Source organism: Paenibacillus sp. FSL H3-0302, from assembly GCF_037982245.1.
GTDB lineage: Bacteria > Bacillota > Bacilli > Paenibacillales > Paenibacillaceae > Paenibacillus_AQ > Paenibacillus_AQ odorifer.
Window position 1 is genome coordinate 4,671,385 of record NZ_CP150284.1, and the last position, 115,343, is coordinate 4,786,727.

112 protein-coding genes, 3 riboswitches and 1 other annotated feature (2 of these 116 only partly in view) are annotated in these 115,343 nt (G+C 44.6%); of the genes, 22 read left to right on the top strand and 90 right to left on the bottom strand.

From position 1 onward, the window contains the following. From MHH50_RS20750 to MHH50_RS20775, 6 genes are all read right to left on the bottom strand, one after another. A protein-coding gene (locus MHH50_RS20750; RefSeq protein ID WP_036676261.1) for an IDEAL domain-containing protein crosses the window boundary here: on the bottom strand, positions 1–150 show its 5' portion. Its footprint begins 30 nt before the window's first position; the window shows 150 of its 180 coding nt (coding positions 1–150); the start codon lies at positions 148–150; the stop codon falls past the left edge of the window. Between the two features lie 245 nt (positions 151–395). Next, positions 396–1,481, bottom strand: a complete 1,086-nt coding sequence (locus MHH50_RS20755) for a hypothetical protein (protein ID WP_076101463.1) — start codon at positions 1,479–1,481, stop codon at positions 396–398. 89 nt (positions 1,482–1,570) lie between these two features. Beyond that, entirely contained in the window at positions 1,571–2,158 is a 588-nt protein-coding gene (locus MHH50_RS20760) for a histidine phosphatase family protein (protein ID WP_076127520.1), read from the bottom strand. A gap of 178 nt (positions 2,159–2,336) precedes the next feature. After that, positions 2,337–2,783, bottom strand: coding sequence for a hypothetical protein (locus MHH50_RS20765; protein WP_051490909.1), 447 nt, complete (start codon positions 2,781–2,783; stop codon positions 2,337–2,339). 152 nt (positions 2,784–2,935) lie between these two features. Further along, entirely contained in the window at positions 2,936–3,523 is a 588-nt protein-coding gene (locus MHH50_RS20770) for a sigma-70 family RNA polymerase sigma factor (protein WP_036676255.1), read from the bottom strand. Between the two features lie 554 nt (positions 3,524–4,077). Next, the gene (locus MHH50_RS20775; RefSeq protein ID WP_175618937.1) at positions 4,078–4,254 is read right to left on the bottom strand and encodes a hypothetical protein; all 177 of its coding nucleotides are present in this window, start codon (positions 4,252–4,254) and stop codon (positions 4,078–4,080) included. Positions 4,255–4,447: 193 nt separating this feature from the next. Between MHH50_RS20775 and MHH50_RS20780 the strand changes: the two genes are divergently transcribed. Both MHH50_RS20780 and MHH50_RS20785 read left to right on the top strand, forming a co-directional pair. After that, a complete protein-coding gene (locus tag MHH50_RS20780; RefSeq protein WP_038572428.1) occupies positions 4,448–5,014 on the top strand; it encodes an XRE family transcriptional regulator in 567 nt (188 codons plus the stop codon). 217 nt (positions 5,015–5,231) lie between these two features. Next, entirely contained in the window at positions 5,232–6,536 is a 1,305-nt protein-coding gene (locus MHH50_RS20785) for an MFS transporter (protein ID WP_340033343.1), read from the top strand. A 516-nt stretch (positions 6,537–7,052) separates the two neighbouring features. On the opposite strand, the gene MHH50_RS20790 is transcribed toward MHH50_RS20785, so the two are convergent. The 39 genes from MHH50_RS20790 to MHH50_RS20980 form a co-directional block, all read right to left on the bottom strand. Beyond that, positions 7,053–8,147 carry a prephenate dehydrogenase gene (locus MHH50_RS20790; RefSeq protein ID WP_036676253.1) on the bottom strand — a complete coding sequence of 365 codons (1,095 nt, stop codon included), beginning with the start codon at positions 8,145–8,147 and terminating at the stop codon, positions 7,053–7,055. A 46-nt stretch (positions 8,148–8,193) separates the two neighbouring features. Further along, entirely contained in the window at positions 8,194–9,291 is a 1,098-nt protein-coding gene (gene hisC, locus MHH50_RS20795; protein WP_076127634.1) for a histidinol-phosphate transaminase, read from the bottom strand. A 60-nt stretch (positions 9,292–9,351) separates the two neighbouring features. Further along, positions 9,352–10,176, bottom strand: coding sequence for a tryptophan synthase subunit alpha (gene trpA, locus MHH50_RS20800; RefSeq protein WP_340033344.1), 825 nt, complete (start codon positions 10,174–10,176; stop codon positions 9,352–9,354). Then, positions 10,173–11,372 carry a tryptophan synthase subunit beta gene (gene trpB, locus MHH50_RS20805; protein WP_076127515.1) on the bottom strand — a complete coding sequence of 400 codons (1,200 nt, stop codon included), beginning with the start codon at positions 11,370–11,372 and terminating at the stop codon, positions 10,173–10,175. Before trpB ends, trpA begins: the two co-directional genes overlap by 4 nt. Continuing rightward, positions 11,369–12,046 carry a phosphoribosylanthranilate isomerase gene (locus MHH50_RS20810; protein ID WP_340034629.1) on the bottom strand — a complete coding sequence of 226 codons (678 nt, stop codon included), beginning with the start codon at positions 12,044–12,046 and terminating at the stop codon, positions 11,369–11,371. The genes trpB and MHH50_RS20810 overlap by 4 nt, the downstream gene beginning before the upstream one ends. Next, a complete protein-coding gene (trpC, locus tag MHH50_RS20815; protein WP_036676246.1) occupies positions 12,039–12,869 on the bottom strand; it encodes an indole-3-glycerol phosphate synthase TrpC in 831 nt (276 codons plus the stop codon). The genes MHH50_RS20810 and trpC overlap by 8 nt, the downstream gene beginning before the upstream one ends. Then, positions 12,859–13,899, bottom strand: a complete 1,041-nt coding sequence (gene trpD, locus MHH50_RS20820; protein ID WP_175617300.1) for an anthranilate phosphoribosyltransferase — start codon at positions 13,897–13,899, stop codon at positions 12,859–12,861. Before trpD ends, trpC begins: the two co-directional genes overlap by 11 nt. Positions 13,900–13,940: 41 nt before the next feature. Next, complete coding sequence (gene trpE, locus MHH50_RS20825; RefSeq protein WP_076302760.1) at positions 13,941–15,506, bottom strand: anthranilate synthase component I; 1,566 nt, start codon at positions 15,504–15,506, stop codon at positions 13,941–13,943. 432 nt (positions 15,507–15,938) lie between these two features. Continuing rightward, positions 15,939–16,313 (bottom strand): chorismate mutase, encoded by a 375-nt coding sequence (aroH, locus tag MHH50_RS20830; protein WP_076127508.1) that lies wholly within the window; start codon positions 16,311–16,313, stop codon positions 15,939–15,941. After that, positions 16,307–17,410: a 3-dehydroquinate synthase gene (gene aroB / locus MHH50_RS20835; RefSeq protein ID WP_076306192.1), complete on the bottom strand. Its 1,104-nt coding sequence runs from the start codon at positions 17,408–17,410 to the stop codon at positions 16,307–16,309. Before aroB ends, aroH begins: the two co-directional genes overlap by 7 nt. A gap of 2 nt (positions 17,411–17,412) precedes the next feature. After that, positions 17,413–18,582, bottom strand: a complete 1,170-nt coding sequence (gene aroC / locus MHH50_RS20840) for a chorismate synthase (protein WP_076134686.1) — start codon at positions 18,580–18,582, stop codon at positions 17,413–17,415. 192 nt (positions 18,583–18,774) lie between these two features. Next, complete coding sequence (locus MHH50_RS20845) at positions 18,775–18,936, bottom strand: hypothetical protein (RefSeq protein ID WP_169744788.1); 162 nt, start codon at positions 18,934–18,936, stop codon at positions 18,775–18,777. 105 nt (positions 18,937–19,041) lie between these two features. Next, positions 19,042–19,845, bottom strand: coding sequence for a protein-glutamate O-methyltransferase CheR (locus tag MHH50_RS20850; RefSeq protein ID WP_340033345.1), 804 nt, complete (start codon positions 19,843–19,845; stop codon positions 19,042–19,044). Positions 19,846–19,872: 27 nt separating this feature from the next. Further along, positions 19,873–20,316: a nucleoside-diphosphate kinase gene (gene ndk, locus MHH50_RS20855; protein ID WP_340033346.1), complete on the bottom strand. Its 444-nt coding sequence runs from the start codon at positions 20,314–20,316 to the stop codon at positions 19,873–19,875. Between the two features lie 99 nt (positions 20,317–20,415). Then, positions 20,416–21,384 carry a polyprenyl synthetase family protein gene (locus MHH50_RS20860; protein ID WP_076127501.1) on the bottom strand — a complete coding sequence of 323 codons (969 nt, stop codon included), beginning with the start codon at positions 21,382–21,384 and terminating at the stop codon, positions 20,416–20,418. Next, on the bottom strand, positions 21,381–22,241 hold the full coding sequence (locus MHH50_RS20865) for a menaquinone biosynthesis protein (protein WP_340033347.1): 861 nt from the start codon (positions 22,239–22,241) through the stop codon (positions 21,381–21,383). Before MHH50_RS20865 ends, MHH50_RS20860 begins: the two co-directional genes overlap by 4 nt. A 4-nt stretch (positions 22,242–22,245) precedes the next feature. Beyond that, positions 22,246–22,848: a flavin prenyltransferase UbiX gene (locus MHH50_RS20870; protein ID WP_076278344.1), complete on the bottom strand. Its 603-nt coding sequence runs from the start codon at positions 22,846–22,848 to the stop codon at positions 22,246–22,248. Further along, positions 22,848–23,720 carry a UbiA-like polyprenyltransferase gene (locus MHH50_RS20875; RefSeq protein WP_076127498.1) on the bottom strand — a complete coding sequence of 291 codons (873 nt, stop codon included), beginning with the start codon at positions 23,718–23,720 and terminating at the stop codon, positions 22,848–22,850. Before MHH50_RS20875 ends, MHH50_RS20870 begins: the two co-directional genes overlap by 1 nt. After that, positions 23,713–24,465 (bottom strand): demethylmenaquinone methyltransferase, encoded by a 753-nt coding sequence (locus MHH50_RS20880; protein ID WP_139329851.1) that lies wholly within the window; start codon positions 24,463–24,465, stop codon positions 23,713–23,715. Before MHH50_RS20880 ends, MHH50_RS20875 begins: the two co-directional genes overlap by 8 nt. Before the next feature lie 3 nt (positions 24,466–24,468). Then, entirely contained in the window at positions 24,469–25,338 is an 870-nt protein-coding gene (locus tag MHH50_RS20885; RefSeq protein WP_076127631.1) for a heptaprenyl diphosphate synthase component 1, read from the bottom strand. A gap of 115 nt (positions 25,339–25,453) precedes the next feature. After that, positions 25,454–25,996, bottom strand: coding sequence for a hypothetical protein (locus MHH50_RS20890; RefSeq protein WP_076184017.1), 543 nt, complete (start codon positions 25,994–25,996; stop codon positions 25,454–25,456). A 93-nt stretch (positions 25,997–26,089) separates the two neighbouring features. Continuing rightward, positions 26,090–26,338 carry a trp RNA-binding attenuation protein MtrB gene (gene mtrB / locus MHH50_RS20895; RefSeq protein ID WP_051490908.1) on the bottom strand — a complete coding sequence of 83 codons (249 nt, stop codon included), beginning with the start codon at positions 26,336–26,338 and terminating at the stop codon, positions 26,090–26,092. Positions 26,339–26,454: 116 nt separating this feature from the next. Continuing rightward, positions 26,455–26,727, bottom strand: coding sequence for an HU family DNA-binding protein (locus MHH50_RS20900; protein ID WP_036676223.1), 273 nt, complete (start codon positions 26,725–26,727; stop codon positions 26,455–26,457). A 377-nt stretch (positions 26,728–27,104) separates the two neighbouring features. Further along, positions 27,105–28,583: a stage IV sporulation protein A gene (spoIVA, locus tag MHH50_RS20905; protein WP_036676222.1), complete on the bottom strand. Its 1,479-nt coding sequence runs from the start codon at positions 28,581–28,583 to the stop codon at positions 27,105–27,107. Between the two features lie 437 nt (positions 28,584–29,020). After that, complete coding sequence (locus MHH50_RS20910) at positions 29,021–29,767, bottom strand: DUF3939 domain-containing protein (protein WP_254847661.1); 747 nt, start codon at positions 29,765–29,767, stop codon at positions 29,021–29,023. A 30-nt stretch (positions 29,768–29,797) separates the two neighbouring features. Continuing rightward, on the bottom strand, positions 29,798–30,166 hold the full coding sequence (locus tag MHH50_RS20915; protein WP_076218703.1) for a 2Fe-2S iron-sulfur cluster-binding protein: 369 nt from the start codon (positions 30,164–30,166) through the stop codon (positions 29,798–29,800). Between the two features lie 34 nt (positions 30,167–30,200). Then, positions 30,201–30,380: a DUF2768 family protein gene (locus tag MHH50_RS20920; RefSeq protein WP_036676218.1), complete on the bottom strand. Its 180-nt coding sequence runs from the start codon at positions 30,378–30,380 to the stop codon at positions 30,201–30,203. Between the two features lie 197 nt (positions 30,381–30,577). Then, positions 30,578–30,853, bottom strand: a complete 276-nt coding sequence (locus MHH50_RS20925) for a stage VI sporulation protein F (RefSeq protein WP_038572437.1) — start codon at positions 30,851–30,853, stop codon at positions 30,578–30,580. A gap of 66 nt (positions 30,854–30,919) precedes the next feature. Continuing rightward, a complete protein-coding gene (locus MHH50_RS20930; RefSeq protein ID WP_076218702.1) occupies positions 30,920–31,960 on the bottom strand; it encodes an NAD(P)H-dependent glycerol-3-phosphate dehydrogenase in 1,041 nt (346 codons plus the stop codon). Further along, on the bottom strand, positions 31,953–32,570 hold the full coding sequence (plsY, locus tag MHH50_RS20935; RefSeq protein ID WP_036676213.1) for a glycerol-3-phosphate 1-O-acyltransferase PlsY: 618 nt from the start codon (positions 32,568–32,570) through the stop codon (positions 31,953–31,955). Before plsY ends, MHH50_RS20930 begins: the two co-directional genes overlap by 8 nt. A 12-nt stretch (positions 32,571–32,582) precedes the next feature. Next, complete coding sequence (gene der / locus MHH50_RS20940; RefSeq protein WP_036676212.1) at positions 32,583–33,908, bottom strand: ribosome biogenesis GTPase Der; 1,326 nt, start codon at positions 33,906–33,908, stop codon at positions 32,583–32,585. Between the two features lie 176 nt (positions 33,909–34,084). Next, entirely contained in the window at positions 34,085–35,407 is a 1,323-nt protein-coding gene (gene rpsA / locus MHH50_RS20945; RefSeq protein ID WP_170914203.1) for a 30S ribosomal protein S1, read from the bottom strand. A gap of 174 nt (positions 35,408–35,581) precedes the next feature. Next, positions 35,582–36,169, bottom strand: coding sequence for a lysophospholipid acyltransferase family protein (locus tag MHH50_RS20950; protein ID WP_036676211.1), 588 nt, complete (start codon positions 36,167–36,169; stop codon positions 35,582–35,584). Beyond that, positions 36,166–36,876 carry a (d)CMP kinase gene (gene cmk, locus MHH50_RS20955; protein WP_254848699.1) on the bottom strand — a complete coding sequence of 237 codons (711 nt, stop codon included), beginning with the start codon at positions 36,874–36,876 and terminating at the stop codon, positions 36,166–36,168. The genes MHH50_RS20950 and cmk overlap by 4 nt, the downstream gene beginning before the upstream one ends. A gap of 207 nt (positions 36,877–37,083) precedes the next feature. Beyond that, positions 37,084–37,737 (bottom strand): flagellar brake domain-containing protein, encoded by a 654-nt coding sequence (locus MHH50_RS20960; RefSeq protein ID WP_036676209.1) that lies wholly within the window; start codon positions 37,735–37,737, stop codon positions 37,084–37,086. Positions 37,738–37,870: 133 nt separating this feature from the next. Then, entirely contained in the window at positions 37,871–39,229 is a 1,359-nt protein-coding gene (gene ypeB / locus MHH50_RS20965; RefSeq protein ID WP_076127490.1) for a germination protein YpeB, read from the bottom strand. A 322-nt stretch (positions 39,230–39,551) separates the two neighbouring features. Further along, a complete protein-coding gene (gene prsW, locus MHH50_RS20970) occupies positions 39,552–40,247 on the bottom strand; it encodes a glutamic-type intramembrane protease PrsW (RefSeq protein WP_076134692.1) in 696 nt (231 codons plus the stop codon). Positions 40,248–40,399: 152 nt separating this feature from the next. Further along, entirely contained in the window at positions 40,400–41,014 is a 615-nt protein-coding gene (locus tag MHH50_RS20975) for a genetic competence negative regulator (RefSeq protein WP_036676203.1), read from the bottom strand. Between the two features lie 234 nt (positions 41,015–41,248). Next, positions 41,249–41,620, bottom strand: a complete 372-nt coding sequence (locus tag MHH50_RS20980; protein ID WP_076127486.1) for a hypothetical protein — start codon at positions 41,618–41,620, stop codon at positions 41,249–41,251. Between the two features lie 94 nt (positions 41,621–41,714). Between MHH50_RS20980 and MHH50_RS20985 the strand changes: the two genes are divergently transcribed. Continuing rightward, on the top strand, positions 41,715–42,611 hold the full coding sequence (locus MHH50_RS20985; protein ID WP_076192320.1) for a polysaccharide deacetylase family protein: 897 nt from the start codon (positions 41,715–41,717) through the stop codon (positions 42,609–42,611). Positions 42,612–42,760: 149 nt separating this feature from the next. Here MHH50_RS20985 and MHH50_RS20990 read toward each other — a convergent pair whose 3' ends face one another. The 3 genes from MHH50_RS20990 to MHH50_RS21000 are packed head-to-tail and all read right to left on the bottom strand — an operon-like array spanning position 42,761 to position 44,591. Then, complete coding sequence (locus tag MHH50_RS20990) at positions 42,761–43,603, bottom strand: metallophosphoesterase (RefSeq protein WP_081390586.1); 843 nt, start codon at positions 43,601–43,603, stop codon at positions 42,761–42,763. Then, positions 43,597–44,001: a hypothetical protein gene (locus MHH50_RS20995; RefSeq protein ID WP_076184021.1), complete on the bottom strand. Its 405-nt coding sequence runs from the start codon at positions 43,999–44,001 to the stop codon at positions 43,597–43,599. Before MHH50_RS20995 ends, MHH50_RS20990 begins: the two co-directional genes overlap by 7 nt. After that, positions 43,998–44,591 (bottom strand): CPBP family intramembrane glutamic endopeptidase, encoded by a 594-nt coding sequence (locus MHH50_RS21000; protein WP_036676197.1) that lies wholly within the window; start codon positions 44,589–44,591, stop codon positions 43,998–44,000. The genes MHH50_RS20995 and MHH50_RS21000 overlap by 4 nt, the downstream gene beginning before the upstream one ends. A gap of 115 nt (positions 44,592–44,706) precedes the next feature. On the opposite strand from MHH50_RS21000, the gene MHH50_RS21005 reads away from it, so the two are divergent. Further along, entirely contained in the window at positions 44,707–45,612 is a 906-nt protein-coding gene (locus MHH50_RS21005) for a hypothetical protein (protein WP_076127483.1), read from the top strand. A 110-nt stretch (positions 45,613–45,722) separates the two neighbouring features. Continuing rightward, positions 45,723–45,953 (top strand) — a binding site (T-box leader). A gap of 243 nt (positions 45,954–46,196) precedes the next feature. Further along, positions 46,197–47,789, top strand: a complete 1,593-nt coding sequence (serA, locus tag MHH50_RS21010; RefSeq protein ID WP_076281428.1) for a phosphoglycerate dehydrogenase — start codon at positions 46,197–46,199, stop codon at positions 47,787–47,789. 374 nt (positions 47,790–48,163) lie between these two features. On the opposite strand, the gene MHH50_RS21015 is transcribed toward serA, so the two are convergent. Continuing rightward, positions 48,164–48,997, bottom strand: coding sequence for an SDR family NAD(P)-dependent oxidoreductase (locus MHH50_RS21015; protein ID WP_076127482.1), 834 nt, complete (start codon positions 48,995–48,997; stop codon positions 48,164–48,166). Positions 48,998–49,154: 157 nt separating this feature from the next. Here MHH50_RS21015 and MHH50_RS21020 point away from each other — a divergent pair, with 157 nt between their 5' ends. The 6 genes from MHH50_RS21020 to MHH50_RS21045 all read left to right on the top strand — a co-directional run bounded on the left by MHH50_RS21020 (position 49,155) and on the right by MHH50_RS21045 (position 55,532). Continuing rightward, complete coding sequence (locus MHH50_RS21020; protein ID WP_076281427.1) at positions 49,155–50,111, top strand: YafY family protein; 957 nt, start codon at positions 49,155–49,157, stop codon at positions 50,109–50,111. 121 nt (positions 50,112–50,232) lie between these two features. Next, positions 50,233–51,483: a HAMP domain-containing methyl-accepting chemotaxis protein gene (locus tag MHH50_RS21025; RefSeq protein ID WP_036676188.1), complete on the top strand. Its 1,251-nt coding sequence runs from the start codon at positions 50,233–50,235 to the stop codon at positions 51,481–51,483. A gap of 174 nt (positions 51,484–51,657) precedes the next feature. Continuing rightward, a riboswitch (cyclic di-GMP riboswitch) is annotated at positions 51,658–51,754 on the top strand. Between the two features lie 155 nt (positions 51,755–51,909). Further along, on the top strand, positions 51,910–53,550 hold the full coding sequence (locus MHH50_RS21030) for a thiamine pyrophosphate-binding protein (RefSeq protein ID WP_139329858.1): 1,641 nt from the start codon (positions 51,910–51,912) through the stop codon (positions 53,548–53,550). 10 nt (positions 53,551–53,560) lie between these two features. Beyond that, positions 53,561–53,929 (top strand): carboxymuconolactone decarboxylase family protein, encoded by a 369-nt coding sequence (locus MHH50_RS21035; RefSeq protein ID WP_036676184.1) that lies wholly within the window; start codon positions 53,561–53,563, stop codon positions 53,927–53,929. A gap of 112 nt (positions 53,930–54,041) precedes the next feature. Continuing rightward, positions 54,042–54,485 carry a hypothetical protein gene (locus MHH50_RS21040; protein ID WP_248548483.1) on the top strand — a complete coding sequence of 148 codons (444 nt, stop codon included), beginning with the start codon at positions 54,042–54,044 and terminating at the stop codon, positions 54,483–54,485. Positions 54,486–54,539: 54 nt separating this feature from the next. After that, a complete protein-coding gene (locus MHH50_RS21045) occupies positions 54,540–55,532 on the top strand; it encodes a ketoacyl-ACP synthase III (protein ID WP_076278351.1) in 993 nt (330 codons plus the stop codon). A 76-nt stretch (positions 55,533–55,608) separates the two neighbouring features. Here MHH50_RS21045 and MHH50_RS21050 read toward each other — a convergent pair whose 3' ends face one another. The 21 genes from MHH50_RS21050 to mscL all read right to left on the bottom strand — a co-directional run bounded on the left by MHH50_RS21050 (position 55,609) and on the right by mscL (position 74,728). Further along, on the bottom strand, positions 55,609–55,818 hold the full coding sequence (locus MHH50_RS21050) for a DNA-binding protein (protein WP_076127474.1): 210 nt from the start codon (positions 55,816–55,818) through the stop codon (positions 55,609–55,611). A gap of 20 nt (positions 55,819–55,838) precedes the next feature. Then, positions 55,839–57,332: a glycerol kinase GlpK gene (gene glpK / locus MHH50_RS21055; protein WP_076127473.1), complete on the bottom strand. Its 1,494-nt coding sequence runs from the start codon at positions 57,330–57,332 to the stop codon at positions 55,839–55,841. A 118-nt stretch (positions 57,333–57,450) separates the two neighbouring features. Then, positions 57,451–58,887: an ATP-binding protein gene (locus tag MHH50_RS21060; RefSeq protein WP_076127471.1), complete on the bottom strand. Its 1,437-nt coding sequence runs from the start codon at positions 58,885–58,887 to the stop codon at positions 57,451–57,453. Next, positions 58,888–59,604: a response regulator transcription factor gene (locus MHH50_RS21065; protein ID WP_036676174.1), complete on the bottom strand. Its 717-nt coding sequence runs from the start codon at positions 59,602–59,604 to the stop codon at positions 58,888–58,890. 76 nt (positions 59,605–59,680) lie between these two features. Beyond that, positions 59,681–60,943 carry a cytochrome c biogenesis protein CcsA gene (gene ccsA / locus MHH50_RS21070; protein WP_076127469.1) on the bottom strand — a complete coding sequence of 421 codons (1,263 nt, stop codon included), beginning with the start codon at positions 60,941–60,943 and terminating at the stop codon, positions 59,681–59,683. Then, positions 60,940–62,625: a cytochrome c biogenesis protein ResB gene (locus MHH50_RS21075; protein WP_076127467.1), complete on the bottom strand. Its 1,686-nt coding sequence runs from the start codon at positions 62,623–62,625 to the stop codon at positions 60,940–60,942. The genes ccsA and MHH50_RS21075 overlap by 4 nt, the downstream gene beginning before the upstream one ends. Continuing rightward, complete coding sequence (locus MHH50_RS21080) at positions 62,625–63,146, bottom strand: redoxin domain-containing protein (RefSeq protein WP_038572444.1); 522 nt, start codon at positions 63,144–63,146, stop codon at positions 62,625–62,627. The genes MHH50_RS21075 and MHH50_RS21080 overlap by 1 nt, the downstream gene beginning before the upstream one ends. A 120-nt stretch (positions 63,147–63,266) precedes the next feature. After that, positions 63,267–64,025 (bottom strand): pseudouridine synthase, encoded by a 759-nt coding sequence (locus MHH50_RS21085; protein WP_036676166.1) that lies wholly within the window; start codon positions 64,023–64,025, stop codon positions 63,267–63,269. Positions 64,026–64,045: 20 nt separating this feature from the next. Continuing rightward, positions 64,046–64,390, bottom strand: a complete 345-nt coding sequence (locus MHH50_RS21090) for an N-acetylmuramoyl-L-alanine amidase (protein ID WP_076127466.1) — start codon at positions 64,388–64,390, stop codon at positions 64,046–64,048. Positions 64,391–64,450: 60 nt separating this feature from the next. After that, the gene (locus tag MHH50_RS21095) at positions 64,451–64,984 is read right to left on the bottom strand and encodes a spore maturation protein (protein ID WP_036676158.1); all 534 of its coding nucleotides are present in this window, start codon (positions 64,982–64,984) and stop codon (positions 64,451–64,453) included. 7 nt (positions 64,985–64,991) lie between these two features. After that, positions 64,992–65,657 (bottom strand): nucleoside recognition domain-containing protein, encoded by a 666-nt coding sequence (locus MHH50_RS21100; protein ID WP_076127464.1) that lies wholly within the window; start codon positions 65,655–65,657, stop codon positions 64,992–64,994. Positions 65,658–65,693: 36 nt separating this feature from the next. Beyond that, the gene (locus MHH50_RS21105) at positions 65,694–66,893 is read right to left on the bottom strand and encodes a D-alanyl-D-alanine carboxypeptidase family protein (protein ID WP_175618935.1); all 1,200 of its coding nucleotides are present in this window, start codon (positions 66,891–66,893) and stop codon (positions 65,694–65,696) included. Between the two features lie 249 nt (positions 66,894–67,142). Beyond that, positions 67,143–67,631 (bottom strand): GerW family sporulation protein, encoded by a 489-nt coding sequence (gene ytfJ, locus MHH50_RS21110; RefSeq protein ID WP_076127461.1) that lies wholly within the window; start codon positions 67,629–67,631, stop codon positions 67,143–67,145. A gap of 89 nt (positions 67,632–67,720) precedes the next feature. Further along, the gene (locus MHH50_RS21115) at positions 67,721–68,428 is read right to left on the bottom strand and encodes a DUF2953 domain-containing protein (protein ID WP_076127459.1); all 708 of its coding nucleotides are present in this window, start codon (positions 68,426–68,428) and stop codon (positions 67,721–67,723) included. 180 nt (positions 68,429–68,608) lie between these two features. After that, positions 68,609–69,211: an SMC-Scp complex subunit ScpB gene (scpB, locus tag MHH50_RS21120; protein WP_076310293.1), complete on the bottom strand. Its 603-nt coding sequence runs from the start codon at positions 69,209–69,211 to the stop codon at positions 68,609–68,611. Continuing rightward, positions 69,180–69,971, bottom strand: coding sequence for a segregation/condensation protein A (locus MHH50_RS21125; RefSeq protein WP_036676147.1), 792 nt, complete (start codon positions 69,969–69,971; stop codon positions 69,180–69,182). Before MHH50_RS21125 ends, scpB begins: the two co-directional genes overlap by 32 nt. A 136-nt stretch (positions 69,972–70,107) precedes the next feature. Continuing rightward, on the bottom strand, positions 70,108–70,575 hold the full coding sequence (gene ribE / locus MHH50_RS21130) for a 6,7-dimethyl-8-ribityllumazine synthase (RefSeq protein WP_036676377.1): 468 nt from the start codon (positions 70,573–70,575) through the stop codon (positions 70,108–70,110). 36 nt (positions 70,576–70,611) lie between these two features. After that, the gene (locus tag MHH50_RS21135) at positions 70,612–71,865 is read right to left on the bottom strand and encodes a bifunctional 3,4-dihydroxy-2-butanone-4-phosphate synthase/GTP cyclohydrolase II (protein ID WP_076127453.1); all 1,254 of its coding nucleotides are present in this window, start codon (positions 71,863–71,865) and stop codon (positions 70,612–70,614) included. 62 nt (positions 71,866–71,927) lie between these two features. Next, positions 71,928–72,596, bottom strand: a complete 669-nt coding sequence (gene ribE / locus MHH50_RS21140) for a riboflavin synthase (RefSeq protein ID WP_076127451.1) — start codon at positions 72,594–72,596, stop codon at positions 71,928–71,930. A gap of 54 nt (positions 72,597–72,650) precedes the next feature. Beyond that, entirely contained in the window at positions 72,651–73,751 is a 1,101-nt protein-coding gene (gene ribD / locus MHH50_RS21145; protein WP_076281426.1) for a bifunctional diaminohydroxyphosphoribosylaminopyrimidine deaminase/5-amino-6-(5-phosphoribosylamino)uracil reductase RibD, read from the bottom strand. A 219-nt stretch (positions 73,752–73,970) separates the two neighbouring features. Further along, positions 73,971–74,144: riboswitch (FMN riboswitch) on the bottom strand. A gap of 188 nt (positions 74,145–74,332) precedes the next feature. After that, complete coding sequence (gene mscL, locus MHH50_RS21150; protein WP_076127447.1) at positions 74,333–74,728, bottom strand: large-conductance mechanosensitive channel protein MscL; 396 nt, start codon at positions 74,726–74,728, stop codon at positions 74,333–74,335. A gap of 418 nt (positions 74,729–75,146) precedes the next feature. Between mscL and MHH50_RS21155 the strand changes: the two genes are divergently transcribed. The 5 genes from MHH50_RS21155 (at position 75,147) to MHH50_RS21175 (ending at position 79,991) form a co-directional block, all read left to right on the top strand. After that, positions 75,147–75,860 carry a response regulator transcription factor gene (locus MHH50_RS21155; protein WP_076308403.1) on the top strand — a complete coding sequence of 238 codons (714 nt, stop codon included), beginning with the start codon at positions 75,147–75,149 and terminating at the stop codon, positions 75,858–75,860. Next, the gene (locus MHH50_RS21160) at positions 75,857–76,960 is read left to right on the top strand and encodes a HAMP domain-containing sensor histidine kinase (protein ID WP_076310292.1); all 1,104 of its coding nucleotides are present in this window, start codon (positions 75,857–75,859) and stop codon (positions 76,958–76,960) included. The genes MHH50_RS21155 and MHH50_RS21160 overlap by 4 nt, the downstream gene beginning before the upstream one ends. A 151-nt stretch (positions 76,961–77,111) precedes the next feature. After that, on the top strand, positions 77,112–77,408 hold the full coding sequence (locus MHH50_RS21165; RefSeq protein ID WP_340033348.1) for a hypothetical protein: 297 nt from the start codon (positions 77,112–77,114) through the stop codon (positions 77,406–77,408). A gap of 37 nt (positions 77,409–77,445) precedes the next feature. After that, positions 77,446–78,468 (top strand): MBOAT family O-acyltransferase, encoded by a 1,023-nt coding sequence (locus tag MHH50_RS21170; protein ID WP_340033349.1) that lies wholly within the window; start codon positions 77,446–77,448, stop codon positions 78,466–78,468. Positions 78,469–78,482: 14 nt separating this feature from the next. Then, the gene (locus MHH50_RS21175) at positions 78,483–79,991 is read left to right on the top strand and encodes a stalk domain-containing protein (protein WP_081390585.1); all 1,509 of its coding nucleotides are present in this window, start codon (positions 78,483–78,485) and stop codon (positions 79,989–79,991) included. 86 nt (positions 79,992–80,077) lie between these two features. On the opposite strand, the gene MHH50_RS21180 is transcribed toward MHH50_RS21175, so the two are convergent. Continuing rightward, on the bottom strand, positions 80,078–83,554 hold the full coding sequence (locus MHH50_RS21180) for a collagen binding domain-containing protein (protein ID WP_076310289.1): 3,477 nt from the start codon (positions 83,552–83,554) through the stop codon (positions 80,078–80,080). Positions 83,555–83,797: 243 nt separating this feature from the next. Here MHH50_RS21180 and MHH50_RS21185 point away from each other — a divergent pair, with 243 nt between their 5' ends. Next, positions 83,798–84,553 carry a TIGR02206 family membrane protein gene (locus MHH50_RS21185; RefSeq protein ID WP_076127434.1) on the top strand — a complete coding sequence of 252 codons (756 nt, stop codon included), beginning with the start codon at positions 83,798–83,800 and terminating at the stop codon, positions 84,551–84,553. A 54-nt stretch (positions 84,554–84,607) separates the two neighbouring features. On the opposite strand, the gene MHH50_RS21190 is transcribed toward MHH50_RS21185, so the two are convergent. The 13 genes from MHH50_RS21190 to MHH50_RS21250 form a co-directional block, all read right to left on the bottom strand. Continuing rightward, complete coding sequence (locus tag MHH50_RS21190; RefSeq protein ID WP_036676135.1) at positions 84,608–85,039, bottom strand: peptidylprolyl isomerase; 432 nt, start codon at positions 85,037–85,039, stop codon at positions 84,608–84,610. Between the two features lie 145 nt (positions 85,040–85,184). Next, positions 85,185–86,519: a diaminopimelate decarboxylase gene (gene lysA / locus MHH50_RS21195; protein WP_036676133.1), complete on the bottom strand. Its 1,335-nt coding sequence runs from the start codon at positions 86,517–86,519 to the stop codon at positions 85,185–85,187. 126 nt (positions 86,520–86,645) lie between these two features. Continuing rightward, a complete protein-coding gene (locus tag MHH50_RS21200) occupies positions 86,646–88,346 on the bottom strand; it encodes a spore germination protein (RefSeq protein WP_076127621.1) in 1,701 nt (566 codons plus the stop codon). A 645-nt stretch (positions 88,347–88,991) separates the two neighbouring features. Next, positions 88,992–89,417: a stage V sporulation protein AB gene (locus tag MHH50_RS21205; protein WP_036676132.1), complete on the bottom strand. Its 426-nt coding sequence runs from the start codon at positions 89,415–89,417 to the stop codon at positions 88,992–88,994. Between the two features lie 2 nt (positions 89,418–89,419). Further along, a complete protein-coding gene (locus MHH50_RS21210) occupies positions 89,420–90,076 on the bottom strand; it encodes a stage V sporulation protein AA (protein WP_076127430.1) in 657 nt (218 codons plus the stop codon). Between the two features lie 224 nt (positions 90,077–90,300). After that, positions 90,301–91,347, bottom strand: a complete 1,047-nt coding sequence (locus MHH50_RS21215; protein ID WP_340033350.1) for an arabinogalactan endo-1,4-beta-galactosidase — start codon at positions 91,345–91,347, stop codon at positions 90,301–90,303. 2 nt (positions 91,348–91,349) lie between these two features. Next, positions 91,350–92,228: a carbohydrate ABC transporter permease gene (locus tag MHH50_RS21220; protein ID WP_036676128.1), complete on the bottom strand. Its 879-nt coding sequence runs from the start codon at positions 92,226–92,228 to the stop codon at positions 91,350–91,352. Between the two features lie 27 nt (positions 92,229–92,255). Then, the gene (locus MHH50_RS21225) at positions 92,256–93,146 is read right to left on the bottom strand and encodes an ABC transporter permease subunit (RefSeq protein ID WP_036676126.1); all 891 of its coding nucleotides are present in this window, start codon (positions 93,144–93,146) and stop codon (positions 92,256–92,258) included. A 234-nt stretch (positions 93,147–93,380) separates the two neighbouring features. Next, positions 93,381–95,099 carry an extracellular solute-binding protein gene (locus MHH50_RS21230; protein WP_038572454.1) on the bottom strand — a complete coding sequence of 573 codons (1,719 nt, stop codon included), beginning with the start codon at positions 95,097–95,099 and terminating at the stop codon, positions 93,381–93,383. Positions 95,100–95,206: 107 nt separating this feature from the next. Then, the gene (locus tag MHH50_RS21235; RefSeq protein ID WP_076127424.1) at positions 95,207–96,847 is read right to left on the bottom strand and encodes a response regulator; all 1,641 of its coding nucleotides are present in this window, start codon (positions 96,845–96,847) and stop codon (positions 95,207–95,209) included. An 18-nt stretch (positions 96,848–96,865) separates the two neighbouring features. Next, complete coding sequence (locus MHH50_RS21240) at positions 96,866–98,572, bottom strand: histidine kinase (protein WP_256717531.1); 1,707 nt, start codon at positions 98,570–98,572, stop codon at positions 96,866–96,868. A 178-nt stretch (positions 98,573–98,750) separates the two neighbouring features. Beyond that, the gene (locus tag MHH50_RS21245) at positions 98,751–102,308 is read right to left on the bottom strand and encodes a glycosyl hydrolase 53 family protein (protein ID WP_340033351.1); all 3,558 of its coding nucleotides are present in this window, start codon (positions 102,306–102,308) and stop codon (positions 98,751–98,753) included. A 244-nt stretch (positions 102,309–102,552) separates the two neighbouring features. Next, entirely contained in the window at positions 102,553–103,509 is a 957-nt protein-coding gene (locus MHH50_RS21250) for a DMT family transporter (protein WP_076104422.1), read from the bottom strand. A gap of 126 nt (positions 103,510–103,635) precedes the next feature. Next, positions 103,636–103,784: riboswitch (FMN riboswitch) on the bottom strand. A gap of 209 nt (positions 103,785–103,993) precedes the next feature. On the opposite strand from MHH50_RS21250, the gene MHH50_RS21255 reads away from it, so the two are divergent. Together MHH50_RS21255 and MHH50_RS21260 are read left to right on the top strand one after the other, a co-directional pair. Beyond that, positions 103,994–105,166 (top strand): substrate-binding domain-containing protein, encoded by a 1,173-nt coding sequence (locus MHH50_RS21255; protein WP_076281418.1) that lies wholly within the window; start codon positions 103,994–103,996, stop codon positions 105,164–105,166. Positions 105,167–105,373: 207 nt separating this feature from the next. After that, entirely contained in the window at positions 105,374–106,876 is a 1,503-nt protein-coding gene (locus MHH50_RS21260) for an N-acetylmuramoyl-L-alanine amidase family protein (protein WP_076192328.1), read from the top strand. Between the two features lie 48 nt (positions 106,877–106,924). Here the strand turns inward: MHH50_RS21260 and MHH50_RS21265 are convergent, their stop codons facing one another. The 4 genes from MHH50_RS21265 to MHH50_RS21280 all read right to left on the bottom strand — a co-directional run bounded on the left by MHH50_RS21265 (position 106,925) and on the right by MHH50_RS21280 (position 110,602). Continuing rightward, positions 106,925–107,329 carry a VOC family protein gene (locus MHH50_RS21265; RefSeq protein ID WP_340033352.1) on the bottom strand — a complete coding sequence of 135 codons (405 nt, stop codon included), beginning with the start codon at positions 107,327–107,329 and terminating at the stop codon, positions 106,925–106,927. A 23-nt stretch (positions 107,330–107,352) separates the two neighbouring features. Next, positions 107,353–108,825: a carboxylesterase/lipase family protein gene (locus tag MHH50_RS21270; protein ID WP_340033353.1), complete on the bottom strand. Its 1,473-nt coding sequence runs from the start codon at positions 108,823–108,825 to the stop codon at positions 107,353–107,355. A gap of 19 nt (positions 108,826–108,844) precedes the next feature. Beyond that, positions 108,845–109,999 carry an AI-2E family transporter gene (locus tag MHH50_RS21275; protein WP_076127413.1) on the bottom strand — a complete coding sequence of 385 codons (1,155 nt, stop codon included), beginning with the start codon at positions 109,997–109,999 and terminating at the stop codon, positions 108,845–108,847. 243 nt (positions 110,000–110,242) lie between these two features. Next, entirely contained in the window at positions 110,243–110,602 is a 360-nt protein-coding gene (locus MHH50_RS21280; protein ID WP_340010768.1) for a (2Fe-2S) ferredoxin domain-containing protein, read from the bottom strand. Positions 110,603–110,751: 149 nt separating this feature from the next. On the opposite strand from MHH50_RS21280, the gene MHH50_RS21285 reads away from it, so the two are divergent. The 3 genes from MHH50_RS21285 (at position 110,752) to MHH50_RS21295 (ending at position 113,831) form a co-directional block, all read left to right on the top strand. Then, positions 110,752–112,338, top strand: coding sequence for an AraC family transcriptional regulator (locus tag MHH50_RS21285; protein WP_339168915.1), 1,587 nt, complete (start codon positions 110,752–110,754; stop codon positions 112,336–112,338). Between the two features lie 103 nt (positions 112,339–112,441). After that, positions 112,442–113,458, top strand: a complete 1,017-nt coding sequence (locus MHH50_RS21290) for an ABC transporter substrate-binding protein (RefSeq protein WP_339168917.1) — start codon at positions 112,442–112,444, stop codon at positions 113,456–113,458. Positions 113,459–113,600: 142 nt separating this feature from the next. Further along, positions 113,601–113,831, top strand: coding sequence for a hypothetical protein (locus MHH50_RS21295; protein ID WP_076220622.1), 231 nt, complete (start codon positions 113,601–113,603; stop codon positions 113,829–113,831). A 6-nt stretch (positions 113,832–113,837) separates the two neighbouring features. Here MHH50_RS21295 and MHH50_RS21300 read toward each other — a convergent pair whose 3' ends face one another. Beyond that, positions 113,838–114,935, bottom strand: a complete 1,098-nt coding sequence (locus tag MHH50_RS21300; protein ID WP_339168920.1) for a GerAB/ArcD/ProY family transporter — start codon at positions 114,933–114,935, stop codon at positions 113,838–113,840. A 37-nt stretch (positions 114,936–114,972) separates the two neighbouring features. Then, a protein-coding gene (locus MHH50_RS21305; protein WP_339168922.1) for a Ger(x)C family spore germination protein crosses the window boundary here: on the bottom strand, positions 114,973–115,343 show its 3' portion. It continues 835 nt past the right edge of the window; the window shows 371 of its 1,206 coding nt (coding positions 836–1,206); its start codon lies off the right edge, out of view — the gene reads right to left on this strand; its stop codon occupies positions 114,973–114,975.

Genomic DNA, 115,343 nt, shown 5'->3' on the forward strand with positions numbered 1-115,343 from the left:
ATTTCGGAAAGCCATCTCATCTCCGGTAGCCAGCGCCGTGTCAATCTCACGGTGCAAGATGTCGGAGCGACGCTTTCGCAGCGCTTCATCCCACACCATTTCTGCCGCAAGTCCTAGCATCACTTCATACGTAGCCTTCATTTTGTCCATTCGATACACCTCCGCTGTTTAAGAGATCCTTTTTTTCTTGTTATTTGATATTTTGATATTCATCAAGATGATTATGTTTTCGGTTTCAAGAGAATCGGCACCTACTAAAGCATATTCATCAATCCTGTCTTCGTTCTACATATTCGCCCATTCCGCTCAACACTTCCTCTATTGTACCCATCAGCAACAATAACGGATTCCTACTTCTGCATATGTAATCCCCATAAGCATTCGCACGCGCACCTCTACCGAAGATATTTAGGCACGGCTGTCTCTATCCCCCATGGTGTCATCATCACAGCGAGTCCACCAGAAGTCTCGCCCAGTTTAAGCATGCCTAGGTGCACCATCATCCGTATTATACGTTGCTCTAGAATAGAAGCAGCACTGTCATAATAAAACGGTTTAATTAGCCACCCCACACCATCCACTAAAGAAGGTACTGTCACCCAATTGCCGGCGCTGATACTTATCCAATACACAAGTGAAGGTAGATTTGGCACAGCCCCTTTATATAGTCTTAACCAAAAAGAGAATATCTGCATCAACGAATCACATTTTCCATCGTTTAACACAGCCTCACCGGTCGCAGTAAGCCTTAGCCGGAAGCCTTCCTCAGAGATCCAGCGGCGGTGACGAATATAGTCATACAAAAGCGCAAATCTTGGAGGATAATGCTCACAAGCTCTCCCATAACCAAACCTCCAACCGCCTTTGCTAAGAAGCTCCTCCGGAATATGAAGCGCGTTCATCACACCTTGCTGATAACGCCTATACATTGCCCCTTCCTGATTCAGTTCTGGCTCATTGTCCTTAATATATCTCAGCAGCATTACCAGATCACTGATCATTAATTCTCCTTCACTGCGATACATAACAGGTTCAGGGCTAGTTGCGATGCTCTCTTTGATATGCGCACTCATCGTCTCCCGAAAACGCTCTTTTAAATCTTTGGGTACCTGGTACAAATATCTGGTCTGCTGTGAGGAACCACTAAAGAGCCAGCCTCCACTCTTGAAGCGAGAGACCATCTCCCGGAAACCTCCAGTTTTTCCTTCAGGTGCATCAAAAGACGCTTGCCTTGCCACAGCCAACAAATCCTCAAGACTAAAGTAGGTGCGTTCATCAAAAAGCAATGTATTCAAAAACCGTAAATCCTCCGGAGCGCATTCCCGGATATGAGACTCCATAAAACTTCTGCTTCCAAGCATAATCAAAATACTTTGGATCAAGTCGTGTTTGGAATTCTGTTTGCATTCACACCGGTAGCGGCCCGCTATGGCGGTCAGCTGTCCAATATCTGCATAAGTAAGCATATCCGCCAGATTCATGTTTTATCGCCTCACCGTTTTACTACCATTATGGGGAATACTGCCTATTTTATTCCCTTTATTGCAAAAAAAATAACCCGAAGCCCGGGTTAATGCTGATTTTGCAGGATATGGCGAGTACAATTATATAAAATAGGGTTCCATTCCCGCTCTTTCTTCTCCAGAATCGTCAAGGATAGATTGCCAATTCGTTCAGAATACTTATCCTTGTAAAGAGCAGTATACAGCTGAGCAAGAAATCCTCCATGCGATATGACGAGTATATTCCGATTGGGATGCAGGGCAGAAATATCTTCCATAAAAGCAAGAGCCCGAGCCTGAAGCTGTTCGTCGGTTTCTTGACCGAGGGAGAGCTGGCTCCATTCCTTCCCCCACTTCTCTTCACGTTCTGCGGCAGTAAGCCCTTCTACCTGCCCATAAGCACGTTCCCGGATACGCTGATCAGGTTCTAATAGCGGAATCCCTAACTTGTCAGCAATAATCTTACCGGTCTCAGCAGCGCGGGAAAGATTACTAGTAACGCAGCAGTCCCAGCTGTACGGTTCCTGTAATAAGCGGTCAGCAAGCATTGCAGCTTGCATCCGTCCTTCATCATTAAGTGGAATATCACTTTGTCCCTGTATTTTCCCTATCGCGTTCCAGTCCGTCAATCCATGGCGTATCAAGCCGATTAGCATGTTGCCTCCCCCTTTTCAGCAAAGTATTTGTCTCTTAATGTAACATGGATGAAATAAAAAGTCTTCTTTTTATGAGTTTTACAATGCAAAAAGCCCCTCATTACATTAAGTAAAGGGACTCATTCAATGTTCTGAATATTATAAACAACGGAAGCAAAGACATACGTCTAATAACCCTCTATGATCGGCGATAACGATTCAGCCTAGTTAATGAAAATACTGCAAAGCCTACACCTAACATTGATAACATCATCCAGTATTGAGGATGAGTGGGTCCCATACTTACTACAAGGGGTTCAATGATCCCACCTTCAGAGCCCAAAATTGGATACGTTGATTGCCATTCCATCGAGGATCCAGCGACACCTGTCTCCACAATTCCACTCTGAGCAACAACTGCATCACCTGGAGTTCTGAACATCGTAAAATAAAGAACGCTGGACAGAAATATTGCCAGAAAGCATGCGATCCATAAGCTAAGCCGATGGCGAACAATAGCAGAGGTCCCAGCAGATTTCCCGTCACCGGGCATCAACCATGGACTCTCTAAATAAATCCGCTCCATGACCTTAACATTTATGGCTTCAGCACGCTCTTCACTGATCTCTTCCCTCAAATCTTGCATAAGCAGGCTGCTCTCTTGCCATAGAGCCCATTCTGCAGCGCAGTAAGGACAAGTTTCAATATGTCTTTCAAGTAAAATCCGCCTAGGATGTGTGGGGGGAGCGTCCCACAAGAGCGGAATACATTCTTGCGCTTCCCTGCAATTCATTCGCCTTACACCCTCTCAACCTGCTCTTCAACTTCAGGCTCATTGAAATAGGATTCGAGTTGAAGCTTCACACTACTCCTGGCACGAAACAATAATGATTTCACTGAGCTTACACTCTGATCTAAAATTTCTGCGATTTCTTGATAGTCCATTTGATCATATTCACGTAGGATAAGTGCAGAGCGTTGTTTTTCGGGAAGATTATTTATCGCCTCACGGACCAAATTCATCCGTTCATTGCGCAATGCAGCCTGCTCAGGTGCAACTTCAAACGGTGCTACTGGTGTATATCCACTCTCTTCCAGAGATACATTACCGGCACGGTTCTTGCGAAGCTCACTTAGAACAGTGTTGCGGGCGATAGTGTACAGCCATGTTGAGAATGAAGCATCTACCTCTCGAAAGGAATGCAAGCTACGAAATGCCTTGTAGAAGGTCTCCGAACAAAGGTCCTCTGCGATAAGCTCCATATGTGAATTTCTAAGCATATGATATACAAATGCTAGTATTTTACGTTGATAACGACGCATTAATTCTGAATATAATTCCGTGTTTCCTTGTTTGATTTGCTGGATCAACTGGGAATCCGTCATGGTGAGATTGGCCCTCCTCGCCCTTGCACGTCTTTTCCCATCCGGTCCGTACTTATTATACCGGTTTGGGCTTTAAAAGTTGCGGTGTTACTGCAAATTTTTAGTTTTTTTATGAAATACACCTATGTATATTCAACTACCCGATAATTAAGGCATGATGTATATGAAGAAGACAAAAAGAAATAAGGCATACTTCTAATTTTACATAAATATAGAAACGAATCTAGAAACATACCTGCTCTATTGTACCACATATTCTCATAGGATGACATTAATAGACTTTAGATAGGTCGACTCGCCAGCAAGACCCGACATTGGATTTCTGACTTAGAATCCGGCTTTAAAAATAACACATTTATCAATTTTTAAAAACTGTTGACAAAATGTAAACGTATACATATAATAAAAGTACAGTATGGTTTCTCTCCACTCCTATCCAATACTTAACGGTTCCAATTTATTGTGAACTGTAGCCGCTTACTTTGTAAGCGGTCTTTTTTTGTCCTGAAAGCGCTCTACCATTTTTTTAGATGATCTATATTAGATTATTTTTACTATAGCGAGCGAATTAGCTTCCACAAATCCCCACAATCATCTATTACCCCGTCTACGTCCATTTGAAGAGATATCTGCTCATTACGTTTCCCAATGGCTTGCAGCCCTGCGTTACGGCTCGCTTGTACGTCATTCATTGGATGATCACCTACAAATATAGACTCCTCTGCGCTCACCCCATTGGGATCCCTCCTTTTGCAAAAATAAAGGATTAAACCGGGAAAGGTGATAAGCCTACGGGCAGGTTCGTTACATAGACGTCATTTGCATAGCTGCGTGTGTAATCCACCCTCTAATCCTAATCGTATGGAAAAGAGTCAGGATAAACAATATACTAGCTATAAAGTTATTTGTTGAGGTGAATTTGAAATGGATGAAATCGATGAATCAAAACAACTGGTACTACAAATCGGCGGTGCCTTGAAAAAGTACAGAAAAGAAAAAAACATGAGCTTAGACGACTTAGCGGAATTAACGGGCGTAAGTAAACTTACTCTGGGGAATATCGAACGTGGCGAGACAAATCCAACTTTGGCGATAATATGGAAAATTTCAAAAGGCATATCTTTGCCCCTATTAGCTTTGTTCAAATCTGAAGACCCTGTTAGTTTGTATCGAGCAGGCGAAGGTCTTCGGTTTTCTAATGATCAAAAGAATTGGATCATAGAACCCGTCTTTAAAAATGTAAGCAACGATATTGAAATGTGTCGGGCTTACTTACAGCCAAATAGTTCGTATCACCCTGAAGGTCATCATGTGAATACAACTGAAATTGCGACAGTAATGACTGGTTCCATTGAAATACGAGTCGATGGAGAAATGTACACATTGAATCAATATGATACGATCAGTTTTCGTGCAGATCGCCCTCACTCTTATACCAATCATACGAATAGCGAAACAGTGCTCCATATCTCCTTAAAATATGGTTTCTAAAAGTCGTAAATTTCACCTATTACATGCAACTCAGTATTCCATTCTAAATGGAAACTCTGAGTTGTATTTTTTTATCTAATATAAGCATTTCAAGTTATAGAACTATCTCAATAAAGTAAACTTTAAAATACTTATTGTTAAATTTAGTATATTATACTATACTTTCATTGTCCGCGCGGATATTAGTACGCATTAATTCTGGGAGGGAAAATGAAGAATGCCGAATAAAAAAATCGTACCATCATCTTTAGGGCTGCTACTACTCGGCATCATTATTATTGCCGCAAATTTACGTGCTCCCTTAACCTCGGTCGGTCCATTAGTGGGTCTCATTAGGGGTGACGTTCATATTTCCAATACTTTAGCAGGCTTGATCACAACGGTACCTTTACTTACCTTTGCTTTATTATCGCCTCTAGTACCAAAATTAGGACGTAGGTATGGAGTAGAACTTTTAATTTTGTTTGCTCTGATCTTTTTGACTGTTGGTATTGTAATACGTTCTTTATCTGGGGCTGCAAATCTGTATATTGGAACTGCAATTCTTGGATTTGCAATTGCCGTTTGTAATGTATTAATGCCAAGTTTAATCAAACGTGATTTCCCTAATAAAATCGGTGCCATGACTGGTGTATTTGCAATTTCAATGAGTTTATCTGGAGCGATCGCCTCGGGAATCAGTGTACCGCTAGCTGCAAACGCAGGTTTAAAATGGCAGGGTGCATTGGGAATTTGGGGGATCCTAAGCTTTGTATCGATCCTCTGCTGGTTGCCTCAATTAAGGAAGCATACGAAGCAAACAGCCTCGACGAGTCAACAGATGGCCGACAATGATGTGAATGTTTGGCGTTCCCCTCTTGCCTGGCAAGTAACCTTGTTTATGGGGATGCAGTCCATGATTTTCTATGTGCTAATCGCATGGTTGCCTGAAATTTTAAAACAGCAAGGCATTGACTCAAGCCAATCCGGATGGTACCTCTCAATAATGCAGTTAGCGCTGCTTCCATTTACCTTTATTGTCCCCGTTATTGCAGGGCGAATGTCAAATCAACGTTCGTTAGTGTTCATCACAACCATTTTACTTTTGACGGGAACGCTCGGACTGCTTTACGGAAGCTCCAATATCATTCTGTTGTGGATCATCATACTCGGAATTGGTGGAGGCTGCGCCTTTAGCTTGTCCATGATGTTTTTCGGTTTACGTACTAAAAATGCGCATCAAGCAGCGGAACTGTCTGGTATGGCGCAATCGATCGGATATCTGCTTGCCGCAATTGGTCCTGCCCTTATAGGATATTTGCATGACACGACAAATAGTTGGAACGTGCCACTTTTCATACTGCTTGGAGCTTCGGTCTTACTCTTTATTGTCGGTCTAGGAGCAGCAAGAAATCGTTTTGTAGGTAGTCGAAATAGTTACGACGAAATAAACTCAAGTACCAGAGAATTTCATGGAAGAAATACTGATCAGAATGAAGAAAGCGAGTTTGGGAACAGTTGCAACAAACCAAACCTAAATTAGAGTCCGCGGGTATAAATCCGGAAGCATTTTGCGGCACTCCTTTCTTTTCTTCGTTGATCCAATAAACATTTAGCTTGTACGAAGTCGCTATCGGACACAGTTGACCTTAAATGCAGCATTAATCCGCATTTGGGATGCTAACGGACCGCATAACAGCTATTGGCACGAAAAACACCCAATATAAGCCTCTTTATGTGAAATAGCGTCTGTGGAGTCCGAAAGACTGCTTCAAAGGCAAAAAACGAGCAAATAACGTCATTAGGGTCCGTAAGCACTAGGTGGTACTTATGGTGGTACTTATGGTGGTACTTATGGTGGTACTTATGGTGGTACTTATGGTGGTACTTATGGTGGTACTTATGGTGGTACCGATGCCGATGACGATACTAACGAAGGCACGTTGAAGTAAGCAACCAATAACCCAAAAAACAAAAAAATAGCGATTCTCTATTCACATGAGAATCGCTATTTTACTGTTTTTTATGATTTGAAAATGAACCCGAGCGAACCTTAATACTACACGTATACCGTATAATCATGATGCTGCAACAGGATCTTCGCCCGCTCCATATCGTTCTCCTGACGGAAAGAGAGACGCATAATCCCCGGAACATCTTCACGGCTTTCGATAATTTGTACGTTGCTAAGGTTAATTCCTTGATCCCCCAGCTCTGTAGCAATACGACCGATAATCCCCGGATGATCCGGTACATCAATATGTAGGTCAAATAAAGGTGCTATCATACCTTTACGCCGTTCAGGCAACTGACTACGGAAGCCATTGGCTTCATGAAATGCCTCTTCAATCCCTACACCATCTTCACTTTCCAGCAAACGAACAAAAGAAGAAACTTCCTCGTTCCAATCCTTCAACAAACGAAGCATCACTGAACGATTGTTTAACAAGATATCACGCCAAATAATTGGATCACTGGACGCAATCCGTGTAATATCCCGAAAGCCCCCTGCAGCTAACGTACTATACAAGGAGTCAGTATCATCATAAGCTTTAATCTGATTTACCAGCGCAACGGCAATAATATGTGGCAAATGACTAATGGCGCCTACAATCTCATCATGACGTTCTGGATTAAGGCGTACAATCTGCGCTCTAGTAAGGTGGAGTAAGGACTCCAACGCATGATAAGCCTCGTCTGGCACTCCCGGTGGAGGTGTTAATACGTAATAGGCATTCTCAAACAACAGCGATGAAGCTGCCTCAACACCTGAACGCTCTGATCCAGCCATAGGGTGACCGCCGATAAAATGTACTCCAGGAATATCCAAAGAGACCGCGCATGCGGCAATACTAGCTTTCGTACTTCCAACATCTGTAATGATGCAGCCGGGCTTGAGCGGCAATTTGCTTAACTGCTGCAAATAATCCTCTAGCATACCCACCGGCACACATAAAAAAATGAAATCGGCATCGATTGCCGCTTCCTCCACAGACAATGTGGCACTATCGACCACACCTCTGCTAATATACTTACTCGCGGATTCAGGACGGTGGGCATGGCCAACGACGGTCAGGCCCTCCTTGCCTTTAAAGCAAAGGGCCAGTGAGCCTCCGATTAGACCGACACCGAATATTGCTATTTTTGTCGTCATGTTCTTTGAACTACCTGCCTTCTTTAGTCTTGACTTGCTGTTATTACTAGGCGCGTACTCCACTCTCTATAAGAGTTTGTTCCAGCGCGGTGATAAAAGCCGTGTTCTGCTCAGCCGAGCCCACAGTAACCCGAATATAAGTCGGATAAACCTGATGACCCGCTCTTACGATGATTCCTTTACGCATCAAAGCATCAAAGACCTCTGTAGCAGGCTTTCGAACATCTACCATGATGAAGTTCCCGTGTGCCGGGAAGGATTCTAGGCCCAGACGTTTGAATTCACCTTGCAATTGGACAATACCCGCGCTATTAAGACGACGACATTCCTGTACGTAATCTTGATCATTCAAAGCAGCAAGAGCTGCAGCTTGAGCAAGCCGTGAGGTATTAAAAGGCTCACGTACCTTGTTGATCAACGAAATGATCTCAGGACTCGCAACACCGTATCCAATACGCAATGCAGCTAAGCCATAAATTTTGGAGAATGTGCGGAGCACAACCAGATTCTTGTAACGAGTCAGTAACTGGATGCCATTGGAGTATGAAAGATCTGTTACATACTCACAATATGCCTCATCAAGGACAACCATTACATTGGAAGGCACAGCATCCAGGAAAGAAACCAAAGCTTCCTCTGGAACAATCGTACCTGTTGGGTTATTCGGATTACAGATCCAGATAACCTTAGTGCGGTCCGTTATACGGGCCAGCATCCCATCCAGATCATGTGTACCTTTTACAAGTGGCACCTCAATAGATACCGCACTTTCGATGTCTGCGTTACTCTTATACACGGAGAAGGTTTGGTCCGCCATGATTGTCTCATCACCCGGTAAGAAAAAGGCACGAGCAATAAGTGCAATAATCTCATCTGAGCCACAGCCAAAAATAATATTGTCGTTATTCACGCCAAGACGGCTGGAAAGTGCTGAAGTCAATTCAACGGCTGAGCCGTCCGGATAAAGATAAAGATTCTCAAGTTCTGCTAGAATTGCTTCTTTTGCACTCGGTGAAGCTCCATACGGGTTTTCATTGGATGCAAGCTTAATAACCTCACTTAAGCCAAGCTCCTTCTTGACTTCGTCTATAGGTTTCCCTGGTTTGTAGACAGGGAGATTAACTATATTCGGTTTTGGATTCATACAATAGTCCTCGCTCTCCATAGTTGATTACTCCACTATACACAGGTCAGAATGACACTGTTATGGTCTTTTTAATTGTGCCACAAATTCTCGAATTTGCAACAGTCCCTCATTCCGCGTAGCAGGATGATCGAGCAACGGAATTACCTCTTCTATTTTGCGGACAATGGCACTCCCTACTACAACACCATCGCAAATCTGAGCAAAACGGGCAACCTGTTCGCCAGTAGAGATCCCAAATCCTACAGCCACTGGCAGATCCGTAGCTTGACGAACGGAATCAATAAAGGCTTCTACATCCGCATGGAAAGAGGATCTTTCTCCAGTCACCCCTAATGAAGATACACAATAGATAAACCCGCTCGCACCGGATACAATCTTTGCAATACGTTCGCTTGAGGTTGGTGCAACTAAAGGAATGAGGTTGACTCCAACTTCATCACTACGGCGCCGCATCTCCGCTGATTCCTCAACGGGAAGATCCGGGATAATAAGTCCGCTAATTTCATGCTTGTTCAGATCAGCAAAAAACGTATCTAGACCCATTTGCAGAATAGGATTGTAATAAGAAAACAAGATAAATGGCAAACCGCTGCCGGCTTCACGAGCCTTTAACGCGGTCTCCATGCAAGTGCGCAGGTGAACTTCACCCCGCAGTGCCCGGGCAGATGCTCGCTGAATTACAGGGCCGTCTGCAAGCGGATCAGAGTATGGTACTCCTAGCTCCAGAATATCTGCCCCCGCTGTCTCCAGTTCAGTGATGATGGCAAGAGTAGTCTCCAAATCCGGATCTCCAACAGTCAGAAAAGGAATCAATGCGGTCCGGTTCTCAGCCTTAAGCTTCCGGAATACCAAATCCATCCGGTTTGTAGTTTGGGTTGTCATTCAGTTCCCTTCCCTTCTGTATACGCCATAATGGATTCTACGTCTTTGTCTCCCCGGCCTGACAGGCAGATGACAACAATATCATCCTTAGTAAGGGTTGGACCCATTTTTACAACATGTGCTATCGCATGCGCCGATTCTAACGCTGGAATAATGCCTTCCGTTACGCATAGCAGCTTCAGTGCATCTAGCGCCTCTGCATCTGTAATCGGGACATATTTTGCGCGTTCGATATCTTTTAGATAGGAGTGTTCAGGACCCACACCAGGATAATCCAGGCCTGCGGAGATGGAATGTGCTTCTGTTACTTGTCCATGCTCATCCTGCAGGAGATAACTCATCGATCCCTGAAATACGCCATGAGTTCCTTTACTCATTGTTGCCGCATGAAAAGGGGTATCAATGCCTTTACCAGCCGCCTCTACACCAATCATACCGACATTTTCATCCTCAACAAATGGATAGAACATACCGATGGCATTACTGCCACCGCCTACAGCAGCTACGAGCACATCCGGCAGCCTTCCTTCAGCCTCCAGAATCTGGCGCCGTGTTTCATCCCCAATAACCCGCTGAAAGTTACGAACCATCATCGGATAAGGATGCGGTCCTACAGCTGAACCCAATATATAGAAGGTATCATCTACATTGCTAACCCAGTAGCGAAGCGCTTCGTTGCCGGCATCTTTTAAAGTACGCGATCCGGAAGTAACGGGAATCACTTCTGCACCAAGCAGCTTCATCCGGAATACGTTAAGGGCCTGGCGACGTGTATCCTCTTCCCCCATAAACACCTTACATTCCATACCTAGCAAAGCTGCAACTGTAGCTGTGGCTACACCATGTTGACCCGCACCCGTCTCAGCGATTACCTTCGTTTTTCCCATCATTTTGGCCAAAATCCCTTGACCAATCGCATTGTTAATCTTATGGGCACCTGTATGATTCAAATCTTCACGCTTCAGATATATTTTAGCTTCTCCCAGATGTTTGCTCAGCCGTTCCGCATAATACAGCGGGGTCTCCCGTCCGGAATACTGCTTTAATAGATAATCTATTTCTTCCTGAAAAGCTGGATCTGCCGAAAACTTACGGTAGGCCTCCTCCAACTCAATCAATGCATTCATCAAAGTCTCGGGCACGAAGCGGCCTCCGAATGAACCGAAACGTCCATGCTGGTCCGGTACTTGTATCATGATTGCTTCACCCTTTCCACAAAAGCTGTCATTTTTTGAATATCCTTAATGCCGTCAGTCTCTACTCCACTCGACACGTCTACCCCATACGGGGCATAGGTATCAAGCAATTCACCAACATTATCTGTATGAAGCCCTCCAGCCACAAACAAGGGCAAGTCATGTTGTACTGCAATTTCTTGGTAAGTAGGTAATTCATTCCAAGCGAACGTTCGGCCGGAGCCGCCACTCTGCAATGGATCATAAGTATCTAATAAAACCGCATCTACTGCAGCTGCGTAATCTTCCAAGCTATATTCATTTTCAGCTTTATCCCGCTCTTGATCCGCAACGGACAGTGCCTTCCATACCTGAACCTGTGGATAAGCTCGGCGAACCTGCTGGCAAAAAGCTGGACTCTCCTGTCCATGAAGCTGAATTACATCTAAATGCACCACAGACAGCAATTCGTTCAACTCATCCAGCTCCGGATTAACAAAAACCCCGGCAGCCTTAGGAATTTCACCAGTCTTCCAATTTGGAAGCTCTGCAATCAGTTCGGCAGCACGCTCTATGGATACCTTCCGGCGGCTAGGTGCAAAAACAAATCCGATATAATCTAGTGGTAAGTGTAACATAGATTTTAGCACTTCAACGTCCTGAAGTCCACAGATTTTTACTAATGTCTCAGCCATGCCGGACACGGTCCTTTCCATTAGGAAGCTCACCGAGCAAACCGTTAACCGCATCCTCTACGTTAGCTTGACGCATTAGATACTCCCCAACGAGCACTCCGTGAGCACCAGTAGTTCTTAAGTAGCCGATGTCTTTTGACCCGGAAATTCCACTTTCGCTGATCACTGGAACACCTTGCGGCACAAGAGCTGCCAGCTCGGCTGTTGTCTCCAAAGAGGTCTCAAAGGTACGTAGATTACGGTTATTAATTCCTAGCAGGACGTTAGGTTGGGTTATCTTTTCTGTGCTCAGTACAACCGCCAGTTCATTTCGGTCATGCACCTCAATCAAGATATCCAATCCAAGCCCTGAAGCTATATCTATAAAATGAGATAGTTGTGCCGGTGTCAAAATAGCGACGATTAACAACACGGCATCCGCTCCGAGAAGACGTGCTTCGTAGATCTGCTTCTCATCGATAATAAAATCTTTGCGAAGCAGCGGCAGATTTACAGCTTCTTTCACTTGCTGCAGATAAGCTGCGCTGCCCTGGAAATATTCTGTGTCCGTCAGAACAGATAAGCAATCTGCACCTCCAGCTTCATACCCTTTTGCAATGGAAACAGGATCAAAATCCTCACGGATCAACCCTTTGGAAGGAGAAGCCTTCTTCACCTCAGCGATCAAGCCCATATCTCTGTTCTTCCCTTGGGTCAGAGCCTTACGAAAGCCTCTTGTTGCCGGAAGAAGCGCAATATCACGCTCTGCTTGTGCCAGCGAAAAGTTTTTACTGAGCAGTTCAACCTCTTTAATCTTAGTCGCGACAATTTTATCAAGATACATAATTAAGTTCCTCCGTCATAGCTACAAGCTGATTAAGCTTGGATAGTGCCTTGCCTGAATCCACTACATCTTTTGCTCTCTCTACGCCTCCGGCCATGGTATCTGCCAGACCAGCAACATATATACAGGCTCCGGCGTTAGCAAGAACGATATCGCGATAAGGATTCATCTGCCCTTGAAGGACCGAGGTAATAATCGCCGCATTTTCAGCTGCATCTCCACCCAGCACAGCTTCCAATGGATGTCTGTTAAGACCTAATGCCTCTGGCGTTACCTCATACGTGGTTACGATGCCCTCTTTTAGCTCAGACACTAATGTAGGGGCCGAGATGCTGATTTCATCCAGACCATCCAAGCTGCTAACAACCATCGCACGCTTGGACCCCAGCTCCTTCAGTACATTAGCCACCGTCTCTGTCTTATTCCGATCATAAATCCCCAGCAGCTGACGGTCAGCACCAGCGGGATTCGTAAGCGGACCAAGCATATTAAAAATCGTCCGCACTCCAAGCTCTTTACGCGGTGCTGCCGCATGCCGCATCGAAGGATGATAGATTTGTGCGAATAAAAAACAAATGCCGATTCGATCCAAGCATTCCCGGGCCTGATCCGCATTCAGATGAATGTTGACGCCCAAAGCTTCAAGTACATCTGCACTTCCTGCTCTACCGGAAGCTGAGCGGTTGCCATGTTTGGCAACTCGTACCGAAGCCGCTGATGAAATAATCGCTGAGGCGGTAGAAATATTAAACTTATGGATGCCGGAACCGCCCGTACCACATGTATCTAGCAGACGCGCTTTTTCAGTAAGGACAGGTGTGCCGAAACCTCTCATGGCTTCCGCAAACCCCGTAATCTCCTCCACGGTCTCTCCCTTAATCCGTAAAGCGGTTAGCAGTGATCCGATTTGCGCCTGTGAAGCCTCTCCCAGCATGATTGCACCCATTATATCCCGTGCTTCTACACGTGTCAGACTTTTGCCTTCGATTAGTCCAGCAATTCCTGATTGTATCAATTTTGTTGCATCCATAATGTTCATCCTCCCAGCCTTAATGTAATCTTTTTTATTAATCAAACCACCTGTTCAGGGGTATATGCGTACATGTAATCTTGATTGATGACTTGTTTCTCTTTTATCTCGGGTGGGAACATAGCCTCTGCCATACGAATAGCTTTTAGCATACCCTTCGCTTTATTCACCGTCTCTTCATACTCTTTCTCCGGAACCGAGTCCCAAACGATACCCGCTCCAGCCTGCACATATGCTCTGCCCTTACGGAAGATGATTGTACGGATGGTGATACATGAATCCATATTTCCCGAGAATCCCAAATATCCAATCGCCCCCGCATAAGCACCACGGGCTTCTCGCTCCAATTCAGCAATAATCTCCATTGCCCGTAGCTTAGGTGCTCCTGAGACAGTACCGGCTGGCAGACAGGAGAGAAAGGCATCAAAGAAATCTTTATCCTCGCTAAGCGTGCCTGACACATTCGATACCATATGCATGACATGAGAGTATCTTTCAATTTCCATAAAGGAATCACATTTTACAGAACCGAATTTGGACACTCTTCCTAAATCATTACGACCTAGATCAACTAGCATCAAATGCTCTGCACGTTCTTTTTCATCCTCCAGCAGCTCCGCGGCGTAAGCACGATCCGAAGCTTCACTTTCACCTCTTGGTCTTGTTCCGGCAATCGGCCGTGTCTCCACGCGATTTCCATCTACCTTTACGAGCGCTTCCGGTGAGGTTCCAACAATAATCTCTTCATCCATTTTCAAATAATACATATATGGAGATGGGTTAAGCGTCCTGAGCATCCGGTATACATGCAGTGGAGAAACTTCCGTTTCAATATGCAGGCGCTGCGACAACACCACTTGAAAAATATCGCCAGCCCGAATGTATTCCTTCGCTTGTTCTACGTTGTTGATATATTGTTCTTTAGTCAGGTTGGAATGAATCTCACCCAGCTCAATATCCTGCGGAATGCTGCGGCGGTTCACATTTTCCTTAGGCCCTTCCTTCTGCAGCTCTTCGGCCATATCCTCAAGCTTACGACTTAAGCTTTCGTAATTGGATTTGATATCTGAGTCCGTATCACCGTCTTTAACATGCAGGTTGCCAACTAGGAGAATTTGTTGTTTCACATGATCAAAAACAATGATGCGATCACAGAACATAAACCGGATATCATCCATTTGGAGATCATCTACTGGATGCTCAGGCAGCTTCTCATAATATTGCAGCAGATCATATCCAAAAAATCCGATCGCTCCTCCAGTAAATGGCGGCATCTCATCCAGCTTAGGGCTACGGTATGAACGAAGCAGCGCCTTAAGCTCCTCAATCGGCTTTCCATGCAGCTGTTTTTTCTTACCGTCGATCTCTACGTTAATCGCACCCTTTTTTCCCGATATCATTAAAAAGGGATCGCTGCCGATGAACGAATACCGGGCCCATTGTTTGCCACCCTCTACACTTTCTAGTAAGAACGCGCGGTCACGTTCAGCAAAACGTTGGAATAACCGGATAGGTGTTTCCATATCAGCCAGCAGCCGCTTCACAACAGGAATCAGATTATAATCCTGCGACAGCATTACCACCTCTTGAACACTCGGATTCGTCATTTTTAGATGCCCCCTTAGTTATATAAATCTTTCCGAAACACAGAAAAACCCTCTACCAAAGTAGAGGGTTTGTGTAAGTAAGTATATGTTTTTGAGCAATGATCAGCATCGTTATGTTGTGCCTACAGACTTATCTCTAAATAAGATACATCACGGATGTGAAATAACACTCCAGTACATATCAAAATAAAGACTCTGCGTACACAAAAACTGCTAATCAGGCATAAACGTCTTCAGCATCCTTATAAGGACGGTAAGCGTATATGCGTGAAATATAAGAATGTATAGAACAAAGCTTATACTTTCTTATATTCGCAAAAATTTCTTGCACTCTGCTCAACTATACTCATCTCAACTCAACTAAACTCTTCTATACTCGGCTAATTACACTATACATGATGACAAGGGTCATTGACAACCCACAACTCAAATTTAAGACTTACTCTGCGACAAATCCGGACGAAGCTTCTGAGCTTCATTCAGATACACATGGCGGATCTCACGCTGTGATTTATCCGTATTAAACTGCACCATTAACCGGATACACATCGGCAGGCTGCCTTTGACCGGGATCTCGGTTGAACACATAAGCGGCACCATTTCCCAGCCCTCAATCTCACGAATGGCTCTTGCCGGAAAAGTAGCATCCAGATCATTGGTCATCGTAATCCATACATTGCTAATATCCTCAGCTATAACATTATTGCGTTCAACGATCTCCCGCAGCAGCACAACGGTTTCACGCAAAATCTCTGTTTCTTCGTTATTAATCACGGTAGTTGCTCCGCGAATCCCTCGATTCACCACGGTTTCCCCTCCTTTTTAAGCTCTGCCAGAACCTCTCGCACAAGCGATTCCTGTACATCGTTTACAATACTAACAGCTCCTATGGCATCAGGCACAATAAAAGTCATTCTGCCTTCTTTGAATTTCTTATCATGCATCATTGCTTCCATTAGCTCCTCTTCATCATATTCAGAAGGAAGCTGTATTGGCAGTGAAAGCGCAGATAACATAGATACTGTATCTTCATAGATGGATCGGTCACGTCCAAGCTTTACAGCCAGCAGCGCCGAACCCGCCATACCAATCGCAATCGCTTCACCGTGCAAAAACACACCGTATCCGCCAACCGCTTCAATAGCATGGCCGATCGTATGGCCTAAATTCAGGATCGCCCGAAGTCCATGCTCACGTTCATCGTTCGCCACGACATGAGCTTTAATCGCACAACCGCGCTCAAGGGCATAGCCGAGAGCTTCAGCATTCAAAGCAAGCAGCTCATCAGCATGTTCACGGCACCAATATGCAAATTCTTTGTCCATAATCAGACCATGCTTCACTACTTCAGCTAAGCCAGAAGAGACTTGGCGCGGCGGAAGCGTGCGAAGGGTATTCAAATCGTAAAGCACCAGCGAAGGTTGATAGAACGCACCAACCATATTTTTGGCTAGTGGATGATTGACAGCCACTTTGCCGCCTACGCTGCTGTCATGGGCTAGAATCGTCGTTGGAATTTGTAGAAATCCTATTCCGCGCATGTAGGTAGCTGCTACAAAACCAGCTAAATCACCAACAACTCCGCCACCTAAAGCCAACACCGCTGAGTTGCGATCCAGTCCCGCTTGAATCGCGGTCGTCATAACCTCTTCATACACGGTTAATGATTTGGATGCTTCCCCTGCCGGCATAATATGGCTTACTACGGTATAACCTTGCTGACGTAGAGCTTCTTCAAGCGCCGGTAAATACCGTGGAGCTACTTCACTATCACTCACAACCAGTAGCGGGCTACGAGTGGACAGTCCAGCCTCAGCACAGTACTGGGCAATGTTCTGCAGCAGACCACTACCGATGTGGATTGGATAAGAACGATCTCCCAAATCTACATTGATTGTACGCATGATTAATAACTCTCCAATTGTGCAAGATAGTTTTCATAATTCGCTTTAATTTCTTCGAGAGAATCCCCCCCGAATTTATCAAGAAATGCTTTGGCAACTTCCCATGCCACTACGCTTTCCAGAACCACACATGCCGCTGGAACCGCACATGCATCCGAACGTTCTACTTGAGCTGTAAAAGGTTCTTTCGTATCGATATCTACACTTTGAAGTGGCTTATACAAGGTAGGAATAGGCTTCATAACACCACGAACCACTACCGGCATGCCATTCGTCATCCCGCCTTCAAAACCGCCTAAACGATTGCTTGCGCGATAGTATCCTTTAGAAGCTTCATACATAATTTCATCATGGACTTGCGATCCACGCAATTTTCCCGCTTCAAATCCAATGCCGATTTCAACGCCTTTGAAGGCATTAATCGACATCACTGCCCCAGCGATCGCCCCGTCCAGCTTCCGGTCTGACTGTACATAGCTGCCAAGTCCAATGGGCAGTCCTTCGACGATACATTCAACGATTCCACCGATGGAGTCGCCCTCTTCCTTGATCTGATCTATGTAAGCCTCCATTTTCTGTTCCGTTTCTTTGTCGACAACTCTGACAGAAGACTGTTCTGTCCGTTCAATCAGCTCATCGATAGGCAGATCATTTGCAGGTGCCTCAATTTCACCAATGCGAATGACTTGACCTGCTACTTTCACACCAAAAGCTGCCAGCAGCTGTCTGGCTACAGCGCCACATGCAACTCTGGCTGCGGTTTCGCGGGCACTGGAGCGCTCCAGAACGTTGCGAAGATCCGTATGATTGTACTTCAATCCACCATTCAAATCTGCATGTCCAGGGCGCGGCCGATTTACCCGGCGTTTTTCTTCATCACTGCCTGGAATAGGTTCAATATTCATAATGTTCTTCCAGTGAGTCCAATCCTTGTTCTCTACTACCAAGGCTACCGGAGCACCCGTAGTATAGCCGTGACGTACTCCACCTACAATTTGTGCCGTATCTTTTTCAATCTGCATGCGGCGTCCACGTCCGTATCCCTTTTGTCGACGATGCAATTGAAAGTTAAGCTCTTCAAAATCCAAAGTTAAATTACTTGGCAATCCCTCAATAATAGCCGTTAGCTGGGGGCCGTGCGTTTCCCCCGCTGTTAAATAGCGTAAACTCATGATGTCTTCCCCCTTTTATACTTTTAAACTGTAAACCGCTAAAATCCTATGATCTTTGCTCATTATAGTATAGGGAATCCGCTTTGACAAGAAAGGGATCCCCCTAGAAACACTGTATGTATACCGAAATAAAAAGCGCCATCCATACCCTTAAGAGTATGAATGGCGCTCCTCGGCTGGGTCATCAGCTTGTTAGCTGCCGAGCCGCTGGCTTGGTGGAGGGAATGTAGACTTACGCTCTTCCAGCTGCAGAAGGCGCTCCAATTGCATTTCTTCCACACCGAGAATTTGCCCGCACTCACGAACGGTGATAAAGCCTCGTTTGTACGCGGCAATGACCTTGCTTTTGTCCATCGGTTTAACTTTCCTTTCACTTAGCGTACAGATTCTACTATCCAGTATCACTGAACTTTTGCGAAAGTATACCTTTGAAGTTAATGGCGAAGGAGCAAAAAGTATTTATTTTTTACGATAGAAAAAAGTTTCCGTCGATTCAAAGCCATATTGAGCCGGTGTAAAGATTTGCTCTGTGCTGCCCACAAACAAATAACCACCCGGACGTAAGCTAGCCGAAAACTTATGATAGAGCTTGTTCTTCGCCTCTTCAGTAAAATAGATCATTACATTGCGACAAATAATAAGATCGAAGCCTTCGTCGAACTTGTCCAAGAGCAAATTTTGTTTGCGGAAATCTATGTTTTTCTTAAGTGAATCGCTGACCTTAAAGACAGGGCCTTCCGGTGTAAAATAACGTGCTGCCACGTCTTTCGGCACATCCTTTAAAGAACGTTCCAAATAAAGACCCTGCTTTGCTTTGGATAAAGCGCCATCATCAATGTCAGTGGCAAGAATGCCTATCTGCGCCAATATATTCTTGTCCGACAAAATCATAGCCAGCGTGTAAGGCTCTTCGCCAGTGGAACATGCCGCGCTCCACAGCTTTAATTTGCGGCCCGACTGCTGGAGGTCAGGGAGGATAATATCCCGCAAAACTTCCCAGCGATTCGGATTCCGCCAGAACTCAGAGACATTGATCGTCATTCGATCTAAAAATTCATAAAATAAGTCCTTATTTTTCATCATCGCTGCAAAAAAATCACTGAAGGTATGATACCCATTCTTCATCCGAAGAGTCGTCAAACGCCGCTTCATCTGTGCTTCTTTATATTGAGCCAGATCAATTCCGGTGCTTTGTTTAACGTTGTGAATAAATCCGCTATAATCTGGATCTGTTGTTAATGCTGCAACATTACGATCAGACATGTTAATCCCCTGCCTCCCACCTGGACCTTACATCCAGACTGCGATGTCTTTGTTATACCGATTCAGTTCATCTGGAGCAAAGAAATTAGCAATTTCCCGTTCTGCACTTTCAGGCGAGTCTGATCCATGAATTAAATTAAGTGGTGTATGGCTGGCAAAGTCGCCACGAATCGTGCCTGGCAGAGCTTCTCCAACTTTTGTTTTGCCTATGAGTGTCCGGGATAAAGTTACGACATCATCGCCTTCCCATACCATTGCAAACACTGGACCTGAAGTGATGAAAGAGACCAGCTCTGAAAAAAAGTCTTTGCCTGCATGCTCAGCATAATGTCTTTTCGCTTGATCCTCACTCACTGTAATCAGTTTAGCAGCGACCAATTTAAACCCCTTATCCTCAAAGCGGGCAACAATACGCCCTATTAATCCACGTTGAACTCCATCAGGCTTGACCATCAGATACGTCTTTTCCATAGAAGCACTCTCCATTTTCCCATTTGAAGGGTTGTTTTGACGCTATCTTAACAGAAACATTGCTTTCTGGAAACGTTTAATTTCAATCTCACCAGAAGATCAATAACTTCTTCCTGTTATAAAATACGCAATATCGCGCAGATTGCGCTTAGTCTTATTGTTAGGCAATTGTTCCAGCGCCGCCAGCGCCTTGTCGATATAACGTGAAGCGAGCTCCTCAGAACGGGCGATTCCGTCTCCGGAAAGAATGAGATCAATCGCATGTCCTACCGTGCTATGGCCCTCACGTATAGACTTCAGTTCCTCAAGCAATGACTCGCGCAGTCGCTCATCCTCAAGACTATAAATCACTGGAAGTGTAATGTTTCCTTGCCGCATATCACTGCCCGGAGGTTTACCGATCTGTTTCTCTGTGCCTGAGAGATCCAGTAAATCATCACGAATCTGGAACGCCATACCCACGTTATATCCATAATTATAAAGCAAACGAGCTACTTCTGGATCTGCTTCAGCAGCAAGAGCGCCGAGTTGGCAGCTAACTGCAATCAGCAGAGCTGTTTTGCGGCGGATACGCCGTAGATAATGACGTACACTTTGCTCACTGTTGAAAAAGTCACGAATCTGCTCCATCTCTCCGATCGACATTTCGATCATCGCCTTAGACAGAATTTGATGAATTCGTGGATTCTTCAGCTCCGTAGTCATAACCAGCGCTTTTGCATATATGTAGTCACCAGTGTACATGGCAATTTTATCGCCCCATTTTGCTTTCACGGTGAGTTCACCACGGCGCAATTCTGCATCGTCGATCACATCATCATGGACCAGTGAAGCGCTATGGATCAACTCTAACGGTATCGCCACCCGTTTCAGTTTTTCCAGATCATACTTACCGAATTTCCCGCCCATTAGGACAAATACGGGACGTAATCTTTTGCCGCCTGCCTTTAATAAATGCAGGGAGGTTTCTGTAAGCAGATCGTCATCCCCCTGTACACTGCGGTACAGCTCTTTTTCAATCTGATCCATATCTCTGTTCAGTAATCCGAATATTTGCAGTCGTTTCATTCTTTCACCCGTGTCAACAGTTTATGGCTCCAAATCTCCATCTTCACTTCCTGCGGCAGCAGGCCCATCTCATAGGCATAGCGGAAATAGAGGTTCAAACCTTGCTGCTGCCTTTCTCCAAAATCATAACATAAATTGCGGAAGTACCCTTCCCAATAAGACTTTGTTCCTCCAATGTTAGAACAAGCTGCTTGTACAATAGGATCTAAATCTCTCAATCCCCGCATTTTACTCTCGGCAAAAGCCTCTGCAATCTCAGAAATAGCTTCCGGTTTGTCCACCGCAGCCTTTCGATTCACTGCCCAGACCGCAAAGGTCATCCCTAAGCCCGTCCATTCCTTCCAAACCTCAGCTAGATCAGTAACGATATAACCTTGATCCTGCCATGAGGCCTTAATAGCATTATCACCAATTAATAAACAGGCATCCGCTTCATGCATCATGGCATCCAAATCAGGATTAGCGCTAATATACTCCGGTTTATTGCCAAAAGCTTTTTCCATTAAAATTTTCAGCAAATTTACCGAGGTTGCAGAAGTATTCGTAACAGCGATCTTACCGCTGCCAATCTGAGCAAATGGCACCCTGGAAAAAAGGAATATTGATCTCACAGGACCATCCGCGCTAACCGATAAATCAGGTAGAAGTAATAATTTGTCACTGGCCTCAGCATAAGCAAAAGAGGATAAAGCACCTACATGAATAGTTCCACGGCTCATCCCCTGATTAAGAATGGCAGGTACCTCACTCACCATCTCTGCAGGATATTTCAATGCAGAGGGATGAAAATTGTGAAATACCGGCCATGAGTTGGTATAGCTGATTTTGCCGATGATGGTGTGGCTGTTATTGTCCATCCTTTCAATCCCCCCATCTTCGAAATAAATTGTGTTCAATATTAAAGCTGTCAAGCACTTTGCCCACCATGAAATTAATCAGATCATCCATACTTTGCGGCCCAAAATAAAAAGCCGGCATTGCGGGAATCATCCGAACTCCCAGACGGGACAGCTTCAACATATTCTCTAGATGAATAGCATGCAGTGGAGTCTCACGAGGTACAAGCACCAGTGGGCGGCCTTCCTTGAGCATAACGTCAGCAGCACGTGTCATCAGATTATCAGAGGTCCCATTCGCTACCGCGGATAATGTTCCCATAGAGCAAGGCATAATAATCATCCCTTCCACACGAAACGAACCACTTGCAATGGATGCGCCGATATCCGCAACAGGATGATAAAGCAGAGAACCGGGATAGCCATTGAACCTTTCGTTCAAAAAGCCCTCCCGGTCTGATGCGATATAGCCAAGTTCTTCTTTAAATACGCGCCAGCCCGCATTACTAACTACCAAATGCACGGAGTAGCCTAGTGACAGCAAGGTTTCAGTTAGACGAACACCATATATCGCACCGCTTGCTCCTGTAATTCCAACCACGATGTTTTTCGGTTTAGTAAGCGTCATTAGTAGAACTGCACCACCAAGTCAATCAAAGTGAAAGAGAACACCACGATGCTCAATACGCCGTTCATAGTGAAAAAAGCAGTCTGCAGACGGCTCAGGTCACTCGGAGATACAATGTAGTGCTCATAAAAGAGAATGATATATGCGATGATCATGCCTGCTACATACCACCAGCTTAAATCCGTCATAAACAGCAACGATACGAATCCAATCGCCGTGAGAATGTGAAATACGCGGGCAATAAAGAGTGCACCTTGAACCCCGAACCGAACCGGAATGGACTTCAAGCCCTCTTTTAGATCAAACTCAACATCCTGACAAGAATAAATTACATCAAAACCTGCAGTCCAAAACACAATAGTGAAATAAAATACCATTGAAGTCCAATTCACACTACCAGTTACAGCTACCCAACCGCCTAAAGGTGCAAGCGCAATGGTCAGACCGAGGATAAGATGGCAGGCCCATGTAAAGCGCTTAGTAAATGAATAAATGACAAGAAGGAAAACTGCGATTGGCAAGAGCTTGGCCGACAAAGGATTCAGCTTAAAGGCTGCCCAAAAGAGTAAGAAAAACGAAATGCCGATAAAAATGACGACTTCACCGATCTTCAATAATCCTGCAGGAATAGCTCTTCCCGCTGTGCGTGGATTCTTAGCATCACTTATCCGGTCAATCAGTCGATTCAGCCCCATAGCAGCGCTCCGTGCCCCAAACATAGCCACTACGATCCAACCAATCTGGCTCCAGGTAGGTAGTGTGCCAAACATGACAACGGAACCAAGTAAAGCGCCCATAAAAGCAAAAGGTAAAGCAAATACCGTATGTTCAAACTTGATCATTTGTAAAAAGATACCGATTTTCTTAAACATTCCCGTTCTCCTTGAGCCCAATATGTAATGCCGCGATGCCTCCGGTCAAGGGAAAGGATTCCACTTTTTGCAGTCCGGTTTCACGGAAAATAGCAGCTAATTGCTCCCGGTCAGGGAACAGCGCCAGCGATTCTGGCAGCCATTTGTATTGCTCATACCTTTTAGCGAATAACTTGCCCAGCAATGGAAGAACACGCTGAAAATAAAAGAAATAGATACCTTTAAACGGTTGTTTCATCGGCTTGGAAAGCTCCAGGCAGACCACCATTCCTCCGGGCTTCACCACTCGTTTCATCTCGTTCAGCACTTGAACAAGATCCGGTACGTTGCGGAGTCCAAAACCAATCGTTGCATAATCAAATGCGTTGTCTTCAAAAGGCAACTCCATAGCGTTGCCCTGTACGAGAGAGATCCGGTCCTGAAGCTTGCGCTCCTCCACCTTACGGCGCCCCACTTCAAGCATGCCTGCACTGAAGTCGAGCCCTATCACATTCCCTGTCTGTGAGGCTTCGGCCAAGGCAATGCTCCAATCGCAAGTGCCGCAGCATAAGTCTACAGCTGAATCCCCGCGCTTCATGCCCATCTTCTTCATCGTGAACTTACGCCAAGCCTTATGCCGGCGAAAGCTTAAGATGTCATTCATCAAATCATATTTACCTGCAATACTCTCAAACACCGAGTGCACAAACTGTTCCTTCGGTTTGCTGTTATCACCCACAGCAGTTGTAGTTTTGTCCATAGTCATCCACTAACCCTCCACGGCTGCTTGTCCTGAGACTTTCATCTGCAGGAGAATACGATCCAGCGCTATCTCAAGCTCTCTAAGCAGGCTTTCGTCTTTAACGCTTTGTAATAGTCCCTGAATCGACTGAATCGACTGATGGAGCTTGTCCGTCAGCAGAGAATCACATTTATATTTCATCTTCAGCATCTTCCAGTCCTTCTGATCAAGGTTCTGGTCTTGAAGCTGTTTGCGTTCTTCCTCTGTCGCTGACTCCAGCATCTTCCAGTAGCAATAACCATTGCTAGCATTCTCAAGGTTATCACAACGCTGAAGCTCTATGGCAACAGTTTCGCACTGACTGAACTCTGTCAATAACTTCTCCCACAATTCCACTAAGGAATTCTCGATCATGGGCGTAAAAGAAAGGAACAGCCGCATATTGAGCTGTACCATGTGCCGCAAGTATTGTTCAGCCGAAAGACGGATTCCTCTCATCTTCACATAGAGGTTCGCTTTCAAGACATTGAAATCAGCAATCGCCTTACTCAAGATTCCAACCATCTCAATCTGATCACTCTTTGCAAGCAGATGGTAAAACCAGCTACTAAAATAATCGCCAGCCAATACCTTTAATTGACGGGAACGCATAGGATCTCCACCGCGTCTATCATTCGAGCGGTCAATTACCTCATGTGTATCTAGTCCAAGTTGAATAAGTGCGGTTACGAGCGTATACAACTCACCAGTACTTCCTTTTACAGAAGATCCATGGTTTAGAAAAATATATAACAAATGACCCCGGCCATCAGAAAACGGCGGCAAATCCGTATGCTTCTGAATCATGTCGTAGTCGGTGTAGGGTTTTGCCAGTTGCGGTATGCAGTACGGTTTCATTTCAGCCTCCGAAGCCATTGACATTTATATTAATTCCTTTGTTCACAATCTTGTCTATTATATCACATGTTTTTTTGTCACGCACTGTGATACAACTGAGTTTCTTTTATTCTTCTCAAGGATAAATGAACTGCTTCTTCCAGAGCTCAGTCTCACTAATACGGAAGCCCGTCTTGAGACGCTCGGAAATGGGGAAATTACCCGCAGACTGAAGTTCATTCTGGAGTTCAACGGACCACTCCGCGCGTCTGATATCCCCTGCTAGCAGCAGCCGGCGGCTATCCAGCCATTTATCCATGACCACGATGCGCAGCAGGAGCTGATCCACATTCGAGGTTTCTTGAAAAGCAAAAGAAATAGTCTGTGCCATATTTCGATAAAGCTCCTGGGGTTCATGATCATTTCCGCTCACTTTTAAATCCAGAGACAGAACGTGATCCTCCCAGTCTACGCTATCAATGGATAAGGTCAATGGAAGTGCGCCAAGAACATCAACAAGATTATCGTTGTCTAGCACCGTGTTATGGCCGCCAGTAAAAGTCTCCACTGCACCATTTCGCTGCTGTAAGGTTGAATCCATATCTGCCACTTTGGGCAATATTACAGCAGAGGTTGCAGTCAAGAGTAATACGGCTCCAACCCACCAGGCCTTGTTCATGAACACGCCCCCCTTATCATAATTCCCACTCTTAGCGGAATACGATCATTTATCTTTACTATATTTTGAAAAAAAGCAGGCTATGCCTGCTTTTCAGCTTTCACTTTCCAATTGTCCGTGCTTTGTCCATATTTCAGCCTTACCGCGGATCTTCATCGCTGAGGTATGATCAGTAAACTGGGCAATCAATACCTCGCCCTTATCCAGCTTCTCTGTATGATGAAAACGTGTATCTGTACCTCTGGTTAACCCAATGACCTGAACGCCATTATCTTTAGCCTTAACCACAATATAGTCGCTGCCCGTTGGAAGCGGAGTAGTACCCGTATTTTTATCCATCATCACTCATCCTCCTCTAAACCTATTATACAGTTCATAGTATTTCAAAAAACAAATGCCGCCTTGGAGGGCGGCATAGTTGTTCTTAAAAAGACTATGGGATAGGTATGTAGAAATCTTTATTTGATTCCGTCTTTCAGCGCCTTACCGGGTTTGAATGCCGGTACCTTGCTTGCAGGAATTTCGATTTCTTCACCAGTTTGCGGGTTACGGCCTTTACGCGCAGAACGCTCACGCACTTCAAAGTTTCCGAATCCAACCAGTTGTACTTTATCACCGCTTTGCAGTGCTTCTGTAATTGCTTCGAAAACCGCATCTACAGCTTTAGTAGCATCCTTCTTGGGAAGTTCAGTTGCTTCTGTAACTACATTGATCAAATCTGATTTATTCATGTTTTCTCACCTCCCTGAGTAAATTCTCCGGTATCATACACTGTTTCCGTTTCAACGTAAAATATACGTGATAATCCCGTTTAAAACTTAACTTTGGCGCCCTTAGACCTTGAAGCGCAACAAACTTATAGTAATACAGCCCATCCATAAATTCAAGCTGTTACTCAAAAAAGGAGCAGAAATTATCATCTATACTTGCATATTTATCTAAATTCAATCTAATTTGTTAGACCTATAGGAGCAGTTAAGGTCTTTATTTCATCAGAATAATTGAGTCAGATTCACCGTTATTATAGGAACTAGGTATCAAGTTTTAGGATATATACAAATAAAAAGAGCAGGATTTCTCCCACTCTTTGAATTTATTTATATTCAGCTTAGAGAATAATTGCAATAAGTCCGCCGGAACCCTCATTTATAATGCGGCCAAGCGTTTCTTGCAGTTTGTAGCGCGCATTATCCGGCATCATAGCTATCTTGCCTTGAATTCCTTCTCTTACAATGGAGTGCAGGGAGCGGCCAAAAATATCGGATTCCCAAATCTTAATAGGATCATTCTCAAAGTCCTGCATCAGATAACGAACCAGCTCTTCGCTTTGCTTTTCCGTTCCGATGATTGGCGAGAATTCAGACTCCACATCCACCCGAATCATATGAATGGATGGTGCCGTAGCCTTTAAGCGAACCCCGAAGCGAGAGCCCTGACGAATCAGTTCTGGCTCGTCGAGTGCCATTTCGGCTAAAGATGGAGCCGCGATACCATAGCCAGTAGTCTTGACCATTTCCAAAGCTTCTGAGAATCGGTCGTATTCTCGTTTCGCATGTGAGAACTCCTGCATAAGCTGGAGCAGATGATCCTTACCGCGGATCTCAACCCCCACCACTTCCATCAGAACTTGATCGTACAGCTCTTCTGGAGCATACAGGTCGATCTCTGCTACACCCTGACCCATGTTCATACCACTTAGGCCAGCTTTATCAATAAAGTCATATTCGGTGAACTGAGATACGAGGCGGTCAACATCCCGCAGGCGGCGAATGTCTTTTACAGTATCGCGAACGGAGTTCTCATAACTACTACGCAGCCAGTGGTTTTCTCCAAGCACCATAACCCAGCTTGGCAGATTTACATTTACTTCATGCACTGGGAATTCATAAAGCACTTCCCGCAGCACACCAGTTACGTCATCTTCGCTCATGTTTGCGGCGCTTAGCGTCATAACTGGGATATCGTATTTGATGGCTAGCTCGTTACGAAGCTGCTGCGCTTCCTCACTGCGTGGCCGGGTGGAGTTAATGACAAGCACAAACGGCTTACCCACTTCCTTCAGCTCTGCAATGACGCGCTCTTCAGAGTCCACGTACGAGTTCCGCGGAATTTCTGCAATCGTACCATCTGTTGTTACCACTACACCTAGCGTTGAATGCTCCTGAATAACCTTACGTGTCCCGATTTCTGCCGCTTCCTGAAAAGGAATAGGCTCTTCAAACCAAGGTGTAGAGATCATTCGTGGTCCATTTTCATCCTCGTAACCTTTTGCACCCTCTACAGCGTAACCCACACAGTCTACCAGACGAACATTAACCTCAAGCCCTTCCGCAACCTTGATTTGGACTGCGTTGTTTGGCACAAACTTCGGTTCTGTCGTCATAATCGTTTTGCCTGCTGCGCTTTGCGGAAGCTCATCCACAGCTCTTACTCGATCAGCCTCATTCGTGATGTTTGGCAGGACAATTGTTTCCATGAAGCGCTTGATAAATGTCGATTTCCCCGTGCGAACCGCGCCGACGACGCCAAGATAAATGTCTCCGCCGGTACGCTCGGCAATGTCCTTGAAAATATCCACTTTTTCCAAAAGAGATCCCCTCCTCATATTACTCCGAAGAAAAAATGCCTGAAGAGCATCGACTTCGCGTTCCGCCGGTAATCTGACCCTTGCAGGACATCAACCGGACTTATCGTATGCCCGCCCGAAGCCTAGCTGCTTTCGACCGGGACGTACTTGCCCCGCGCTAAACTCCGAATGCTCGGACATGCATTTGGACTAGTATCATCATATGTATCCGGAACGAATTTATGACCCGTATTCGCGCATTTCCCAATGTAATTTCAAAAAAAGTTAAGTCTGCGCGCCGCAAGGCGTCTGACGCCCGGAAGCTTACTCATCCATCTTATGAGGTAGGATTCGTTGATAGAACTATTTTTAGTGGATGCTGAGATTAAAAGGTTATAAACAAAAAACGCCTAATGCCCCGGATAAAACCGAAGCTTAGACGCTTTTAAACTATAACTCTAACTTGGAGGCTGTGGGATCGGCTGATTATTAATCCATAGATACGGCAAAGACTTTACGGGAACGTAATATGAAGCTTCCTCCAGATCCAGTCGCAAGTCCTGATTCTTGTCGTGCTCTCCACCCTTCTTATCGACGGCAGCCATGATATCAAAAACATAATCTACGTAGACAGTTCCATCCTTATCCATGATAAAGTCAAGAACTTGACCGGAATAGACGCTAGTTAAGGTTATAGAGCTTGTACCCGCCTGCTTATGATCAATGGTATACAATCCGGGGTATAGCTCATCAAGCACAGGCAGGTTGCCGCCATGAGCTGATTTATAGCGGTTAACCTGTCGTTGCACGTCATTCACCTTTTGAACCGTAACAAGGTCCATCACCTTCACCACAGGATCAATTTCCTCATTCAAAATAAGAAAATAAGCACTTCCACCCTGCTCAAAAGCGGTAGCCGGTATATCATCCAAATATCCCTTATTATTCAACTTCCCCAGGTCAATACGAAACTTCTCATACCTTGGAGTAGTTTCATCCGCATTAAGAATGGGCAGTACCCCTTCCTCCTGTTGATAATCATCAACGGCTGCTTGTATCCGTTTAACACTCTCCCGATAATTAACACTAGCCCGCTTCTCTTCACCTGGGTATAGACAGCCCGAAAGCGTAAGCGCGAGCGATACCATCCCTAGCAAAAGCTTGGCCCCTGCCTTCAGTTTCATTTTATATCCTATAAACTCCAACCGAGTCCCTCCCACGGTGACATTCTTACGCTACCACAGTTCATCTTCTTCCCCACGCCGCGCTGCTTCAAGCTTACGGCGCACCGCAGCCTTCAGTGGATCTTCCGGCACCTGAACGGTTACGTCGCTCCATACGGCAGCCTGACAGGCCAGACGCGTTCCTTCTTCTAAGGCCGATCCAAGCTTACGCCGCTCAATATCTCCGGGAGGCCTTACTGCAGAAGCCTCTTCCTTCGCGACTGTAACCTTGCACATCAGGCAGCCTGCTTTGCCTCCGCATCTAGTTGTTATTGGCACTCCTGCTTTACGAGCGGCCTCTAATAACGAAATGCCACGGTTCACAACAGCTTTACGACCTTCTGGTTGAAATACAACGGTAACTCCTTTTTGTGATTTCATGATGTTACTTCCTTCCTCATCACTATGTAACTGCTTACATAATTGAAACAACTCCGCCCAATAGGCCCACTAACATGATGACAAAAGCAAGTATAGACAGTACAGCCTTAAGCAATCCCTTGGTTTTGCTCCGAGCAAAAGTTATAAGAAATACTGATAATCCCATAATCAGCATCGCAATCAGGGATAACCACATTTTTGTCATCGGATCCATGGTCAAAGCCCCCATTCGCCTGTAATTTATTAGGGACTATTATATCATGACCTTATCCTTTTCTGTAAAAAAACATCATTTTTTATGTATTATTTTAAATAAATTACGCTACGTGCAAATTATCAGGAATATAAAAAAAAGCAAAAGACGACGGAATCGTTCATTGATCCGTTTTCTTTTGCTCACCCAACATAAAGCTATTTTTTAAGCATCATTTTCATTAAAGACTCCATTGTGCTGGAACCTGCGCCGCCTTTTTTAACGGCATTGATAATCTCCTGCACAGTAGCTTCACTGACCGGCACTTTCGCCATTGATGACACCTGCTTAATTAACTGGCGGAGCTGGGCTTCATTCTGCGTAGTTCCTGGCTTTACCGTACTGGCTAGCTTTTTGACGGCACTTTCCGTAATGTTCTTGCCCGCCTTTTTGTTAATGGCGTTCAATGCATCCTTGGAAAAATCTCTGCTCACTTTTCATCCCTCCTCCGTCAATCCCCATTACAACATATGAGAATTTGCGGAAAAAGGTGAACAGGATCAGGAATGCCACTGCTCCCAAGTTTCCTGGGAGATCGACTCAAGCTCAGGCTTACGATCACGACCCATCAAGGCTTCAACCGCACTGCGTGGGCTTCTTCCTTGAAAGAGCACATGATAAATCTGATCCGTAATCGGCATCTGCACACCCAGCTTGAGCGAAATTGCATAAGCTGCTTCGGTAGTACGTATACCTTCGACTACCATCCCCATGGATTCCAGCACCTCGGCCAGCGGCTTGCCTTGACCAAGCATGGACCCAGCGCGCCAGTTACGGCTGTGCTGACTAGTAGCCGTCACAACAAGGTCGCCAATTCCGGCAAGGCCGGCAAAGGTCAAAGGATTGGCTCCAAGCTCAACTCCCACCCGAGATATCTCGGCGAGTCCACGGGTCAAAAGCGCTGCTTTAGCATTGTCCCCATATCCAAGGCCATCGGATAGACCTGCACCAAGGGCAATAATATTCTTAAGAGCTCCGGCAAGCTCTACCCCTACCTGATCACGATTCGTATATACACGGAAATCGTTGTTGATGAACAATTCCTGCGCTTCGGCGCTACGTTTGTCATCAGGTGAAGCAACTACAACGGTTGTAGGACACCGGCGTACAACTTCCTCTGCATGACTTGGACCGGAGAGGACGACGATCTGCCCTTCGTCACAGCCTAGTTCCTCTGCAATTACGATGGACATCCGCTTATTGCTTTCTGACTCAAAGCCCTTCGTAGCATGAACACATAACATGTCATCCTTCCAGAATGGCTTCAGACTGCGAGCAACCTGCCGCATTCCTGAAGACGGAGCTACAATTACAACCGCCTTAGAACCGGAAACTGCCGTTTCCATATCCGTAGTTGCAATAATGTTAGCTGGCAGTGCGATGTCAGGCAGATACTTATTATTCGTATGAGAGCCATTGATCTCGGCAGCTTGATCAGAGTTGCGTGTCCACAGATAAACTTCCGAGTGGTTTGCAGCCAGCACGCTAGCCAGCGCAGTTCCCCAGCTCCCCGCTACAAGTACGGTAACTTTATCAGACAACACGATTCCCTCCTTTAACTTTTGAGCCTATCTTGTTCTCACGGCCTTCTACGATCTTTACAATATTCGTCCGGTGCCGCCAGAAGGCGAAGACCGCAATAATAATACTGGTCCAGAGCACAGGTTGTGTAAATCCTGTCAACAATAAAGCCACTGGTGTCAGTGCTACAAAAATTAATGAGCCAAGGGACACGTAACGTGTGATAAAGATAGACAGGATGGCGATGATACCGGCGAGCAGCGCTGGCCATAAACAAAGCGTAGCCATAACACCGATCGTAGTAGCAATGCCTTTCCCCCCACGAAAACGAAAATAGAGCGGCCAATTATGTCCGATGATGGCAGCGATTCCGCAAAGAGCCGGAACCCAGGTTCCCCAACCGCCGACCCAGGTTCCTAACCATACAGCGGCCACCCCTTTCAGCACATCCAGCAACAGCACTAGTATTGCAGGACCTTTACCCAATACACGCAGTGTATTGGTAGCTCCCGCATTTCCGCTTCCGTATTGACGGATATCAATTCCCTTTAGCAACTTTGCAAGCAGTACACTAAAGCTGACAGAACCAAGCAAATAGCTTACAACGATAACCAGAAGTTCAAGCGCCACACTTCTTCTCCCCTAACCTTCGTTTTCGGATTTGCGCCGTGTAAAGAGACGGATTGGTGTTCCTTCGAAATTAAATGCTGCGCGAATTTTATTCTCCAGATAACGTTCATAGGAGAAATGCATCAGCGACGGATCATTCACGAACACCACAATCGTAGGCGGCTTAACCGCAACCTGCGTTACATAGTTAATACGCAAGCGACGGCCTTTGTCAGTTGGTGGAGGGTTAATCGCGATTGCATCAGATACAACGTCGTTCACCAAATGTGTAGTAATGCGCAGTGCGTGCTGTTGAGATACATGCTGTACAACAGGCAGCAGTTTTTGCAAACGCTGTTTGGTTAAAGCCGACAAAAAGACAACCGGTGCGTAACTCATAAACAAGAAATGGTCACGAATCTTCGTCTCGAAGTTCTGCATAGTCTTATCGTCTTTCACAATGGCATCCCATTTGTTGACAACAAAAATAGATGCTTTACCAGCTTCATGTGCATAACCAGCAATATGCTTGTCCTGATCGATGATGCCCTCTTCGCCGTTAATTACAACGAGGACCACATCAGCCCGTTCAATCGCACGCATAGCACGCATAACACTGTATTTTTCAATGTTCTCGTATACCTTGCCTTTTTTACGCATACCTGCCGTATCGATAAGCACATAACGTTGCCCATCACGTTCAAAAGGAGTATCGATAGCATCTCTTGTTGTCCCTGCAATATCGCTGACGATAACACGTTCTTCGCCCAAAATCGCGTTAACCAGAGAGGATTTACCTACATTCGGACGGCCAATCAAAGCTACACGAATGACATCCTCATCGTATTCATCATCTATTTTCTCAGGTAGGCGCTCAACTACAGCATCAAGCAAATCTCCGAGTCCGGTTCCGTGACTACCAGAAATTCCGATTGGATCGCCAAAACCAAGGCTATAGAACTCATAAATATCATCCGCACGCTTCATATTATCCACTTTGTTGATGGCAAGAACGACTGGTTTACCTGAACGGAACAGAATCTGAGCTACCTCTTCATCTGAATTCGTCACACCACTCTTCGCCTCACACATAAATACAATAACATCCGCTTCTTCAATCGCCAGCTCCGCTTGAACACGGATTGATTTCAGAATTGTATCTTCTCCATCAATTTCAATACCTCCGGTATCAATCACACTGAACGACTTACCGTTCCAATCTGAAATACCATAAATCCGGTCACGTGTAATCCCCGGCTTATCTTCTACAATGGCTAATCTATCGCCAATCAGCCGATTAAATATCGTCGATTTTCCGACGTTAGGCCTCCCAACGATTGCCACAACGGGTCTTGCCATATTCATTCCTCCTGTCATCCTTACGTTACTCATCATAGCAAAAAACATTTAAATTGGCTAACAATCATGTTAACTCTCATCAATCCGACCAGTTCCGAAAAAAAGACAATCGGCGAACCCCCGTATCGAGGGCTCGCCGATTACTTTACCCGTATATTCAAAAGCTCGTTTAGGGATTAGTTATTACCCTTAAATTTGTCCAGCTTGTCACCAAAACGTTCAGCAAGCGTAAAGCTAAGGCCTTCGTTGCTAAGGGAAACGTTAGGGTTGTTCAGAACTTCTTTAGGAGCTCTGTCTCTGCTATTGCTGCGTTCAGGTCTAGCAGATGGAGCTGGAGCTTCTTCAGTTTCTTTGATGCTCAGGCTAACACGTTTCTCGGATGGATTGAAGTCCAGAACTTTCACTTGAACTTCTTGTCCTTCTTTCAATACTTCGTGTGGAGTAGCGATGTGTTTGTGGGAGATTTGTGAGATATGCACAAGACCTTCCACACCCGGAAGCAATTCTACGAATGCTCCGAAGTTCACAAGACGTTTTACAACGCCTGTTACAACATCACCAATGTTGATTTCGCCAGCAGCAGAGTCCCAAGGACCTGGAGCAGCAGCTTTGATGCTCAGGCTGATTTTTCCTTTTTCAGGATCAACCTTCAATACTTTAACACGTACTTTATCACCTTCAGATACTACATCAGAAGGTTTCTCTACGTGACTCCAAGCGATTTCAGATACGTGTACAAGACCGTCAACTCCGCCCACATCAACAAATGCGCCGAATTGAGTCAGGCGTTGTACTGTACCTTCGATGATTTGGCCTTCAGATAGTTCAGCCATAATTTTCAGCTTGTTAGCTTCGAATTCTTCTTCAAGAACTTCTTTAGCAGACAAGATTACTTTGCTGTTCTCACGGTCAAGTTCTTTCACTTTAACGCGCAAGGTACGGCCTTTGTAATCGCTGAAATCTTCAACGAAGTGACGCTCTACCATGGAAGCTGGGATAAATCCGCGAGCTCCAACATCAGCTACGAGGCCGCCTTTAACAACGTCAGCCACAGTAACTTCGAAAGCTTCTTGGGAAGCGAAGTATTTCTCAAGATCTTCCCATGATTTTTCACTATCAACAGCACGTTTGGAAAGAACAAGGCTTTCCTTGTTGTCGTTGATGCTGACAACTTTACATTCTACTTCCTGTCCAACTTCTACTGCTGCAGCAGCGTTGTCCAGTTGTACTGCGGACAATTCGCGAATTGGAATCACACCGTCGTATTTATATCCAATGCTTACATAAGCTTGGTTATCTTCGATTTTGACGATTGTTCCTTTCACGGTATCGCCTTTTTTCAGAGAAATGATTTCCAAGTCAGCTTGGTTAGTCACTTCTTCTTCGTTAACGGCAGCAACTTCTTCTACAGCTCCGTTATTTTCTGTCACAGCGGAATCCACCGCTTCTACGGATTCATTCTTTTCCGCAGCTTCCTGATTTTTAATTTCTTCAGACATGTGATTAGCCTCCTCGATTCAAAACCCCATTTATTTAAACCTGCGTATAGCAGAGTTCAAAACAAGCAATGCATAATATTTCACTTACACTTGATGATAGTATGTTCCAAAAAATAGCGGCTATGCCGTTATTTAATCAAAACATTGAGCAAAATTTGTTGTTCTGCTCATCCCTTAACTAGCACTTGGTTTACCTGTCTCTTTCATCTCACGGATGCGATCCATAATGACATCGGTAACAGCCTCGAGAGATTCGCTCCCCGCACCGGCAAATTGACTAAGGTCTACAGGAGCACCATAGACAACGACCATGCGTCGAAAGGGTTTATACTGGCCGATAATAGCCGCTGGAATAACTGCTGCGCCACTTCGAAGTGCAAAGCTAGCAGCACCCTTCTTGGCCACTCCGGCATCAGAGTTACGCGTACCCTCCGGGAAGATACCCATGACATTACCATTACGAAGTGTGTTAAGGGCCGTTTTTATGGATTCTTTGCTTACGCCGCCACGTTTCACCGGAAAAGCACCCAATTTATTAATGAGCCAGCCAAGCACCGGAACCTCAAACAGTTCAGCCTTAGCCATATACTTTACCTGACGGTCCAGCTTAATTCCAATAGTCATTGGATCAAGCAGACTAATGTGGTTAGCGCAGAGCAGTACCCCGCCCTCCTTTGGCACATTTTCTTTCCCCACAATCTTAAGTGGGAAAAGGATTGCGTAAATCAAGCGAAGCAATCCAACACAAATTGCATAAATCATAAATGATTTCTCTCCCCGTCAACATGAGATCTACAGTGGGATACAATGGCCTCCACAACTTGATCGATATTCATTAAGGTCGTATCCAGAAGAATAGCATCCTCTGCACGGCGCAGCGGTGAAATCTCCCGTCCTTCATCCAGACGGTCCCGCTTTGCAATATCGTGTTCAAGCTGCTGAAGCGTCACCGATTCCGCGTCTCTCAGTTCCTTATAACGACGGAGAGCTCGTTCTTCCACACTTGCCGTCATAAAAATCTTTACCTCGGCATCCGGCAGCACGGTTGTACCGATATCGCGGCCATCCATTACCACGCCTTTGCGAAGCGCCATCTGACGCTGCAATTGACTCAGTCTGGATCTTACATCCTCGATCTTCGCATACTGCGACACAAGGCCGCTAACCTGAAGGCTCCGAATATGTGGGGTCACGTCTTCCCCATTAATCAGCACCTTCTGAATGTCTCGTTCCGGAATAAGTTCAATCACCATGTCGCGAACCTTCTCGTTCACTCGATGCTGATCTTCCGGTTCAATGCCTTCTTGGATCATATACCAGGTGATTGCCCGGTACATTGCACCAGTATCGACATAGATATAAGACAACTTCTGGGCTACCAATCGGGCTACAGTGCTCTTGCCTGCCCCGGCAGGTCCGTCGATGGCGACGTTTATTCTGTCATAAGTATGTGTACCCTGCCTATCCAACGGGGCATTCCTCCTCAAACACTCTTTCATAAAAAAAGCATCTAGCGTTACGAAAACTATTCCTGCAATATCAAGGAGCACACATAAATTGTTATGCTTGATGATATTATCAAGAAAAAAGCAGGCATTGCCTGCGACTTATAAAATTATACCACAGTTTATACTTCAGTGCAAAATCAGACAGCTTAATAGAGCTGTAAAAAATGCTTATCTGTTGCGGAAATCAAACTGACGTTCGAAGCAATAACGGATAATTTTCTGGCGTTCCAAATCTGAAATAGCGACAAATTTCAACATCGCTAAAAGCCGTCCATTCTCTAGCTTTTTAATGCGCACTACTTCACCTTCAAAATTGACATGCTCCGTGCTTCCGTTTCGATAAGGCACCAGTACCCAGCAGGACAATTTATTACCAACCTCCAGCTTAACCTGGTTATCCACCAAAAAGGAGATTCCTCCACCACCAATATCATCTGTACGAACCAGGAACCGTTTGCCAAGGCTATCCTTTACAGCAAGCTCTAGATCTGCATTCACTCGGAAAAAGCTTCTTCTCTGGATCTTAAAAATCGAATCTGTCTCCGGCTTTTGAATCCGGACCATACGAATTACATCTTCTTTAAAGCCCAGTACATAAGTATTAAAGTAATTTTTGATGCCACCCTCAGTTAAAAAATAAACCGAAAGCTCGTCCCCCATAAAGAGCCTTTTTAGACGACCATTGCTCTCCTGCATAGGAATTTCAATCAGGAATGCGTCTTCTTCCGTCTCTGCAATTCTTGATCTATATTCAACTTCTGCTTCAGCAGCGTCACTGGAAGCAACCTGTATGTATAGATATTCGTTAATTTTAGGATACAAAGATGTCACCGCCACATCAGTTTAGTAATTATCACTACCCCTGATTATAGCATGGGAATATCAGCCAGTCAGATATATTTTATAGATATTGCAAAAAAAAGGGACGCACCCAACTGCTGGATGCGCCCTCCCTTTATTTTGCCTCAGACCCCGAAGAAGGTCTGATTTCTTCCACAGACTCTTCAATGCCATCCTCGGCGTTAATGTAAATACGATACTTTGAGCCATTGACCCCTCCACCGAACTCGTAAGTCAAGACCTCGACGGAATCATCATTTTTAATCCAGGACAAGCGATTGTATTGTTCCTTGAAATCAGAATTCAGAAATTTTCTCGCCTCTGCAAGGGTAAGCTTTGGTTTTGGAAGCTTCCGGTTGTCCTTGTGCTCATTGACGTATTCGCTGGCCTCAAAACCGATGGTATCACCTGTATCCAGCCCCATACGAATGGTCATCTTTTCAGGATAAATCAATACATCATTCTGTTTGGTTACAAAGGTCAAATTCCCGATATTATCGTAACGATCAGCGCTGACTGCAGTCATATGGGGATATCCTTTTTTCTCAAGAAACTGCTCTGCTTTGGTAACGGCTTCTTTAATAGAAACTTTGGCAGGGCCAACCTCACGGTTGTCATAATAAGAGATCAGCAACCCGCCATTTTTGGTGAAATCCATACTAATGGTGTGCTTCTTATTCGAAGCGCTAACAGTTGCTGTATAGGATGGCCATTCAGTGTTCTTCCCATTTTCTTTAACATCCACTTTAGCATTGGAGCCCGCATCCGCGAACTTCAACGCCTTACGTTTGATGTCTTCGGCAGTCACGGGGGTACCTCCGAGCATTTTGACGGAACGTTTATCGTAGATGCTTGCTACTGAAGGTCCCCAGTCTAGCTCAGGGTATGCCCCTACACGTTTATCCACTGTTTTGAAGCCGTCAATAATCGTGTTGTCCTCCGCTTTATTTTCTGTCGCCAACGCCGTTTCAACATCCATCCAGCGCAGCCGATTGCCAATGACTTTATTTTGTACCTCTTGCAAATCCTTAGAGATTTCTCCTGAGTTCTTGTACAATGCTTTTAGATTGCTCAGCTCTCCATCTGTCAGAGGTTTTTTAGTGAAGTCACGAATCCCGGCTTTATAAGAAAAGTTGGAGATTTTGGACAGAAACTCCTCTGTTTTGCTAAATGGCAGCAAGGTCAGCGGCAGCTGGTTAATCTCATTTTGGGCCTCACTAGTCATCCGCCACACATTCACAAGTCCTTTGCGATGCATCCCATTAGAAGCAGAGTTAACCGCAAGCGTATTTCCAAGCTCACCATGAAGACGGTCCACATGATAGGACAAATCATGAAAGGCGCGTTGATATTGGTTCTCCGCCTTAATTAGTATTGAATTCTTCTCCTGATTCTCCTGATAACCCCACACAAGCGCACCAATCAGCAGCAGCGCGGTCAGCGGGAACATTACAGCACTTAATCTTTTGTACATAGGGCTACAAGACTCCTTTCGATAGCTTATTGGCGTTAGTTTGACAATAAACTAGGAGTCTTATGCACTGAAGTTGCTACACAATGTGACTATAACGTCCGCTCAAGCTCTCTCTTCAATCTCAAAGCCACTGCTATTACTGCAAAGGCATTGTTTAAAGCCGGTTTGAATGACACCATGCTCTTTAATCCCTCTTAATATGTAGGTCTCACCGCACTGTTTGCAAACGATACGTACTTTTATACGCAAAAAAAGACACCTCTCTCCTCTCTGGAATTCCTTACTAGGAACTGCCCTTCGAATATAAGTGTGTCCATCTCGATTATAGGTTAACCTCTTCTTCACGTTTCAGAAAGCGGAAAGGAGAACGGCTGTTGGCCCTAGCAACCTTTCCCATACCGCCATACCATAGGATAGCCATCAGAGGCACAATAAACCATATCCAATAGTTGGCTGTCGTACTCAAAATAAAGTCATATATCCCATGCCACATCCATGGCAACAGGAGAGAAAACACCAGAATTCTGCGGGTATGAACTCCTTTTGAGAACTTCGCCCTTCCCATATGGTAGCCCATGATCACACCAAACATAGCGTGTCCAGAAACCGGAAGAAGTGCTCTTAGAAACATTGATCCGATAGAAGCGTTGCTATACCAAGCGTACATTACATTTTCTATTGTTGCGAAGCCGAGCGAAATCGCCACAGCGTATAGTATCCCATCATATGGCTCGTCAAATTCGGTATGATTGTAAATCATATGGTACAGCACAAACCACTTTAGACATTCTTCCACGCCAGCGGATATGAGAAACGACTCCACGTAGGGACCACCATTTAGTCCCAGCATCAGCCCTCTCTGAATGATCATTACTGGAAACACAATCAGAAGGCCGAGCAAGAATACTTTAATGACTACATGAAGCGGTTCTTGATCATACTTGTCTTTCAGATAAAAAAAGGTCAACAGAGCAAGTCCCGGCGCTACTGCCGACGTAATGACCGATAACACGAGCACCGAATAACCTCCCTACACCCCTAAACCCTATTACTGCCGTTACACAGCAAGGTAGATGATAACTTTGATACAAGAATGACCGACATATCACCAACAACAAGACTAGGGCTGATCGGCCTAAACAATGGTCATCAGCCCCTAGTCTTGCCTAATTACTCCTGACGCTTAAAATGAGTGCACAATAACTGGACCGCATTCTCCGGCATCACTGTTTTCCCGTATTCATCGAGAACAGCTTCTGTGACCGGTGAGGAATCTCCAAACTCAGCAAGTACGCCAACAAGACCTGACAACGCCGTTTCTTCAAATTCCTTTGGATCGAAATACAGATACCATTTATTGTTATAAGAATACAGTTTCCCCTGGGAAGTAATATTACCGATGAGCACATGAGCCGCTTCAACCAGAACCTCGAAATCGCGGAATGCATATACAATGGAGTCGCTTTGTTCAAGAGTAACTTCCATTTCATAAATCTCTTCTGGCAATTCTTCTTCCCCGGACGCACCGTACTGATGGTGATCATATTTTCCTCGGGTCACTATAACGACCATGCCTTGCGCGGGCAATGCGAAAACTTCTACGGCAAGCGGACCCGTGGCATCAAAACCTAGTTCACTATATGCTTGATCCATCATCTCCGTAAACAGGTCATGAACCTTAGGAACTTCCTGCCACATGTCTTCCTTCTGGATGCCCCGCTCGCTCAGGTCGTCAAAAGTGAGGAAAATCCGTATCTTATCTTGACTTAATCGCTCTATTCTCATGACAGGATCCTCCTTTTGCAAGCTCATTTATTATAATGTATGATGAGTCCCGAGTAATGAGCCAAAAATGGTTACTATGTAAGTATGTTATCATTTTGCCGAGATAAATGCACGTAAATAAATATATAAAATCCTCTCTATTGAATAAACCATTTTCAAGGCCCTGAATAATAAAAAAGAATCATTCTGCGGAATATTTCATCCCCAAAATGATTCTGATGGAGTCCTTTACGGTTACAATCCCGGTATGGTTGTATGCGTTTCTTTAAGAATCTGCTCTACTTCGCTCTTTACTTCAGGATTGCTGCGAATGAATTCCTTTAACAATTTAAGATTGGATTCCTTCGACTTCACTGGTGATTCAGTCTTATGATCAGAGGTTGCGCTGCTTGAACCGTTACTTTGAGCATTACTGCTTGAAACAGCAGTGTTACCAAAACCAGTCGTGGCCATACCGATTATTTTTTCTTTTGCTTTATCTGCAGCCCCACTCATGGAACCACCCGATTGCCCTAGCGAAGACATTAAAGAATTCCGCTTTTTGGACATAATCATACTGGCTGCGGCGCCCATCAGCACCCCGCATAAAAATGACGAAGTATTCATATTTCCAGCCTCCTTGTATGGTAAAATCATGTTTAGTGTTCGCGGAAAGATTCCGGCTCATACAACATAATAACAAGAAAGCGAGTTGAAAAAAGTGGGTAAAATGACATCAGTGCTCCTATTGGCTACCTTGCTGCTTACAGCCTGTGGCAACAGCGGTGCAAATGGAAATACAGCCAAGGAAACAAACACCACAAACAATCCGCCCACGGCGGCAGCTACACAAAGCGCAGAAACTACGGCGCCAGCACCTGAAGCAACAGCCAGTCCTACCCCTGAAGCAACAGCAGATGGAGGTACTACAGGAAATAGTACAGCCAGTAAGGGTGAAGCATCCGCTGAAATTCCACTGCTGTACCATATGAACAAAAATTACGACATCGTCCCTAACGAGGAAGCTACAAATAAAAAAGTGGTTCTGCTCACTTTTGACGACGGTCCTAAAGATGCTGCAATGATTAACCCTTTGATGGATGTTCTGGACAAACATCAAGCTAAAGCCATCTTTTTCGTAAATGGTTATCGTGTTAAGGAGCATCCTGAGCTTCTGGAGTTAATACATAACCGCGGTGGAATTATCGGCAACCACAGCTGGGATCATATTGTATTGAAAGACAAGTCCTATACTGAGGTTAAAAAGCAAATCGAAGATGTTCAAAATATTGTCAAAGAAACATTGGGAGAAGCTCCTCACTTTTTCCGTCCGCCACATGGTGCCGGTGGGGATGTTGGCAAGAAGGTCGCGGCTGAGAATGGAATGTTATACATGACCTGGTCTGTAGGCTCACTTGACTGGGAAATGAAAGAAAAGGAAACGGGTAAGACAGAAAAATTGATCAGTAATGTTACCGATCAGTTGCATTCCGGCAGTAATATCCTGATGCATGAACTACCATGGACCGTTGAGGGACTGGATACCTTGCTCACTACACTTGAGGGCAAAGGCTACAGCTTTGTTGATCCGCGCAGCATTGAGCTAAAAATGCGTTGATCTTCTCATCTGTACATGTCCGATAGTTGCTTCGTCAGCGCAATTGTTTTCGAATCAAACAAAAATAGAAGGGGGTTCCAAAAGCCATTTGCATGGCTTTGGAACCCCCTTTTTACGCTACCAATTTTTCTTACTGGAAAGAGTAAGCACTATTGGGTTGATTTACGCAGTGTCAGCACATGCATTTCAGCAGGACTTCCCCAGCGAAGTGGCAGATGTGCTGTTCCAAACCCTCTGCTGATCAGCAGCAGGGCATTTTTTGCGGAACCGTCCCCTCTTGGCCAACTAAACTTTCCAGCGTCATATTTATGATAGAAATGCTCTACATGTCTTTGACCCACAAACGGAAGGATCACCTGCCCCCCATGCGTATGACCTGCGAGAATCAGGTCCGCTGGCACACTCTGGCGCTTGGATAACCAAAGCGGATCATGTACAAGAATAATACGACAGGTATCTTCAGCAGAAGTGTTTGTGGTTAATTGCGGAAAAGGACCGTATGGAGTTTTGCCCCCATTATTCGGAAAATCAATTCCGGTTAACCAAAGTTTAGCTCCCTCACGTTCAAAAGCCACATTTTCATCCATTAACAGTTTTGCACCACTGTCCTGAATAATCTCATCTACCCTTGAAATATTAGCCCGATAATCATGATTTCCATGCACAACATAGGTAGATGCAATAGAAGTAACTAGAGTCATATTATCGACAAGACGATTTAAAGGACTATCTTTTTCCGTTAGATCTCCTCCCAGAAAAACAACATCTACCCCACCCCTTAATGGTGTCAGAAGCGCGGAAGGAAGGCGGCGGCGATGGATATCTGTTATAAACAAGATACGAAATCCATCGAACTCTTCAGGTAGCGAATCTAGCATTATTTCCTCGGTAATAATTCTGTTTCTAAAAGCATTAATCACCATGATTATGACAACGACCGCAGCTATCAATAAAATGACCAAAGCCATTCCCCATGCCCATATGCTCACCATAATGTACTCAGCGGAGGCGCTCCTTCAATTCCCCACCAAAGCAGCCCGATTAGCAAAATAACAAAGGTAAAAATCAAAGAATTTACAAACATCTTGCTTAAACGAACTTTTTCTGAAGAATAAGTATCTGAACGAGAAGGAACAGATTCTTCGTCCTTCTCTTTACTTCCTGTGGAAGAGCGCTTTGCAGAACCTGCTGGGCGGCGAGCTTTTCTTGATAAAGTTGCCGTAGAAACCCGAGCGGTAGCATTTTTCTTTATAGGAGTAGACTTCTTTTCAGGAGTAGCCTTTTTTACAGCCTCCGAAGTCCGCTTCTCTTTTTTACTTTTGCCAGGATGTTTGCTTTCACTTTTATGTTGTTTTTGTCGAGACTTTACCCGGCTTAATTCCTCACTCATGATTCCCTCCTATAGCGGATCACCAGACCTGAGATCAGGTCGATGAAGAAGTGACATAGTATAGGGGCCCAGAGGCTGCCCGATTGAATGTAAATATATCCAAGACCATAACTGCTTAAGAATACCCAGCCGGTAGGTACAAAGTGACGTAAATAACGGACATGAATTAGAGCAAATACTATACTCGTCCAATAAGGGCCAATGGAATATTGGATGGCTCCGCGGAATAAGAGCTCCTCACATACCGATACAATTGCTGCTATGACGATAATATGCCACACAGGGCGATTTCGAAATAAAAGGTCGTTTATTCCACCATCATCCATGCTTTCCTCAGGGACAATATGTGTCAATAAATAGTCAACAATTAGCATTGCAGCAGCAAGACCGAGGCCCCATGCCACAAAATGTACTTTTTCTGGAATAATTAATAGCTGAAAAGGATTTCTTTTCTGAAATAATATCCATATCAAACCGATAATTAATGTGAGCCCCTGAGTGATATAGAGATTGAGCAGCAGAAGACGGTCTGTCAACTGACCTGGTTCTACCTTTTTAACCTTAATCTCGCCAAATTTGAATTTTTTCATCGTGACCTGCCTGTTCTTTATTTTTTTCGGGCCGCTCCGAGAGAGAAACCGTCCATAGTGTTGCTATCAATACATAATACATAGGATAATCCCCCCAGAAAAAGGAGCATTTATTATGAGCAAACGTAAGTCCCGCAATCAAATGTTATACACGCTAGTTTTTTTGTTTTTCCTAGTTTGCGCCTTCGCCGCATTTTTTACTGGCGTCAAGGTTGGCGCAGACAAAACTGAAGCCAAATATGACAATCAATCAAGCATGAATGGATTAGTAGAATTCACGGGCTCGTATCAACAGCAGGATCTTGTTACTTTCTATCATAACGTATTTTTGCCCTATCGGGAATTCAAGCGGAATTGGAACATTCAAGTAGATAAGTTAGCGCGCAGCACAGATGCTCGTATGAATGCGGCAGTAATGAAGAATCTAAGTATTCTAGCAGACCAGCAATATGAAAGAGTTAATCAAGATTCAATTTTCACTAACTCTCCTCTATTACATCAGTCACAGGTCAATGTACTCAAAAGCTTAACTTTATTTTCTAAGGCCTCCGGCAAAGTCTCTACCAGTGCCTCTGGTGCAGAGACAGCCAAGTTATTGAAAAATGATGAATTTACAACCGGCGCCGTGAAGTACGGTCTGTTAGCACAAAAGAACTTCTATGATTCTATGCTAAAATGGGGCTCTAAGACAAACCAGAAAATACCTTCTGCACCTGGCGAACTAAAAACGATGTCTTTCATCCAGTGGAAAAAAATGCCGCTTCTTTTGAAGAATGCTTCTATCGCTGACATGATGCTGAATCGCGGAATTTTTGCAGGTTATGATCCTCAGGACATCACTGCTAAAATAGACGATATGATTTACTCAGGCACTGCAAGCTCATTAAATCTTTCGGATATCCAGTCCTCAGTAACCTTGTTGATTTCTACAGGTGCTGTGCAGGAACAGGATTTTGTAAAATGGCGGGAACAGTATTATAACAGGGAGACACTTCCACAGCTTCCGTTCTTTTTTGAATAGAACCAGTTATTGAATCATAACGAAAAATGAAGTTCACTTCAAGAAACGCTGCTTGCAAAGCCTATTGACACAACTTGCATACCGTGTTACATTATGAAAAAATTAATCATTCAAAACCGATGATGGAACAAAGATCCTGGAAGTCTTCAGAGAGCCGGTGGTTGGTGCAAACCGGTGACGAACAGCTATCTTTAGCGCTCCTGAGATATTGTATCGAACCTTAAAGTAGGTACAATCGGATCAACTCCGTTAACAGTGTGGCCTATGCAGGCCAATGAGGCTGCTTCTTCCAAGTTGCAGTGAATTAGGGTGGTACCACGAAGATAACTCTCGTCCCTTACTACGGCAGTAGTATGGGGTTGGGAGTTTTTTTAATTCCCTAATCCCCCATAAATACTACCTTATGCCCAAAGTTACCGATTTCGCGGTACTCTTGCACGCTGTTTCTTTTGTGCGACACCGCGTTGATCTACTATTATTACATGTTTTTCTCTACTAGTTCGTGAACCTTCTGGTATTGTGGACTGCCCATCAGGGCGTCCTCGACATATAAAGCTTTTCAACTTTAAGGGGGATAAGAAACCATGTTTAAAGTATTAGTATCGGATCCAATCAGTGATTTGGGCATTCAGCAATTGATGGACGCAACAGATGTAGTTGTAGACAAAAAAACAGGTCTCAGTGAAGATGAGCTCGTTGCAATCATCGGTGAATATGATGGTCTACTCGTCCGCAGTCAAACTACAGTAACTGAAAAAATTATCGAAGCTGGAAAAAACTTAAAGGTCATTGGTCGTGCAGGTGTGGGTGTAGATAATATCAAGCTGGAAGCTGCTACTCAACGTGGGGTTGTTGTTATCAACGCTCCTGATGGAAATACCATTACAACTTGTGAGCATGCTTTTGCAATGATGATGGCTTTGGCCCGTCACATTCCACAAGCTTACGCAAAAACAATTGGTGGAACCTGGGATAGAAAAACCTTCGTGGGTGTAGAACTTCGCGGCAAAACTTTAGGTGTACTGGGAATGGGCAGAATCGGTAGCGAAGTGGCAAAACGTGCCAAAGCTTTCGGCATGGAAATCCTTGCTTTTGATCCTTTCTTAACTGCTGAGCGTGCGGAGAAACTGGAAGTAAAATTAGCTTCCGTAGACGATGTAGTCCGCGGAGCAGACTTCATTACTGTGCACACTCCACTTACTCCGGAAACACGCCATATGATTTCCCGCCCGCAATTTGAAGTGATGAAAAAGGGAATGCGCATCATCAACTGTGCCCGTGGTGGTGTAATTGATGAAATGGCGTTAGTAGAAGCTATTGATAGCGGTATTGTTGCTGGCGCTGCATTTGACGTATTCGAAAAAGAACCGCCACAAGCAGATCACCCATTCTTGTCGCATCCAAAAATTATCGTGACTCCTCACTTGGGCGCTTCTACAATTGAAGCTCAGGAGAATGTAGCGATCGATGTATCGGAACAAGTACTGCATATTCTGCGTAATGAACCGTTCATCAATGCTGTAAATATTCCTCCAGTTGCTCCAAGCGTAATGAACAAACTCCAGCCTTACTTCACACTTGGTGAGAAGCTGGGCAGCTTTGTTACCCAGATTACAGATAGTGCTATTCGTGAAATCCATGTTGAGTATGCGGGTGATCTGTCAGATGTCGATACCCAACCACTTACCCGCTATATTGTGAAAGGCGTGCTCTCCCGCCACTTCGCTGAGGATGTTAACATCGTTAACTCCATGCACTTGGCAAAAACACGCGACGTTAATGTAGTAATAACTAAAGCTTCCAAAACTAAAGGCTTCACTAATCTGATTACCGTGACCCTTAAAACAGATCACGACCAAGAACGTCTCGTAGCCGGAACATTGCTGCAAGGTTATGGAGAAAGAATTGTTCAAGTGAACAAGTTCCCGGTTGATATCGCTCCTGAAGGACATCAAATTGTAGTATCCCATAACGACAAACCAGGCATTATCGGACTTGTGGGCACATTGCTGGGCGAAAATGATGTCAATATCGCTTCCATGCAAGTGGGACGTAAAATCGTTGGTGGCGAAGCAATCATGCTGCTGACCGTTGATAAAGCTGTACCTACTCATGTGCTTGTGAAGCTTGCTGGTCTACCAGAAATCAACGCTGCCGAAGAAATCATTCTTCTGTAAGCAATACGATAGAAATCAAACAACAGAGCAGCGATCCTCCTCTTATAGGAGTTTCGCTGCTTTTGTTGTTGATCGTTAACCCGTTTCGGCTTCATTTACAACACCGAATCGAGTTCCCTCGTGCAGGCTTACGGACACCCTTGAGGTTACGGACCCAGATGACCCTATATGCAATAATTTCGCCTTTGAAGCAGGGTTTCGGACTCTAGTGCCACTATTCCTCAAAAAGAGAGCTAAATCAGGTGTTTTGCCTATCAATAACGTCTATGGGGACCGATAGCGTTCTAAATATACGAAAATACTGCATTATAGATCAGCTGTGTCCTATACTGCTTCGTACGCACATATGGGATCAAACAGATCAAGTTTGCTGTTTAGACTAAGAATGCGGGAACAGTCCGACCATCGATGTCTGTAAATCCATACTTTTCAGCCAGCTTAGCAACCTGCTGCGGTTGTCCGGTCATAGACATGACCTTAGGATCGGCTGCTAGAGCAGCGGCTGCTCTACCGATATAGGTTGTGGATTCAGTCATCTGCAATTCTTCAACCTCATGCCAATGCTCCTCATCCGTGTTCATGCTCTCCAACACCGCCTCTGTCCTCATCCAGCCCGGAGTAAGCGGAATAACTGCAATGTTGTCCTCTTTAAGCTCATTCGATAACCCGTAGGCCATGCGGACAAGTGAGTTTTTAGAAAGATCATAATAGAAGTTTCCAAGATATTTGTAATGATCCCAAAAGGTTGTGTGGATGATTAGACCGCCAGCTTTTGCCTCACGCATTAATGGTATTGCATAATAATTTGTTATCAACTGTGCCCTCACACCCGCATTAAACATATTGTCCCAATGCGCTGTAGGAAGCTCCCAGAAAGACTTCTGCTCAATAGGTAAATCGTTGCCGCCCCATACATTATTGACTAAAATATCAAGCTTTCCTTGCTCTGAAGCAATCTGGCGAATGACCGCCTCTGTCTCCTGATCTTTTGTATGATCACATCGTATGGCGCTGCCGGACCCTCCCTCCGCTTTTATTTCCCTAAGTACGTTATCAATGCTCCGCTTGCTATGCTCTATGCCAGAAGCCTCTGTCGTTCTGCCCGTAATATAAACGAATGCACCTTTCCTTGCCAGCTCCAATGCAATTCCTCTACCAGCACCTCTGCTGCCTCCGGTGACCAATGCTACTTTTCCTTTTAAAGTCATGTTCTCAATCCTTTCTACACTTGTTTTTCTCTAAATGTTCTGCATTTAATCCTTACCTTATATAGTATAATTCTTTAATATGACATCAACTGACATATATAATATAATAATTAATTAAGAACTAGCCAACATTTATTAGGAGGAGGAGTGTCCCTTAATGAGAGCCGATCGTTTGTTATCCATCTTACTTTTGCTGCAAAATCGTGGAAAGATGACATCCCGTGAGCTAGCCCAGACCTTAGAAGTGTCTGAACGAACTGTGTTTAGAGATATGGAAGCCTTATGTACAGCGGGAATACCGATTCTTGCCGAACGGGGACGCGAAGGAGGTTGGATGCTCACAGAAGGATACCGGACCTCCTTAACGGGTATGAAGCCCTCAGAAATTGCTACTCTGCTGCTGTCCGCAGACTCCTCAATCTTAAAAGATCTGGGTATACAAAACGACTTCTCTTCTGCCGTGCTTAAGCTGGAGGCTGCTTCCCCATCCAGGCCGAATAATCCAGCCAGTTACCTGAGCCAGCGCATTCATATTGATGGTGCCAGCTGGCACCCTTCCGACGAGACGTACCCGTTTCTTTCTGTCCTGCAGGAAGCTGTTTGGGAAGACCGTAAAGTAAAGATCACTTACCCACGGAATGACGAGATGAGGGAGCGTTTCATTGAACCTCTCGGGTTAGTCGCAAAACGTGGAGTTTGGTATGTAGTGGCACGAACCGAGGGTGAAATGCGGACTTTTCGCGTGTCGAGATTAATACAAGCTGACGCAACTTATGAATCATTTGTCAGACCTGAGGCTTTTGATTTAAAAAGCTACTGGGAACAATCGACTTTAGCTTTCAAAGCAGCACTGCCAAAATATGTAGTGAACTTAAAGGTGAATGAGTCTATTCTTAAAGAATTACAACGTGAAAGATATGTAACTATAACTTTAGTAGAACCCTCTGCTAATACTGGGTGGATGAACGTGGAAGCCGAGTTTAATGCTATAGAATCTGCCTGTCGTATCGTACTCTCTTTCTCTCCTTCAGTTATTGTTTTAGCTCCTAACGAACTAGTAGGGATGGTAAAGTCTGCTATTAAAACAATTTCCACAATATATGAGGAATTTTGACATGAATTCTAAATATCTACTACTTAAAGAAGATTTATGACACTTCTCTATAGACCAATGACCTATAAATCCCCTATAATAACACCATTACATAAAATTTAATAAGGGGGACATTTTACCAATGAGCTGGATGCACAAACTTCCGTTAAAACAAAGAATTGTTGCCGGATGTTACCTCGTTGCCGCACTGTTTGCTATTCCTGTCTTAGTTACGTTAATGATTCTAGGTCAATTTCTCGTAGGAATTATACTAGTAGTTGTTCTTGCAGGTCTGACTTTACCTGTTGCTCGCTTCGTGGAGAGAACGCTTACATCATCTTTTGATGATATTGCTAATGTATCTCACAGTATTTCAAAGGGTGATTTCACTAGCAGAGCGGACGAAAATGGTTCAATGGGTGACGTAAGCCGCTCCTTTAACACAATGATTGATAAGCTCAAGAAGATTCTGACCGATGCATCGCAGATCACCCGTCAAGTTATGGATGCAAGCCGCGGAATCGAAGATAAGAACCAGAACCTGAAGATTGTCATGGCACAAGTAGCCTCTTCTTCTACTGAGCTCGCTCTTGGTGCAAATGAAATATCTACGGATATCGCTGATATGACAGAATCCATTAAAGACATTGAGACCAAAGTATCCAATTATACGAACTCCACCAAAGAAATGAACAGACGTTCAATACATACCTTAGAACTTGTTGAGCAAGGGCGCCAATCCGTAGATACACAGGCTGAAGGCATGCGTAAAAACATAGAGGCTACACAAAAAGTGGCTGATACTATTGAAGCTCTCTCACAAAATGCCCGCGGGATTACGATGATCACCAAGACCATCACAGAGATCGCTGAGCAGACCAACCTGCTGTCACTGAATGCCTCCATCGAAGCTGCTCGTGCCGGAGAGCATGGTCGGGGTTTTGCCGTTGTAGCTCAAGAGGTTCGCAAGCTTGCTGAAGAATCTACGGCATCCACAAAAGAAGTATTCGGCTTGGTCCGCAGCATTGAGTCAGATATTAAACAAGCCATCGATAATATTGCCATCAATGAAGAGGTTGTGCAGGTTCAGAATGAAATGATCACTCAATCTGCCCATATTTTCGCACAAATTGTACAAAGCGTGCAGTACATTACCGAGCAAATCTCTTCATTCTCTGCGGAGAGTGATCTTATGCTAGAAAGTGCCTTGAAAATTTCCAGTGCAATTGAGAATATCTCAGCAATCACCGAAGAAACTGCTGCTGGCACGGAAGAGGTATCGGCGGCTATGAATGAACAGATTAATGCCCTGCAGTCTGTTGCAGAAGAAACGGAAAAAATGACCCAGGCCGTATTTAATCTGCAAAAAACCATTCATATCTTTAAATTCTAGTTCAAAACTATCAACTGCCACCTAAGCTGAGTCTTAGGTGGCAGTTTTTTTCGCGAGGCAAAACTTCATCTCTTGGACAAGACTTTCGTCAAATTTCGAGTTTTTTTAGCGGATTATGTTGACAAAAATTAATGAGGAATATATTGTAAAGGAAAATTATTCTTATCAACTATAAATTAATATTGGCAAAATCCTCGAAAGAGGATGACGCAAAACCATGGATCTACAGCCTCATTTTTTCGTTTGAGGCCATGATTGCCAGGTTGCAGAGGAACCAGGACGGCTGAACTATTGTTCAGTCTTAGCGGTGCCTTATGCCACCAACCTGTGCTTACTATAGAGCACAGGTTTTTACTTTTTGAGTATATTGATCTATCGTATCTATTCGGTAGATTAATAACTAATATATATCAAAAAACTTGTGAGGTGTTTCTTTTGAAGACAGTCGCAGATTACATGGCGGAAGCACTACGTAACCTTGGAGTCACCCATTCTTTTGGGATCATTGGCAAATCCATTTGTCCAATAGTTCTAAAGATGGTGGATTACGGTATTGAATTTATTCCCGGCAGACATGAAGCAAGCTCCGGATTCGAAGCAGCAGGGTATGCGCTGAAAACGGGTAACCTAGGCGTAGCATTTGGTACTTCGGGTCCTGGGGGAACTAACCTGCTTACAGCAGCAGCACATGCGAAAGCTAACAACCTACCTGTCCTATTTATTACCGGCCACCAATCCATTACAGAGCTTGGAATTCCTCAATGTCAGGACTCCACCTCTTTTCTGGCTGATTTAGCTGATATGTTCAGACCTGCCACCTTGTTCAGTAAATTGGTTGAACGTGGGGATCACTTTGGTACTATTTTTAATCATGCGATTTCTGTGGCCCTGACCAAACGGGGTCCTGTTCATCTTTGTATTCCTTTTGATGTACAAACTGAAGTATTGGAAGAATGCAATATAGTAATCCCAGAAAGAGAATCTCTAATTAGTCAAGCTAATATCGATAGAGTCATCGATGCTATTCAAGCTGCTAAGAATCCTTTGATTATTGCGGGTAAAGGAATTAACCGCTCCGGAGCACATAAAGAGCTTGTTCAACTCGCAGAAACTTTTAATATTCCTGTAGTAACATCTCCAGGTGGAAAAGGGGCTATAGTCTGGGATCACCCACTCTATCATGGTCCTATTGGCGTTGGCGGTTCGACCCACGGGGACGATTTATTGAATAAAAGCGATTTATTTATAGTGCTTGGATCACGTTTAAGTGATATGACCATCTGTAATCTTAAACGGGAGAATCATCCAGCAACTTTAATTCAATTTGATATTGATCCAACCTTTGTCGGAAAAATACTATTGTCCAAAACGATACCGGTCACTGGGGACCTGCGCGATAATTTGGTGCACTGCCTAAATCATATTGACCCAAGCACAATCACCAAACGTGAGGCTTTGGCCGATGCGGATTATTCAGAAGAGCTTCCAACCCTCAAGAATCTTTCCCTTGCTTCGGTAATGAGCACTTTAAGTGATTTGATCCCTTATAATAATTCAATTTTCGTTGATGATGGAAGTCATGGATTCCACGCTGCAAAATGGTACAAGGTTAAGAAACCGGGCAGCTTTGTTTTTGATGCGTATTTTGCTTGCATGGGTAATTCGATCGGCATGGCTATTGGTGCAAAAGTTGCAGCTCCTGAAGAAACTGTCCTCTGCATTACAGGTGATGGTTGTTTCATGATGCTCGGCGCTGAGATTAACACCGCTGTCTGCAAAGATATCCCTGTCATCTTTATCGTGGTCAATAATAAGCAACTAGATATGGCTCTTAAGGGTATGGAGAAAACCACAGGTCGTATCGATGGAACTCTATATGAAGTACCAATGGACGCCGTGAAATTCGCTGAATCTCTAGGTGCTAAAGGCTACAAATGTGAGACTGCGGATGAATTCACAGCTGCAATTAAAGATGCGGTAGCTCTAAACCATGTTGCCGTTATTGAACTACTAACAGACCGTGATGAAGTCCCTCCGACTGCACACCGTACTTTGAACCTAAACTAGGAGGCTAACCATGAAGGAAAATATCAACAGTGGTCTCAACCACTTCACGAATCTATCAGGAGACTATGGCGCAAAAGCACTAGCTCCAATTAAAGACCACTTCCCTGACTTGGCTGAATTTATTATGGGGAATGCCTATGGCGATATTTTTCAACGTAATACTATAGCCCCTGACTGGAAGGAAATCGCAGTCATTTCATCTTTAATTTCAATGGGTCAATTCGAACAGTTGGGCGTTCATTATGTCATGGCCCTTCGTGTTGGAGTTACCGTAGAACAGCTTAAAGGTATTCTATTACACTTAGTACCCGTTATAGGGGCACCTAGAATCATCACAGCTTTTAATATCCTGCTTGCAACCATAGAAGAAATCCAATAACCCAACAGTTCGACAACAATATACAAAATTCGACTTTATTATTGCATACACTTGAAAAATATGCCTATAATAGAGTCGGAATATCCCATTACTTGCTGTATAGTGTCGAATTTTGACTTTTATAAAACAGCTAAATGGATATACATGGCTGGATATTGCAGTCGAACTGTTTTGGACAAATTCAATCTATGGGAGAGATTTAGGCATGGGAAGTTTCGTTTTGAAGACAGACACTACAAACAAGGTTATTAACATTGAGTTAGATGGAACATTTTCTGAAGAAGATGGTCTAAAATCTATTCAAGCTTATCAACAAACTATCAATCCAATTACTCCAGCTGACTATGAACTAAAAATCGACTGCAGAAAGCTAAATGTAACTGCACCAGATGTTGTACCTCTTTTAGAAAGCTGCTTTGTAATGTTTAAGAATGATGGATTTGTAAAAGTAAATCTAACGCTTGAAAATAACCCGATCCTCAAAATGCAGCTTTCCCGTCTTGGCCGTAAAGCTGGACTCGATAACATCGAGATCATTTCTGCGGTTACAGTCTAGATCTTTTAATCTTAATATGTAGGCCACATTTTACTGCTTTCCTGGAGGCGTATTATGACCGGAATTCGTATTAAAGGCATTGATATCTATCATCCCAGCAATATAGTTGGTAACGACTTTTTCATTAAGCATTTTGACGAAAAAGGCATTGATATTCGAGGTCTATTATCCGCATTAGGTCGTATTACACGGTATAGTATTAAGGATGCGGATGAGAATTCCCTTACGATGGCTTTTGAGGCTGCCAGGAATGTTCTGGAGAAAAGTGGTCTCACAGGTGCCGATATCGACCTTATTGCCTATGCAAGTCAAACTCCTGAGTATATCTTTCCTACCAACTCATTAATGATTCACCGTTTGATCAAAGGCGCATCCCATACGATCTGCATTGACAGTAATGCTAATTGTGCGGGTATGACGGCTTCTGTGGAACAGGTTAGCCGTCAGATGCAAGCGAATCCTAGGATTAAACGAGCGTTGGTCATCGGCTCCGATTATGTAACCCCTCATACCGATAAGAATGATCCAGTCTATTACGCTAACTTCGGTGATGCAGCGGCGGCAGTCATTCTTGAACAAGCTGAGGATGTGGTCGGTTTCATTGACTCTATCTACCAAACGGATCCTTGTGTTTGCGATAATTCCAAGTTCCCGTGCGCAGGCCTGGCTAAACTGGGTAAACAAGGTGTAGCGGCTGGAGAGTTTAATGTGAAGTTTATTCCTTTTGATAATTCCATTTGCATAGATGCTGCTTCTGAGTCTATTCGTACTCTACTGTCTAACAACAATATCGCGCCTGAAGCCATTAAAGCAGCCTGCTTCTCACAGTTTTCATTGCCTAATATCTTAGAGATGTGTAAGAAAGTCGGCATTGATCGCAATGTAGCGGTATACATAGGGGATGAATTCGGATATACCTCTACCAGCAGCCCATTTATTGCTCTACATAAAGCTGTAACTACTGGAAAGATCGAACGTGGTGATAAAGTCCTGTTCTGGACAGTGGGCGCCGGTTGGCAAAATGTAGCATTTGTTATTGAATATTAGGAGCTGTATAACAAAAAGCGGCAAGCTAGGGATTCACCTAAGCTTGCCGTTTTTTAATATAAATATGAACGCAACATCAGGACTTACTTGCAAAGGTGAGCCCCTTTTCCGCGAGAGCACTCCGTAATAGGACGATCGCCTTTGGCCCCAATCCATGTAGCTGCAGAAGCTCTGCTTCAGTAAGCTTGCTGAATTGTTGAAGCTGAACATATCCAGCCCCATGCAGGGCTCGAAGCGCCGGCTTAGATAGTCCACCCGGCAGATCAGATTCGGTGCCGTTAACCATAGATATATACAGCCCCTTTATCACTGATATCCTTCATGCTTCTCCCAACCCATGGTACGCGCTACAGCGTCCTTCCAGGCGTTGTAACGACCTTCCCGCTCAGTTATACCCATCTCAGGCGAGAAGACCCTCTCAGCCTTGTTGAAGCTCTCTAGCTGAGCACGTGTCCAGACTCCGGACGTTAACCCGGCCAGAAGCGCCGCACCCAAAGCTGTTGTCTCCGCATAGGTTGTTCTAGTAACCTCACTGCCCAGGATATCAGACTGGAATTGCATCAGCAAATCGTTACGCACAGCTCCGCCATCCACACGAAGGCCGGTCAATGGCATGCCTGCGTCTTTTTCCATAGCTCCTATTACATCTCTAGATTGAAAGGCTAAGGACTCCAATGTAGCTCGTACCAGATGTCCTGAGGTAGTGCCTCTAGTAAGGCCAAATATGGCTCCACGGGCATACATATCCCAATAGGGTGCCCCGAGTCCGGTAAACGCAGGCACAACGATAACCCCTTCACTGTCCTCTACTTCCCGTGCTTTATCTTCTGAGCCTGCTGGCTCCTCTATAAGACCAAGACCCTCCTGCAGCCACTGAACAGCCGCTCCGGCCACGAACACACTGCCCTCTAGGGCATAATAGAGTTCATCTCCCATACCCCAAGCTACAGTGGTCAACAAGCCATGACTGGAGGCTACAGCTTCTGTGCCTGTGTTCATTAGAATAAAACAGCCTGTACCATAGGTGTTTTTGGCACTGCCGGGTTCTAGACAAGTATGTCCAAACAATGCGGCCTGTTGATCTCCAAGTACAGAGCGAATTGGAATGTCCGCCCCGAACCACTGTTTGTCTGCTACTCCAAATTCGCCGCCAGACATTCTTACTTCTGGCAGGATGACACGCGGAATACGAAGCTCTTCCATTAGCTCTTCATCCCAGCACCGTTCATGAAGATTAAACAGCATCGTACGTGAGGCATTGGTAACATCCGTGACATGTACGGCTCCGCAAGTAAGTCTCCAAATTAACCAGCTGTCGATCGTCCCCGCTAGAAGTTCCCCTCGATTCGCCCGCTCTCGGGCGCCATCCACATGATCCAGTATCCAGGAGATTTTGGTAGCTGAGAAATAAGCATCTACAACAAGGCCCGTCTTGCTCGCAATAACTTGCTCCAGCCCTTTACTTTTAAGTTCTTCACATTGCTCTGCAGTACGCCTGTCCTGCCACACAATCGCAGGGTATATCGGTTTGCCCGTTATTTTATCCCAGATTAAAGCTGTTTCTCTCTGATTGGTTATTCCGATGGCAGAGATCTCCTCAACTGCTATGCCACCCCGCGCAATCGCATCTCTTGCCGCTGCGAGCTGTGACGCCCAGATTTGCTCAGGGTCATGCTCTACCCAGCCTGGATGGGGGAAGGATTGTTTAACTTCATATTGACCTTGTGAGACCCATTTAGCCTCCGTATCGAACAATATGGCTCGTGAGCTGGTAGTACCTTGGTCTAAAGATAAAATCATTCTATGCCCTCCCAAGCAAAACCTACAAGATATGTTCCACGATGAACAAGATTAATGTGTTTGTTTCAACAAAAAGCACCTCTGCTGTCAGAGGCGCTATCACACATTGTGTTTGGAATTACTGTTTTTCGACAGGAAGTCTTAGCGTAAAGGTTGTACTTTCGCCTAGTTTGCTTGAAGCTGAGATGGTCCCGTGATGCGACTCTACAATATTTTTAACAATCGCAAGCCCAAGTCCCGTTCCACCTGATTCTCCCCGTACACGCGCCTTATCAGCTTTGTAGAAGCGGTCAAATATATACGGCAGATCCTCTGGTGGAATTCCAACCCCTTCATCCTGAATTTTAATCTCAAGATAACGACGGCCTTCTAATACACAAGTTCCTGTATGAACCGTGATTTTTTTGCCACCCTGTGTGTGGCGAAAAGCATTATCGAGTAAATTGGTTAAGACTTGTTCCAGTTTATCCTCATCCGCCGCCTTCAGAACAGCAATATCACTCTCTTGTTGTAAGTGAAGATGGATATCGCGCTCTTTCGCACGTACAGAAAATTTACGGTAGACTCGTTCCAGCAGTTCGTTCATGTCCACCTGAGCTTTCATCATATCCGTATGTCCGGCTTCCATTCGGGCAAGATCAAGCAAATCCTTAACCAGACGCCCCATACGCAGCGATTCGTCATGAATGACCTGGATCAGCTCACTGCTTTCTTCGGGGGATGAAGCCATCCCGTCCAATAAAGCCTCACTGTACCCTTGCATCATCGACAATGGCGTGCGGATTTCATGGGAGACATTAGCTACGAAGTCTCTGCGCATCTTTTCCAGACGCACCTCTTCCGTCACATCCCGCAGTACAGCAACTACTCCCCGGATGCTGCCTTCAGAATATAACGGTGCCATATGAACAGACCAGACGCCCTGCCGTACATGTACATTGGAGCGGTCATCGCCACCTTGCTTCAAGGTGCTTAAAAATAAAGGACGCAGGGGAGGAGGAACACTGCTCTCAGCCGTTTCGGGATGGAGCTCAGCATCACTCGCATGTTCCCACTGCAAATCGCTCCAGCTCTCTAGCAGAGCTTGGCCATGCGGATTGGTCAAAATAATCTGCCCTTCAATGTCAAAGGTGATCACAGCATCGCTCATACTGCGCAGTACGCTAGACAGATGCCCCTTCTCATGATGCAGACTGCGAATGTTCTCTTCAAGCTCCTCAGCCATGTGGTTAAAGGAAGTAGCCAACTGGCCAATTTCATCACTTGTGACAAGCGTAAGCCTTGTTCCGTATTCACCCCGGCGAATGTTATTCGCAGCTTCAATGACACGCTGCATCGGCTGAGTAATTTTGGTAAACAAAAACAATGCAAAAAATGTCGTCAAAGAAAATCCGATCATACAAGTATACATAAATAAACGTTTGATATCTCCGGAATTGGCAAAGTTACTGTCTATGTAGGGAAGCAAAAATAACCCCAAGGTAATAAGCACGACAGCGACCAGGCAGATGATCGTAACCCACAGTTTGCCGACAAGACTTCTCCAGAAGTTCACTTATTTAGGTACCTCTAGTTTGTAGCCTACGCCCCATACGGTCGTAATCATCGCTGCAGATTCCGGTGATACTTTATTCAGTTTTTCACGAAGACGTTTTACGTGAGTATCTACAGTACGCAAATCTCCGAAAAATTCATAATTCCAGACATCCTTAAGCAGTTCTTCACGAGAAAATACTTTATCAGGCGAAATAGCCAAATAATGCAGAAGTTCATATTCTTTAGGTGTCAAACTTACTTCTTCACCACCAGCAGTCACACGGTGAGCATCATGTTCAATAATAAGATGAGTAAATACAATGTTATTGCTGGAATTGCTCTCCTTGGACAAGAAAGCAGTTGCCGAAGAACGGCGCATAATAGCCTTCACCCGGTAAATGACTTCACGTGGACTGAAGGGCTTCACAACATAATCGTCTGCGCCCATCTCAAAGCCTTGGACACGGTTGATCTCTTCGCCTTTAGCTGTAAGCATTAAGACCGGTGTTGACTTCACTCCTCTGAGTCTTGTCAGCACTTCCATCCCATCGATGCCAGGCAGCATAACATCCAGCAAAATTAGACCGTAGTCATTTGCTGTTGCTTTACGAAGAGCGATTTCTCCGTCTTCCGCTTCATCGATTTCATAACCTTCTTTTTCAAGATACATCTTTAGCAGGCGGCGAATGCGTTCCTCATCATCCACTACCAGAATTCTGTTTAAATGATCTGCCATTTCACTACAACCCCTTCATCAATACAGTAGAACGTAACCTTTAAACCATTGTGCAACGTTAACAGGTAAACTATGCTCAGTCCGTCCCCGCGTAAGAATGAAGTCCGGCGATGACTAAATTAACGCCAACCAGAGTAAACATTACGACCAGGAAGCCAAGCACAGCCAGCCAGGCAGATTTTCTTCCTTGCCATCCACGAGCCAAACGTAAATGAAGATAAGCGCTATAGAAGAGCCAAGTGACAAGCGCCCAGACTTCCTTAGGATCCCATCCCCAGAATCTTCCCCAAGCGATTTGCGCCCATATCATTGCAAAGATCAAAGCGCCTAATGTGAAAATAGGAAAGCCAATGGCTATCGCCCTATACGTAATCTCATCTAGATCGCCCTCATCAATTCCGTCCATCACTGGGTGTAAAGCAGTACCCAGCGGTTTACGTACGATCAAGCGAAGAACTCCGTAGAGGATTAATCCCGAAAGGAGTGACCAAATTACAGTATTAAACTTCCGTCCAGCATTTACACCATTCATCCAAGATGGTGCCTCAAAGAGTGGTTCTTTTATGCCAAGAAACGACTGGAAGCTCTCAATTTCGCTATTGTGAGGTGCCACAATCGGCGGCATTCGATAACTCACTTTCTCTATTGTACTATTTTCCTGCCCGGGGCTGTCAATCGTAACGTTCGTACGGACAAAAACAGTTTCATAGCCTGCTCCGCGGAATGCAAAAACAGAACCCAGAAACCCAATTATAACAATGATTGAAAAGAGAGTAAATTCGACCAGCCTCTGTTGCTTGCGATCCGCCTTCTCTTTACTGGAAAAATTGACTGTTCGCAGCAGATACATCAGTCCCGCCGCAAACCCTACTGCGAAGAAGGATTCACCTAGTGCAGCCAGTGTTACGTGAATCTTTAAGTAGTTCGATTGAAGAGATGGAATCAGCGGCTGTACTTCCTGTGGAAATACTGCGGCATAAGCCATCACAATAATACTGATTGGAACTGCAAAAAGACCCAAGATTACCTTACGATAAATAGCGTACATCACAGTAAAGGCAACCATCACCATCATCGATAAAAAAGTCATGAACTCATACATGTTGCTGACCGGAATATGCCCTGAGCCCGCCCAGCGTGTAAAGAAATAAATAAGATGAAAGATAAGACCTATTGAAGAGAAAATAAAAGCAATTTTGCCCCAACGTGCGGTATGTTCCTCCGGCTTGCGGCCTGACCACTTGCGACCCATGATGGCGATAGTGAATAACATAAACGAACCGCTGTATAATAAAAATGCGGCAATAAAGACAGCGCTGCTGATGTCGAGCAAGCTCATGAAAGGCCTCCTCCATTATCTAATGATTTTTCATCGACTACCAGATCTACTTTTTCTAAAATAGAAACGATCTCACGGCGGAACCCGAACCAGTTCTTGTTCGTATGTCCTCCGAGGATAAGCTCCCCGTTAGCAACGGTAAGCCAGATACGTCTATGCTGCCAGTAGAAGCCAAGCACTAAACCCAGCATCACGATTGCTGCACCTAGCCATACAAACGGCATTGCACGATCAATACGTATATTCAAGTAAGTAGTCGATTCCGAAAAATCAACGTCGCTCATGTTGTCCACTTCAAGCTCAAGAAATCTATTGCTCCCGCCAAGCTTATCGTTAATGGCAGCCTGTTGAAACTGCGCCTTATCCACCTGTTTAGGAAAATAGAAATACTGCTGCCCTTCCGCCGGGAGATCCGGACCTTGTATCAGGAACAAAAAAGCAGGTGCATTCGGATAAGGTGATTTGGAAATCGGCTGGCCCTCCTCATTTAGACCAAAATCCATATACTTTTCTTTCAAAGTTAAAGTATAAGGACCCGCCTGAATTGCCCGCTGAGGGTTCTTCATGTCCAGCTTAAATTTGCCGTACGCCTCGCCAGTGGTGGAATTCTTAAGCTCAGGCTGTACCGAACGCAGCACAGGGGTCAGATCATAATCAAACTGATACGCTTTCAATCCTTTATAATCCAAAGGTGAATTTACTTGGATATCATGTTTCGTCACCTCGGATAGCTGCGGTTCCTTCGAAGGGTCTCCACAATCCGCGGTGCATTCATAAAGCACAGCTTGGGTCTGGAATAGCTTTGGAAGTATTTTTTTGCCGCGAAATTCCTCAGGCATCTCTTCCTCCGTATAAAACTCCACGGTAAATTTCTCATTTTTCAAATAATAGGTGGTGTCCGGAATCTGTGTGATCTCCCCTTGCGGGAAAGCAAGATGCTGATCCATGTTCAGTCCCGGCAATCCTCTTGCTAATACAGCAAGTAAAAAAATAATTAAGCCAATATGTATTACATAAGGTCCCCAGCGGCTGAAGCGATGTTTCTCTGCCAGCAGAGCCCCTCCATCCGTCTTCACGCGATAGCCCTTTTTACGCATAGGCTGAATTACCCGGGCTACCCAAGCTTCTGGTTCCTCTTGTACTTCAGTCACTAACACAGCTTTTTGCCGAGTTAAGAACTGACGATGTTTCCGAATCTTCTGTCTGGTTAAGGCCTTATAGAGCGGAAGTACTCGATCCAAGCTACAGATCACAAGTGAAGCGCCGATCATTACGAGTAGAGTTACAAACCACCAGGATTCGTATGTATGTGAAAGTCCAAGTTTGTGATAAATATATCCGGCTGTTCCGTACTCTTGCTTGTAATAAACTGAGGCATCAATATTAAGAAAAGTACTCTCCTGCGGGAAAATCGTCCCCAGCATAGAGCCTATAAGTGTCAACACGATCAGGTAGATCGCTATTTTGACGGAAGAGAAAAAGTTCCACACCCGATCAATAATCCCCGGGTTAACGCGCTGAGATCGGCGAGCTACGCCATCGTAACGCATTTCCAAATTCTCGCCCCAGTCTGATTCCTTCCCCAACGGCTTCCCGCATGCTTCGCATAAAACAGTACCTACAGGGTTCTGGTGACCACATTCACATTTGGTGTTGGTTATAAATGCCTCGCGTTCACTCATCAATCCACCAGCTTCCCAATTTGATCATCAAGTGAATTCAAATCAAGCTGGCCGATATGAATGTTGTCAATTTTACCCTTGGAATTAATGAATAAGGTAGTTGGCAGCGGAGAAATACCATAACTTCGTACAGCATCACGTCCAGTGTCCATCAAAATCGGAAAATCGATGTTTACCTGCTTCACAAAATTCTCGACAGTCATCCGGTCTTCGCCCACATTAATGCCTAAGACCACTACGTCTTTGTCCTTCCATTTCTCCCATTGCGCTTGGAGAGCCGGCATTTCTTTGACACAAGGTGCACACCAAGAGCCCCAGAAATTAAGCACAATAGTCTTGCCCTTATATTCGTCTAGGGTATGAGCCAGACCGTCAAGCCCAAGCAAATCAAAGGAAGGTGCTTTGCTCCCTTCCTCTGGTTTGCCGCTTCCCCCAAATACAGAGGAACCGATGGCATAACCGCCCACTATAACAATTAGAAACAGAATCACGATTTGAATTGGTTTTCTTGCTTTACCCACACGTAAAGCCCCCTTCTGTGACGCAACTCATACTTATGTTGTAAGGTGTGAACATCCTATGAACATTATAGCGAATTTCGTCACAGCTTTAGGGGGTTTAATTGTGAATATTCTGTGTCTTTATGACTCTTTACGTGGAGTTCTTTCTTTAAGCAATCCTGCTTTGGCAATTTGCTGCAGATGGTTAATTTCATCCTTGGTCAAATGACGGTAAGAGCCACGTTTGAGATTTTGCAGCATAATATCCCCGAATGAAATCCGTTTCAGACGGAGTACGGGGTGTGAAATCGCATCAAACATGCGTCGTACCTGACGGTTACGTCCCTCGTGAATCGTGATGCTGATAACCGCTTCCTTGTTTGCCTCATCAATATCCTTGTACTCTACTTCCGCAGGCGCTGTCATGCCATCTTCCAGCTTGATGCCAGCTTTCAACTTGTCCAATGCAGTGCCATGCGGTATACCCTTGACCGTAGCATGATACGTCTTAGGTACATGATGCTTCGGATGAGTCAGCAAGTTAGCAAAGTCCCCATCATTCGTCAGCAGCAGCAAACCTTCCGTATCGTAATCGAGCCGGCCTACAGGGTAAACCCGTTCAGTAATTCCTTTTAGGTAGTCAGTTACAACCTTACGACCCTTTGGATCGGAAGCGCTTGTGATTACTCCCTTAGGTTTGTTGAACATAATATAGATTTTGTTCTCGCCCCGGATCAGTCTACCGGAAACTTTAATAATATCTGTTGCGGGGTCTACCTTCGTGCCAAGCGTAGTTACGAGTTCCCCGTTGACTTCCACTTTACCGGCCAAAATCATTTCTTCACACTTGCGTCTGGACGCCACACCGGCCTGCGCCAAAATTTTCTGTAATCTTTCCATATTCGACTAGTCACCTCAGATCAATGATAACCATCAGAGGGATAAATCACAAGTTCATTCCAAGGAAAAAATGCTCCTGGGCAGGAATTATTGTGGGGTTCGATGATTAAAGGGGAGATTTGGTAGCGTTCTACTAATTCTAAAACGAGTTTAGCCGTTGCAAAAAGCTGCTCCTGCCTTCCGGATATTGGAGGATCGCCCACTTTCTTACCAAAATCACCTTCCAAACAAATATGAATATACTCCGGATCTGTCAGTAGCGGTGCTGCATAAATTGCGCCATCCACTCCTACCCAGAAGTCAAAACCTTTACCGTTAATGGATGTGCAGCTAGAATGATGCAGAATAAAACCTTTATAGTTCATTGCGGAATGCCCCCCTCCACATTGCTGCAATAGCATATGTTCAGGGGGGCAATGGGGTGACTATCCAAATAATAGCAAACACACAGCGATCGCGGCGACAAAGCCGACAACATCGGAGAACAGGCCAACCTTAAGCGCATAACGGCCATTCCGTACGCCTACAGCTCCAAAGTAAACGGTCAAAACATAAAGCGTAGTATCTGTGCTCCCCTGTATGGTGGAAGCAATCATACCAATTAAAGAATCCGGGCCATGCACACGGATTAGATCCGTAGTGTAAGCTAGCGACCCAGTCCCCGTAAGCGGCCGCAGAAGACCAAGCGGCAATACTTCTGCCGGAACACCAAGCCCCCGCAGGGCTGGGGATATGAAGCCCATAAAAAAATCCAGCGCACCGGAAGCGCGAAAAACGCTGATCGCAACCAGCATCCCCACAAGATGGGGAATAATCGCAATGGCCGTGCCAAACCCATCTTTCGCACCTTCAACAAAGGATTCGTAGACTGGCACTTTGCGCGTAAAAGCATAGAGCGGGATGAACGTGATCATGACCGGAATCGCCCATGCCGATATGAGACTGATAAACTGGTACAAATCACGTTCACCCTTTCAATGAGGAATTAGGGAGTGTTGTCTTCGCCAAAGGAGGAACCCCGGACTTTGCTGAAGGGGGCTTCGGCGGTTTGCGCAATAAAGTCAACCTTCGGAAAAACCGGTCTGCCGCAATCGCTGCAAGTGTAGCCACGGCCGTTGCTGCAAGTGTTGTACCTACTATGCCTGCGGGATCGGCTGAACCATAGTTTAACCGGATGGCAATCAGTGTGGCCGGGATAAGCGTAATGCTTGCTGTGTTAAGCGCTAGAAGAGTACACATGGCTGGTGTCGCGGTCTCTTTATCAGGGTTGAGCTTTTGCAGCTCCTGCATCGCCTTGATGCCCATTGGCGTTGCGGCATTGCCTAGTCCGAGCAGATTAGCACTCATATTGGAGAGAATATATCCTATGGCAGGATGCCCTTTCGGCACATCAGGGAATAAAAAAGCTACGACAGGGCCAAGCACCTTGGCAATCTTTTTAAGCAAACCTGCATCTTCTGCTATCTTCATAATCCCAAGCCAGAACACAAGCACACTGATTAAGCCAAAACTTACCGTTACCCCACTCTTGGCTCCGTCGAATACGGCGGCTGTAAACTCATCCATTCTGCCGTTAACGGCGGCGAACAGAAAACCGATGATGATCATTCCTAGCCAAATCCCGTTAATCATGGATACGCCTCCTTCTTCATTCATCAGCCCATTTTCTTATTTCGAACTCGCTCCCATTTCAAATAGAGCCTTCAGTGCACTGCCCAGCGCCTGGAACCAATTATTTGCCGGGTAAGCCTGTGCTAGTGTTGGACTGTACTTTTTCATATAAGCAGATTGCTCAGGAGGCAGGTTCTCAGGAGTATACACCGGCACGCGACCTATTTCTTTTCCGCCCAGCTCCAGCACAAGCGCCCCTTGCAATCCAAAATTCGCTCGTGTAGCTTCGGCTGAAGCACTTTCCTTCTGATTTAAAACAAGTTTCGTGATCACTCTATTTTGTTCACCTTGTCCAAGTGGATAAGCAAAGGTTTTGGAGGTTACAAAGTTATAGCCCGTCACGGCATCACCACGTTCGATCAGTGTTTTGAGCGGATAGTGATTAAACCCGAAGTTTAACAGGGAAGCATGATCATTCCAGTCATCGCCGTCATTTATAGTAACTGCGACAAGCTGCTGGCCGTTTCTGGTGGCAGAGCTGACAAGGCAGCGCAGTGCTTTTTTGGTATAACCTGTCTTTACACCGTCCGCTCCCTCGTATAAATACAGCATCTTATTTTTGTTTCTCCATTTGTAATCCCATTTCTCATTTGGATTGTCTGCAGTTTTCTCCTGCGTCTTCACAATTTCTTTAAATACAGGATTATGAAGAGCATAAGCGGTCAGAACAGCCAAGTCGTTAGCACTTGAATAATGCCCTTCAGCGTCAAGACCATGGGGATTAGCAAAATGAGTATGGGTTAGCCCTAGCTCCTCAGCCTTAGCGTTCATAAGGTATACAAAACCTTCCTCAGAACCACCGATATGCTCAGCGATCGCCGTTGCTGCATCATTCCCTGAGCGCAGCATCAGGCCATACAGCATATTTTCCAGCGTCATCTCTTCTCCCTGCTGCAAGTAAATAGAAGAGCCTTCTTTCGCATAGGCATTTTTTCCTACTTTGACTTTAGAGGCTAAATCACCATTCTCAATGGCGACGAGGGCGGTCATAATTTTGGTCAAGCTGGCAATAAGCATAGGCTCATCCCCACGGCTGCTGTACAAAATACGCCCAGATTCCACATCAATCAGTGCCGCTGCTCTTGCATGTGTAGAGATAGAGCTGTTCTCGGCCTGAATTGAAGATAGCGGCGCCAGAAGCAGCAGCGAAAGGCACAATATTAAGGCGAATGGCCATTTACGGGTTATTGTCTTCATGTTCATCCTCCGGCTTCTTATCGGATCTTAAGTAAAAGTGTTTATGTTGTACAAGTGTATGCGGACCAGCCTTAGGGTATGTCCACTCCTTGGGATGTTCCACACAAAATATCCCCACAACGTGAGGCTTTGCTTCGATACATTCTCAGGTAATTTGCGGGGATCAAAATATACTTTCTGACACGTCAAAAAAGGGACACCGCCTGTGTATGGCGATATCCCCGAGGCTATTTGTAGAATTATGTGTACCTAATGAGTTGAAGATTGAGATGTACTTGGATCGGTTTTAACAGGTGCTGCTGCCGGTGTGGCAGGTGTTGGCGGCGTTTGAGCTGCAGCATTGCCGGTTTGGAACATCGTTTGAATTTTGTCGATGAGCCCTGGTGTTGCATCGATGATTTTTTCGAATAGGTGAGTTTGATTGTCCAGAGGGACAATATTCACTCCATCCTTACCTACCACTAAAAAAGCGATCGGTCGAATGGAGACGCCTCCCCCGCTACCTCCACCAAATGGAAGCATTTTGACTCCACCTTGGGAGCTTGAACCACTTATAGAATCTTCTACTCGATAATCACTACCACCAGCAGCAAATCCAAAGGCAACTTTACTGATAGGCAGGATAATGCTGCCGTCAGGGGTTTGTACTGGATCACCGACAATGGTATTCACATCTACCATACCCTTGATATTTTCCATCGCTGTTTGCATTAGGCCTTGAATAGGATGGTCGCTCATATTGTTTCCTCCTTTAATTGAGTACGATTTCTCTTTCTTCTACAGCGTATATCATCCCCACATCCGCCCATTTGTATGTAACTTTCATTTTAAACTTTCCCGTGTGGCTCCTGACGCATCTGTTTCAGCAGATTTCTCCAATGGCCGATCCCGCCTTTTTCACGCAAGACACGCCGAGATAGCCGCATTAAGGCATACAAAGTATAGCCGACTGACATTTTCCCCTTACAGACAAACTCCATTGCAAAACAAAGCTCATCTTCAAAAACAGGCTTAACAAAAATTCGAGGATGCTGCTGCAATTTCACCCACTGCGAAATAAAACCAACAATACTCCATTTCAGGCCCCAAACCGCTCCCGATGCGGTCGCAGTGTCTGCTGCATCACCAAGAGAGAAATCGGTGGACCAATCGAGCTTTGATATTTTGACATGAGCTACAGTCTCTTTTAACCATTCCTTCAAGCCGCGTGTAGATTTCACAGCTTGGTTAACATTGGCGCGCCAGTGCATTACTCTTTCTTTATCAAATATCTCTTCTTTTACGGTATCTACACCTGTCGTCGCAGTCCCTGTCTCTTTAAACTTTCCCCACACACCCTGCTCCAATCCCTTAAAGACCAATTGGGGAAGTTCATAGTGAAGCTTTATCAAACCAAAAAGAGAGGTAACATCTAATTCGAGCAGGTCATTTTTTCCATGTTTATAACACCGTATGCGGAAATCGATAGATGAAGACAGGACCAAGATCAGTGCCAGTACAAGCAAAACAAGGGGAATTGCAAGCCATAACGTCACGTATTTACCTCCAAGAAACCTTAATAATGGGAACCTTTGGTTTAGTATGGCAATTTAAGCTGGAAAAAATTCGGGGTTTGTATAAAAAATATGAGCTTAAATAAAATAGGGACTGTCCCAAACCACATAAATGGTTTAAGGGCAGTCCCTTCAATACAATTATTAGCGTTCTCGTACGAACTAAGGCTGCTCGACATCCTCAAAAGTCATTTGAGTATCCAGCTTATTGAACAATAGCTGTGTCTCTTCTTCCAAATTATCCGTGGACTCAAAATTTGTTGGTTCCGGCAGATCCTTTAGACTGGCAAGACCAAAGCTCTCCAAGAAGGATTTAGTCGTCCCGTACAAAATTGGCCGGCCTACCGCTTCCGCACGACCAACCTCATGAATCAAATCCTTGTTATTCAGCGTATGAATTGCGCGTTCCGACTTCACACCCCGGATCTCTTCAATCTCCACCCGCGTAATCGGTTGGCGATAAGCCACGATTGCGAGAGTCTCTAAGGCAGCCTGAGACAAGGTTGATCTGGATGGTGAATAGGCCAGACGCTCAAAATAGTGGGCATGATCAGGCAATGTAGCCAGCCGATAATTCCCGGCAATTTGCACTACCTGTAAGCCCCGCTCCTGTGCTACATAATCTTCTTTTAGTTCCTCTAATGCTCCAGCCGCAAGCTCTGGGCGCTGTTCCGTAATTTCAGCCACTTGGCGTACGGAGATTCCTTCATCCCCTGATAGAAACAGCAGGCCTTCAATAATCGATTTCAGCGTTTTGTAATCCATTGAAGTGTTCTCCTCCTCTCCACTCCATTACGATGTCATCAAACAATTTCTCTTGGTAGCAAAAAATCGCCTTCATTTTCATCAGTTCCAGAATCGCAAGAAAAGTAACTACGATTTCGTGCCGTGCCATTTCATCGTGAAGCAGTGCCGAGAAATGCAGCTTTCCGCCTGTTCCTCTGCGCTGCAGCGCATCTGATACATCACGTATACGATCTTTTACCGATATTTCATCCCGGGTGATCCGCTGGTAAGAAGACCTTCTGGCAGCCTTACTTAGCGCTTTACGAAAAGCGGCTATTAAGTCTGAAGTATGTAGTCCTTTTAGCGTTTGATCAATCTCTTCTGGCACGAATGGACCCAAATCCTCAGGCTCCTTCGTAAAAATCAAGCTCCGCTCGCTCTCCATATCCATTAAATGTACAGCAATACTCTTGAACTTACGATACTCAATCAGTCGCTGAACAAGTTCAGCTCGTGGATCAAATTCATCCTCTTCGTAATATTCAAAATCATCGATCTCAATGACCGGTGGTTTGGGCAGCAATAGCTTGCTCTTTATAGATAAAAGGGTAGCGGCCATCACGAGAAATTCACTCGTAATATCCAATTCAAGCTCCTGCATGCTACGCAGGTATTCCATATACTGTTCGGTGATCTCGGCGACCGGAATGTCCTGGATGTCGATTTCCGCCTTATCAATTAAATGCAAGAGCAGATCCAGCGGACCTTCAAACGTCTCCAGCTTGTACAATACAGTCACGAAGCATCCTCCCGCCAAAAAAAGTAAAGTGCAGCGCCCGTCTGGACGCTACACAAGTAGAAAGGGCTCTTATAATCCATGCTTTCTTCTTATACTATAAATAAGCACGAATTCGACTGATTCGTCAATAGCTGACTTACTTAAACAGTTTGTTAAGATTCGCCATTTCAATCGCAGCAGTCGCAGCATCCCAGCCTTTATTGCCTGCTTTGGTTCCTGAACGCTCGATGGCCTGTTCAATATTTTCAGTAGTGACTACGCCAAAAATGGTCGGCACGCCGGTCTTAAGATTGATAGCGGCTACTCCTTTGGCAACTTCATTACATACATAATCATAGTGTGTAGTGGAACCACGGATAACCGTTCCTAAGGTGATTACAGCGTCGTATTTGCCGCTTTCAGCCATTTTTTGCGCGATCAAAGGAATTTCAAATACCCCTGGAACCCAAGCAACATCCACTTCATCATCACCAACACCATGGCGTTTAAAGGCATCAAGTGCACCTGACAAAAGCTTGCTGGTAATAAATTCATTAAAACGTCCTACAACAACTCCGTATTTTAACCCCTCAGAAACTAAGTGTCCTTCTAAATATTTCGGCATATCCATCATCTACCCTTCGTTTTTTATAATGTATGTTTAAGCTTTCGAATCCTCATTTTGTTCAATATCGTCAAAAGACAGCATATGTCCAAGCTTCGCTTGCTTCGTGTGGAGATAATTGGTGTTGTCCTTGTTCTCCGGCATTTGTATCGGCACGCGCTCAACGACTTCCAACCCATAACCCTCCAGCCCTTTGATCTTACGCGGGTTGTTCGTGAGCAGACGGATTTGGCGCACACCCAGATCCTTCAGAATCTGTGCTCCAATTCCATAGTCACGCAGATCTGCTGGAAAACCAAGCTTTAGATTCGCATCTACAGTGTCAAGACCTTCCTCTTGCAGCTTGTAAGCCCGAAGCTTATTGATAAGGCCAATGCCTCTGCCTTCTTGGCGCATATAGAGTAACACGCCCCTACCGGCAGTTTCGATCTGCCGCAGTGCAGCTTCAAATTGCGGGCCGCAATCACAGCGATGGGAGTGGAATACATCACCAGTCAGGCATTCGGAATGTACACGTACAAGCACTGGCTCATCGCCGGAAATATCGCCTTTTACCAAAGCTACATGCTCTTTATCATCCACTTCATTTGTATAAGCAATGGTCTGGAAATCTCCAAAATCGGTAGGAAGTCGTACAGACACTTCGCGTGTGACGAGTTGTTCTTTTTCGTTGCGATAATGAATAAGATCCTTGATACTGATCAGCTTAAGATCATGCTTGCGGGCTATTTCGATTAGATCAGGTAAGCGGGCCATTGAGCCATCTTCCTTGATAATCTCGCAAATGACACTGGCTGGATAAGCGCCACACATCCGCGCTAGATCAACAGCAGCCTCCGTATGTCCGGAGCGGCGCAGAACGCCACCTTTTTTCGCAATCAGCGGGAACATATGCCCCGGTCTGCGGAAATCAGCAGGTTTCGCTTTTGGATCGATCATGGCTTTAACGGTCAAAGATCTTTCCCCCGCAGAGATCCCAGTGGTTGTATCTTTATGGTCAACAGATACGGTAAAAGCCGTACCGTGATTATCGGTATTGTGGGTTACCATAGCTTGCAGTTCAAGTTCTGCCGCACGCTCTTGGGTAATAGGCATACAAACCAATCCACGTCCCTCAGTAATCATAAAATTGATGACCTCTGGTGTCGCACGTTCAGCAAGGGCTATAAAATCCCCTTCATTCTCACGATCTTCATCATCCACTACAATGATGACTTTACCGCGCATTAAGTCATATATTGCTTCTTCAATCGGATCCAAGACACTTTCCTTTTTCGATTGCTCGCTCATGATCCTATCCTCCTAAAAGCTTTACGAAAGATTATTCCCTTCTTCGTAAGCAAACTCTTTATTTAAACAAACCCGTTCGCCGCCAAAAAATCATGACTAATCCCGGAGCGGCTCTCGCCTTCCTCATCTTGGGCGGCTGAGCCATAATGCAATAAATGATCTACATATTTGCCAAGTACATCACACTCGATATTTACACTATCCCCAGCCCGTTTGTGCGTCAGAACTGTTTCCCCTAACGTATGCGGAATAATGGACACTGCAAGCGATGTGGCTGTAGTCTTCACTACAGTTAAACTAATGCCGTCGATCGTGATCGATCCCTTGGGGATAATATATTTAAATAGTGATTTACGATCCGGTGCAATCTCGAATACAACAGCATTCTGATCACGTTTTACACTTTTAATAATGGCAGTGCCATCAACATGTCCTTGAACAATATGCCCTCCAAAACGCCCGCCGGCTGCCATCGCTCGTTCCAGATTCATCCGGCTGCCGGGCTTCAGCTCCTTCAGATTGCTATTCCGGTAGGTCTGCGGCATTACATCCACTGTAAAGGAATGATCGCCCAAAGTTGTCGCAGTGAGACAAACCCCATTGACGGACACACTGTCACCGATTTTTAGATCATCCATGATGACCGAAGCGGCAATATTCAGCACCATCATTTCCCCACCGGCGGAGACACTGCGCAAAACACCAACCTCTTCAATTAATCCGGTGAACATGATATCCCTCCTAAAAAGCATTACTTCCTAAATTAACTTCTTGCATAGCTTTTGTTAGCGTACCGGAGTACCGCTGATACATACATTATCTCCTAGCACTTTTACTTCCAATCCTTCAAGTGAGATCGCATCCTTCATCAGCTCTACACCCGGAAATACGAAAGTCCCTTTCGCTTCTGCACCACCGCCGACAATTTTTGGAGCGAAGAAAAGAATCACACGATCCACTAGCCCACTCTCCAGCATCGCGCCATTCAGCGTCCCCCCGCCTTCCAGTAAAATAGAGCCTATCTCCATTTCGCCAAGAGATATCATGGCCGCCTTCAGATCCACTCTTGGACCTGCTCCGCACACAACGATTTGAATGCCTGCTTCCAGCAGTGCAGCCTTTTTAGCAGGATCTGCAGCATCGGTTGTTACAATAAGTGTAGGCGCTAGACCATCACATACAACTGCCGAATCCAGAGGAATACGTAGCCCGGAATCAATGATGATCCGCGTCGGGTTAATGCCAGGCACTTCTGTTCTTGTTGTCAGAGAGGGATTATCAGCAATCACTGTATTCACACCGACCATGATACCCTGATGCCGATGCCGCAGCGTATGTACGATCTCCCGCGCTTCCCCATTCGAAATCCATTTACTGTCACCAGATTTGGTAGCTAGATTGCCATCAAGTGTACTTGCACTCTTCAGCGTAACAAAAGGTTGTTTTGTCAAAATATATTTGATAAAACGCTCATTTAATCGAAGCGCGCGATCACGCAACAAACCGACTTCGACCTCAATCCCTTGGTCACGCAGCATTTGGATTCCTCTTCCTGCCACCTGGGGGTTGGGGTCTTCACAAGCAACTACAACCCTAGCTACCCCTTCATCGATCAGCCTTTGGCTGCAAGGTGGAGTTTTTCCATAATGGCTGCACGGTTCTAGTGTGACATATGCCGTACTGCCCTGTGCCTGCCCAGCTGCCATATTCAAGGCGTGCACCTCGGCATGCCCCGTACCTCGCTGTAAATGAGTTCCGAGTCCAATCATTGCTCCATTCTTCACCACAACGCAGCCAACAACAGGGTTAATTCCCGTCTGTCCTTGGGCACGTTCGGCCATGTCCAGTGCTAGGGACATATAAAACTCATCATTCATGTTGTCCATCTCTTCCTCCTATCCACTGCTGTCAATTCTTAAGCTAAAAAAAACAGAAAAACCCATCTCATTCTCCAGGAGGAGTTCAAGATGGGTTATGCGAGAGTTCATCGGCAGTCCAAATAAAAGTGTGCTTAAATAGCCGTCAATTGACGGGTATTGTGAAATATCGCACATGATTATATGAAAACACTGCGGTCCGCCAGTCCATTGCAGACAAGCGGTTAACCTCTCCTTCTTCCATCCAGACTATACTGTCGGTCCCGGAATTTCACCAGGTCCACCGTTCGCGTCAACAACGCGAGCCGGGTAGCGGACTGAGCACTGTAGATAAACTGAATAAGTTATTTCTACAACAGCATCACCGCCGGTAGGGAATTACACCCTGCCCTGAAGGATTGATCCTTTATTTAATTGAGATTCAAGTTTTCCTTACTAACAAAATTATCACTTACACCAGCGAAATGCAAGTGCGTTTATTATATTTACTTAAAATTTGTAACTAGATTATAGATTGTACTGAGTTTATAAAAGGAAACCAAGAAGCGCCAGGACAAGGACTCCTGGCGCTTCTTGGTTATATTTCAGGATTACAAACCACGTTCTTGTTGTTTCAAAAGATCACGAATTTCCGTAAGCAGCACGATATCCTCTGCAGGTGCTGGAGTCTCTACCACTTCAACTTTAACGGCTTCTTTGCGCTGAAATTTATTGGCGAGCTTAATCACCAGAAAGATAGAGAAGGAAATAATAAAGAAATCAACAACCGATTGTAAAAATAGTCCGTAAGGTATTTTCAGGTCCGTAGTGACTTCAAGCACCCGGTCCTTTAAATCTATACCACCCGTAAGCAAACCTGCAATTGGCATAATAATGTCATTTACTAATGAAGTTACAATCTTTCCGAATGCAGCTCCAATAATGACCGCAACCGCTAAATCAAGAACATTTCCTTTTAAGGCAAAAGCTTTAAATTCTTTCCACATATACCAAATAACCCCCAACATATATAATTTGAAATTATTATAGCATAGTAGCTTCCTATTTCTTAAGACTTGTTAAGAAACTATTAAGTTTCCCTTTACTTTTATCTGCCACCGCTGTTAAGAAGTTTCCTGTTAAATAAAGTTTAAGAATTATTTCTTACATGATAGAGCCATGGCTGAAAATGTATTATCTACAAATCAACACATGGATTGAGGTACAGCGATCAGAGCAAACTAAAAGGAAAAACCAAACTGGCATAATGCTGTGGGGGATTTGGTCTTTTATTCCACTAATTTATTAGCTGCTATACAGTACCTTTGCCTTCACTGGTCTTCAAATGAGGCTTCCAAACAAGAAAATGTTGTATACTTCTTATAGCAAGAATTGCGCTTTACAAGCAAGAAAGGACGCTGAGAAATGCACAACGCAACGCTGCTATTGGTGGACGACGAAGCCGAGATTATTAAACTAATGCAGATCTATCTGGAGAACGAGGGTTACCGGCTGTTAACTGCCAAAGACGGGCTGGAAGCACTCGAAATTATCAATAGAGAGATTATAGACCTCATGGTTCTTGATATCATGATGCCTAATATGGACGGCATTGAGGCTTGTATTAAAATTCGTGAAACGCAAAAATTTCCGATCATCATGTTATCTGCTAAAGGGCAGGAACTTGATAAAATCACCGGACTAAGCGTAGGTGCAGATGATTATGTTACGAAACCTTTTAGTCCGCTGGAGTTAGTTGCCCGTGTTAAATCCCAGCTGCGCAGAACTCGAAATTACATGGCAGATCTAAACGCCGCCAAACAGGATGAAATCATCATTGATGGCCTGGTTATTAATTCGGTTACGCATGAAGTAAGTGTGGATGATCACCCAGTTAAGCTTACCCCGCGAGAATTTGCGATTCTAGAGCTGCTCGCCCGTAATAAGGGACAAGTCCTAAGCATGGAGCAGATCTACGCCAAAGTATGGAAAGAACAATTCCTGGAAAGCAACAATACACTTATGGTGCATATTCGTAAAATCAGAGAAAAAATAGAAGAAAATCCGCGTAAACCACAATACTTAAAAACGGTATGGGGCGTTGGCTACAAACTGGAAAAAGGAGGTCCTTCTAGTTGAACTTTAAACGATTCGATACCCTATCCTGGAAAATAGTTGGCTTCAGCTTAACGAGCCTAGCACTCACCGCTTTAATCTTAATGGGCGGCTATTACGGCACTTCACTATTGCTGTGGTTAAATCCTTCACGCTCCTTTTGGGGAGTCAGACTCATTCTCTGGGTGATCAATACCATTGGATCAACGCCAGTTGTGATTCTAATAGGGATTCCTTTATTTATTTTTTTCATCCTAAAACTGTCCAGAAATACAACTAAGAATCTTCATAACATTACGAGCGGAGTTCAGGCCATTGCGGATGGCAATTTATCTTTCACGGTGCCGGTAACAGGTACGGATGAACTCGGAAAGCTCGCAGAAAATATGAACACTATGGCTGGCAAGCTAAAATCTGCTATAGAGGAAGAACGAGCCGCTGCAAAAGCCAAAAACGACCTAATCACAGGTGTGTCTCATGACCTCCGAACCCCACTAACCTCTGTTCTCGGATTCCTTGAATATGTGGAGAAGGATCGTTATAAAAATGAGGTTGAACTGCGTTATTATGTGAATATTGCCTATGAGAAATCTCTGACTCTTAAAAAGCTAATCGACGATTTGTTTGAATACACTCGCGTCAGCAGCAGCGGATTACCGCTAAATATTGAGCCTGTAGATCTCGGCAAGCTGCTCGAACAGCTGATTGAGGAATTTGCACCCGTACTGGAACAAGCAGATATGAGCTACCGCATTCATACGGATACAGCTCCTCTGATTATCAACGGAGATGCGGACGAGCTGGTGCGATTGTATGAGAACCTATTTACCAATGCCGTAAGATACGGTAAGGAAGGGAAAACTCTAGACATTTCTGTTGTTAGAAAAGACGATAGAATAGTTGCTCTGTGTACGAATTACGGTACTCCTATCCCTGCATCCGACCTCCCCCACTTATTTAAACGCTTTTATCGTGTCGATAAATCCCGCTCCCGAGAGACAGGCGGAAGTGGCTTAGGGCTCGCCATAGCCAAGAGTATTGCAGAGCTTCACGGCGGAACCATTACAGCCAAAAGCACACGCAAACAAACTGAATTTGAAACCTCTTTCCCTGTGAGCGAATGATGCTTTCGGGGATTTTTTGTACAATCTCAACCATTAAGAAAATGATAAGAATTCATAACATAAAGCCTTAAGATCTCTGACTTATAGTGATTTCATACTAAATCTGCTATAAGTGAGGATTGTTGTTATGCTATTTAATTCGTATCCCTTTATGTTTGGTTTTCTGCCTATCGTGCTGGCCGGATATTTTATTCTGAATCGTCTTCGTCTCACACTCTGTGCTAAGGTATGGCTTACCCTCGCCTCTTTAGTTTTTTACGGGTATTGGAACATAAAATATGTTCCTCTAATCTTGTTATCCATCTTTTTTAACTATGTTATGGGCCATTTCATTCATTCCACAACAGCTAAGCGTCGCCGGCCGCTGCTAATCTTTAGCTTAAGCACAAATATTCTATTACTCGGCTATTACAAATACACGGATCTTTTTTATAGAAAATTGGAATGAGGTAACCGCAAGCAACCTTTCTCTGCACCATCTTATATTGCCCTTAGGCATAAGTTTCTTTACCTTTACACAAATCGCCTACCTCGTTGATGTTTACCGGAACCAAGCGCGTGAGTACAATCTTTTGAATTACATGCTATTTGTGACTTTTTTCCCGCATCTGATCTCCGGTCCTATCCTTCATCACAAGGATATGATGCCCCAATTCGATAAACTGCGAAATAAGGTTTGGAATTGGAACAACATACGGAAGGGGACCCTCTTCTTCAGCATCGGATTAGGAAAAAAAGTCATCCTAGCGGATACCCTAGCTGGTTATGCCGATAACGGTTTTGCAACGGCAACATATTTTGTAGATTCATGGGTGGCTATCCTTTCCTATACCTTACAAATCTACTATGATTTCAGCGGCTATACCGATATGGCGATTGGAATAGCACTGCTGTTCAACATCCATCTGCCGCAAAATTTCAATGAACCCTACCGAGCCGTAAGCATCCGCAATTTCTGGAGACGCTGGCATATTACGCTCAGCCATTTTCTTAGAGATTATATCTACATTCCACTTGGCGGCAACCGGAAAAGCTTCTGGATTTCGATCCGAAATGTCATTATTACTTTTCTGCTCGGTGGTTTCTGGCACGGTGCGGGTTGGCTGTTCATCCTGTGGGGGCTCTTGCATGGAGTAGGACAAGCTGTAGAGAAATGTTGGGGACGCTGGGGCTTTTCCCTTCCCAAGTGGTTATCATGGTTGCTGACTTTCATATTTGTGAACATCACATGGGTATTTTTCCGTGCAGAACATATATCGCAGGCATTTCGTTTGTTGAAAGGGATGAGTGGACTTAACGGGGTATCTTTGCAATCTATTGGATCGCTTAAATGGGCAATCATCCTGATTCTCATCTTAATGACGATCATTCTCTGGAATCCCCTTCATCTATTGAACAAACGTAATTTTCAGTATAGCTGGAAAACAGCATTTGTGATGGCATTTATCATTATGTTCTCGCTGTTATTCTTCAACCGAATTACAACCTTTTTATACTTTAACTTCTAGAACTGTAAGGAGGAATGATGATGCTTGCATCACGGCTTCAAAATAATAACAACCCACGTAAATCCCCGGGGAATCATACTAAATCGAAACGTTTCATAGGTTATTTCCTGCTTTTTTTCAGCTTGTTAGCGCTTCTAACAGCACTGATTACTGCTTTTATCGACCCATTACAATTCTATCACCGTCCATCGTGGTATACCCCACTCTTGTCAGAAGAAGAACGTTATCAGAATCCGGGTTTAGCTAAAAATTACGACTACGACAATATTATCATCGGCACGTCTATGACAGAGAACTTTCTTCCCTCTCAAGTAGATGCCAGCTTAGGTGGGACAACCTTAAAGTTATCTATGGAAGGATCCACAGTCGATGAGCATTATAAAATTGCCAAACTTGCCTTGGAGACAGGCAAAGTAAAACAAGTGCTCTGGGGTTTGGATTATTTCTCTTTGAAACTCGCCACAGCCGAAGATGAGGAAGATTTCCCTGACTATCTATATGACGGCAAACTATGGACCGACTACAAATACTGGTTCAATTCATCTGTATATAAACAATTTATAAGCAGCATCAAAAACAACCTGAGTGGTGAAGCTAAACAGGATTTAGAATATTTATACAACTGGGATAACAAAGTAGTGTTTGGCAAGCAATACGTTGCAGAATCTTACCTAATGGCTTGTGACAAGGAGCTGGATTACGGTACTAACGAGGAAAGCATTGAGCAAGTAAAGGGCTATTTTAATACGTATATCCGTCCTCTGCTGAAGGAATATCCCGATGTCCAGTTTTATTTCTACTACCCACCCTACAGCGTTATGCGTCAGGTCGCTTGGTTCGCCAGCAATCCCGTTCGCTTTAACAATCAGCTTGTCATGCGGCAATGGATATTCGAGCAATTTGAACAGTTTCCAAATGTGAAGCTATACGACTTCCAAGCCGAAGCGGATTGGACATTCAACCTAGACCTCTATAAGGATTTAAGCCATCATAATGGTGAGGTTAACACGTGGATAGCAGAAGCTATCGGACAGGACAGTTCTAAATATCGGGTAACTTCCAGCAACATAAAGGCGCTTAATAGCTCGCTGGAATCACAGGCGGAAAGCGCCGTTATGGATAATAACGGAAAAGTTTATCGCAGCAGTGTACAAGTAAATGGATTACCACTAGCACTTAACATCCGTTTAGTGCAAGGAAATAAAGAATTATGTCTGCCCGCCAAAGATATCGGGACAGCCCTGGGTGCATCCATAACGTGGGATGCGGCCACTAAAACTGTATCGCTTACTTCCGCCGAGAACACCGTTACTATGACAGTGGGCAGTGTCAAAGCACTCGTGAACGGGAAAGCTCTCACCATTGATGCTGCGCCGCTACTGGCAGGAGGAAAAGTTTTAGTCCCGCTAGCCTTTGTTGCGGAACAGCTCGGCTGGAATGTCTCAAGTGAAAAGGAAGGCGAATGGCTGCGGTATAACCTAAGCACCTCAGATAACGCCGGTACACTTAAGAATCAGACATAAAATTTTCAAAAAAAAGCACAAAAGCACCCGGCATTTATCATGCTGGGTGCTTTTGCATAAAAATCTTAAATCACACTAATCTCCGATCACTCTGTCTTACCTCTACGTCTAAATACTCGGTTCATAACAAATCCTATGGTTATCAACCCTATTCCCGACAGATACAGAGGCAAAGGACTGTTCTCACCTGTCTTCGGCAGCTGAGGAGCACCCGAAGTGCTATTGTTCACCGTACTTTTTGGTACTTCTTCATCGTCGATATCAACTTCTCCTAATGAAATTTCTTCTTCGGTAATCTCTTGCTCAGGAGTTCCCTCATCGGTTGATGTCGCGGATCCTAGATCGGCCGCATTTCCAGGACCAGCAGGAACAGCTGGATCATTAATAATTACTTCGGGTACGGGCGAGCTTGTAGACGTGGGTACCACCGAACCTCCAGATGTGCTGCTTGTAGGGATGGGTGTAGGTGCAGCAGTCGCTTCTGGTGATGGAGAAACCGTCGGTGCTGGCGTTGTTGATGGTGCAGGTGTTACGGTTGGTTCTGGTGTTGTTGTTGGAGCATCGGTTGGTTCTGGCGTTACCGTAGGCGTGGGCTCCACTGCTTTTTGATTCGTAATCACCAGTTGAATCGCTGACGAGGAACGAATCTCCACTGGATGCTCGGATATATCGAGCACGTAACCATTTGGAGCTGCTGTCTCCACCAATACATAGCTACCCAGCCATATTTTATTAAATGTAGCTGTACCCTCTGCATCTGTAGTTAGACTGTTAATCAGTACACGTTCCGTGCCATTTAGTCGATACAATGCAAAAGTCGCATCACCAAGCGCCTTTAAATTATCTTCAGCATCTAGCTTCTTAATATTGAGAGTGCCTCTTCCCCCGCTGCCTGTGCCAGAACCGCTGGAGACCCCGACAATAATTTCTTTAGAGTTTTCTTTACTTATTTCGCTGCCGTTAAAACCACTGAAATGTACAGTATTTATTACTTTGTCTCCAGTGTTAGCCACAATCAGGGATTGATATTCGAGAATGTAAGCCCTGCTGATTTCATAGGCAAAGCTTAACTCAAAGGATTGTTTTCCATCGGCATCCGTTGTGATAACAACGCTATAATCAATACCCTGAATCAATTCAGGGCCGCTTTTCGTGATATCTCCGTTCACAGCTACAGCCGTAGGATACAGATGGAATGAATTCTGCAGCAAAATTTGATTAGCACTAGGAGTATCTTTGATTAGAGCATCCTTTACAGTAGACTGCCCCCGGTTAATTTGCAGGCTCCAGTCGATTTCATCCCCGTTTTGTGTACCGTCCTTCAGCACATAATCCTCTCCAAAAGGAATTTTTACGGAGGCGGTCAAATCTTTGGAAACCACTTTTGCTCCATCATAGAGATTAGCTTTATTATCAACAGTAGTGCCTATTATTTGCCCTTCAAGACTTGTGTTAAATTCAATGTAGAAAGCGGAGTTAATCTTATCTGTAAAAATAACCTTTAATTCATTATCGCTATTTACGCTATTTACGCTATAGGTATATTTATTAGGATTCACTTCTGTACCCTTGGTAGGGTCACCATTCTTTGCAATATTCATAGTGTAAACTTTTAGTGAACCAGGAACCAAGGTCTGGCCTGATTTTAAAATATCAACAAGCGCCGGAGCTTCGAGGGTTTTGCCGTTATAATTGGCGCCTATCGTCCAAGTAATTTTTTTAGTTGAAGCATCGTAGGCTCCCGCTTTAAATCCATTGCTTTTCGCCTCAGGTCTAGGAATGAATAACCCTTCTGCTTCTATCGTGCGTAAGGCTTCAGTAGTGTCCATCCAGTCTAACCGAACTTTGTTATTGAAATTTTCAGTTTTAGCCCAAATCCAATCCTTGTTAAATTCTGTAGTATAGCTAATCGTATAAAGACCAGATATCGGTGAATTAAACACTACCTTGAAGCCTTTATTAGGCTCGACAGGTGAGTTGTACACTAGATCATAGTTATTTGGATTTAAAACATTCCCATTCAGATTTCTAATCACCAGTGATTCTGGAATAAACTTTAGGCCGCCAAATGGGAAGGATTCAGTAACTGTTACATGGCTCATCGGGTAATTATCACTATTCAATGTGACCTTCCAGCCTAATGTTTTATTCTGATAATCTACGGTTGATAAAGTCTTATAAAGAATGGAAGACCGGATTAATCGGGTAGCCTGATCACTATACGTACTATCAGATACTGTATTAGTTATGGTGGCATCCTCAAACACGCGTTTTATCGCTTTTGTCTTATATTCGATTCGATATGGTGAAGTAACATCGTGTGCAAATTGCAATACAAACCCAGACTTATGAACGTCTGACGTGGAAACAACCGTGTAGTCAACATCCTTTGTCAAAACCTTGCCTAACGTTGCACCACCGGAAGAATCCAGCTGCACAGCATATACTTTTAGCGAATCGGCTACCAGTTCTTGAGAATCATCGAACAAATCTGTTAACACAGCGTTTCCTTGCGGGATGTTCTTTTCATTGTAGTTATATTCAATTGCCCAGGAAATGATCTGCTTGCCCCCATCATAGCTTGTGGAATACTTTTTCAAGCTTCCTCCACGTTCTACATTCACTGTGGCAGAGGAGCTGGCAGGCTCTTGCCCATCTCCTGAAAAAGTTGCAGTATTGGTGAAGCTTAGCTGTTGGTCATTAGTAATCCCTGTGGAATATACAATACGGTAAGCCTCTTTAATCACAGGCTCCGTAAAACGGACAATCAATGACCCTCCGGAGAGCTCTGCAGAGTATTTGCTTGTGTCGAGCAATGCTCCTTCCGTTACTGAACCATCCAATTGAATGCTCAGTTGATACACGCTCACTGTGACTGGAGTATTTAATGATAAGCCTGAAGGGATGGGGTCCGTCACAATGGCATTCCCCACGGCTTCCAAAGACTTATTGACATCAACAGTCCATAATATTTGGTTCGCATTGAAGCCTTCGGGAATACCTCTCTTCTCTATAGTCGATCCAACACTGGGTTTAAAATTAACTGTCACTGTCTGAATACCGCCGCTCACGGGAAATAAAATATTCTGAATAGTACTGCCCGAGATTTTCTGTTTATCGAATTTAGTATTTAACCGCAGCGTTCCCTGCACGTCATCATGTGTTTCTATGTAGTCATTAAAAGTCATTATCACTTCATGTGAAATTTGCCTCACTTCAAAGCTCCCTACATCTCCATCTTCAGAGACCAAGGGTCCGTTAAAATCATTAAATAGCTGGAACTGTTCTGGAAGCTGAAAAGTAAAAGTGTCACCTTGCTTGTAATTATGATTTTTAGGAAGAGACCAATTATAATCCAAGGTAACATTAGCATCTCGTTCGTATACGCTGTTCGTGACCGTGATTCCATCTGGCCCGTAAACAGCCATTGAAACACTGGTGATGATATTTCTTTCGTCATCAATCGCAGCCGCTTTTACTTGCGGAGCAAATCCGATGCCATAGGCATATTGGGCCACAAGCATCAAAATAATGACCATTACACTTATTTTTTTCTTAAACATGTTCCTGTTGCCTCCATTTTCTTGTTCTAATTGTTTTCCACCCCTGCATGTTCAAAAGCTTCATATGTAATTCCGCGCCCTACGCCCCATCTTATGTTAATATAATGAAAAGTCTTCCTTATGCGGTGGAGTTGACAGAACATATACATATATACCCATTTTATGGATATCTAGAATCAAGATTATTAAAATTCTAAAACTTTATTTTTGATGGATGTTTTCACGTTCAAAGGAGGTTCGTCTATGCAGCTTTCATCTTTTTTTGATCGCCAGCACGCGGAGGATTTCATCATGTTCTCATCTTCGCATTGGGTTGCGCTGTCTATCATTACGTTAAGTTGTCTACTGCTCTATGGCTTACGGTTTGAAATTCGTACAGATTCAAGACTTCGGCAAAGCGTGCGTTTGCTGCTAATCATACTACTTGTAGTCTCAGAAGCCGGGCTGCAAATGTGGTACATCTCTCAGAACATCTGGCGCTCCAGCTCCTCATTACCGTTCGAGCTCTGTGGAATCACTCTACTGCTGTCTATTATCATGTTAATTTCACGCAGTCGAACCCTTTATTCCTTTCTCTACTTTGCCGGGATCGGCGGAGCATTTATTGCGTTGCTCACCCCTAACCTAGTTTATCCGTTCCCTCATTTCCGCTTTCTCCTGTTTTTTATAGCTCATGGTTCTATTATTCTGGCGTCTCTTTACATGACCTGGATTGAGGGCTACAAGCCGACTTGGAGATCTTTACTCATCACCATGCTCGGCCTCAATATTGTGGCTGCCTGCATCTGGACTGCTAATTACTTCCTAGGCTCAAACTACATGTTCCTATCCCAGAAACCTAGTACCTATTCCGTATTGGATTATTTTGGACCTTATCCTTATTACCTGCTTGTTGAAGAGCTGTTTGCCTTCACTGTGTTTCTAGCTATGTATTTGATATTCTTCTGGCTGCCAGAGCGGCGCAATTCACGGCGTAGACAGGTTAGGCGGATTCTTTAACAACACAAAAAAGCCAGCCCCGATATTCGGAGACTGGCTTTTAACTATTAAATCTTAAGCTTCGATGATTTCTACCGAAGTCATTTTGTCGCGTCCTTTGAAAGCATCAACAAGATCCATACCTTCTACTACTTTACCAAACACAGTGTGTACTCCATCCAAGTGTGGTTGTGGAGCGTAGCAGATGTAGAACTGACTTCCGCCTGTGTTCTTACCTGCATGTGCCATAGCAAGTGTTCCGCGTTCATGTTTGTTTGGGTTAATTTCGCAGTTGATTGTGTAACCTGGGCCGCCAGAGCCAGTTCCGTTAGGACATCCGCCTTGAGCAACGAAACCAGGGATAACACGGTGGAATGTCAATCCGTTGTAGAAACCTTCTTTTGCCAGCTTTTCAAAGTTGGCTACAGTGTTAGGTGCATCTTGATCGAACAAGTCCAGCAGCACTACGCCGCCATTTTCTAGAGTGATTTTCGCTTGCTTTGCCATATGTAAATGACCCCTTTCAAAATTAACAAATTTAGAATACCTCAATTATATTACTATGAAACCACGCACAAAGCAAAGCAAGCAGGAGACTTTCCTGCTTGCTCTATATGCTGCTCAACTTTACCCACCTTACAGCAGCAGGCTATTACTTAGCAACAACTGTCTGTTTGGCGATACGCTCTGGTACAATATCGTTGGCAATAAGATCCGTATAGCTTTCACGACGCACTACAAGATCGCTTTGTCCGTTCTGTACGAATACTAAAGCCGGACGGCGAAGACGGTTATAGTTGCTGGCCATGGAGTAATTGTACGCGCCTGTGCAGGCTACAGCCAACAAATCGCCGCTTTCAGCCTTCGGCAGCTCTACATCCCAGATCAACATATCTCCGCTCTCGCAGCATTTACCAGCGATGGAGACAGTCTCAGTTGCGTCTTCGTTAGCACGGTTAGCAAGCAATGCCTCGTATTTAGACTGATACAAAGCAGGGCGTGGATTGTCGGTCATTCCACCATCAACAGCAACGTACTTACGCACGCCAGGAATGTCCTTGTTAGATCCTACAGTGTACAATGTAGTACCTGCATCTCCAACAATACTACGGCCCGGCTCCACCCAAATTTCCGGCAAAGCACTATAAATTCCAGCAAAATGAGTCTTCACTGCATCCGTAATCGCTGCAACATATTCAGAAACATGTAATGGGGTATCTCCCTCGACATAACGAATCCCGAAACCTCCACCAAGATTGACTACACGGAAGTCCACTTCCAAGCCTTCTTTAACACTGCGGGCAAAAGTTGCCACACGCTCAACAGCTAGCTGGAAACCATCGGTTTCAAAGATCTGCGAACCAATATGGGAATGCACACCAAGCAGCGTGATATTCTTTTTGCTGACTGCTGCTTTCACTGCTTCATAGGCCGATCCATTACCGATATCAAAGCCGAATTTGGAATCTGTCTGGCCCGTTGCGGTATATTCATGAGTATGCGCTTCTACACCTGGTGTCACCCGCAATAAGATGTTTACATTAACTTCTTTACGTGCAGCAATGGACTGCAAAAGGTTAAGCTCTACCAGATTATCGACTACAAAGCAGCCGATTTTGGCATCAATCGCCATTTCGATCTCTTCAGATGTCTTATTGTTGCCATGAAAATGGATGCGTTCTGCCGGGAAGCCAGCTTGCAAAGCTGTATATAGTTCGCCGTCGGATACAACATCCAGTGACAAACCTTCTTCATCAGCCAAACGAACCATTGCCATTACTGAAAACGCCTTGCTTGCGTAAGCTACTTGGAAACCAAGGCCGGAGGCTTTAAAAGCATCCATATATTCCCGGCAACGTTGTCTAACCAATTGCTCGTCCAATATATATAGCGGGGTTCCATATTCCGCTTTCAATTCAGTTACATCACATCCGCCGATCTCCAAATGCCCAGCATCGTTAATGCGGCTAGTACCGTGTAGAAACATTCTTTAGTCCTCCAATTTCTGTGGAATATCAAGGTTCCACCCTGTCTTAGTGTATTCAGTATAACAGACAGTGGGAACTCCATTGAATGGACTAATTTGCAGTAGTTTTGTATTTTCCTACGATTGTTACTCATTCTCTTGAGATGGCGGCATTCTGGTATTGTCTCTGGTTTTGTTAAAAGACGGCCTTTCCTTCGAACTTAAGACCGGTTTACGCAATAGAATTTCACTCATTGCCTTTGCATTAAAGGGTATAAACGGCCACATATATGAGGAGTTATAGGACCGATGAGTGGTTAAGAAGATAGTCAGTAACGTCGTGCCAATCATAAAGCCTGGTACCTGGAACGCCGCTACGGCAATTAATAACACAAGCCTGACTATACGGTTCGCCAGACCCAGCTCATAACTCGGAGTCGCGAACATACCGATTGAGGCTACCGCCATATACAGTACTACTTCGTTTACAAACAGACCACTCTGCACCGCTATATCACCAATCAATATGGCTGCAATCAGACCCATCGCTGAGCCTAAAGGTGTTGGGGTATGCACGGCGGCCATCCGCAGTAAATCAACCCCAAGCTCTACAATCAGAAACTGAGCGAGAATAGGAATTCTCGCTGTCTTTTGCGGCCCGATAAAATCCAGCATAGCAGGCTTTAACTCAGGATGGATAACAAGCAACATCCATAACGGGAGCAGGAACATGGAAGCGAAGATGCCGATGAAACGGACCCACCGCAGATATGTCCCCATAAAAGGAGTCTGGCGATTCTCCTCCGCATGCTGGCAAAGATCAAAAAAGGTAGTCGGAAGAACAATTACAATGGGCGAGGTATCCACGAATAATATGACCCGTCCCTCTAATAAATTGGAGGCTACAACGTCAGGGCGTTCAGAATAACGCACCATAGGATAAGGGTTCCACCCTCCGCCGATAATCGCTTCCTCCAATTGCTTATCCGCCAGTGGAATACCATCGATATCGATGCTGTTGATTTTATCGATGACTGACGTTACTTGCGTTTTATCAACGATATCATCGATGTAAGCCACGCAGACATCTGTCCGTGTCCGCCGTCCCACTTGAAACATTTCAAGCTTCAGCCCCGGATCACGTATCCGTCTTCTTACAAGTGAAATATTACTAAGCAGGGTTTCTGTAAAACCATCGCGCGCACCACGCACCACCCGATCAATCGAGGGTTCATCAGGACTTCGCATGGGGTAAGATCTAGTATCCATTAGGATAACTTTGTTCTCACCCTCAATAAATAGTGCGCTCATTCCTTTTAATACTTTATCGAAACATTCACTTAATACACTACCCTCTTCAACTTGAATATGAGGGATGTATTCGTTCATAAAGCTACCTAATACACCTGCGGACAAATTTTCTGAAGAAAGGTAGGTTAGTCGTTTCAGAATTTCATCCGTTACATCTTCGTTGGTGAATCCGCTTAAGCAGAGTAAAGCTGTCTTATGTCCCCCAAAGGACATTTCTCTAAACGTCACATCAAAACTTGTTCCCAGCCCCATCACTTCGGTCAGCGTGTTTTTTGTTTCTTGTAGAGAACCTGGGATATGATCATTGCCTTGCCAATAAATAACGGATTCCTTTAATGAGTTAGAATGCTCACTATCGCGTTTGTTTTGTAGCTTATCTTTACTTTTGTTCTGAGACTGCTGCTGCGCCTGCTTTTTTGAAGGCTTCGGTTGAGCTTGAGACTCCTCCCCAGTACCAGCATCGTTACCTGTTCCGCCTGCTGCCTGAGCATTCTGATCCTGTGCCTCATCATCTGATTCTGAATCCTCTGAATCCATACCAAATAACCTGGCAAAAAAACCTTTACTCGGCTCACTTGGCTCCTGATTGCCGAGCTCATCCGATGCTTCTGCATCCTGCTGCTCTGTTCCCTGCTCCGCAGTCGCTTGTGCATCCTGTTGCTCTGTTCCCTGCTCCGCAGTCGCTTGTGCATCCTGTTGCTCTGTTCCCTGCTTCGCAGTCGCATCCACATCTTGCTGCCCTGTTCCCTGCTCTGCAGTCGCTTCTGCATCCTGCTGCCCTGTTCCCTGCTCCGCAGTCGCTTCTGCATCCTGCTGCTCTGTTCCCTGCTCCGCAGTCGCTTCTGCATCCTGCTGCTCTGTTCCCTGCTCCGCAGTGGCATCTGCATCCTGCTGCTCTGTTCCCTGCTCCGCAGTCACTTCTGCATCCTGCTGCTCAGTACCTAATTCGGCTGATGCCTCTGCATCCTGCTGGTCCTGGCTAGTTTCAGATGTTGTAGAATTCCCCGCTGAATCTTCACTTTCACCGATAGCTGAAGCGCCCTCAGGATCTGTGTGATCTGCAACTAGATCCTCTGCAGTTGTCTTCATTGCTGCAGCAGCTGCAGCATTATCTTCCAGATGGTCATCTTCCGGTGCAGAATCACCGCTGTGTATAAACTTGCTCATTTCCTAACCCCCTGTTTACTGTCGGTATACAAACCAGTCGAACAAAGAACCCGCAACCTTCCCACTCACCATCGCCATTAACAGACCGAATAGATAATGTGTCATATTTAAGCGTTTAGCGAGTATCGGCAGCACATTTAATACCTCGGTCAATGCTGCAGCGAGCATCCCGACAAAAATCCCATCAAATAGTCCTACACCAAGTTCAACTAGAGGACCTGAGGTAATTTTCCAATTCCAAAAATCACTAACAGTACCTACTAAAGATCCACCAACCATTGCGCCTTCATACCAATGAACTTTATCGTAAGAAGAGGTTAATTGCGCCAGACGCGGCACCATATCCAGCACAACAAATAGAGCGATCACTCCACCGCCTACAGCAATACCACCCGCAATGCCCAGCAGCAAATTTAGTCCCAGTGCTATAGGTGCCGTCATCTTCAGTCCTCCCTATTCTCAGATTGGTTTTCACTGCGGCGCCTCATCTTGCTGTATTCCTCATTGATGACATATTGGTCGATGTTCTTCTGATACAGATACATTTCCACTTCCAGCGGAGTAGGCTCCTCATTCCACTTCTTTTTAAATAAATGGTTGAAAAAAATGACCATCCCAAACCCGATGCCCAGAGAATAAGCAATCTGAAATATATAGGGATGCTCATCCCGATGACCCGTTAGCATCTCCACAATTCGAATTTGTACCTCCAGCATATTTACATCAGCATGAAAGTTCATAATCGTCAGAGCAGACCCAAAGAAAAGCAGCAGCCACACTAAAACAAACATCGCCACCGAAGGTTTCCGTCTCTCCACCTGACTCTCAATCTGCACAATCGTCCTCCCTTCACCGATCGGTTCAATGTCCGCATTCGGTATAAGTTCATATATCCGGGGGATAACCATCAACAGATCAATCAAAATCAGATTGCCGTCACTTTGCTCCGGCTTCATTAAGAGAATTGTCTCCAACGACTCTTTCAGCTCAGGCTCCGCTATCAAAAAAGCAATATCACCCAACGTGACACCTTTACCCTTGGGAACCATCACCCGATTTTTAAGCTGTATATAGATGGTGGGAGCAGAATGTTGTTTCATCCGCATTCCTCCTAAAGGTTATGGTGAAGCTCAGGTCCAAGATAACGGTAGTATGGGAGTAAAGCCTTATTTTTACTCTTGCTGCTCTGAATCAATTTCTTGAAATACTGAAATGTTGCTTGTTTATAGGTATCAGGAAAGGCTAACCCTTCTTCTGGAAATTAAAAAGAAGACAGCTCAAGGTAATTACCTTAAGCTGTCTTCTTGTTTCAATCCTAAATACGTCAGAATTCGAGCGAATCCAATTTCCCTCCCGCAAAATCAAACAGGGTCAGATTGGACCATCCATTCTCATGTCCCACGGACCATTCCTTTTGCGAAGGAACCCAGGCTGGCTCCCAATAATAAAACCCGATACCTTTACCGTTAGGTATATTCTCAATTACACTAATAAAATCTTTCATATACTTAGTCTGTCCCTCTACTGTAGCCGGATAACCTTCATGCAGCTGCTTTTCCTCACTTACTATTAAGGGGAAACCTTCAGGTGCATTCAGCGTCCAAGGATAAGCTGTTTCAACAACAATAATATCCTTATTGTACCGCACCGCCAATTCATTCAGGTTAGATCGCAAGTCATCCAGCGTGCCGTGCCACCAAGAATAAAAAGATAATCCGATCACATCAAAATTTACGCCATGCTCGAAAAACCGATCATAAAAGTTACGGCTGGCTGGATGATCAGCACCACGGTCAATATGGATCATGACGGACAAATCAGAAGCAACAGCTTTTGCGCCCGCTATTCCTGCTTGAACCAGTGTAATGAACTGTTCCCACTGCTCCGTAGTATCCCACTCACCATCCACCTTGCCTTCATTCCATAACATGCCTGGAGTAATCTCATTACCGATCTGCACCATGTCGGGCATAGTGCCTTGAGATTGCAAAAGCTCAAGAACCTCACGAGTATACTCATACACGGCTGATGTTAAACCCGTAAAATCAAGGTTCTCCCAAGCTTTTGGCTTCGATTGATTAGCAGGATCTGCCCATTTATCCGAATAATGAAAATCCAGCAGAAAGTTAAGTCCTGCTTCTTTAATTCGCTTAGCCATAATCAGCGTACGTTCTAGATTGCAGAAGCCGCCCGGAGGATCATTCCAAATCCGCAGCCGGATGGCATTCACGCCATTGTCTTTCAGAATGTAGAGCAAATCCTCAGCGTTCTCAACGGACTCTTCAGCACCGCTGTAATACGCTCCTCCACCCTGCTCAATTTCATCCAGAAACGAGATATCCATTCCATTGATAAATGTGGTTGTCATCATTGCTACTCCTTTACAGAACCAAGTGTCATCCCTTTAACAAAATATTTTTGCAGGAAAGGATATACGATCAAAATTGGAGCGGCTCCGATAAATATTTGCGCGGCTCTCACCGTCGTCTGCGAGATCAGCTCCATTTCCTTTGGATTGATGCTCATGGAGCTCATATCCCGTTGAATGATAACCGTCTGCAGGAATGTCGCCAGTGGAAATTGCTTGGAATTATTCAAATACAATAGTCCATCGAACCAGGAGTTCCAATGGAATACCATGCTGAACAAGGCAATCGTAGCGATCGACGGCAGAGAAATCGGCAAGTAAATACTGAACAACGTACGGAAATGTCCGGCTCCGTCTATTAGCGAGGCCTCCTCCAGATCTTTTGGAATACCACGGAAGAAGTTCAGCATCAGAATCACCAAGAACGTATTTACCGCACCTGGCAGAACAAGTACCCAGAAGGAATCCATCAAACCAATCTTTTGAATCACAATGTAAAATGGAATCAATCCACCGTTGAACACCATACTGAAAACGAACAACCAAGAGTAAACATTACGGCCCTTGAAGGCTGAGTTTTCTTTGGATAACGGATAGGCTGCCAAAAAAGTAATTAAAAGTGTAAGTCCAGTCCCGAGTATGGTTCTTTGAACAGATACCCAGATGGAGTGTAGAAAGATTGGATTGTTTATTGTCTTTTTATAAGCTTCCAGAGAGAACTGCTTTGGCCATAATCCTACCAAATTGGCATCCGCTGCCGACTTCGCGCTAAAGGATACAGCCAGCACGTGAATCAAAGGTACAATACACATCAGTGCGAGCAGGATTAGAAAGCAAGTATTAAACACGTTGAATATACGATAACCTCTTGTTTTGTAATACATAAGTTGTCTCCCTCTTCCTTTGGTAGATTAGAAAATGCGATATCCTGCCCACTTCTTAGCCAAACTGTACGAGACGAGAATTAGGATCATACTAATGGCCGACTTAAACAGTCCGATTGCCGTACCAAAGCCCATCTCACCATTCAGAATAGCCGTGCGGTACACGAAGGTATCAATAATATCGCCTTTCTGATAGACCAGTGGATTGTAGAGGTTAAAAATCTGGTCAAACCCTGCGTTCAATACATTTCCGAGAGCCAAGGTACCTACCACCACAACCATTGGCAATAGAGATGGCATTGTGATAAAACGTGTCTGCTTCCAGCGGTTAGCGCCGTCTATTTCAGCAGCTTCATATAATGATGGATTGATTCCTGCTAGAGCAGCTAAGAAAACGATCGTATTATAACCAAATTCCTTCCACACATCTGTGAGAATAACTGTGAACCGGAACCAGTTGTTATCGCCTAAGAAAAAGATTGGTTTGAAGCCCATGCTGCCTAAGATCTGATTGACAAAACCATCTGTAGCAAGCAAATCCAGCAATATCCCGCCGAGAATAACCCAAGATAAAAAGTGAGGCAAGTACACCAGTGTCTGAATAGTACGCTGTATGTATACCTTGCGAATCTCATTTAACAAAATGGCGAATACAAACGGTACAGCCAGATTGAAAATCATTTTTAGAACAGCAATAATCAATGTATTCCAAATGACCTGCATACTGTCATTACGTTCAAATAGATAACGGAAATTGTCCAATCCAACCCATGCCGAGCCTGAAATTTTCAGCCATGGCTTATAATCCTGAAATGCCATCACAATTCCGCCCATTGGAATAAAGCTGAAGATGATCAGGAATATCATCGCTGGCAATAACATCAAGTGAAAAGGCCATGTTTTTTTTAGTGTTCTCATCCTTGGTCCCCCATATCGTGTCAAGTTCTTCTGTAACCATACTCAAATTATAGCAACGCCCGAATTCCTCAAATAGCGGGCAAAACCAATATATATGGTACAAAAGCAATCTCTTTATCACATTGAAAAAAGAGGACTTCAAACGCAAACAGGGACCCTCCCTAAAGCCTAATGCTACGGCTGAAGAGACGGTCCCGTTTACTTCTTTTTACCTAGTCAAACTAAATCCAAACCTTATTTTACGCTGTCATACCATTCGTTAACTTCTTTAGTGATTTGATCGCCACCACCTGATTTCCAGGTTGCTACAAAGGAATCAAATGCATCCAGCGGTTTGTTGCCATAGATAATTTCATTAAACGTTTGGTTCTCAATTTTGTTCAGATAGTCCATCTTCGATTTCATAGTTTCGGTCGTAGGACCTGTGAACATATTCTTAAAGGATTTATCCTCTTGCGCCAGCAGAACTTTGGCAGCCGCAGGGGTATCTTTACCATAATTCACAGCTACGTCCTTCTCCAGACGGGTTGTTGGCTCTGCGCCATCTGCCAGGTTAAGGAGTGCTTTCATTTGGGCATCCGGGATCCGGGCACCGTCACGAACCAGCATATAACGAACACTATTCACATAACCGCCAGCAATTTTATCATTTTCGATCATCTTGCCGTTCGCGTCCAGCTCATAGTCATATCCTGCAAAAAGACCGTTATCCAGTTCACTGCCTGGCGTTGGATTAGCAAAGTTATCGAACAGATAGTTTTGATAAGTAAAGAAGGCTTCTGGATTTTTCATTTTCGTGCTGATCAAAGTTACACCGTTAGTGAATTGTGTGCCATGACGCATAACCTTTCCATCTGGACCCGCTGGAATTTCAATTGGAGCCCATACTGCATCTGGAGAGTTCTTCACGGTATCCTGAAGCGGCCAGCCGCTCATCCAGTAAGGACCCGGGAGAATCCCTGCTGTACCTGCAACTGCTGGTTCGGCAGTTTTGTTCTCATCCCAAAGAGCTGCTTCCTGAGGAATATAACCTTTCGCCAACCATTCCTTCAGTTTTTCAAGCCCTTGCTTCATGCCAGCATTTACTGAGCCGTATTCTAGTTTACCATCAGCATCTAGATTCCATTGCTGTGGCAAGGTTCCGTAAGCACCAAAGATCCAAGATGGATCGCCCATCCAAGTGTTCATTGTTGTTTTGAAGCCGATACTAAGTGGAGTTACCTTGTCTGGTGCCAAGCCATCAGGGTTCTGATTCTTGAACGCATCCATCACTTTTTCCAGCTCATCGATCGTCTTAGGGGCTTGCATATTCAGCTTATCCAGCCAATCTTGGCGGATCCACAGAATGTAATCATGGTTATATGCATAATCGAGAACAGGCAGGCCCATTCTTTTGCCATCACGGCTGTATTGGTTCCAAACGTTAGGATCCTGTGCCATCGCTTCTTTCCAAGTATCTGAAGCATATTTATCAAACAAAGTTCCTACATCTGCATACATGCCGGAATCGATCAAATCCTGTGCAATCGTGTTGTCGGCTGTACCGATGGTTACCACATCAGGCATGTCCTGACCTGAAGACATGGATAAACGCAGCTTCGTACCAAATGCGCCGTTCGTATCTGTGATGGACCAAAGGGACTTAATGTTGATGCCGAATTTTTCTTTAGCCCATTTTGTAGCCACGTTATTCTCAATGCTTTCACCGTTTTTGAATTTAAGCTCAGGGTCCACGCCCCATGCGGTTGTAAATGTCACCTCAGGATCGTATTTATCCTTGTAGGCGTTTTCAGAATTGGAAGCTGTATTTGCAGTCGCTTCACCAGCTGTTTTATCTCCAGCAGTGTCTTTACTATTAGCAGCGTTATTGCCAGAACAGCCCGCAAGGCTACCCGCCAAAAGCATGCTCATGCACAGGAGCGGCAGCCATCTTTTTCTCTTCATCGCGCTCATTTTGTTCCCCCTTGGATTCCATAAGTGTTGGTTACATTTTAATTATAGGGAACGACGCTGAGCCCGAATACGTCATTTAAACAAGGTTTCTGCACCTTTCTCAACCTCTATCCATCCCGGAATTCATTTGGTGTCATATTGTAGTGTTTTTTGAACATCTTACTGAAATATTGCGGATTCTGATATCCAAGCTCAGAGGTAATTTCATAGATTTTTTTATTCGTATTTTTAAGCAGATAAAGTGCCCGTTCCATCCGCATCCGAATAATATAGTCCCCAAGTCCTTCCCCAGTCTCAGCTTTATAAATCTTGGACAAGTAAACTGGATGCAAATATACATGATCGGCAATGGTTTTGACGGACAGCTCATGCCCCGAATGGTTTCCTACCAGCTCATGCACCTGCTTGATAATATAACTTTTCGTATTCTGATCGCTTTCGGATAGCTCCTTCTGAAGCTTATCGAGCATATCAAACGCCCAATCTTTAAGCTTATCAAAAGAAACAATAATACTCTGCGTCAACAACGGATCTAAAGCGTATTGGTCGATCTTGGAGATGAACTGACCACTCTTATGCGCTATATACATAAATGCATTCGTTATCGATAGAAAGACCTCGTACAGATGTTCACTGGAAAACCGTGCATTCTCCATATCCCGGAACACGTCAGCAATTTTTTGCCTTGCTGTATCCCATTGTTTGGATTCCAACAGATGAATGAGTGTAGGTGGACGATAAAGACATTCGAGCGATTTGATGCTGATCGTCTCCTGATGCTGGCGGTCATCCAAAAACAGCACGGAGCTGGATTCATCATGTGCTGCCAAATACATCGAGCTAAGGCCGCTTCGATAGGCAGCCGTCATCCCCTCTGGAAAGGTGAACCACTCCGTTACAATCAGTGAAATCTCACCCTTGAGGTAATTGCTTACACTAATTCGGAAATTCGCGATCACCGCTTTTAGGATTTGCTGCCTTGCAGCTTCATAGTTAGCCATTTGCTCCAATTCCTGCTGTACTGCCGGCTTTAATTCAACAAGCAGAATCAAGCAATCATGCGGCGCTTTGCAGAACCAGACATGGAACTGTTCCTTAAAAAGCTCCTCGGCAATGTTGCCGATCGCATATTCCATGAGAGAGACCGAATGGTGATCCATTGCGGCATAATGTTTACCCAGCTGAATCAGCAGCATCGCCGCTTCAGCATCCGGCTGGAAGGAGATTTCATATTCCTTCAGCTTAATGGCTAGCGTCCGCTCAGACAGCACCCTGCCAAGAAGCAATTCGTGCATCAGATTAGCCCGCAAAACACTGTAATCGGCTTTGCGATTATACAGCAGCAAATGATATCTATCATGAGCTTCCCATTCGTCTTTCAAAGATTCAATCGCACTGGATACGCTTTTGATAAACTCATCATCACTTACCGGCTTCAAAATATAATCAAATGCCTGCAGTTGAATAGCTTTTTTCGCATATTGAAAATCGGAATAACCTGTCAATAAAATGGACCGAATATTTGGCCATTTCTCGCTCACGGCTTCAATTAATTGCAGGCCAGTCATTCCTGGCATTGAAATATCCGTAACCATAATATCTATAGCCTGCTGTTCCATAATTTGCAGAGCTTCAGCACCCGATGCCGCTTGATGCACCTGCTTTACCCCGATTTCAGCCCATGGAATAGTACGAGCTAAACTTTCCGTAACATAGGGCTCATCATCAACTAACAACAGCTCTATCATTCTTTCCCCTCCTAGATGTCATTCCATTTCATTGTCTGTGTAGGGCAGCAACCACTGCAGTGTCACCTGTAATCCTCCAAGCGGAGAAGGCGAGATGCGCAAGCCAGACGTCTCCCCAAAACGCAGCCGCATTCTCTGATGCACATTCCATAAACCGCAGCCCATTTCTTCATCCATCGCCCTGCTTAGTTTATTTTCCAGTTCTATAATTCTCTCTGGCGTCATGCCCTGACCATCATCCTCAACCGTAAGCGTCATTTCTCTGCCTGCACAGGAACCCGTAATCCGCACCAGTCCCTCTTTGGCGACGGGCTCAATTCCATGTATAACCGCATTCTCCACCAAAGGCTGCAGTACGAGCGGCGGAAGCTCTCTTTTGCGCATTTGCGGTGGGATATTGATCTCATAACGAAGTCTGCTCATCCTCATCTTCTGGATCTCCAGATAATGATTCACAAATTCCACCTCTTCAGACAGCGCAACCAAATCACGTTCCTGACGAGTGGTGTATCTGTAATATCGGGACAAATTATGCGACATCCCAACGACTGCCCCCATATTATCGAGCTTCGCCATACTTGTAATAAAAGAGAAGCAATTATAGAAAAAATGTGGATTTATCTGTGATTGAAGCTGCTTTAAGCGGGCTTCGCGAACATGGATTTTCTCCATCAGCACATTCTCGATCAGCATCTGAATCTGTTCTACCATACTGTTAAACCGGCCGGACAGGAAGCTGAATTCATTCTTCCCTTTAATCTCCACTCGCGCAGAATAATCCCCTTGCTTCAACCGTTGAAAGCCTCCAACCAATAACCTTATAGGCACCTGCACTTGAACATATAATAGATAGGCTACGAGACAGCTCATTAACAACAAAGCACTGATCGCAAAATAAAATAAACGATTAGAGGTCAGGATCGGATGTAGGATTTCAGTCAGCGGCATATAGTCGATCAAATACCAGCCCATTTTGTCCGAATAGACGATATTTACACTGTAGGATTCACCTTCTATTTTGACCGTGCGATTCTCACTAGGCTTCAGCTGGGTCTCTTCCAGCCTGTCTACCAATTCTTTAGCTAACACCTTGTCGGCACTGCGGTTAAAAATAAGTCCTGTTCCCTGCTTATAATAAAAAGGATCTCTTCTGCCATCACTTTTGAATTTATCCAGCATATCCTCTATGTTCCGGCTGTCGAACTCTACCTTCATAACCGTTTTGACTTTTTCCGGAGCGAATTCTGACATAAAAGGTGTAAAAGAAAACCATGAGAATACGAAGCGGTCACCCTCCTGCCCTTCAATCTTCTCCACATGCCAGCCCGACTTCACTTCCCGCTTCAGATCCTCATCTTCGTATAACTTCGCATCATTTTCAGACACCATACGATGAATGGACGGGGAGTATAAATATAGCTTACTCTTCCAATTGGAGGAGCTTTCTTGAATGCTGATTTTGGTCTGAATCCGTTTGATCAGGTTTATCGTATCCAGATTCAAACGCCCTTTTTCCAGATAAGTATCCTTAAGGCTGAGGATATCAGGATCATGGATCAGCAGAATCGGCCACGAGGACAATAACTCCATATTACTTTCTACCTGATTCTGAAAAAAACTAAGCTGATTATTATTCGAAGTATTTAACTCCGTACGCAGCACATCCGTGGTCGTTTTATTGGAATAGAAGTAAAGGATGGTTATCGGGATCAGCATAATGACCATGATACTCACGATTTTGGTAAATAAATTATATCTATACACGTTCCTTCACTCTCCGGCTCAAATGTCATAGCCCCTATTGTACAAACAATCCCTACTTGCGAAAAGATAAATATCTAAAAAATGTGGTAAAGACAGGCCCTAACTGCCTTTTCGAGCACAGTTATTGCCTGTCTGCCTATTATTGCTGCAAAAGATTGAGTATGATGTAAGCCGCTTCAGCGCGTGTTGTATGGGCTTGCGGGCGGAAATTGCCATCTTCGAATCCATTGATAATCCCAGCCTGCGCAAGCGCTGTTATCCCTTCACTGGCATACAACGAGATCAGGTCTTTATCTTTAAAAGAAATAACGTTCACATCCGTCTGACCGTTCACTTTCTCCGCCAACTTAAGCGCACGGTATGAAATAGCTGCCATTTCTTCACGGGACAATTTATCATTCGGGCCAAAAGTGCCATCCGCATGTCCTTGTACAACACCCAATTTCCCAGCAGTATTCACAGCAGAGCTATACCACGCATCAAGGTTCACATCTTTAAAACTGCCTGTTCCTCTTTCTGCATTTAACTCCAGCGCGGACAGCAGCATGCTGACAAATTCAGCGCGTGTAACCTCCCCTTGCGGATTAAAGATCCCGTTTCCTATTCCTAGCACGATCCCTTTAGCCGTCAAGGATTCAATCGCTAACGTGGCCCAATCTGCTGCTTTTAAATCTGTGTACCCCACCTCTGCGTACCCCGCAGCATAAATGCTGAAATGACTTGGATTAAACACAATCTGTTCCGCGGTTGGGTTGTACCGCACAGCTTTGATAACTTCGAGTTTTCCATCAGCAAGTATCGAATAAACAGCAATCCGCTGGCTCTGCTCCCCGAGCTTCAGCTTGTAGTGGAAGGCTACCGATATTGCTCCTTTTTTGAAAACATCGATAGAAGTCCCGTCTACTGACACATGGATGTTATAGGCCGGGTAGTCTTTTGCTCCAGTTACCAATGGTGAAGGCAAGGTTGGCGTAGCTACCTGAACCAGTGAGAGCGTTAGTTCCTTAGCTCCCGTCTTAATAATTCCTGCACTAGCTTCCGTAGAAACCGTAACAGAGGCCGTCCCATATACAATTACTATTTGAGGATGTTTGCCCTGCTCTAGTATAGAACTCAACGGAAGATGAACGACTGCTCCCTTAAGCTCTCCCGTCGATGGCAGAACAGAAATAACCAGTTTTCCATCCGCCGGAAGCGTCGACAGCGCCTTATTGATATCCTCTATACTTAGCGTGATCTCAGCTATGCCGGAAATTCCTGCTTGTGCCTTCACCTGAAGTTGTCCTGCCGCTGTATGTTCGACCACTGCTTTATTTGCTGAATTTACAACGCTTGAATCTCTGACGGTGATGATAGGATCAGGATTAACCCCTGTTCCGGGTTCTTCACCAGTGCCAGGATTCCCTCCCGTTCCGGGTTCCTCACCAGTGCCGGGATTTCCTCCCGTTCCGGGTTCTTCACCAGTGCCAGGATTTCCTCCCGTTCCGGGTTCCTCGCCAGTGCCGGGATTCCCTCCCGTTCCGGGTTCCCCGCCAGTGCCAGGATTCCCTCCCGTTCCGGGTTCCCCGCCAGTGCCAGGATTCCCTCCCGTTCCGGGTTCCCCGCCAGTGCCGGGATTCCCTCCCGTTCCGGGTTCCTCTTCGCCCCCCTCACCGGCCACCGGGGTTTTGAAGACATTTAATGAAGAGAGTGCATTCCCTGCAAAATCGAACATTGCCTGATTCTCCCAAGCATTTCCTTCGCCTACCTTCCAGCCTACACCTTGCACTGGAATCCAAGCTGGTTCCCAATAGAACAAGCCTGTTCCTTTACCATCGGGTACTTTGGACAATACATTCATTACTGTTTTGACCTCAGCCATTTGACCTGCAACCGTAGCTGGGAAGCCACTGCCGTCTAGCTGATCTTGGCGGGCGATGTTATTCTCAAAATTGTCGCCGTCCTCCAGCGTGTAAGGATACGCGGTTTCCGTCACAATCACTTCTTTACCATATCGTTTAGAGATATCGTCCAAGTTAAACTGCAGGCTATCCATCGTTCCGCTCCAATACGGATAAAAGGACGCGCCGATCACATCATAATCAAGATTCCGCTGCGTTAATTCGTCAAAGAACCAACGAAACATATCATTTTTGCCACCTTCAGCAAGATGGATCATAATTTTGATATCCTGACCTGCACCCTCGCTGTCTCTAACTCCCTTCACTCCGCTCTCCAGAAGCGGAACAACCTTCTCAAAAGCATTCTCTTGATCATAGGATTTGCCATCAGGCCATAACAAGCCCCCATTAATCTCATTTCCGATTTGGACCATATCGGGTGAAGCTCCTTTTTCTTTTAGCTCATCCATAACATCTTTGGTATAGTCATATACCGCTTGCTTCAATTCATCATAGGAGTAATCCGCCCATGCTCCCGGCTTGTTTTGCTTTCCGGGATCAGCCCAGAAATCAGAGTAGTGGAAATCAAGCAACAGCTTAAAGCCTTTGGCTTTGACACGCTGCGCCATTTCCACAACATGCTCACGGTCATTATAGCCACCAGCTTCCTGAGGATCATTCCATAAACGCAGCCGAATGTAATTTACACCCCGGCTTTTAAGAATATCCAGCAAATCCTTTTCTACTCCATTGTCGTAATACTTTCCACCGGCATCCTCAATCGCTTCCAGTGTGGAAATGTCCGCACCTTTTATGAACCCGGATTGCAGCACAAGCGGAGTAACCTGAATATCAGCTGTGGGTTGTAGGTCTGTCCCTGCAACTTTCCCCATTACGCTGTAAGTTCCTTCAACCGCGTACTCCGCTTCAGTAAGGTCATCCCAGGTTACAGGCAGCTGTTTGCTTGACCCATCTTCGTATATAGCCGTTACCGCTGATGGCAATAAAGCAGGCACATCCGTAATTGTGCTGACATTTATACTCTCAAATCCAACAATAGGCGTGCTGCTGTCACCTACTACTGTTACCTTCGCCACTGCCTTCTGCACAGTACCTGAGATAGAACCGCTTACTGTAAAGGTTCCGGGACGGGAATACTCTGCTGGTGGGATCACATCCCAAGCAACCTGAGCATCCTCCGTGTCAGAATTGCTATATACCACAGTTACAACACTTGGAAGCTCAGGGGCTTGCCCAATTTCCGTGTCCAACCGTACTGGCAGAACAGTTTGTATTTCACCCTGTGCCGGCTCATGCGGCGCGCTGGCTGCGGGAACACCCCAGACCTTCAGATCATTAATGGCTGCCCATTTTCCACCGTTGATGCCGGTCAGGTTGACCCTTACATAAGAAACATTCCGCAGCTTAAAAGCATTGTACTGAGTTTGCTCTACACTGCTGCTCTGACTTTTGTCCACAACTGTTGTCCATACCTTATGATCACGTGATACTTCAATCGTATATTGATTAATGTAACTCCATGCATTCCAGATGACGGTTGCACCTGACAAATCATATGCACCTTGCAAATCTACTTCCAGCCAATGAGGAAAGCTCCCGTCATTCGCCGTCCAATGTGTGTTCCATTCATCGGAATCTACTGCGTTACCCGCTTCATATCCTGCAAGCTCACTATCGGATATAGCAGGCTTTCCTAGGGCAATATTCTCATCTCCTGCCGCTTGAGCAGACTGCCCAAACGTAAAAGGGGAAATAAGAAAGGTCAGAATCATAAATAATACAAATGATTTCTTCAATGTCTGCTTCCTCCTAAATAATTTAATCATGGATTATGTACTCAGCAGCACAGTCATTTTGTGCACTCCCTAATTGTAAACGCTTTATTAACTCTGCTATATGTTACGTTAGAAACATTTCAGCAGTTTTTGCAGTCGATTTGATCTAAGCAAGGAGTAAAATCACATACAAAAAAAGATGATCCGAAAGCCATACCGCTTCGAATCATCTTTATATAGGTAGAACCATTCCACTTCAATCTGCTCAGAGCGTTTGTGGTTTGGACTGTTGATTAGATAAAAAGAATAAAGCGACCCAGATCAAGGCAAATCCGAGAATCTGCGGGATAGTGACCAGCTGTTGGAACACAATCCAGTTGATGATTACTCCCGTCATAGGAAAGCTGAGTTCAGCCAATGTGGCGAAGGAAGCTTTGGTCGTGCTAAGTCCTTTGTAATACAACAACATACTAAGAAGTCCTGGCAGCAAAGCTTGCAGCAATAGATTAACCGCAATAGCTGCCGATGCACCAAACCCGCCATGAATCTGCCACGGGGCACCTTCTAGCGTAGTAATAACGAAAAGTAAAGGAAGCGCAAGGATAAACCGCAGCGAAGTCACTGTCTCATATTTCATAGAACCGAGCAGATAACGTCCCATGACTGTCGATCCCCCCCACAGTGCAGCTGCTCCCAAGGCCATCAGACTGCTAACCCCAATAAAGTTATTCACATGTCCGAAAGGGATACTCCAGCCAAAGGTCAGCAGATAGGTTCCTACCAGCGCCAACACAATGAGTGGTCCGAAATTTTTTGGCAAACGTTCTTTAAGAATTAAAGCAGCGAGACCGATAGCGAATATTGGCTGAAGCTTTTGCAGTAACAGCACTGCATTCAAATCCCCACTGGAAAGTGCCATCGTAAATAGAATCGTCGCCCCGGCAGAGCCTCCCCATGAAACAATCAATAAAGCACCAATCTGGCGAAATCCAATTCCTTTAAGCTCCGCCCGGTGACGCCAAAGAACAGGTGAAGCAGCCAAGAAAAGCACCACATGCTCCAGAAGAACAATTTGCGATGAGGTTAAGGATTTTAACAGGATGATACGAAAGAGCGGATCAACGCCCCATAATGCTGCACCAATCACAACGAGCCAAAATCCACTGCGTAGCGCTGATGTACTGCCAACCTTAGTTGATGATGAAGCTGTAACATTACTCATAATTTCCTTCTCCTTGTCGATACAAACCCTCGATAAGAGACCAAAAACCCCCGAATTACCAAATAGGTAAACTCGGGGGCATTATCAATAAAGACGTACAAGGATAGACTCCTAGCGTCTTTATCTTATGATCCTCTCCCATCCGGACTTTACCGTCGGCTCTGGATTTACACCAGATCAGTCACTTCTCTGCAAGCAGAACAAGTGAGTCGCGGGCTCAGTTCGCTTTGAACATTACCGCCGGTCGGGAATTTCACCCTACCCCGAGAATCTTGTATTCCGTTGTTTTTTTCACAATCTCAGAATAAACCTCTTCAAGCCATTCGTCCAGTACTTTATGAAAATGTACACATTACTTTCATGTTTCGCAGCATTTTATTACATGTTTGTTCGTAATTGTTCTACTGCTTCATCCAAAAAACTTCTGTATAATGAAATTATGTTGATTTTTCCATAGTTTAGTAATCATGTCGAGGAGGTTGTTATGAAAGAAGCATTCTGGACGAAATTATTGTTCTCCATTTTTGCCGTTGGAGGAATAGCTTTTTTAGGATTCATAGGTGCTATAATTACTGCGCTTTACGGAGGACTGCTGTTTTATACCCCACTTGTGGCGATCTTAGCGATCGTATTAGCCATCTATGTTGTACTCATCATATTTAATGTATTGTCCCGAAGAACAAGCAATATTGTATTGTTATCTATCCTCGGACTTAGTCTGCTCGCGACCGCAGGATATGAGATCAAGCAAGCGTACGTCAACAGAATTGCCATGGTCGATGATCGGGAGGTTAATCTGCTACAGTATGAACCCTTTGCTGAGAAGACCAAAGCAGTGAATCTGGACGAGCCTTCTTCCTATCATATCGATAGCGATCTCCCAAGATTGGACGGCGCAACCGCACTTTATCCACTGTATTCAGCTTTCGTTCAATCTACTTATCCTGAGGGTTATTATAATCCGTATGATTTTCAAACAAGTCAAGTAATTTGCAGCAGCACGCCTGAAGCTTACAAGAGATTAATTGAAGGAGAAACCGATATTATATTTGTAGCGGCTCCGTCAATTGCACAACAAAAAGAAGCTAAAAGAAAAGGTGTCGAACTGAAGCTTACGCCGATCGGCCGCGAGGCCTTCGTATTTTTTGTAAACAAACGAAACGACGTAACCGGACTGTCCACCGCTCAACTTAAAGATATTTACGCAGGCAAGGTCACAAATTGGAAAGATGTAGGCGGAGCTAATAACCGAATCCGTGCTTTTCAACGACCTGAAGATAGCGGAAGCCAGACGATGTTGCAAAAGTTTATGAAGGACACTCCACTCATGAAGCCGCCTCAAGAAGACGTAGCGGATATTATGAGCGGTATCATTCAACAAACCTCCAGCTATCGCAACTATAAAAATGCACTGGGCTACAGCTTCTTATTTTACGCCTCAGAAATGAATCGAAACGGGGAAATAGCCCTGCTGGCCATCGATGGTATCCAACCAGACAAGGAAAGTATTCGTAGTGGACAGTACCCTTTGGCAACAGAATTTTATGCAGTGACCGCGGGAAGCGACAACCCTAATATTCAGTCCTTTCTGGATTGGATTCAATCTGCTCAAGGTCAGAAATTGGTAGAGAAAACAGGTTATACATCGTTAAAATAAAATCTCTCTAGCAAATGAGAGCTATCCCAAATGTTTGGGAAGGCTCTTTTTCTATTTTTATACCGAAAATTTTCCTTTTTATCTGTTGTAGAGCGCAACTTTTGGAAACTATTGTCGTTTATACTTTATACGAGCCTTAAACGGCATCAAAGGAAGAAAAAGTAAGAATTGCTAGAGACCAATAAACGGGGATGGTAGGGATTGCAGATGAAAAAGTTTGGTTTTTTGGCGTTACTGCTGCTTTTGTTGGTGCTGGTTCATCCAGGAACTGGTTATGCCGGCTCTGCGGAAACACACATCAACCTAGACGGCAACGATCTTAAGATTTCAAAAGAAGCACAGGTACAAATTGTAAATGGCAGTGTAATGGTTCCTCTTCGTGTTGTTGCGGAACAGCTTGGTTATACCGTGAAATGGGATAATGTGACCAAGACGGCGATCATTGAGCAAAAGGGAACTACTTTAAAGCTGATCGTGGATAATACGATGGCAGAAGCTTCAGGGAAACAAGTCAAACTGGACAATCCTCCGTTTCTCAGTGGCAGCACAACCCTTGTTCCTTTAAGATTTGTTGGGGAACAGACAGGAACTACTGTCGGTTGGGACAATGTAACCAAAACCGTATATTTAACCTCTCCAGTACCTGAGATTGGGGGAAGCGATCCGGAAATTACGGTTCCACAACCCACTCCAACAGCACCTTCAGACAACGGATCAAACGGGAATACAGCAAATGAAGGGAATAGCTCAGTAGCTACAGTCACCAATCTAAGCTTCATCGATAACCAGCTGGTTATTGCAGTGAACGGCAGTATAAAACCTACCGTGTTCACTATGACAGACAAAGACCGAATTGTCGTGGATTTACCGAATACTGGCTTTGGAACCGACTTCCATCAGAATCTGTCCGTAGGAAAGAACCAAAGCGGACAGTTAACGGTTACTGACTATCCTAATGTCTCTGCCGTTCGCTATTCATTATTCAGCAGTTCCCCATCTACCATTCGGATCGTAATTGATCTAAACAGCGCTAATAGCTACAGTCTGATAAATGCTAATGATGGACTTATTATTGTGGATCTTAATGGGACTAGCGTTACGCTTCCTGAAACCACCTTACCAGAAGTACCGGTTATAACTCCTCCACCTTCTACCGGCAACACAGACAAGAAGATAATCGTCATCGATGCAGGACATGGTGGGAAAGATCCAGGGAGTTCAAGTGTTAACAAGCTTAAAGAGAAAGATTTCACCTTACCGACAGCACTGAAAATTGCAGAATTACTAAAGAAAGAACCAAATATCGAGGTTATACTCACGCGCAGTGGCGATACATACCCAACTCTACAGGACAGATCTAACCTCGCCAACAATGTAAAAGCCGATCTATTTATCTCTGTTCATGCCAATAGTATTCCGGCGGGCAGTAAAAGTAACCCTAGTGGCACAGAGACCTATTACACACGCAATGATAGCTTATTATTCGCTCAAACCGTTCACAAATACCTCGCAGTTGCTACAGGACTGCAGGACCGAGGGGTTCGTCAAGCTAACTATCATGTAACAAGAGAAACCAAAATGCCAGCAATATTATTAGAATGTGGTTACTTAAGCAATACCAAGGATGAAGCATTGCTGTTTACCCCGGACATCCAAAATAAAATAGCCGAAGCAGTAGTTTTAGGAATCAAAGAATATTTAGGTCGTTAAAAAAATGGGTGTCCCATTAGCCGTTTAGGCTGATAGGACACCCATCTTTTATTCAGTAGCAGTGTTCCAAACACTCATTCGTTCCCGCAGATTCGAGGTATGCAGCTCTAGCTGTATACCATCTGGATCTAGAAAATTGACCGTCCAGCCTATTCCCCGTTTGATTGGTCCTCTAATTATGGGCACATTCTGGGTTAGCAATCCTTGGACGGCTTCCTCAAAATATTCCTCTGCAATACTAAAAGCGATGTGATCTACCCCAACCCCTTTATCTGCAATCGCCATATAATCAGGCTTTTCAAGAAGACATATCCAGGCACTTCCCCATTCCAGATAAGCATCAGTTTTACCTCTATGAACTAGCTGAAGGCCCAGAATTCCTGTGTAGAAATTCAGGGAATTTGCTAAATCACTGACATTTACGGTCACATGGTTAAAACCTTCTACCTGCATCTTTATTCAGCCTCTCAATCTTCTTAAGCCAGCATAGTGACAATTCTTTTGCGTTTCTCTGACTCAGGATCATAAGCTACATGCGTATCTTCATCAAAGATCAAGGTAGCCCGTTCCTCCAGATTGTATTTCGGCCATACCCTCTCTGCTGTAGCCGGATTTCCTTGATGAGCGAAAGCAATCCAAGCGTCATGCATAACTTCAGCCAACTTCTGCATCGTTGGATTAATTTCTGCCCTAAGATGGGTTAGATGAGATAGATTATTAAAGGCATAAACGATTTCTGCACTATGCACAGCTTTATTTAACAAAGGATGACCTGAGATCGTGCCGTCAAAACGGTACATCCAGACTGGTGCATAATTCAATTGGTTTTCCGCCAGAGACACCGAGGTTGCCCAGAAGTAAAGATCCGTTAGAATTTCAGCTTGTCCCTCCCAGGTGGAAGAATAATGGTTAGCAATTTCCTTCAGACTCCCAGTACCCATCATCTGCTCCAGCGCCTTGAGTGATTCGTCAAAGTCTGCCTCAGGTGATTCTTCTCTGAAGAACAAGTTGCCCTCATCACGATTGGTTCCGATCAATAGCGGAATACCATGTGCCGATCCTTCTGCCACAGCCTGTGCAGGTTCTACAGGAAGTATATCCCCATCAATGACAGGCTGAAATAACATGCCAATTGAGCCACCCGTTAACTTTTTAGTCATTCTTGCGGCTGCATCGATAATTTGTTCAGAAGAAAATGTTTGCAGAAGACTGGCATCTCCATCTGGGGCAATCCCTAATTCAGCTAGCAGTGCAGCTGCAATGTACTTTCCTTGCTCGTTAGGCAGCGTCTGAGCAGCCCCACTTTGCATAATCGCGCCAGCGAACAACCCCTTCGCTGCTGGCATAGCCAAAAGGGCTGCGATACTCATACTCCCTGCTGACTCTCCGAATACAGTTACCCGCTGCGGGTCCCCGCCAAAAGCAGCAATATTCAGTTTTACCCATTCCAGCGCAGCAATTTGATCCAATAATCCTTGATTAGAAGCAATCCCATGGCCAAATGGAGACAAATTCATGAATCCAAATGGACCCAGCCGATAGTTAATGGTCACTAAAATTACTTTGCCTCGCTCAGCGAAGCTTGTGCCGTCAAACTGCGGCTGACTTCCAGCCCCGGTCACAAACGTCCCCCCGTGAATCCAGAACATAACAGGCAGGGGCTCATCATGAACTGCTGGCGCCCAAATATTTAAATACAGACAATCCTCGGAATGAAGCGGCGTCTTGCCACCGAACCGAGTACCTCTCGTATCCGCTGGCTGATGACTAACTGGACCAAATTCAGAAGCATCTCTAATCCCATCCCAGGCCTCTGGTGGCTGTGGTGCACGAAACCGAAGTTCTCCAACAGGTGGGGCTGCAAAAGGGATCCCGCGCCAAATGTTCACGTCCCCCTCCTGTATTCCTTGAAGCTTACCGTAAGAGGTTACTGCTATTGGTCCTCCCATTACATTTCACCCTTTCACATTATTCCTTATTCTCTTCAATCTGTTTATATAAGCCGGATCGAAACCGGAACCATTCAAAAAGATGTGTAAATACCACCTTAAGTACCGCATAACCCGGAACTGCAAGGATAATCCCCAGAATCCCAAACATTTTACCTGCGAATATAATTACAAAAATAATGGTTATCGGATGAATCTTCAACGTCTTGCCCATGATCTGTGGTGAGATGAATTTTCCTTCAATCAGCTGAACAGCCGTCCACACGATAATCATCTTCAGCAGCATAAATGGAGAAGTGACCATCGCCACAATTAGGGCAGGTGTAATCGCGATTGCCGGGCCCAGATAAGGAACAACTGCTGTACAAGCAGCAGCAATAGCCAGAACGAGAGAGTACTCCAAACCAATGATTAAATAGCCAATATAGAGCAGCAGACCAATACAGCAGCTGACAATAATTTGCCCGCGTATGTAAGAGGATACCTGACTGTTCATCTCCGACATGACCATACGAGTCTGCGGCTGCAGAGAAGTAGGTACAAACTTCAGAATATAATCCGGCAATTTTTTCCCATCGCGAAGCAAGTAGAACAAAATAAATGGCGTCGTTACAACCGCCAAGACAATCTCTGTAAGGGCTCCTACAAAGCTGCCAACACCCGTCAAGGCATTATTCAGAAAAGAACTGCCCCACGCTGTTATCTTAGATGTTATCTCACTAAGGTTCGTTCCGATACTGTCTTGAACTTGCCCAAAGAACTCCGTTCCGGTCAGATCCATAAACCGTTCTTGAATTAATTCACTATACCTTGGAAAATTGTCGATCAATCCTGATAGCTGAGTCCGTATAATTGGAATGACCATAAACAAAACCAGCGTGATGATACCAGCAATCAACAAATATAGGATGATTATTGCATATACACGTTTTATTCGGGATCTTTTCTCCATCCGATCTACCAACGGATTCAGCAAATAATAAGCTATACCTGCCAGTAATAATGGTGCGGCCACGGTGTGCAGCAATACTGATATCGGCTTAAAAATAAACGGTATTTTGGAGAATACCAGAATATTAATTCCAACCAGCAGCATAATGAGCAGCACTACTACAAATTTATTATTCAGAAAAAATTTTTTGAACTTCTCTGGCCACACCTGCAGCCTCTCCATCGTACCCTCTCCCCTATAAACCATCATATATACTGTGTTATTTCATTCACTTTTTAATAGCATAGTCAACGTTAGCCCTGCAAGTCAAATTTGATGTCCTTAATTAAGCACACAGTCCTATTACGAGTCTGGTCATGATCCGATTCAATCATAATCCTCCCCTGTTTATAAATAAATAACCCTGCACGAGATATTCCTCTGTACAGGGTTAGAACCGCAACTAAAAGGTACTCCCAAGCCTTGCTATTTTTTCTTTTTCCCTTTAGCGTCCTTTTCATTTGAAGCAATCAATTGTCCATCATAGGTGTATAACACGTGATCTTCAAGCTTCTCCCCCTGCAAATGTTTCCGCACTAATGATTTCGCCAGCTTAGGTGTAATCTCTTTGTACCACACACCTTCGGGATAAGCGATCACCACACAAGCATCTGAACATCTTCCATTACAACGGGTCACAGTCGTATGTATAAGACTTTGTGCGCCCTGCTTCTCAATCTCATCTTCTATCGCTTCAGCTACCTCTTCACCTTTGTGTTTCTTGCAGCTGCTACCGGTACATATTAATAAGTGACTTACAGTTCCTTGTAAATTCCAGGTCGTCATGGATGACTTCAACCCCTTCTTATCAGCTAACCCTATTCCGTTCGTGGATTATTTTAAACACTATCATAAGCATCATTATAGTCAATAGTAAGAAAGACTGTTATACTATAAATGAGAATGATTATCAATGAAAAGAAGGGGATTACTACATGCAGATCCAATCCGACGGGATGCCTTATTCATCCCATCCTTTTTATATGCCCCTTCGGGTCATCAGCTTATCGGGAATAACCAACTACACAGCCTCAAACATTTCTTCTACTAATTCCAGCCTTATGATGATCTGGGATGGGAAAGGTTTTCTTGAAATAGACGGTAAGCTACACAAGGTCATGGCCGGAAGCTTAATAGCCCTTAGTAGTTCTTCTTTATTGAAGATGGAACCTGAATTACAGTTAAAGGGGATATGGATGGAGTATTCCTGTATACCCCAGAGTAAAGATGAGGACATTTTTATAAATGACAACTCCCCTGTCCACCATGCCTCTACACGTTTGACAGCCTTGGCAGGTGAGCTTTACAGTGCTTGGATAGACGCTGATAAGCAAAAGCCGTTTAGGGTCCAGCAGCTATTCACCCAGTTCCTAGTGGAGCTTCATAGTGAACTGACATCCCGTAAAGAAAGATCAAGCAGTTGGATGGAGCAAGTGACGGAGTATATAGAAGCTCATTACAATGAAGATATCACACGGGATCAAATGGCTGCTTTAGCTGAAGTGAGCCCTGAGCACTTTTCGCGAGCCTTTCGCAAATCAATAGGTCTATCCTTCAGTGCTTATATTACACTATTAAGAATCCGAAAAGCCCAGCAACGAATTCTCACCAGTTCCCCCAATCTGACTACTTTGGCACATGAGGTTGGTTACGAAGAGGGAACTTATTTGAGCCGAAAATTCAAGCAGCTTGTTGGCGTTTCACCTAAAGCCTACCAGAATAAGAATAAACGGGTCGTTGCCTTGAACTATAATCACACCGCTAGCCTGCGAGTACTGGAAATCATGCCTCAACTCGGGGTTTATTCCGAATGGCAGCATAGCTTGGAACAAGTTCCCGCTTCCAAGCAGCTTCAAATGAGCGAAGGTAAATTTTCATTACTCTATGACTCAGTAGCTGCGGTAAAACCAGACGTCATTATCGGCTACAGTCTACCCGACAATAAGATTCTGACTCCTGTTGCTCCGGTTATTGAGCTGCCCTTTATGCAAATGAGTTGGCGAGAGCAATTTGCTCTGATTGCCGAGGTTGTGAATCGACGACAGCGTGCTGAACAATGGTTAAGTCATTATGACAGACTTTGTCTTACCGCCAACGGGTTATTAAACCATGCAATAGGAATGGAGAGAGGTACGGCTATCGTGTGGGAGGTTAGCTCCCGATCCGCCTACTGTTTCAGTAGCAGCTTCGGCAGAGGTTGCCAAATTCTATACGGTGATCTTGGCTTCAAGCCCCCCTCCGTAATTATTGAAAAAGGGATCACAGATTCCGGGTACTTAGAGGCATCCATTGAGGATATCGTATCGTTCCCTGCTGACCATATTATTATCACCAGCATCCCTTCATCATCTGAGGGAAGACAACGTTTTACTCGCCTACTACATTCTAAAGCCTGGAAGCAATTAGATGCAGTACGTAACGGACGGGTATATATTCTGAACCAAGGTGATATGTTCTACGGATTTGACCCACTGTCCTCACAGGCACAGCTTCAAGAATTGCTACGGGTAATGACATCATAAATTTGCATAAGCTGAGATCATATCCGTCCATAGTAAATACCCGGTGAAGCTTGTAAAGTTCTTATTGAGAATGATAATCAATATACATAGGAGGAACAACAAATTGCATAATCCAGGAAAAAATAGCACCAAACAATCCCATTGGCTTCTTTTTCCCCTCATGCTGGCATTAATTCTAGTCGTATCAGCTTGCGGGAATTCCAATAATTCTGTGGGGAATACTGGCAGTAACACCAGCAACACATCATCGGCTACTACAGCACCTACCGAAACTAGTCAACCAACAGAAACTACGGAAACAGCTGCTCTAAAAAAGGTCACTACTATAAATGGTGATATTGAAATTCCTGTTCAACCTAAAAGGATTGTCGCTGAGGAATATCTGGGCAGTCTGATTGCGCTAGATACCATCCCTGTTGGTGCTCCCGGATTAACACTGGAGAATATGTATTTTAAGGAGGCACTTACTGGAGTTGCAGACACTGGAACTTACGGCAAAATGTCACCTGAAAAAATCATCGCACTTAATCCTGATTTGATTATTTCTGGACAAGCTGAAAGCTATGAAGCACTAAGCAAAATTGCTCCAACCATCGTTGTGCCATATGGTGATCTGAAAGATGCTCATGCCGAATTAACCTATTTCGGAGAACTCCTTGGTAAAGAAGAGGAAGCCAAAAGCTGGCTTGCAGATTACGACAAACGGATAGCTGAAGCTAAAGCCAAAGTAGACAAAGTACTCCCTGCAGATGCAACGTTTTCCATCATGGAAGACGGCGGCAAATCCATTTGGGCCTATGGCGATAACTTTGGCCGAGGCGGACAGCCTGTCTATCAGGCGCTGGGTCGCAAGCCCCCTACAGCTGTGGCCGCAGAAATTATGGAGAAGCAATGGGCGGAAATCTCTACAGAGGCACTCGCTAAATACGCAGGAGATTATATTATCTTAACTTCCAATAACCGTACAGAAGCTGATTACAAAGCTGATCCAATCTGGAGTAGCCTACCCGCTGTCAAAAATGGCCATCTCTATGTATGGAAAGAAGAACGGTCCTGGTACTATGATCCAATTGCCGTGTTATCCCAGACCGAAGAGCTGGCTGCTTGGCTTACACAATAAAATGCGCTTAAATTAGAATCCCCTACTGCTTCCAACAACGTTGGAGCTGTAGGGGATTTGTTATTTCTTTTGACTACAAAAACACTCAAGAGGTAATAATACATTTAGCCTAAGATTAATCTAGCAAATGGAGTTGATCATTATGAAATTACTATCACTATATTTCATGCTTGCTTTTATGGGGTTGCTGATGGCAGTAATCATCGACCTTTTATCAGGAGAAACCCTCACCACTTCAATGCGGACGATCTATGACTCCTTTGCAGCTACAAGCATACAGGAATCAATAACTATGCTCGTTTTTATCTCCTTACCTTTTGTTAATACAATTACATCCTCTATCCGAAATAGGAGCAATAAATCCATCAAATAAAATAAACTAACCTATGCTTCCTAATTTTCTGCGGATGTAATGAACGATAAACAAGAGAATAGGTACAGCGGCACAGAAATACGGCAAAATATATTTCAGAAATATCCTTCCTTCGTCCATATGTATCGGATAATTCGCTGAACTAATAAAAGCCCCGAACAAAACAACAATACCAACGGGAACAGCGAGCTTCCTGCTGTCTTGCACCTTGAATAGATCTGCAGTGACTACCATTGCAGCATAGCAATATACTGACATTTTAAAAAATACTCCAATGATTAAGGTTAAGAGCACAAGCGCGTCCAAACGTTGAATGAAATTAGCCAGGTTTACTAACGTTATCGTAGTGAACATCGGAAAATTGGCTCTACTGTAGATTTCTGTTCCTAGAACGGATATTTCGATGGCATGGGTAAAACTGAGTAATAATCCGCATAAAGTCATTGCGATGATTCCGGTTCTTTTTGCTACCTTGGTTTTTTTGATATGAGGTAAAATCGTAGTGAAACATACCATCTCCCCGAACGGAAATAGCCATATATTCAGATAGGCTGATTTTAATGCATTCTTCCAATCCGAGGCCTGTAACGGAAACAAGTTATCTAGTTTTACAAGTCCGGCGGCAATAACCAAAAAGCAACTGGTCAAGCCCAACAATATTATAATCAGCATATAAATCTCAGCTGTCCGCGCAAACACCTCAATCCCCTTGTTTAAGATGTAAATTACCGCAACAACCATCATTGCATAAATGATGAACACGGGTGTTCTGTCGTAAGAAGCAGCTATTAACAACTCACCTGATTCATGCAGATTTCGGGAGCCATTGAAGAGAAGGATTGGAATGTATGTTAAGCTTAACGGCCAGCCTATAACATTGCCCAGTATCTTTCTTGTATACCCGCTAATAATCATGCCCGGATATTGCCGGTATAAATAAACATAAATCAAATACAAAAGAAGTCCACCGGGCAAAGCTAACAGAATAGCAATCCAGACAGCATGGCCACTTTCAAGTCCAATCGGTACCACAAGGGCCGTTCCCAATTCAAACAAAAAAATCAAAGCAAATAATTGACTCGCGCTGATGGTTTCTTTTTTCATAAAGTGGCCTTCTCCCACCTTTCTCAACTAAACCCTGTCATTTTTCCTTTAACAATTGCGGCTCTAATCTCATTCCTACACTGCGAATATATGCCTCCACAGAAACGTCGACTTCCGCTTCCGCGAACACTGACTCCCAATCGTCCTTAACAGTCTCCCATGCTTTTGGATTTGTGCGCTTCAGTTCATTCCCAAAATTGAAAATATCGCATTTCATAGTTTGAGCAGCCTGTAAGGCTTGGGTTATTTCCTGTTTAGTTTTAAGAGCCACTTGTTGTTCCAATTGAACGATTACCTCTCTATCACTTAGCTCAATATAACTCTGAGTCTCATTAAGTGTCCCCTCTTCCACAACATTCACATGAATGACGGGTATTTTATTGCGGAGTTCAATCTTAATTTTTGTTT

What these genes read in the sequence shown, in the direction of transcription:
- MHH50_RS21300 (WP_339168920.1), bottom strand. Translation starts at nt 114,935, where the DNA reads ATGAAAAAAGAAACCATCAGCGCGAGTCAATTATTTGCTTTGATTTTT.
- aroB (WP_076306192.1), bottom strand. Translation starts at nt 17,410, where the DNA reads ATGCGTACAATCAATGTAGATTTGGGAGATCGTTCTTATCCAATCCAC.
- MHH50_RS21005 (WP_076127483.1), top strand. Translation starts at nt 44,707, where the DNA reads ATGAGCAAACGTAAGTCCCGCAATCAAATGTTATACACGCTAGTTTTT.
- MHH50_RS21000 (WP_036676197.1), bottom strand. Translation starts at nt 44,591, where the DNA reads ATGAAAAAATTCAAATTTGGCGAGATTAAGGTTAAAAAGGTAGAACCA.
- MHH50_RS21045 (WP_076278351.1), top strand. Translation starts at nt 54,540, where the DNA reads ATGACCGGAATTCGTATTAAAGGCATTGATATCTATCATCCCAGCAAT.
- MHH50_RS21015 (WP_076127482.1), bottom strand. Translation starts at nt 48,997, where the DNA reads ATGACTTTAAAAGGAAAAGTAGCATTGGTCACCGGAGGCAGCAGAGGT.
- MHH50_RS21190 (WP_036676135.1), bottom strand. Translation starts at nt 85,039, where the DNA reads ATGGCAAAGCAAGCGAAAATCACTCTAGAAAATGGCGGCGTAGTGCTG.
- MHH50_RS20980 (WP_076127486.1), bottom strand. Translation starts at nt 41,620, where the DNA reads ATGAATACTTCGTCATTTTTATGCGGGGTGCTGATGGGCGCCGCAGCC.
- ribE (WP_036676377.1), bottom strand. Translation starts at nt 70,575, where the DNA reads ATGCCGAAATATTTAGAAGGACACTTAGTTTCTGAGGGGTTAAAATAC.
- mtrB (WP_051490908.1), bottom strand. Translation starts at nt 26,338, where the DNA reads ATGATGGATAAAAATACGGGTACTACTCCGCTTCCAACGGGCAGCGAC.
- MHH50_RS20845 (WP_169744788.1), bottom strand. Translation starts at nt 18,936, where the DNA reads ATGGACAAAAGCAAGGTCATTGCCGCGTACAAACGAGGCTTTATCACC.
- MHH50_RS20780 (WP_038572428.1), top strand. Translation starts at nt 4,448, where the DNA reads ATGGATGAAATCGATGAATCAAAACAACTGGTACTACAAATCGGCGGT.
- MHH50_RS21200 (WP_076127621.1), bottom strand. Translation starts at nt 88,346, where the DNA reads ATGGATTCAGAGGATTCAGAATCAGATGATGAGGCACAGGATCAGAAT.
- MHH50_RS21090 (WP_076127466.1), bottom strand. Translation starts at nt 64,390, where the DNA reads ATGAACTATAAAGGTTTTATTCTGCATCATTCTAGCTGCACATCCATT.
- MHH50_RS20915 (WP_076218703.1), bottom strand. Translation starts at nt 30,166, where the DNA reads ATGAAATCACAAAAAGGAGTTACCGTTGTATTTCAACCAGAAGGTCGT.
- MHH50_RS21280 (WP_340010768.1), bottom strand. Translation starts at nt 110,602, where the DNA reads ATGACGACCTGGAATTTACAAGGAACTGTAAGTCACTTATTAATATGT.
- MHH50_RS20920 (WP_036676218.1), bottom strand. Translation starts at nt 30,380, where the DNA reads ATGGATCCGATGACAAAAATGTGGTTATCCCTGATTGCGATGCTGATT.
- ribE (WP_076127451.1), bottom strand. Translation starts at nt 72,596, where the DNA reads ATGTTCACCGGATTAATTGAAGAGGTTGGTGTTTTGCGCAGTGTCTCC.
- MHH50_RS21185 (WP_076127434.1), top strand. Translation starts at nt 83,798, where the DNA reads ATGCAGCTTTCATCTTTTTTTGATCGCCAGCACGCGGAGGATTTCATC.
- trpD (WP_175617300.1), bottom strand. Translation starts at nt 13,899, where the DNA reads ATGGATGCAACAAAATTGATACAATCAGGAATTGCTGGACTAATCGAA.
- scpB (WP_076310293.1), bottom strand. Translation starts at nt 69,211, where the DNA reads ATGGATTACAAAACGCTGAAATCGATTATTGAAGGCCTGCTGTTTCTA.
- MHH50_RS21100 (WP_076127464.1), bottom strand. Translation starts at nt 65,657, where the DNA reads ATGATTAACGGGATTTGGCTAGGAATGATCATCATCGGTTTTCTGTTC.
- MHH50_RS20870 (WP_076278344.1), bottom strand. Translation starts at nt 22,848, where the DNA reads ATGACGCTTACTAAACCGAAAAACATCGTGGTTGGAATTACAGGAGCA.
- MHH50_RS21210 (WP_076127430.1), bottom strand. Translation starts at nt 90,076, where the DNA reads ATGAAACAACATTCTGCTCCCACCATCTATATACAGCTTAAAAATCGG.
- MHH50_RS21075 (WP_076127467.1), bottom strand. Translation starts at nt 62,625, where the DNA reads ATGAGTGAACGCGAGGCATTTATAACCAACACCAAATGTGAATGTGGT.
- MHH50_RS20865 (WP_340033347.1), bottom strand. Translation starts at nt 22,241, where the DNA reads ATGGACAATAACAGCCACACCATCATCGGCAAAATCAGCTATACCAAC.
- MHH50_RS20885 (WP_076127631.1), bottom strand. Translation starts at nt 25,338, where the DNA reads ATGAAACCGTACTGCATACCGCAACTGGCAAAACCCTACACCGACTAC.
- MHH50_RS21295 (WP_076220622.1), top strand. Translation starts at nt 113,601, where the DNA reads ATGAAATTACTATCACTATATTTCATGCTTGCTTTTATGGGGTTGCTG.
- MHH50_RS21205 (WP_036676132.1), bottom strand. Translation starts at nt 89,417, where the DNA reads ATGACGGCACCTATAGCACTGGGACTAAATTTGCTGCTGGGCATTGCG.
- rpsA (WP_170914203.1), bottom strand. Translation starts at nt 35,407, where the DNA reads ATGTCTGAAGAAATTAAAAATCAGGAAGCTGCGGAAAAGAATGAATCC.
- MHH50_RS21270 (WP_340033353.1), bottom strand. Translation starts at nt 108,825, where the DNA reads ATGGGAGGACCAATAGCAGTAACCTCTTACGGTAAGCTTCAAGGAATA.
- MHH50_RS20995 (WP_076184021.1), bottom strand. Translation starts at nt 44,001, where the DNA reads ATGAGTGAGGAATTAAGCCGGGTAAAGTCTCGACAAAAACAACATAAA.
- trpE (WP_076302760.1), bottom strand. Translation starts at nt 15,506, where the DNA reads ATGACGAATCCGAGTGTTCAAGAGGTGGTAATGCTGTCGCAGGATTAT.
- ribD (WP_076281426.1), bottom strand. Translation starts at nt 73,751, where the DNA reads ATGGACAACATGAATGATGAGTTTTATATGTCCCTAGCACTGGACATG.
- aroC (WP_076134686.1), bottom strand. Translation starts at nt 18,582, where the DNA reads ATGAGTTTACGCTATTTAACAGCGGGGGAAACGCACGGCCCCCAGCTA.
- MHH50_RS21135 (WP_076127453.1), bottom strand. Translation starts at nt 71,865, where the DNA reads ATGAGCGAGCAATCGAAAAAGGAAAGTGTCTTGGATCCGATTGAAGAA.
- MHH50_RS21165 (WP_340033348.1), top strand. Translation starts at nt 77,112, where the DNA reads ATGTTTGGTTTTCTGCCTATCGTGCTGGCCGGATATTTTATTCTGAAT.
- MHH50_RS21260 (WP_076192328.1), top strand. Translation starts at nt 105,374, where the DNA reads ATGAAAAAGTTTGGTTTTTTGGCGTTACTGCTGCTTTTGTTGGTGCTG.
- MHH50_RS20975 (WP_036676203.1), bottom strand. Translation starts at nt 41,014, where the DNA reads ATGAGAATAGAGCGATTAAGTCAAGATAAGATACGGATTTTCCTCACT.
- ytfJ (WP_076127461.1), bottom strand. Translation starts at nt 67,631, where the DNA reads ATGAGCGACCATCCTATTCAAGGCCTAATGCAAACAGCGATGGAAAAT.
- MHH50_RS21025 (WP_036676188.1), top strand. Translation starts at nt 50,233, where the DNA reads ATGAGCTGGATGCACAAACTTCCGTTAAAACAAAGAATTGTTGCCGGA.
- MHH50_RS20770 (WP_036676255.1), bottom strand. Translation starts at nt 3,523, where the DNA reads ATGACGGATTCCCAGTTGATCCAGCAAATCAAACAAGGAAACACGGAA.
- MHH50_RS21220 (WP_036676128.1), bottom strand. Translation starts at nt 92,228, where the DNA reads ATGTATTACAAAACAAGAGGTTATCGTATATTCAACGTGTTTAATACT.
- MHH50_RS20785 (WP_340033343.1), top strand. Translation starts at nt 5,232, where the DNA reads ATGCCGAATAAAAAAATCGTACCATCATCTTTAGGGCTGCTACTACTC.
- trpC (WP_036676246.1), bottom strand. Translation starts at nt 12,869, where the DNA reads ATGTATCTTGATAAAATTGTCGCGACTAAGATTAAAGAGGTTGAACTG.
- ndk (WP_340033346.1), bottom strand. Translation starts at nt 20,316, where the DNA reads ATGGAAAAGACGTATCTGATGGTCAAGCCTGATGGAGTTCAACGTGGA.
- MHH50_RS20850 (WP_340033345.1), bottom strand. Translation starts at nt 19,845, where the DNA reads ATGTCTGATCGTAATGTTGCAGCATTAACAACAGATCCAGATTATAGC.
- MHH50_RS21155 (WP_076308403.1), top strand. Translation starts at nt 75,147, where the DNA reads ATGCACAACGCAACGCTGCTATTGGTGGACGACGAAGCCGAGATTATT.
- trpA (WP_340033344.1), bottom strand. Translation starts at nt 10,176, where the DNA reads ATGACAACCCAAACTACAAACCGGATGGATTTGGTATTCCGGAAGCTT.
- MHH50_RS21065 (WP_036676174.1), bottom strand. Translation starts at nt 59,604, where the DNA reads ATGGCAGATCATTTAAACAGAATTCTGGTAGTGGATGATGAGGAACGC.
- trpB (WP_076127515.1), bottom strand. Translation starts at nt 11,372, where the DNA reads ATGATACAAGTACCGGACCAGCATGGACGTTTCGGTTCATTCGGAGGC.
- MHH50_RS21180 (WP_076310289.1), bottom strand. Translation starts at nt 83,554, where the DNA reads ATGTTTAAGAAAAAAATAAGTGTAATGGTCATTATTTTGATGCTTGTG.
- MHH50_RS21225 (WP_036676126.1), bottom strand. Translation starts at nt 93,146, where the DNA reads ATGAGAACACTAAAAAAAACATGGCCTTTTCACTTGATGTTATTGCCA.
- MHH50_RS20810 (WP_340034629.1), bottom strand. Translation starts at nt 12,046, where the DNA reads ATGGCTGAGACATTAGTAAAAATCTGTGGACTTCAGGACGTTGAAGTG.
- serA (WP_076281428.1), top strand. Translation starts at nt 46,197, where the DNA reads ATGTTTAAAGTATTAGTATCGGATCCAATCAGTGATTTGGGCATTCAG.
- MHH50_RS20950 (WP_036676211.1), bottom strand. Translation starts at nt 36,169, where the DNA reads ATGATTTATGCAATTTGTGTTGGATTGCTTCGCTTGATTTACGCAATC.
- MHH50_RS20990 (WP_081390586.1), bottom strand. Translation starts at nt 43,603, where the DNA reads ATGGTGAGCATATGGGCATGGGGAATGGCTTTGGTCATTTTATTGATA.
- MHH50_RS20755 (WP_076101463.1), bottom strand. Translation starts at nt 1,481, where the DNA reads ATGAATCTGGCGGATATGCTTACTTATGCAGATATTGGACAGCTGACC.
- der (WP_036676212.1), bottom strand. Translation starts at nt 33,908, where the DNA reads ATGGCAAGACCCGTTGTGGCAATCGTTGGGAGGCCTAACGTCGGAAAA.
- MHH50_RS20760 (WP_076127520.1), bottom strand. Translation starts at nt 2,158, where the DNA reads ATGCTAATCGGCTTGATACGCCATGGATTGACGGACTGGAACGCGATA.
- MHH50_RS21175 (WP_081390585.1), top strand. Translation starts at nt 78,483, where the DNA reads ATGATGATGCTTGCATCACGGCTTCAAAATAATAACAACCCACGTAAA.
- mscL (WP_076127447.1), bottom strand. Translation starts at nt 74,728, where the DNA reads ATGTGGAAAGAATTTAAAGCTTTTGCCTTAAAAGGAAATGTTCTTGAT.
- MHH50_RS21285 (WP_339168915.1), top strand. Translation starts at nt 110,752, where the DNA reads ATGCAGATCCAATCCGACGGGATGCCTTATTCATCCCATCCTTTTTAT.
- MHH50_RS21265 (WP_340033352.1), bottom strand. Translation starts at nt 107,329, where the DNA reads ATGCAGGTAGAAGGTTTTAACCATGTGACCGTAAATGTCAGTGATTTA.
- MHH50_RS21275 (WP_076127413.1), bottom strand. Translation starts at nt 109,999, where the DNA reads ATGGAGAGGCTGCAGGTGTGGCCAGAGAAGTTCAAAAAATTTTTTCTG.
- MHH50_RS21050 (WP_076127474.1), bottom strand. Translation starts at nt 55,818, where the DNA reads ATGGTTAACGGCACCGAATCTGATCTGCCGGGTGGACTATCTAAGCCG.
- MHH50_RS21235 (WP_076127424.1), bottom strand. Translation starts at nt 96,847, where the DNA reads ATGATAGAGCTGTTGTTAGTTGATGATGAGCCCTATGTTACGGAAAGT.
- MHH50_RS20860 (WP_076127501.1), bottom strand. Translation starts at nt 21,384, where the DNA reads ATGAAACGACTGCAAATATTCGGATTACTGAACAGAGATATGGATCAG.
- MHH50_RS21085 (WP_036676166.1), bottom strand. Translation starts at nt 64,025, where the DNA reads ATGGAAAGATTACAGAAAATTTTGGCGCAGGCCGGTGTGGCGTCCAGA.
- MHH50_RS20875 (WP_076127498.1), bottom strand. Translation starts at nt 23,720, where the DNA reads ATGTTTAAGAAAATCGGTATCTTTTTACAAATGATCAAGTTTGAACAT.
- hisC (WP_076127634.1), bottom strand. Translation starts at nt 9,291, where the DNA reads ATGAATCCAAAACCGAATATAGTTAATCTCCCTGTCTACAAACCAGGG.
- ccsA (WP_076127469.1), bottom strand. Translation starts at nt 60,943, where the DNA reads ATGAGCTTGCTCGACATCAGCAGCGCTGTCTTTATTGCCGCATTTTTA.
- MHH50_RS21255 (WP_076281418.1), top strand. Translation starts at nt 103,994, where the DNA reads ATGAAAGAAGCATTCTGGACGAAATTATTGTTCTCCATTTTTGCCGTT.
- MHH50_RS21240 (WP_256717531.1), bottom strand. Translation starts at nt 98,572, where the DNA reads ATGGTCATTATGCTGATCCCGATAACCATCCTTTACTTCTATTCCAAT.
- ypeB (WP_076127490.1), bottom strand. Translation starts at nt 39,229, where the DNA reads ATGTACAAAAGATTAAGTGCTGTAATGTTCCCGCTGACCGCGCTGCTG.
- MHH50_RS20790 (WP_036676253.1), bottom strand. Translation starts at nt 8,147, where the DNA reads ATGACGACAAAAATAGCAATATTCGGTGTCGGTCTAATCGGAGGCTCA.
- MHH50_RS20880 (WP_139329851.1), bottom strand. Translation starts at nt 24,465, where the DNA reads ATGACTATGGACAAAACTACAACTGCTGTGGGTGATAACAGCAAACCG.
- MHH50_RS21020 (WP_076281427.1), top strand. Translation starts at nt 49,155, where the DNA reads ATGAGAGCCGATCGTTTGTTATCCATCTTACTTTTGCTGCAAAATCGT.
- MHH50_RS21250 (WP_076104422.1), bottom strand. Translation starts at nt 103,509, where the DNA reads ATGAGTAATGTTACAGCTTCATCATCAACTAAGGTTGGCAGTACATCA.
- MHH50_RS21035 (WP_036676184.1), top strand. Translation starts at nt 53,561, where the DNA reads ATGAAGGAAAATATCAACAGTGGTCTCAACCACTTCACGAATCTATCA.
- glpK (WP_076127473.1), bottom strand. Translation starts at nt 57,332, where the DNA reads ATGATTTTATCTTTAGACCAAGGTACTACCAGCTCACGAGCCATATTG.
- MHH50_RS20890 (WP_076184017.1), bottom strand. Translation starts at nt 25,996, where the DNA reads ATGAACAAGGCCTGGTGGGTTGGAGCCGTATTACTCTTGACTGCAACC.
- MHH50_RS21215 (WP_340033350.1), bottom strand. Translation starts at nt 91,347, where the DNA reads ATGATGACAACCACATTTATCAATGGAATGGATATCTCGTTTCTGGAT.
- MHH50_RS20900 (WP_036676223.1), bottom strand. Translation starts at nt 26,727, where the DNA reads ATGAATAAATCAGATTTGATCAATGTAGTTACAGAAGCAACTGAACTT.
- lysA (WP_036676133.1), bottom strand. Translation starts at nt 86,519, where the DNA reads ATGTTTCTACACGGTACTAGCCGCATTAACGATGCTGGGCATTTGGAG.
- MHH50_RS21230 (WP_038572454.1), bottom strand. Translation starts at nt 95,099, where the DNA reads ATGAGCGCGATGAAGAGAAAAAGATGGCTGCCGCTCCTGTGCATGAGC.
- MHH50_RS20765 (WP_051490909.1), bottom strand. Translation starts at nt 2,783, where the DNA reads ATGCAAGATTTGAGGGAAGAGATCAGTGAAGAGCGTGCTGAAGCCATA.
- MHH50_RS21105 (WP_175618935.1), bottom strand. Translation starts at nt 66,893, where the DNA reads ATGAAGACAATAACCCGTAAATGGCCATTCGCCTTAATATTGTGCCTT.